The organism is Streptomyces sp. NPDC003248, assembly GCF_055563235.1.
The window spans coordinates 1-113,325 of record NZ_JBVHDT010000015.1 but is presented as its reverse complement, the minus strand read 5'-3'; the positions used below and the strand labels follow the sequence as shown (position 1 = coordinate 113,325).

Sequence of the window (113,325 nt, the reverse complement as noted above, 5' to 3'; positions counted from 1 at the left end):
GGGGTCGAGGGGGCCGCGGACGTACGGGCGGCGTTCCACCGCATCGTGGAGAACGCGCGGGCGTACGACGCGGACGCCCGGATCGACGGCGTCCAGGTGCAGGAGCTGCTGCCCCGGGGGCAGGAGGTCATCGTCGGCGCGGTGACGGACCCGACGTTCGGGAAGGTGGTGGCCTTCGGGCTCGGCGGGGTGCTGGTGGAGGTCCTCAAGGACGTCACGTTCCGGCTCGCGCCCGTGGACGCCGACGAGGCGCTGTCGATGCTGGACTCGATCCGGTCGGCGGAGATCCTGCGCGGGGTGCGCGGCGGGCCGGCCGTGGACCGGTGGGCGGTCGCCGAGCAGATCCGGCGGGTGTCCCAACTCGTCGCGGACTTCCCGGAGATCGCGGAGGTGGACCTCAACCCGGTGATCGCGACACCGGAGGGGGCGGTCGCCGCCGACATCCGGGTCATCCTCGCGCGGTCCGTGCCGAAGCCGCGGCGGACGTACACGCGCGAGGAGATCCTCGGCTCGATGCGCCGGCTGATGCAGCCGTCGTCGGTCGCCGTGATCGGCGCCTCCAACGAGCAGGGCAAGATCGGCAATTCGGTGATGCGCAATCTCGTCGACGGCGGTTTCGCCGGGGACATCCACCCGGTGAACCCGCGGGCCGATGACATCCTCGGCCGCAAGGCGTACAAGAGTGTCACCGACGTTCCCGGTGAGGTGGATGTGGCGGTCTTCGCGATCCCCGCCCGGTTCGTGGCCTCCGCCCTGGAGGAGGTGGGGCGCAAGGGGATCCCGAACGCCGTGCTGATCCCCTCCGGGTTCGCGGAGACCGGCGAGCACGAACTCCAGGCGGAGATCGTGGCGATCGCCGAACGGCACGGCGTGCGGCTGCTCGGGCCGAACATCTACGGCTACTACTCGACCTGGCAGGACCTGTGCGCCACGTTCTGCACGCCGTACGACGTCAAGGGCGGGGTGGCGCTGACCTCGCAGTCCGGCGGCATCGGGATGGCCGTCCTGGGGTTCGCGCGGACCACGAAGACGGGCGTGTCGGCGATCGTGGGCCTCGGCAACAAGGCGGACCTGGACGAGGACGACCTGCTGACCTGGTTCGGCGAGGACCCGCGCACCGAGTGCGTCGCCATGCACCTGGAGGACCTCAAGGACGGGCGCGCCTTCGTGGAGGCCGCGCGGGCGACCGTGCCGAGGAAGCCGGTCGTCGTCCTGAAGGCGGGGCGCACGGCGGCGGGGGCGAGGGCCGCCGGATCGCACACCGGGGCCCTCGCGGGCGACGACGCCGTGTACGACGACATCCTGCGGCAGGCCGGTGTCATCCGGGCGCCCGGCCTGAACGACATGCTGGAGTACGCGCGCGCGTTGCCGGTGCTGCCCACCCCCCGGGGGGACAACGTCGTGATCATCACGGGCGCGGGCGGCAGCGGGGTGCTGCTGTCCGACGCGGTGACCGACAACGGCCTCACCCTGATGGAGATCCCGCCGGACCTGGACGCGTCGTTCCGGGCGTTCATCCCCCCGTTCGGGGCGGCGGGCAACCCGGTCGACATCACCGGCGGGGAGCCGCCGTCGACGTACGAGGCGACGATCCGGCTGGGCCTTCAGGACCCGCGCGTCCACGCGCTGGTCCTCGGCTACTGGCACACCATCGTCACCCCGCCGATGGTCTTCGCGGAGCTCACCGCGCGCGTGGTGGCCGAGTTCCGCGAGCGCGGTGTCGTCAAGCCCGTGGTGGCGTCGCTCGCGGGTGACGTGGAGGTCGAGGAGGCCTGCCAGTACCTGTACGAGCGGGGCGTCGTCGCGTACCCGTACACGACCGAGAAGCCGGTGGCCGTGCTCGGCGCCAAGTACCGGTGGGCGCGCGCGGCGGGGTTGTTGGGGGGCGGTTCATGACGTGATCCCGGTGCGGGGCCGGCCGACGGTGCGCGTCGGCCGGCCCCGGGACCCAGTGCGCACACGAAAGGCATGGGACAGGGGGCGCTGGCCAGATCTTTCGACGCAAGGGGTGCGACACACACATGACAACCACCGACTTCTCGACGTCACTTCCCTACCGGGAGGTGGCGGACCGCAACGGCCGGGTGTACCGGATCGGCGAGACCGACCGGGACATCATGGGACGGCCGCGCTGGACCATGGTGCTCTTCCCGTGGATGGGCATGCTGGGCATCAGCTCCTCCGAGTACGCGTTCACCTCGGCCGAGGACACCCTGCACGAGGCCCACCTGTGGAACAGCGGGCACATCTTCTGGCTGATGGGCGTCTGGGTCTTCTTCCAGGCGGCCGTCGCCTTCCCCGCCGGGCAACTGCGGGAGAGCGGCAGGCTCCCCGCGCGGTACGCGATGATGCTGGGCGCGCTGGGCACGGTCTGCGGCTATCTGTCGCTGGCGTTCGCGCCGCACGTGATCGTCGCCTACCTGGGCTTCGGCATGTGCAGCGGCATCGGCGCCGGCCTCGTCTACGCGACCTGCGTGAACATGGTCGGCAAGTGGTACCCGGAACGCAAGGGCGGCAAGACCGGCATGGTCAACGGCGGCTTCGCCTACGGCTCGGTGCCCTTCGTGTTCCTGTTCACCTCGTACATGGACCTGGGCAACTACCAGGGCGTCCTGGTGACGGTCGGCCTGATCTGCTGCTCGGTCGTCGCCGTCGCCGGCTGGTTCTTCAAGGACCCGCCGAAGAACTGGTGGCCCGCGCACGTCGACCCGCTCCGGATGACCGACGACCCGAAGATCCGCCGGGCGCTGGAGAAGAACCCGCCTGCGGTCAAGCAGTACACCCCGAAGGAGGCTTCCCGTACCCCCGTCCTGTGGATGATGTGGTTCTGTCTGCTGTGCACGGCCGGCATCAACATCTTCGGCATCGCCTTCCAGGTGCCGTTCGGCAAGGACATGGGCTTCGCCGGCGGGATCGTGGCCACGGCGATGTCCCTGAAGGCGATTGTCAACGGCACCGGGCGCGGGGTGATCGGCTGGATCTCCGACCGGTTCGGCCGCCGCAACACGCTGATCATCGTCTGTCTGGTGCTCGGCACCGCCCAGTTCGGGGTGCTGGTCTCCGGGCAGATGGGCAGCATGCCGTTCTTCCTGTTCTGCTCCATGGTGTCCGGCTTCGGGGGCGGCGCGATCTTCCCGCTGTTCGCCGCCATGACGGCGGACTACTTCGGGGAGAACAACAACGCGTCCAACTACGGGATGGTCTACAGCTCGAAGCTCATCTCGGGTCTCGTGGGCTCCGGCATGGGCGCGGTCGTGGTCGGCGCGTGGGACTACGAGGGCGCGTTCGTGATCGCCGGCTCGATCGGGCTGGCCTCCGCGGTGCTGGCGCTCTTCCTGAAGGCCCCGGGCCGGCCGCAGGCCCGCAAGGTCGTCCCCAACCCGCAGCCGCTCGGGGAGGAGACCGCGTGACATGACGTACGGTCCCGTCGCGAACGGACCGCCGGCGGACCCCGTCGCCGCACACCGTCCCCACCACCGGTCCGGCTGAGGCCGGCACGGCCGTTGCCTCGAGGCGGCCCTCCCCCGGGCACGGGGAGGGCCGCCTCGAGGGCGTCGGCACGGGCGGGGGTCCGCCCTAGGCCTCCTGGCGGGCGTGGTACGAGCGGCGCGTGTGCTCCGTGTGCTCGCGCATGAGCCGGGTGGCGCGCTGTTCGTCGCCGTCCGCGATGGCGGCGATGAGGTCGCGGTGCTCCTCCCAGGACTGCTGTCCGCGCTGCCGGGCGACGGGCGTGTAGTACCAGCGGACCCGCCGGTCGACCTGCGCCGCCAGTTCGGCGAGGACCGCGTTGCCCGCGAGCTCCATCACCTTGGCGTGGAAACGGGCGTTGAGGGCGACGGCGGCGTCCACGTCGTCGGAGGCGACGGCCCCCATGCCCTGGGCGAGCAGTTCGTTCAGGGCGTCGACGCCGGCCGGGTCGGCGTGCGCGGCGGCGAGCCGGGCCGCCTCGGCCTCCAGCAGGGTGCGCACGGTGAGGAGCTGGTCGGCCTCCTCCTCGGTGGGCACGTGCACGAACGCGCCCTGGGCGGGCCGCAGGTCGACCCACCCCTCGGTGTTCAGCCGTTGCAGGGCCTCGCGCACGGGCTGGCGGGAGACGCCGAGGTGCCCGGCGAGTTCGCTCTCGACGAGGTGCTGGCCGGGTTGCAGCGCGCGGGTGGTGATGAGTTCGAGCAGGGCTTCGTAGACGCGCTCGCGCAGCGGGCCGGGGCGTTCGAGCCTGGGCACCGCACCCTGCGGCAGTCCTGTCGACAACATCGTCGGTCCCCCTCCTGGGCAGCGCCGGGGCCGGCGGCCGGAAAGCCAGTATCGATTGTCTTTCGTCTACAGTCTACGGCTCACTGTAGCCAGGGCCGGGAACAGTCGCCCTCGTCACACCGGGCCGTGCGCCCCCGGTCGCGGCCCCCCGGCGCTCACGGGCAGCGCACGACCTGCCCGGCGTACGACAGGTTCCCGCCGAAGCCGAACAGCAGCACGGGGTCGCCGGTGGAGATCGCGCCCTGCTCGACCAGCTTGGAGAAGGCGAGGGGGATGCTGGCGGCGGAGGTGTTGCCGGAGTCGGTGACGTCCCGCGCGACGACCGCGTTCACCGCGCCGATCTTCGCGGCGAGGGGTTCGATGATGCGCAGGTTCGCCTGGTGCAGGACCACGGCGGCGAGGTCCGCCGGGGTGAGTCCGGCGCGCTCGCACGCCTCGCGGGCGAGCGGGGGCAGCCGGGTGGTGGCCCAGCGGTAGACGCTCTGCCCCTCCTGGGCGAACCGGGCGGGCTGCCCCTCGATGCGCACCGCGTGTCCCATCTCGGGCACCGATCCCCACAGCACGGGGGCGATGCCGGGCTCGGCGCCGGCCGGACAGGCCTCGACCACGGCGGCGCCGGCCCCGTCGCCGACGAGGACGCAGGTGGTGCGGTCGGTCCAGTCGGTGACCTCGGACATCTTGTCGGCGCCGATGACCAGCGCCCGGCTCGCGGCGCCCGCCCGCACGGTGTGGTCGGCGGTGGCCAGCGCGTGGGTGAACCCGGCGCACACGACGTTGACGTCCATGGCGGCCGGGCTCGGGACGCCCAGCCGGGCGGCGACCCGGGCGGCCATGTTGGGTGAGCGGTCGACGGCGGTGGAGGTCGCGACCAGCACCAGGTCGATGTCGGCGGGCGCGAGCCCGGCGGAGGCGAGCGCCTTGGCGGCGGCGTGCGCGGCAAGCTCGTCCACGGGCTCGTCGGGGCCGGCGATGTGGCGCGTGCGGATGCCCACCCGGCTCCTGATCCACTCGTCACTGGTGTCGACCAGGCCCGCCAGGTCCTCGTTGGTGAGGATCCTCGCGGGCTGGTAGTGGCCGACGGCGGCGATGCGCGAGCCAGTCATTGGGTGATCCCCTCGGTGCCTCGGGTAGCGGGATCCACCAGTCTGATCAGTGACTCACGGGTACGAGGGCGCGTGAAGCGACAGGAAACGGGCGTCCGGGTTGTCGGCTTCCCTATAACCGTCGGACACCCGATCAGTCCATCCCCCGAACGGGCGACGGCTAGCCGCCACCCGCCGCCCGCTGCCCGCCGTCCGCCTACCCGGTGAACAGCTGCGTCGCCTTGCGTACGAGCTCGTAGAGACCGTAGGCGAGGGGCGCCCCCACCCACAGCCACACGAAGGCGACCAGCGGCAGGGACGTCCCCGCGTCCGGGCGGGGTGCGGAGCCGGGGAGGTCAGGCGGACTCGGGCTGCTGGGGCTGGGCTCGGGCGGCATCGGCGGCCTCTCTCGGGGCGGGGACGTGGTGGTGTCGGGCGTGGACGGGCCGGACGAGTTCGTTGGCGATGAAGCCGACGGCGAGCAGCCCGATCATGATGAACAGGGACAGGGTGTAGAGGGACGCGCCGTGCCGGCCGGCCTCCTCCTGCCGGTCGGCGATCCAGTTCACGATCAGCGGGCCGAGGACGCCCGCGGTGGACCAGGCGGTGAGCAGCCGCCCGTGGATCGCGCCGACCTGGTAGGTGCCGAACAGGTCCTTGAGGTAGGCGGGGACCGTGGCGAAGCCGCCGCCGTAGAAGGAGAGGATCACCAGCGCGCACAGGACGAACAGCGGCTTGGAGGAGTCCCCGAACAGGGCGATCAGGGCGTACATCAGGGCGCCGACGCCGAGGTACACGCGGTAGACGTTCTTGCGTCCGATCAGGTCGGAGCTGGACGACCAGCCGATGCGGCCCGCCATGTTGGCCGCCGACAGCAGGGCGACGAAGCCCGCCGCGGCCGTCGCGGAGACGGGGGTGGGGCTGTCGGCGAAGAAGTCCGTGATCATCGGGGCGGCCTTCTCCAGGATGCCGATGCCGGCGGTCACGTTCGTGCAGAGCACGACCCACAGGCACCAGAACTGGGGGGTGCGCACGGCGCTGCGGGCCGAGACCTGCACGCCTCGCGGGGCGCCCGTCCCGGCGCCGGCGGCCGGCTCGGCGGTCCGCGGGACGCGCACCAGCAGCACGCCCAGGGTCATGAAGACCGCGTACGACAGGCCGTGCACGAGGAAGGCGAGCGCGATCCCGGAAGGGTCGGCGCCGAACGACTCCAGCATCTGCGCCGACCAGGGCGAGGCGATGAGCGCGCCGCCGCCGAAGCCCATGATGGCGATGCCGGTGGCCATGCCGGGCCGGTCCGGGAACCACTTGATCAGGGTGGAGACGGGTGAGATGTAGCCGATGCCCAGGCCGATGCCGCCGACGAAGCCGTAGCCGAGGACGATCAGCCCGTACTGCTCGGTGGCGGCGCCGAGCGCGGAGATCAGGAAGCCGGACGAGAAGCAGACCAGGGCGACGGTCATCGCCCAGCGCGGGCCGTTGCGTTCGACGAGGGTGCCGCCGAACGCGGCGGACAGGCCGAGCATGACGATGGCGAGCTGGAAGGGCAGCGCGCTCTGGGTGCCGGTGAGGCCGAGCGCGGACTCCAGCGGTGGCTTGAAGACGGACCAGGCGTAGGCCTGCCCGATGGAGAGGTGGACCGAGAGCGCGGCCGGGGGGACGAGCCAGCGGCTCCAGCCGGGCGGTGCGACGGGGGGACTCATGAGTCCGGAACGGTAGGAAGGATTCCGGCAGTTGAGAAGGAGGCGCGTCGGGCGGGTGCGATGAGCGGTACCCCGGGTGCGCCGAACGGTCGGACCGGCCGGTTTCCAAGCTTTCCCCAGGTGCTGCGCCGACCCTTGCCGCCCCCACCACCATACTGTAGACAATATTCAGTCGACAGCGTTCGGCAGTTCCTCGGTACCCTCGACCGAACGGAGCTCCACCGTCATGAAAGTCGCAGTCCTCGGCGCCGGTGCGATCGGCGCCTACGTCGGTGCCGCGCTCCATCGCGCCGGCGCCGACGTGCACCTCGTCGCCCGTGGACCGCATCTCGCGGCCATGAGGCGGCACGGGGTGCGGGTGCTCAGCGAGCGGGGCGACTTCACCGCCCGCGCCCACGCCACCGACGACCCGGCCGAGATCGGCCCGGCCGACTTCGTCCTCCTGGGCCTCAAGGCCCACTCGTACGCGGCGTGCGGGCCGCTGATCGAGCCCCTGCTGCACGGCACCACCGCGGTGGTCGCCGCCCAGAACGGCATCCCCTGGTGGTACTTCCACCGGCACGGCGGACCCCACGACGGGCACCGCGTCGAGAGCGTGGACCCGGGCGGCGCGGTCAGTGCGGTGCTCGCGCCCGAACGGGCCGTCGGCTGCGTGGTCTACGCCGCCACCGAACTCGAAGCTCCCGGCGTCGTACGGCACCTGGAGGGCACCCGCTTCTCGGTCGGCGAGCCCGACCGCAGCGTCTCGGCGCGCTGTCTGGAGTTCAGCGGGGCCATGACGGCGGGCGGGCTGAAGTGCCCGGTGGAGCCCGACCTGCGCAACGACATCTGGCTCAAACTGCTCGGCAACATCTCCTTCAACCCGATCAGCGCGCTCGCCCGCGCGACCATGCGGCAGATGTGCCTGCACGGCGGCACCCGGCGGGTCATCGAGACGATGATGCGCGAGACGCTCGCCGTCGCCGAGGCCCTCGGCTGCGAGGTGGGCGTCTCCATCGAGCGCCGGCTCGCGGGCGCGGAGCGCGTCGGCGACCACCGCACCTCCACGCTCCAGGACCTGGAGCGCGGCAAACCGCTCGAACTGGACGTCCTCCTCGCGGCGGTCGTCGAGTTGGCGGAGATCACCGGCGTTGAGGTGCCCACCCTGCGCACCGTGCACGCCATCTCGGACCTGCTCGCGCTGAGGAGCGCCGCATGAGGAAACGCGACCGGACCCCCAAGACCTACGCCCGGCTCACCCACCCGCTCGTCCGCGACTCCCGCGACGAGCCCTTCCGGCAGGCGAGCTGGGAGGAGGCGCTGGACCGGGCGGCCCGCGGCCTGGCCGCCGCGCGCGGCGCGTTCGGCATGTTCTCCTGCGCCCGCGCCACCAACGAGATGAACTACGTGGCGCAGAAGTTCGCCCGCGTCGTCATGGGCACCAACAACGTCGACTCCTGCAACCGGACGTGTCACGCGCCGAGCGTCGCCGGCCTGTCGGCCGCGTTCGGCTCCGGCGGGGGGACGTCGTCGTACGAGGAGATCGAGCACACGGACGTCATCGTGATGTGGGGCTCGAACGCCCGGTTCGCGCATCCGATCTTCTTCCAGCACGTGCTGAGGGGCATCCGCAACGGCGCCCGGATGTACGCGGTCGACCCGCGGCGGACGTCCACCGCCGAGTGGGCGGAGAGCTGGCTCGGCCTCGACGTCGGCACCGACATCCCGATGGCGCACGCGATCGGCCGCGAGATCATCCACGCCGGTCTGGCGAACCGGACGTTCATCGAGCGGGCGACCAGCGGCTTCGAGGAGTACCGGGCGCTGGTCGAGCCGTGGACCCTGTCGCTCGCCTCGAAGGTGACGGGCGTCCCGGCCGCCGCGATCCGGGAGCTGGCGCACGCCTACGCCCGGGCCGAGCGGGCCCAGTTGTGCTGGACCCTCGGCATCACCGAGCACCACAACGGCACCGACAACGTCCGCGCGCTGATCAACCTCTCCCTGCTCACCGGGCACGTGGGGCGCCCCGGATCGGGACTCCAGCCGCTGCGCGGCCAGAACAACGTGCAGGGCGGCGGCGACATGGGCGCCATCCCCAACCGCCTGCCCGGCTTCCAGGACATCCTCGACCCCGACGCCCGGCTGAAGTTCGAGACGGCCTGGGACACCGTCATCGAGCCGCACCACGGGATGAACCTGACGGAGATGTTCGAGGCGATGGAGGAGGGCTCGCTGAAGGCCGTCTACTGCATCGGCGAGAACCCGGCGCAGTCGGAGGCCGACAGCGAGCAGGCCGTACGGCGGCTGAACGCCCTCGACTTCCTCGTCGTGCAGGACATCTTCCTCACCAGGACGGCCGAGCTGGCGGACGTCGTGCTGCCCGCCACCGCGGGCTGGGCGGAGACCGAGGGCACGACCACCAACAGCGAGCGGCGGGTGCAGCGCGTGCGCCGCGCCGTGACGCCCCCCGGCGAGGCGCGCGAGGACATCGACATCCTCTGCGACCTGGCGGCCCGGCTCGGCCACGACTGGAAGTACGCCGACGCCGAGACCGTCTGGAACGAGCTGCGGTCGCTGTCGCCGGACCACTACGGCATGACGTACGAGCGGCTGGAGGAGCACCAGGGCATCCAGTGGCCGTGCCCGAGCACCGAACGGCTCGAACCGACCTATCTGCACGGGCGGTTGTGGGAGACGGATCCCGGACGACGCGGCCCGCGGGCGCCGTTCGGGCTCGTGCGGCACGATCCGCCGGTCGACCTGACCGACGAGGAGTACCCGGTCCGGCTCACCACCGGCAGGCGGCTGGACTCCTACAACACCGGGGTGCAGAGCGGGGGTTACGCCTCCCCGCTGCGGCGCGGCGAGTCCGTCGAGCTGTGCCCGGAGGACGCGGAGCGCTTCGGTGTCGCGGTCGGCGAACGGGTGCGGGTGACGTCCCGGCGCGGGTCCGTGGTGGCACCGGTGTGGGTCGACACCGCGCTGCGGCCCGGGCTGGCCTTCATGACCATGCACTTCCCGGACGAGGTGGACACCAACCGGCTGACGATCGAGGCGAACTGTCCGATCGCGGGGACGGCGGAGTTCAAGGCGTCGGCGATCCGGATCGAGAAGCTCCCGGCCCCGAACGGTGTGAGGTGACGCGGTGGACCTGCACTTCGGCGACAGCAAGCCGACCGACGACGAACGGGCGGCCGTCGACGCCCTGCTGGGCCCTCCCGACTCGTCGTGGGAGGGCGCGGACCGGTCCGACGCGGACCTGCGGTGGGCGCGCGGCGGGCGGGCGGCCCGCGACCGCCGCGACCTGCTGCTGCCGGGGCTGCACGCGATCAACGACCGGGTCGGCTGGATCAGCGAGGGCGCCCTCGCCTACCTCTGCCGCCGCCTGACCGTGCCGCCCGCGGAGGCGTACGGCGTCGCCACCTTCTACGCCATGTTCTCCGTCCGGCCCCGCCCCGCGACGGTCCTGCACGTGTGCACGGACCTGGCCTGCACCGCCGCCGGCGCCCGCGAGCTGTGCGCCGGCGCCGGGTCCGCCCTCGGCCCGGGCGTCCACGTCGAGCCCAGCCCCTGCCTCGGCCTGTGTGAACGCGCCCCGGCCGCCCTCGCGATCAGGGCGGGCGACCCGGCGCGTACGGCGGTGTCGGCGCCTGCGACCGTGCGGGAGGCCGTGCTCGCCGCGACCGCGCCGGACTCCGCGCCCGAGGAGCCGCCCGCGCGGGCCGCGGTCCCGCAGGCCGGTGAGGAGGGGCTGGTGCTGCTGCGCCGCGTCGGCGTGGTGGACCCCGCCTCCCTCGACGACTACCGCGCCCACGGCGGGTACGCGGCGCTGCGCCGCGCCTTCGCGCTCGGTCCCGCCGGCGTCATCCGGGAGGTCACCGACTCGGGGCTGGTGGGGCGCGGGGGCGCCGCCTTCCCCACCGGCCGCAAGTGGCAGGCCACCGCGTCCCAGCCGGACCACCCGCACTACGTGGTGTGCAACGCCGACGAGTCCGAGCCGGGCACCTTCAAGGACCGGGTGCTGATGGAGGGCGACCCGTACGCGCTCGTCGAGGCGATGACGATCGCCGGGTACGCGGTCGGCGCGCACCGGGGCTACCTGTACGTGCGCGGCGAGTACCCGCGGGCGATCGCGCGCATGGGGCACGCCGTCGACCGGGCACGGGAGCGGGGACTGCTCGGCGACGACGTCCTCGGCCAGGGCTACGCCTTCGACATCGAGATCCGCCGCGGCGCGGGCGCCTACATCTGCGGTGAGGAGACGGCCCTGTTCAACTCCCTCGAGGGCCGGCGGGGCGAGCCGCGCTCCAAACCGCCGTTCCCGGTGGAGAAGGGCCTGTTCGGCAAGCCGACGGTGGCCAACAACGTGGAGACGCTGGTCAACGTCCTGCCGGTGCTGACCATGGGCGCGCCGGCGTACGCGGCGGTCGGCACGGGGAGGTCCACCGGCCCCAAACTGTTCTGCGTGTCGGGCAGCGTACGGCGGCCGGGCGTGTACGAGCTGCCGTTCGGCGCGACGCTGGGCGAGCTGCTGGCGCGGGCCGGTGTCCGCGACGGGCTGCGGGCGGTGCTGCTCGGCGGGGCGGCCGGCGGCTTCGTACGGCCCGACGAGACGGACGTCCCGCTCACGTTCGAGGGCACGCGGGAGGCGGGCACGACGCTGGGCTCGGGGGTGGTGATGGCCTTCGACGACACCGTCCCGCTCCCCCGGCTGCTGCTGCGCATCGCGGAGTTCTTCCGGGACGAGTCGTGCGGGCAGTGCGTGCCGTGCCGGGTGGGGACCGTCCGCCAGGAGGAGGCGCTGCACCGGATCGTGGAGCGCACGGGTGCGGCCGCCGCCGACGACATCGCCCTGCTGCGGGAGGTCGGCCGGGCGATGCGGGACGCCTCGATCTGCGGTCTGGGCCAGACCGCGTGGAACGCCGTGGAATCCGCCATCGACCGCTTGGGGGCGTACCAATGACCGTGACACCACTGGGGATCCCGCGCCGGCTGCTGGAGTTCACCCTCGACGGCGAGCCGGTGCGCGCGCCCGAGGGCGCGACGATCCTCGACGCGTGCCGGGCGGCCGGGAAGGACGTGCCGACCCTCTGCCACGGGGACACGCTCACGCCGAAGAACGCCTGCCGCCTCTGCGTCGTGGAGGTGGAGGGCGCGCGCACCCTGGTCCCGGCGTGCTCCCGCAGGGCGGAGCCCGGCATGGAGGTCCGCACCGGCACCGAACGCGTCCGCCACAGCCGCAGGATCGTCCTCGAACTCCTCGCCTCGTCGGTCGACCTGTCCACGACACCAATGGTTGCGGAATGGGTGAAGGAGTACGAGGCGAAGCCGGACCGGTTCGGCCCGGACGCGGCCCGGCTGAACGAGGAGCCCCGGATCGACAACGACCTCTACGTCCGTGACTACGACAAGTGCGTCCTCTGCTACAAGTGCGTCGACGCCTGCGGTGACCAGTGGCAGAACACCTTCGCGATCTCCGTCGCGGGGCGCGGTTTCGACGCCCGGATCGCCGTCGAGCACGACGCGCCGCTGACCGACTCGGCGTGCGTCTACTGCGGGAACTGCGTCGAGGTCTGCCCGACGGGGGCGCTGTCGTTCAAGTCGGAGTTCGACCGACGGGCGGCGGGCACTTGGGATGAATCCGCACAGACCAGGACGACCACCGTGTGCGCCTACTGCGGAGTGGGATGCAACCTCACGCTCCATGTGCAGGACAATGAGATCGTGAAGGTCACCTCACCGCACGACAACCCGGTGACCCACGGCAATCTCTGCATCAAGGGCCGCTTCGGCTACCAGCACGTACAGAACCGGGGCTGATCACGACATGGGACGAGTCACCGAACGACGCAAGGTGCTGCGGATACGCGACGGGGCGGTCTCCAGCCGGCCGGACACGCTCGTCGCCGAGGAGCCGCTGGAGATCCGGCTCAACGGCAAACCGCTCGCCATCACCATGCGCACCCCCGGTGACGACTTCGCCCTCGCCGCCGGGTTCCTGGTCAGCGAGGGCGTCCTGGCCTCCGCGGACGACCTGCTGAACATCGTCTACTGCGCCGGGGCGACGGCGGACGGGGTGAACACCTACAACGTCGTCGACGTACGGACCGCCCCCGGCGTCACGCTCCCCGACATCACCCTCGAACGGAACGTCTACACCACGTCCTCCTGCGGCCTGTGCGGCAAGGCGAGCCTGGACGCGGTCCGTACGACGGCCCGCTGGCCCATCGCCGACACTCCCCCGGTCCGGGTCACGCCGGAGCTGCTGGCGGAGCTCCCCGACCGGCTGCGCGCCGCCCAGCGGGTCTTCGACCGGACCGGGGGGCTGCACGCGGCGGCCCTGTTCTCCGAGGACGGCGAGGTGCTGGACGTCCGGGAGGACGTCGGCCGGCACAACGCGGTCGACAAGCTGGTCGGGCGTGCCCTGCGCGACGGCGGTCTGCCGCTGTCCCGGACGATCCTGCTGGTGTCGGGGCGGGCCTCCTTCGAGCTGGCGCAGAAGGCGGTGATGGCGGGCATCCCGGTGCTGGCGGCGGTCTCGGCGCCCTCCTCGCTGGCGGTGGACCTGGCCGCGGAGACCGGGCTGACGCTGGTGGGCTTCCTGCGGGGCAGCTCCATGAACGTGTACGCGGGTGAGGACCGCATCGCCCTGCGGACCGCGGCCGCCCGGGGCTGAGGCGGCTGCCCGCGGCACGGCGGCGGGGCCCCGACCGGCGGGGAGCGCCCCCTGCGCCGCAGGGGCCCCGTCTCGGCCCCGGCACCCCCGCCGGACCGGTCGGCGGCGCCCTCAGCGGGCCGTGAACCGCACCTCGCCGGCCCGTACGACCGTGCCCAGCCGGGGGAAGTCCAGCCGTACCGACGCCTCGTGCTCGGCACCGGTCAGCGCGGCCATCGCGTCCTCGACGAAGACCAGGCCGTAGCCGAGGTCGGCGGCGGCGCGGGCGGTGGACTCGACACCGAGGTTGGTGGCGATGCCGCCGAACACCAGGGTCGTGACGCCGTGCCGGCGCAGCCGGTCGTCCAGGCCCGTGCCCTGGAAGCCGCCGACGGTCCGTTTGACGACCTCCACGTCGCCGTCGCGCAGCAGCCCGTGCACCAGGTCGCTGCCGGGCGGCTGGTCGGCGACGCCGGGGCGCTCGACGCGGACGAGGACGACGAGGGCGCCGGCCGCCCGGAACGCGTCCGCCAGCTCCGCGGCGGCGTCCAGCACGTCGGTGCCCTTGCGGGGCTCCAGGGGCAGCGCGACGATCCGGTCCATCAGATCGACGAGGACGAGCGCGGTGCGCGTGGGGTCGAGCGCGAGGGGTGCGGTCATGACGGAACGTTATCCGTCGTCAGCCGTCCGTACGGGAAATCGCGCCCGACGGGTCCGTGAACGGGTCGGGCGCGCCGGGCGCCCACTGGCCTCCGCCGGGCCGCCGTTGTCGATCGCCAGGTGTGGGGGGGCTTGTGGTCGTGTCGCGGGTGCGGGTCGTGGGGGGCTGGTCGCGCAGTTCCCCGCGCCCCTGGGGCGGTGTCCTCCCGCCTGCCGCCACGGTCGCCGGAATCGGGTGACCGCACGGCCGGACCGGCTGCCACGGTCGCCGGGACGGGGTGACCGTACGGCCGGATCCGGCGGCCGCCGAGGACCCGGTCAGCCGCGGCGGGGGCCCGCGTCGGCCGCGGTGCGTGGCGCGGCGCCTGCGGGCGGGACGGAGCCGGACTCCGGAGCCGGAGCCGGCTCCGGGTCGTGCGAGCGGCGTTTGGCGATCACCGCGCAGACCATGAGCTGCATCTGGTGGAAGAGCATCAGCGGCAGCACCGCCAGGGAGGCGTGCGCGCCGAACAGGACGCTCGCCATGGGCAGCCCGGAGGCGAGGGACTTCTTGGAGCCGGCGAACTGGATCGCGATGCGGTCCTCCCGGCCGAAGCGCAGCGCCTTGGCCCCGTACCAGGTCAGCGCCAGCATGACGGCGAGCAGGACGGTCTCGACGACCAGGAGCCCGGCGAGCCGGACGGGGCGGACCTGGTGCCAGATGCCCTGGACCACGCCCTCGCTGAACGCGGTGTAGACGACGAGGAGGATCGAGCCGCGGTCGACGTAGCCGAGGGCCTTCTTGTGCCGGGCGACGAACCCGCCGATCCAGCGCCGCAGCAGCTGTCCGGAGACGAACGGGACGAGCAGTTGCAGCACGATCTCGGCGAGGGAGTCCGCGGCGAAGCCGCCCGCGGTGCTGCCGAGCAGCGCGGCCGCGAGCAGCGGGGTGACGACGATGCCGACGAGGGAGGAGAAGGAGCCCGCGCAGATCGCGGCGGGCACGTTGCCGCGGGCGATGGAGGTGAAGGCGATGGACGACTGGATGGTCGAGGGGACGAGGGTGAGGAAGAGCAGTCCCTGGTAGAGCGGCTCGGTGAGGAACACCGGGACGAGGCCGCGGGCGGCCAGCCCGAGCAGCGGGAAGACCACGAAGGTGCAGGCGAGGACGGTGACGTGGAGCCGCCAGTGCTTCAGCCCGTCCAGCGCCTCCCGGGTGGACAGGCGGGCGCCGTAGAGGAAGAAGAGGAAGGCGATGGCGGCCGTGGAGGCGCCGGAGGCCACGTCGGCGCCGGTGCCGCGGGCGGGCAGGAGCGCGGCGAGCCCCACCGTCCCGAGCAGCAGCAGGATGTACGGGTCGATCGGCATCCAGCTCGGCCATCTCAGGCGTTTCACGGTGCTCCACTTGCTCGTTCGCTGCCATCCGGGCGGCGGCCCGGAGGGCCCCCCTCCATCGTGCTCCTCGCCGGCGTGATCGGGAATCCGTCATACCGCTCTGACTGTTATCGCGTCACGCGATGAGCGAGTACGGTGGTGGGTGTGTACGACCCCACCCACCTGCGCACCTTCCTGGCGGTCGCGCAGACGCTGAGCTTCACGCAGGCCGCGCGGCGGCTCGGGCTGCGCCAGTCCACGGTCAGCCAGCACGTGCGGCGCCTGGAGGACGCGACGGGCCGGACGCTGTTCACGCGGGACACGCACTCGGTGGAGCTGACGGAGGACGGCGAGGCGATGCTCGGCTTCGCGCGCCGCATCCTGGAGGTGCACGAGCAGGCCACGGCGTTCTTCACCGGTACGCGGCTGCGCGGCCGGCTGCGGTTCGGCGCCTCCGAGGACTTCGTGCTGACGCGGCTGCCGGAGATCCTCGAGGGCTTCCGGCACGACCATCCCGAGGTCGACCTGGAGCTGACGGTGGAGCTGTCCGGCACGCTGCACGAGCGGCTGGCGGCCGGGAAGCTGGACCTGGTGCTGGCCAAGCGGCGGCCCGAGGACCCGCGCGGGGAGCTGGTCCGCACCGACGAGCTGGTGTGGATCGGCGCGGAGCGGCTGCGGCTGGACGCCGACCGCCCGGTGCCGCTCATCGTGTACCCGCCGCCGGGCATCACCCGGGCCCGCGCGCTGGAGGCGCTGGAGCGGCAGGGGCGGGCGTGGCGGATCGCGTGCACGAGCGGCAGCCTCAACGGTCTGGTCGCGGCGGCGCGGGCGGGCCTCGGGGTGATGGCGCACACGCGGGGGCTGATCCCGCCCGGTCTGGTCCGGGTTCCCGACCGGTCGGGGCTGCCGGAGCTCGGCCGGGTGGACTTCGTCCTGGTGCACGGCCGGCGCCGGACGTCCGCGCAGGGCGCGGCGGACGCCCTGGCGGCGGCGGTCCTGGCGGGCGGCGACCGGCTGCACCGGCGGGATACGGGCCCGCGCACCGCCCCGCCGGGCCGGTCCGGGCCGCCGTGAGGGAATCGGGCGTTCCCGCGCTGTCCGGCGCCGTCCGGGAAGAGAGGGCGCGCGCTCGGCGCGGGCCCTTCCGAGGGGCGTCGGACCCGGTGACCGGGTCGGGCAGATTCGGTGCAGATTACGGCCCCGAACCTTACTCAACGGTCAGTTTTCTGTCCGACCCTTCCCCATGTGAGCCCATTTTCCGGCACTGACCAGCGCCGACGAGAGCAGCGTCCGCCGTCCGCACCCCTCCCGCCCCGACCGGGCGTGGGGTAGCTTTCACGGCGCTGTGCGGCCATGGAAGCGGGGTGCGGGATTTGCGCGAGTTCACCACTCCTGCGACGGCGTCGGCACCGCCGGTGGGCGGACTGGCCGACGTGGTCTTCCGGCACGCCCGGGACGACCCCCGCCACATCGCGCTGGGCCGCAAGGACGAGCGGGGCGAGTGGCGGGACGTGACCGCGGCGGAGTTCCGCGACGAGGTCCTCGCCCTCGCCAAGGGCCTGCTCTCCCAGGGCATCCGGTTCGGCGACCGCGTCGCGATCATGTCCCGTACCCGCTACGAGTGGACCCTCTTCGACTTCGCGCTGTGGAGCATCGGCGCCCAGGTCGTCCCCGTCTACCCGACCTCCTCGGCCGAACAGTGCTTCTGGATGCTGTACGACGCGGAGGTCACGGCCGCGGTCGTCGAGCACGAGGACCACGCGATGACCATCGCCACCGTCATCGACCGGCTGCCCGGCCTGCGGCGCCTGTGGCAGCTGGACTCCGGCTGCGTGCAGGAGCTGTACGACGCGGGCGCCGCCATCGACGACGACGTCGTGCACCGGCACCGGGAGGCGGTCACCCCCGACTCGGTCGCCACCGTCATCTACACCTCCGGCACGACGGGCCGGCCCAAGGGGTGTGTCGTCTCGCACGGCAACTTCATGTTCGAGGCGGACACCGTCATCGAGCGCTGGGAGCCGGTGTTCCACTCCAGGAAGGGCGACGAGGCGGCGACCCTGCTGTTCCTGCCGCTCGCGCACGTCTTCGGGCGGATGGTGCAGATCGCCGCGATCCGCGGCAAGGTCCGCTTCGGCCACCAGCCCCAGCTGCACGCGGCCGCCCTGCTGCCCGACCTGGCCGCGTTCCGGCCGACGTTCTTCCTGGCCGTGCCGTACATCTTCGAGAAGGTGTTCAACGCGGCCCGCCGCAAGGCCGAGCGGGAGGGCAGGGCGGGCCCGTTCGAGAAGGCCGTGGACGTGGCGGTGGACTACGCGGAGGCCGTGGAGGCGAAGGCGTGGGGCACCGGGCCCGGACCGTCGGCGGCGCTGCGGATGCAACACCAGTTCTTCGACAAGGTCGTCTACTCCAAGGTGCGCGCGGCGATGGGCGGCCGGGTCCGGCACGCCATGTCGGGCGGCTCGGCCATGGACCGCCGGACGGGGCTGTTCTTCGCCGGCGCGGGCGTGCAGATCTACGAGGGCTACGGCCTGACCGAGTCCACGGCGGCCGCGACCGCGAACCCGCCCGGCCGCACCCGCTACGGCACCGTCGGCCGGGCCATCCCCGGCACGACCGTGCACATCGCGGACGACGGCGAGATCTGGCTGCGCGGCGACCACGTCTTCCAGGGCTACCTCAACAACCCCAAGGCCACCGACGAGGCCCTGCACGACGGCTGGCTGGCCACCGGCGACCTCGGCGTCCTCGACGAGGACGGCTACCTCACCATCACCGGCCGCAAGAAGGAGATCCTCGTCACCTCCGGCGGCAAGAGCGTCTCGCCGGGGCTGCTGGAGGAACGCGTCCGCGACCATCCGCTGGTGAACCAGTGCATCGTCGTCGGCAACGACCGGCCCTTCGTCGCCGCCCTGGTCACCCTCGACCAGGAGGCCGTCGAGCACTGGCTCCACATGCGCCGCAAACCGCGGATGAAACCGGCCGAGCTGGTGCGCGACCGCGACCTGGAGACGGAGGTGCGCCGCGCCGTGGTCGCCGCCAACACCCAGGTCTCCCAGGCGGAGTCGATCCGCACCTTCCGCATCCTCGCGCAGCCCTTCACCGAGGAGCACGGCCTGCTCACCCCGTCCCTGAAGCTGAAGCGCAGGGCCATCGAGCACACCTACGCCGCCGAGGTCGACGCCCTGTACCGCACATGAGGCCCCGCGGGCGCGGGTAGCGGGACGACACGCGCCACGGCGACGAATCCGGGGGTCAGGAATGCATCCCGCCTCGTGATCGTTGACGATGGGAGGAACATTTGACGGACAACCGAAGGATCGAGAGCTCGTGAGCAGCAAGGTCCCCCCGATCACCCTCAACAACGGCGTCGAGATGCCCCAGCTGGGGTTCGGCGTCTGGCAGGTGCCGGACGACGAGGCGGAGCGGGCGGTCAGCACCGCCCTGGAGGCCGGGTACCGCAGCATCGACACAGCGGCGATCTACGGCAACGAAGAGGGCACCGGCAAGGCGATCACCTCCTCCGGCGTGCCCCGCGAGGACATCTTCCTCACCACCAAGCTCTGGAACAGCGACCAGGGCTACGACGCGACGCTCCGCGCGTTCGACACCTCCCTGGAGAAGCTGGGCCTGGACTACGTCGACCTGTACCTGATCCACTGGCCGCTGCCGGCCCGGGGCACGTACGTCGACACCTACAAGGCGTTCGAGAAGCTCCTCGCGGACGGCCGCGTCCGGGCCATCGGCGTCTCCAACTTCCTCCCCGAGCACCTGGAGCGGCTGATCGGCGAGACGTCGGTCATCCCGGCCGTCAACCAGATCGAGCTCCACCCGCACCTCCAGCAGCACGCCGCGCGGGAGTTCCACGCGGAGCAGGGCATCGCCACCGAGGCCTGGTCGCCGCTCGGCCAGGGCAAGGGTCTGCTGGAGGTCCCGGCGATCGTCGCCATCGCGCAGAAGCACGACCGCACCCCGGCCCAGGTCGTGCTGCGCTGGCACCTCCAGACCGGCAACATCGTGATCCCCAAGTCCGTGACCCCGTCCCGGATCAAGGAGAACATCGAGGTCTTCGACTTCAGCCTGGACACCGAGGACCTGGCGGCGATCAGCGCGCTGAACGAGGACCGGCGCATCGGCCCGGACCCGGCCGCGTTCGACGTGGTCTGAGCGGACTCGCCACCACCGGTCCGGGGGACGTGTTCGGCGCGCCCCCGGACCGGTCGTCCGGGGACACGTCCGGTGCACCCCCCGGACCGGTCGCTCACCCCTGGACCGGCTTGACCGCCGTGTGCACGGTGTGGGCCGCCAGGACGAACACGTCCGGCCTGCGGTGCAGGCCCGCGGGGTCGGCCGGGTCGAGCAGCCGGTCCAGGACGGCGCGGTCGTCGGCGTCGAGCACCTCGCCGAAGCCGTCGCGCAGCCGGCCGAGGGAGGCGGCGACGTAGGCGCGGGCCCGGTCGGAGGCCGGGGCGGGCAGGTCGAGCAGGAAGGTGCGGGAGCGGGCCTGCTTCAGACCCGCGGCGCCCAGCAGCGCCGCCCAGTCCTCGGTCACCGCGACCGAGCCGGGCAGGCCGGCCCGCATCCGGGCGAACCACTCCGCCTCCAGCGCGTCGAGCCGCGCCTCCAGGCCGGGGCGGCCGATGCCCAGGTCGCGGGGGAGGAACCGGGACGGCAGCCCGCCCTCCATGATCGCCAGCGTGCCGCCGGGCGCGAGCCGCTCGGCGAACGCGGCCAGGGCGGCGCGCTGGTCGCCGAGGTGGTGCAGGCTGCGGCCGGCCCACAGCAGGTCGGCCGGGTAGTCCAGCTCGGCGAGGACGCCGGGGAGGTCACCGGCCAGGGTGTCGAACCGGTCCCCGTGGCCGAGCCGGCCGGCCCGCGCCCGGGCCCGCTCCAGGAGCGGCGCCGAACCGTCGACGGCCAGCACCCGCGCACCGGGGAACGTCTCGGCGAACAGACAGGAGACGACACCGGGGCCGCTGCCCACGTCGACGATCAGCCCCGGCTCGGTCACCTCCCTGCCCAGCCAGGACAGGGCCCGCTCGTACAGGGGCGTGAAGAGTTCGGCCTGCGTCTCCAGGTGCTCGGCCATCTCGGCCCAGTCGATGTCGGTGTCCTGGCCGTGCCCGTGGTGGTGCCCGTGCCCGCCGTGCGGCCGGTCCGGGTGGTCGTCCGGCCGGTCCGGGTGGTCCGGGCCGTGGGCGGCACCGCCCTGGTGGCCCTCGTGGCCCTGGTGGCAGTGGTGTCCGTGCTGCTGGTGCGCCATGGTGGTCAGCCTCTCCTCCGGTGTGCCGACAGCGTGCGCCGACGCACCGGGCGGAGGCCACCGCTGTTGCCGGTACGGCAAAAAACGGGGGCGGAGCCCCCACCGGCCCGTCGGCGACGGTTCCGGCAGGGGCTCCGCCCGGTGTCACCCGGTCAGGACAGCGGCGGGTAGGCGTTCTGCATCAGCTGCTGGAACTGCGCGGAGAACCAGTGGCCGGAGAGCGGGGCGCCCGCCAGGGAGCCCGACAGGTTGTTGCCGTTGCGGGCGTTGCCCGTGTACGTCGGGTCGCACATGCGGTCGAAGCCCTTGCCCTCGTCGTTCTCGATCGCCGTGCTGGAGCCGTCGGACTCGCCCGGCGGCTTCATCCAGACGTAGGCGTCGATCCCGGTCGCCGGGGCGGCCTGCGGACGCTCGCCGAGGCCGGCTCCGGCCTGGTTGCACCAGTTGCCGATGTGGATGCGGCGGTCGTAGCGGCCGCCGTCGACGTAGGTGTCGACGGAGGTCGTGGCGCCCGGACCGGTGGGCCGGGCGGTGCCGCCCCAGCCGTTGCGGGAGGTGTCGATCAGCATGCCGATGCCGGAGTCGAAGCCGGCCGTCACCAGCTGGTTGCGGAAGGCCTGCGCGTACGACAGCTCGTCGACGTAGCGGTTCCAGTCGACCCACTTCGACTGGCGCACCGACGTACCGTTGACGGTGTCGTTGATGGTGAAGTTGTTCTCCTTCAGGGCGCTGTAGTTCGCCGTGTTGGTGATGAAGCCGTGGACGTCGTCGACGGTGGCGCCCTCGGCGTTGGCGGCCTGGTAGAAGAGCTGGGCGGACGGCGCGAAGTTGTCGTCCCAGCCGAGCCAGCCGTGGTGACCGGCGTCGATGTAGTTGTAGACGTTGGGGATCGCGCCGAGCTGGCTCAGCGCGTAGCCGACGCCCTTCACGTAGTTGCCGTTGGCCAGCATGGTGTCGCAGGCCGCGGTCGCGGTCGCCCGGCTGCCGGTGTTGGTGACGAGGTTGGGCAGCGAGTCGATCTCGATGGTGGTGACGATCCGCAGCGAGGCGTACGCCGGGTCGGCGAGGATCTCCGCGATCGGGTCGATGAACTCGCTCTTGTAGCGGTCGATCTCCGTCGGGCCCAGCTCCCCGTTGGAGGCCAGGGCGGCGCAGTCACGGCCGGGCAGGTCGTAGATCACCAGCTGGACGACCTCCTCGTCGGAGCCCTGCTGCTCCAGGGCCGCGTCGAGGTGGTCCCGCAGGCCCATGCCGCCGTTCACGCCCTCGATGGCGGCGATCCGGTCGAGCCACACGCCCGTGGGCTGGTTGGAGATGCGGCTGCCGCCGGTCTCGGCGGCGGCCTTCGCGGACCATTCGGGGTTCACGTACACCTTGGCGCCGGTGTAGGGGTTGTCGACCCGGTCGGAGGGGTCGGTCGGGTCGGTCGGGTCCGTGGGGTCGGTGGGGTCGGTGCCGCCGTCGTCGACGTTGCAGGTGACGCCGTCGAGGGTGAACGTGGCCGGGACGGCGTTGGTGCCGCTGTAGGTGCCCTGGAAGCCGAAGCTGACCGACCCGCCGGTCGCCAGGGCGCCGTTGTAGCTCTCGTTGGCGGCGGTGACGGCCGTCCCGGACTGGGTGATCTTGGCGTTCCAGCCGTTGGTGATCTTCTGGTTGCCGGCGTACGACCAGTTCACCGACCAGCTGGACTTCGCGGTGGAGTTGTTGGTGACGGTGACGTTGGCGGTGAATCCACTGCCCCAGTCGTTCTGCACCTGGTAGGCGACGGAGCAGGGGACGGCGGCGATGCCGACGTCTGCGGGGACGGCCGCGAGTGCCGTCCCGGAGGCACCGGCGACCAGCGCCAGCGCGGCGAGTATCGCTGTTCTGCTGCGGCTCATGAGTGCGGGTTTCCCTCTCGTTGCGGATCTCGTGCGGTGCGGATATGCGTGTGTGCGGGCGGTGCGGAGGTGCGGGTGGTGCGGATGGCGTGCGGCGCGGATGGCGTGCGGTGCGGATCTCGTGCCGTACGGGTGTGTCATCCGTCCAGGGCGCGCAGATGGTCGCGCAGCCCGGTGCCGTACGCCGTGGGCGTCCCGTCGTAGTCGGAGATCAGGGACGGACCCGAGGAGCAGTCCCAGGTGTTCCAGGTCCAGCCGAGGTACGACAGGTCGCGGTCGTCGAACCACTGCATGACCTGGTCGACGAAACCGTGTGCGCAGGTGTTCTCCCCGATCTCCCCCGCCACCAGCGGAACCTGGGCGGCGACCGGGGCGAGCGTGGAGTTCCAGCAGCTCTCACTGGCACAGGAGTTGAAGTTGTACACGTGCCAGGCGGCGGCGAGGTTGCCCGCCGGATCGGTGGGCCGGTGGGCCGGCCACTGGCTGAGGTCGTTGGAGTAGGCGAGTCCCCCGGCGAGGATCAGGTTGGTGGCGCCGGTGGACCGTACGGCGTCGACGAGGTCCTGCATGCCGGCGACCTCGTACCCGATGCCGGAGCAGGTGCCGCCGTCCCGCCAGCACTGCCACGCCTCGGCGGTCGTGGCCGTCGCGCGGTCCGGGTAGGGCTCGTTGAACAGGTCGAACACCACCGCCGGGTCGTCCTTGAAGGTGTCGGCCACCGAGGTCCAGAACGCCGGTGTGTACTGCATGTTCGGCATCGGCTTCTGGCAGGAGGCGTGCACGTCGGAGCAGCCGGCCGAGTTGCCCGTGTACTGGCCCCAGGACCAGTGCAGTTCGAGCATCGGTGTCATGCCGTGCGCCTCGACGCGGGCCACCAGGTCCTCGACCGCGGCGACGTACCGCGCCCCGCCGTACTCGGTCGGGATGGTGGACAGGCCCAGCCAGCACTCCTCGTTCAGGGGGATGCGGACGGTGTTGGCGTTCCAGTCGGCGATCGCCTGGACGGCGGCGTCGTCGACGGGGCCGTCGAAGATGCCGCGGCCCTGCACGCACATGAACTCGCCGCCGGAACGGTTGACGCCGAGCAGACGACGGGCGGTGCCGTCGGCGTCCACGAGCTGGTTCCCGGAGACGCGCAGCACGGGCGGCTCGTCACCGGTGTCCGGCGGATCGGTCGGGGTGGGGGTCGGGGTGGGGGGCGGCGTGGACGTGGAGGTGGAGGTGGGTGTGGGGTCGGTGTCGACGTTGCAGGTGGTGCCGTTGAGGCGGAACGCGGTCGGTACGGCGTTGGTCCCCGACCAGGTGGCCAGGAACCCGGCGCTGACGCTCGCGCCGGTGCCGAGCGTGCCGTTGTAGCTCTCGTTCACCGCGGTGACGGTCGTGCCGGACTGGGACCACTTGGCGTTCCAGCCCTGCGTGAGCGTCTGGCCGTTCGCGAAGTCGAAGCCGAGGCTCCAACCGCTCACGGCGGCCGCGTTGTTCGTGACGGTCACGGCCCCCTGGAAGCCGGCGTCCCACTGACCGGTGACGGAGTACTCCACCGTGCACGCGGGCGTGGCTCCCTGCGCCGTCACGACCGGCAGGGTGGCGCCCAGGCTCAGGGCGACCGTGCCGGTGACGGCTAAAAGTACTGAACGCGGGGGGTGTCGCATGAGCGACTCCTTGCAGCTCGGGCACGTCGTGACGGACGCGCCGACTGATGGAATCGCTCCCACTGGTGTCAATGAAGCTAGCGCCAAGGGTCGGCAAAGAACAAGGGAGGCGCTGACTTTCCCTCAACTTCCTTCCGTCGAATCTTTTCGACTCTTCAAGCACCTTGACCGCACTCCACCCCCTCTCCACTATGGGAGCGCTCCCACTGGTTCAAGGCTTGTTGCTCCTCCCCCTTCTCCGAGCCGCAAGGAGGAACCAGCACCATGGATCCCTCACGCAGACGCCGCGCGGCGCGGCGCCTGTGGACCGCCGTCGTGGCGGCCCTCACGCTCCCCGTGGCCATGCTGAGCACCGGCGCGACCCCCGCCCAGGCGGCGGTCCAGTGCAGCGTGGACTACAAGACCAACGACTGGGGCTCCGGCTTCACCGCCGAACTGACCCTCACCAACCGGGGCACGGACCCGATCAGCGGCTGGACCCTGACGTACGCCTACACGGGCAACCAGAAGCTGACCAACGGCTGGAACGGCACCTGGTCGCAGTCCGGTCAGCAGATCACCGTGAACAACGCCTCGTACAACGGGACGGTCGCCGCCGGCGCGGCGGTCACCGCGGGCGCGCAGTTCACCTACAGCGGCACCAACGCCGCCCCCACGAGCTTCTCCGTCAACGGCACCGTGTGCACCGGCGCCCATCAGCCCCCCGTCACCGTGCTGACCAGCCCGGCGGCCGGCGCCGTCTACACCCAGGGCGACGCGGTGCCGCTCGCGGCCACCGCCGCGGCCGCCGACGGCGCGACCGTCACCAAGGTCGAGTTCTACGACGACACGGCCCTGCTCGGCACCGACACCAGCGCGCCGTTCTCGCTCTCCGCCTCTGGCTTGACCGTGGGCAGTCATTCCCTGCTGGCGAAGGCGTACGACAGCCTCGGCGCGTCCGCGTCCTCCGCGCCGGTCGGCATCACGGTCGCCTCGGGACCGGCCGTGGTCGCCTCGGCCACCCAGCTCGCCGTGCAGCAGGGCGCGACGGGGTCGTACGAGGTGAAGCTGTCGACGCAGCCGTCGGCGAACGTGACCGTGACGACCGCCCGGACGAGCGGGAACACGGGGCTGACGGTGACCGGCGGCGCGAGCCTCACCTTCACCCCGTCGAACTGGAGCACCGCCCAGAAGGTGACCATCACGGGCGACGCCTCCGGCACCGGCTCGGCGACCTTCGAGTCGACGGCCACCGGGCACGCGAAGGCCTCGGTCACCGTCACCCAGATCGCCGCGTCGCAGGAGTACGACGCCCGCTTCCTGGAGCTCTACGGCAAGATCACCGACCCGGCGAACGGTTACTTCTCCCCCGAGGGCATCCCGTACCACTCGGTGGAGACGCTGATCGTCGAGGCCCCCGACCACGGTCACGAGACCACCTCGGAGGCCTACAGCTACCTGCTGTGGCTCCAGGCCATGTACGGCAAGGTCACGGGCGACTGGACCCGGTTCAACGGCGCCTGGGAGATCATGGAGAAGTACATGATCCCCACCCACGCCGACCAGCCGACGAACTCCTTCTACAACGCGTCCAAGCCGGCGACCTACGCGCCGGAACTGGACACGCCGCAGGAGTACCCGGCGCAGCTGGACGGGACGGTGGCGGTGGGCACGGACCCGATCGCCGCCGAGCTGGAGACCGCGTACGGCACGGACGACGTCTACGGCATGCACTGGCTCCAGGACGTCGACAACGTCTACGGCTACGGCAACTCGCCCGGCAAGTGCGAGGCCGGCCCCTCCGACACCGGCCCCTCCTACATCAACACCTTCCAGCGCGGCGCGCAGGAGTCGGTGTGGGAGACGGTGCCCCAGCCGACCTGCGACAACTTCACCTATGGCGGGACGAACGGGTACCTGGACCTGTTCACCGGTGACGCCTCCTACGCCGAGCAGTGGAAGTTCACCAACGCGCCGGACGCCGACGCCCGGGCCGTGCAGGCCGCGTACTGGGCGGACGTCTGGGCCGAGCAGCAGGGCCAGGGCGGCCAGGTCTCGGCCACCGTCGCCAAGGCGGCCAAGATGGGCGACTACCTGCGCTACGCGATGTACGACAAGTACTTCAAGAAGGTCGGCAACTGCGTCGGCGCCTCCGCCTGCCCCGCGGGCACCGGCAAGGACGCCTCGCACTACCTGCTGTCCTGGTACTACGCCTGGGGCGGCGCCACCGACACCAGCGCCGGTTGGGCCTGGCGGATCGGCTCCAGCCACACCCACGGCGGCTACCAGAACCCGCTGGCCGCCTACGCGCTCAGCAGCTACGCCGACCTGAAGCCCAAGTCGGCGACGGGCCAGGCGGACTGGGCCCGGTCGCTGGACCGGCAGCTGGAGTTCTACCGCTGGCTCCAGTCGTCCGAGGGCGCCATCGCGGGCGGCGCGACCAACAGCTGGGCGGGCCGCTACGCGACCCCGCCGGCCGGCACGTCGACGTTCTACGGCATGTACTACGACCAGCAGCCCGTCTACCACGACCCGCCGTCCAACCAGTGGTTCGGCTTCCAGGCGTGGTCGATGGAGCGGGTCGCCGAGTACTACCAGCAGACGGGCGACGCGGACGCCAAGACCGTCCTCGACAAGTGGGTCGACTGGGCGCTGTCCGAGACCACCGTGAACCCGGACGGCACCTACCTGATCCCCTCCACGCTCCAGTGGTCGGGCCAGCCCGACACCTGGAACGCCGCCAGCCCGGGAGCCAACAGCGGGCTGCACGTCACCGTCGCCGACTACACCGACGACGTCGGTGTGGCCGCCGCGTACGCCAAGACCCTGACGTACTACGCCGACCGCTCCGGTGACACCGAGGCCGCGACGACGGCCAAGGCCCTCCTCGACGGCATGTGGGACAACCACCAGGACAGCCTGGGCATCGCCGTCCCGGAGACCCGCGCCGACTACAACCGCTTCGACGACGCCGTGTACGTCCCGAGCGGCTGGACCGGCACCATGCCGAACGGCGACGCGGTGAACTCCTCCTCGACCTTCGACTCGATCAGGTCCTTCTACGAGGACGAGCCGAACTGGTCGACGATCGAGAGCTATCTCGCGGGCGGAGCCGCGCCCGTGTTCACGTACCACCGGTTCTGGGCCCAGGCGGACATCGCCCTGGCCATGGGCTCGTACGCGGAGCTTCTCGAATAAGCCCCCGCTAAGGCTCCGCGTACCGCGCCGGGCGGTCCCCACCGCACAGGGGACCGCCCGGTCGTCGCTCCTCCCCCGCACCCGCTCGGCGCACCTGCTCCTCGCACCTGCTCCTCGTACCTCCTCCCCGCACCTCCTCCCCCATGGCTCCACATGGCCTCACGAGGAAGGACCCCACCGTGCGAAGAACCCGCATCCTGACCGCCGTCCTGGCGCTCGCCGCCGGCCTGCTCGCGGGCACCCCGCCCGCACTGGCGGCCGACACCGGCCCGGACGTCACCGTGGCGGCAGAGTCGTACACCTGGAAGAACGCCCGGATCGACGGCGGCGGCTTCGTCCCCGGGATCGTCTTCAACCGCACCGAGAAGGACCTCGCCTACGCGCGCACCGACATCGGCGGCGCCTACCGCTGGGCGGAGTCGACCCAGACGTGGACACCGCTGCTGGACTCGGTCGGCTGGGCGGACTGGGGGCACACGGGCGTGGTGAGCCTGGCCTCCGACTCCGTCGACCCGGACAACGTCTACGCCGCCGTCGGCACGTACACCAACAGCTGGGACCCGGGCAACGGGGCCGTGCTGCGCTCCGCCGACCGGGGCGCGAGCTGGCAGAAGACGGACCTGCCGTTCAAGCTGGGCGGCAACATGCCCGGCCGGGGCATGGGCGAGCGGCTCGCGGTGGACCCGAACCGCAACAGCGTGCTCTACCTGGGCGCCCCCAGCGGCAAGGGGCTGTGGCGGTCGACCGACTCGGGCGTCACCTGGTCGCAGGTGACGAACTTCCCCAACGTCGGCAACTACGTCCAGGACGCGACCGACACCTCCGGCTACGCGAGCGACAACCAGGGCATCGTCTGGGTCACCTTCGACGAGTCCACCGGCAGCTCCGGCACCGCCACGCAGACGATCTACGTCGGGGTGGCGGACCTCCAGAACGCGGTGTACCGGTCGACGGACGGGGGCGCGACCTGGAGCAGGCTGGCCGGTCAGCCCACCGGCTACCTGGCGCACAAGGGCGTGCTCGACGCGGAGAACGGCTACCTCTACCTCGCCTACAGCGACAAGGGCGGCCCCTACGACGGCGGCAAGGGCCGGCTGTTCCGGTACGCGACGGCGACCGGCACCTGGACGGACATCAGCCCGGTGGCGGAGGCCGACACCTACTACGGTTTCAGCGGGCTGACCGTCGACCGGCAGAACCCCGGCACCGTCATGGCCACCGCCTACAGCTCCTGGTGGCCGGACACCCAGATCTTCCGCTCCACGGACAGCGGCGGCACCTGGACGAAGGCGTGGGACTACACGTCGTACCCCAACCGCGCCAACCGCTACACGATGGACGTCTCCTCCTCGCCCTGGCTGACCTGGGGCGCGAACCCCTCGCCGCCCGAGCAGACGCCGAAGCTGGGGTGGATGACGGAGTCGCTGGAGATCGACCCGTTCGACTCGAACCGGATGATGTACGGGACGGGGGCGACCGTCTACGGCACGGAGAACCTCACGAACTGGGACAGCGGCTCCCAGTTCACCATCAAGCCGATGGTGCGGGGCCTGGAGGAGACCGCGGTCAACGACCTCGCCTCCCCGCCGTCCGGGGCGCCGCTGCTGAGCGCCCTCGGTGACGTCGGCGGGTTCCGGCACACGGACCTGACGACGGTCCCGTCGATGATGTTCACCTCGCCGAACTTCACCTCGACGACGAGCCTGGACTACGCCGAGTCCAACCCGAACACGGTGGTGCGGGTCGGCAACCTGGACTCGGGCCCGCACGTGGCGTTCTCGACGGACAACGGCGCCAACTGGTTCGCGGGGACGGACCCCTCGGGCGTGAGCGGCGGCGGGACCGTGGCCGCGGCCGCGGACGGCAGCCGCTTCGTGTGGAGCCCGGCGGGCACGGGCGTCCAGTACACCACCGGTTTCGGCTCGTCGTGGTCGGCGTCGAGCGGCATCCCGGCCGGCGCGACCGTGGAGTCGGACCGCGTCGACCCGTTGACCTTCTACGGCTTCAAGTCGGGGAAGTTCTACGTCAGCACGGACGGCGGCGCGACCTTCACCGCGTCCTCGGCGACGGGCCTGCCCAGTGGTGACAGCGTGCGGTTCAAGGCGCTGCCCGGGGTGGAGGGCGACGTGTGGCTGGCCGGCGGGGCGAGCGACGGGGCGTACGGGCTGTGGCACTCCACGGACGGCGGCGCGACGTTCACCGAGCTGTCGAACGTCGAGGAGGCCGACACGATCGGCTTCGGCAAGGCCGCGTCCGGGGCGTCCTACCAGACCCTCTACACCAGCGCGAAGATCGCCGGCGTGCGGGGCGTCTTCCGCTCCACGGACCAGGGCGCCACCTGGACCAGGATCAACGACGACGCCCACCAGTGGGGCTGGACCGGCGCGGCGATCACCGGCGACCCGAGGGTCTACGGCCGGGTCTACATCTCGACCAACGGCCGCGGCGTCGTCTACGGCGACACCTCCGACACCGGGGGCGGGGACGGCGGCGGGGACGGCGGCGGCGGTACGGATCCGACGCCGACGGGCGCCTGCGCCGTGACGTACAGCATCGTCAACCAGTGGTCAGGCGGTTTCCAGGCGGACGTGAAGCTCACCAACACGGGGTCGAGCGCGTGGTCCGGCTGGAGCCTCGGCTGGACGTTCCCGAACGGGCAGACCGTCTCGCAGATCTGGAACGCCGCGCACACCCAGTCGGGCGCGGCGGTGACGGCGACGAACGTCGGCTGGAACGCGAACGTGGCGGCGGGCTCGTCGGTGGGCTTCGGCTTCACCGGGAGCTGGTCGGGGACGAACGCGGAACCGGCGGCGTTCAAGCTGGGCGAGCAGAGCTGCACGGTGAGCTGACCGTGCAGGGTCTGGTCTGCTGACCCTGCACGGTCGGCCGACCCGAAGGGGGCGCGTGCCGGATGCGGCACGCGCCCCTGTGCGGTCAGGGGGTGTAGACCGCCGGCCGCGGGGCCGTGGCCATCCCGTTGCCGAGGAAGAAGCTCGGGTGCGGGGGCTGGTTGTACGCCGTGTTCTGCCAGGCGAGGCCCGTGCGGTACATCGTGTCGTGCAGCAGGGTCGTGATCTTGGTGCTGGTCTCGATCGGGGTCGAGTAGATGCGCAGGGCCGTGTTGTTCGTCGTCGGCCAGACGACCTCCTCGCGCCAGTCGCCGAGGATGTCGCCGGACAGGGACGGCGTCGCCTTGGTGCTGTTGTTGGAGTGGACGCCGGAGCCGGTCAGCAGGCGGGTGTCGGAGGAGGTGCCGTACTTGTCGATGTTCGTGCCGTCGAGGAGTTCGCGCACGGTGTCGCCGTCCCACCAGGACAGGAAGTTGACGGAGGACGGCTCGCGGCCCTTGGTGGCGCCGGCCTCGTCGCGGATGTACGTGTCGGAGGCCGACCAGACCTCGGCGCCGTCGTTGCCGGCGTAGATGTCGCCGGCCACGCCCCGGCCGTTGTCGCAGCACGCCGACAGCTGCCAGCGGATCGCGCCGGTCGCCGGATCGATGTACAGCTCGGCCGGCTGGGAGGTCGACTCCGAGACCTTGAAGTACTCCAGGCCCGACGTCGACGGGTCCAGGTCGCCCAGGTGCTGGGCGTCACCGTGGCCGGTCTTCGTGGTCCACAGGCCGTTGCCGTTGTCGTCGACGGCCATCGCGCCGTAGACGATCTCGTCCTTGCCGTCGCCGTCGACGTCCCCGACGGACAGGCTGTGCGAGCCCTGGCCGTCGTACCCCTTGCCCGTGTTGGTGGAGGAGTTGGTGTCGAAGGTCCAGCGGCGGGTGAAGGCGCCGTTCCGCCAGTCCCAGGCCGCGATCACCGTGCGGGTGTAGTAGCCGCGCGCCATGATCAGCGACGGGCGGACGCCGTCCAGGTACGCCGTGCCCGCGAGGAAGCGGTCGACGCGGTTGCCGTAGGAGTCGCCCCACGAGGAGACCGTGCCGCGGGCCGGGACGTAGTCGACCGTGCCCAGGGCCTTGCCGGTCTCCCCGTCGAACATGGTCAGGTACTCGGGGCCGGACAGGACGTAGCCGCTGGAGTTGCGGTAGTCGACGGACGAGCTGCCGATGACGGCGCCGGTGCCGTCGACCGTGCCGTCGGCGGTCTTCATGGCCACCTCGGCCCTGCCGTCGCCGTCGTAGTCGTACGCCTGGAACTGCGTGTAGTGGGCGCCGGAGCGGATGTTGCGGCCCAGGTCGATGCGCCACAGGCGGGTGCCGTCGAGCTTGATGCCGTCGATGACGGTACTGCCGGTGTAGCCGGACTGCGAGTTGTCCTTGGCGTTCGTCGGCTGCCACTTCAGCACGAAGTCCAGTGCCCCGTCGCCGTCGAGGTCGGCGACGGAGGCGTCGTTGGCCTCGTAGGTGTAGGCGACGCCGTCGGGCGTGGTGCCGCCGGTGGGGGCGGTGATGGGCACGTCCGTGTAGCCGGACCGGAGTTGGACCGCGTGCACGGAGTCGGCCTGTTCCACGCCGCCGACGATCGCGCGGACCGTGTAGTCGGCCTGGGCGGGCGCGCCGGAGTGGAAGTAGTTGGTGGAGCCGGTGATCGGGGTGGAGTTGACCTTGGTGCCGGCCCGGTAGACGTTGAAGGAGATGTCGTCCGGGTCGGTGCCCAGCCAGCGCCAGCTGACCAGGTTGCCGCTGTCGGTGTGCACGCTCACGACACCGCGGTCGAGGGCCTCGACCTGGCGGGCCGTGGCCGCCTCGGCGGTGTCCGTGGAGAGCGTGGTGAGACCGGCCGCGACCAGCGCGGTCACGGCGGCCGCGGCGGCGAGGACCGCGCCGCGGCGCCGTTTGCGGTGCGTGACCGGGTGCGGCGGCGGGTGCGGGTGCGGGTGCTGCACGGGGGGTACCTCCCGGCGGGGGGCGGACAGGTTGTCACCCGTCAGTTGCCGCCGGAGGGCGCGGGGTTGCCGGGGTACGGCGGGTTGTCGTCCGGGAGGTGACGGTGCCGTTGCGCCGGTCGGGGGCCGACGGCACGGCGAGGTGGGGGCGGAGCGTTCCGCGGGCCTGGCGGCGCGGCGACGGGAGGCCGGAGCACTCCACGAGGGCCGGCCGTGCGGCAACCGGCGGCCGGAGCACTCCACGAAGCGCCGGGCGCCGGGGTCAGGCCTCGTCCGGTGGCGCGGCCGGTTTGCGGAACGCGCGGAGGGTGAACACGGGGTCCGGGCGGGGGCGGTCCTGGTCGGGCAGCCGGGCCAGCCGCTCGGCGAAACGGTCCGCCAGCGGCTCCCCGGGCGGCAGCGTGACGAACCAGCCGCGCCGCAGGTCGGCGACCGTACGGCGCGGCGAGCGGCCCTGCCCCCGGCCGGGGAAGCGGGCCCGCCCGGCCGGGACCAGGCCGCACGCGACGGCGTGGGACTCGACGCGGGACGCCTCGTCGCGGGCGGCCCGGGGCGGCCGGGAGGCGAGGACGGCGTCGATGTCGCTGCCGACGTTGTGCGCGGCGGCCTTGTCGACCGTGGTGACCCAGACACCGCCGGGCCGCAGCACCCGGGCGCACTCGCCGACGATCCGGCGCACGTCCGCGTCGCCCTCCGGCAGGTGCAGCAGCCAGACACTGCTGACCGCGTCGAACACGTCGGCGCGGAAGGGCAGTCGGCGGCCGTCGGAGCGGACGACGGCGCCGGGCAGGCGGACGGCGGCCTGGCGGACCATCTCGGACGCCAGGTCGACGCCGGTCACCCGCAGGCCGTCGCGTCCGGCCGCCAGCCTGCGGGTGACGATGCCCGTGCCGCAGGCGACGTCGAGCAGGCTGCGGGCCGGGGCCGGGACCAGGCCGAGGACGGCCTCCGCGGCGGCGGCCGCCCGGGGCTCGCCGCCGCGGGAGGCGTCGTAGCGTCCGGCTTCCTCGTCGTAGTCCAGCACGCCCGCTCCCCGTCTCCGCTCCGTCCGGTCCGCCGCGCGGGTCAGTGGGCCCCGTGGCCCGGGGCGAGGTCCTCCACCCGGCGGGCGAGCTGGAAGTCGAGCTCGGTGACGGCGCCGCCCGCGCTGTGCGTGTGCACGGCGACGGACACCGTGCGGTAGCCGAGGGTGAGGTCGGAGTGGTGGTCGAGCTCCTCCTGGACCTGCGCCACGTGGACGACCAGGGCGGCGGCGGCGAAGTGGGAGGCGAGCCGGTAGGCGCGGGTGAGGCGGCCGGCGTCGTAGGACCAGCCGGGCAGCTCGGCCAGCCGGTCCTCGATCTCCTTCTGCGACAGCGGTTCCACGGCCATGCGCCGGCTCCCTTCATGGGTGTCGCGTACCTGCCCAGCCTGCCACAGGAGAGGCGTGGCGGCCCTGGTCAGGGCGTTCCCGGACGGCCGGCGGGCCACGCCTGCCCGTCGGCGCCGTGGCCGGGCCGGCCCGTACGCCTCGTGCGGGACGCCGCCCCTCGACTACGGTCGGACGGCATGACGACCGTCGCGACCGGCACCGGCTCCCCCGCCGCCTCCTCCGCCGACTCCCCCGCCGTCCCGTCCGCCCGGGGCGCGGGTCCGCTGCTGAGGGCCTGGCGGGAACGGCGGCGGCTCAGCCAGCTGGAGCTGGCCCTGCGCGCGGACTCCTCGGCCCGGCACATCAGCTTCGTCGAGACCGGCCGCTCCCGGCCCAGTGAGGAGATGGTGCTGCGGCTCGCCGAGCACCTCGACGTCCCCGTGCGCGAGCGCAACGCGCTGCTGCTGGCGGCGGGCTACGCCCCGCGCTACCGCGAGACCCCGTGGGACGACCCGGCGCTGCACGGGCTGCGCGCGGGCGTGGAGCGCCTGCTCCGGGGCTACGAGCCGTACCCGGCGCTGGTGGTGGACGCCCTGTACACCGTGCAGGCGGCCAACCGCGGGATCACCATGCTGCTGGAGGGCGTCGCCGAGTCCCTGCTCACGCCGCCGCTGAACGCGATGCGCCTGACCCTCCACCCGCGGGGCCTCGCGCCCCGCATCCGCAACCTGCCGCAGTGGCGGCGGCACCTGCTGGCCCAGATGGAGCGCCAGGTCGCCCTGCACCGCTCCGCCCCGTTGCGGGAGCTGTACGAGGAGGTCGCCGCCTACCCGGTGCCGGAGACCGCCGACCCGTGCGAACCGGACGGGCCGGTGCCGTACGTCGCGCTGCCGCTGCGGATCGAGCACGGGGGACGGACGCTGTCGTTCGTCTCCTCCATCTCCACGTTCAACACCCCCATGGACGTGACCGTCGCCGAACTGGCCATCGAGACGTTCCTCCCGGCCGACCCGGAGACGGTCGCGCACCTGCGCGCGCTGTCCGGCTGAGCCGCCGTCAGCCGCGCCGGGCCCCTGCTGTCCGGCCGTCGCCCCTGTGGAAGCGCCGCCGCGGCATGACACACTGTCCCGCGTGCCTCGACACGTAGGGGAGACGTGGCGTGAGTGAACGACGGCCCGCGCCCACAGTGGGCCAGGTGGTACTCGGCAGACGGCTCCAGGAGCTGCGCGAGGCGGCCGGGATCGGCCGTGACGAGGCGGCCCGCGCGCTGCGCGTGGCCCAGGCGACCGTGCGGCGCATGGAGACCGCCGAGGTCGCGCTGAAGATCCCGTACGTGCAGGTGCTGCTGGAGACGTACGGGGTGTCCGAGGAGGAGACCGCCGCGTTCGTCGCGCTCGCCGAGGAGGCGAACCGGCCCGGCTGGTGGCAGCGCTTCCACGACGTGCTCCCGGAGTGGTTCAGCCTGTACGTGAGCCTGGAGGGCGCGGCACGGATGATCCGCTCGTACGAACCGCACTTCGTGCCGGGCCTGTTGCAGACCGAGGCGTACGCGCGGGCCGTGCTGGAGGCCGGGACGGTCGGGCGGAGGAGCCCGGAGGCGATCGAGCGGCACGTGTCGCTGCGCATGGCCCGGCAGCGGCTGCTGGACGGCCCGAACCCGCCGCACCTGTGGGTGGTGATGGACGAGACCGTGCTGCGCCGCCCGGTGAGCGTCGACCCCTCGGTGATGTACGAGCAGTTCGACAAGCTGCTGGAGTTCGCCGACCGCGACCGGATCACGTTGCAGGTCGCCGAGCTGGCCGACGGCCCGCACCCGGGGACGTCCGCGCCGTTCTCGCTCTTCCGCTTCGCCGAGCCCGAGCTGCCGGACATGGTCGTCACCGAGTACCTGTCCGGCGCCCTGTACCTCGACTCGCGCAAGGAGGTCTCCCTGCACCTGGAGGTCCTCGACCACATGACGGCGCACGCCTCGTCGACACAGCGCACCGTCACGCTGCTGCGGGAGCTCCGCGGGAGCGTGTGAGCACGGCCGTCACCACCGACCCCACCACCAGGAGAAGACCCGCATGACCGGATCCGAGTCCGCAGCACCCGTCCGCGTCGACACCAGCAGGCCGCATCCGGCACGCGTGTACGACTGGTGGCTGGGCGGCAAGGACAACTACCCCGTGGACGAGCAGCTGGCCCGCCGGATCCTCGCCGTGGACGGCACGGTGGTGCGCGGGGCGCGCGCCAACCGCCGGTTCATGCACCGGGCCGTGCGGACCGTCGCCGAGGCCGGGGTGCGCCAGTTCCTGGACATCGGGACCGGCATCCCCACCGAGCCCAACCTGCACCAGGTGGCGCAGGGCGTGGCCCCGGAGTCGCGGGTGGTGTACGCGGACAACGACCCGATCGTGCTGCGGCACGCGGAGGCGCTGCTGCACGGTTCCCCCGAGGGGTCCACCCGGTACGTGCACGCCGACGTCCGCGACCTGGACACCCTGCTGGGCCGGGCGGCCGAGACCCTGGACCTCGGCCGGCCGGTCGCCCTGTCGCTGGTGGCGCTCACCCACTACCTGGACGACGACCCGGCCGGCGACGACGTGTACGGGCTGCTCCGGACGTACGTGGCGGCGCTCGCGCCGGGCAGTCACCTGATCCTGTCGCAGGTCACCCCCGATCTGAACCCGGAGGCCATCGCGAAGGCGGCGGACAGCTTCCGGCAGAGCGGCACCCCCTTCCACCCGCGCTCGCTGGCGGAGTTCTCCCGCTTCTTCGAGGGCCTGGAGCTGCTGGGCCCGGGCGTCATCCCGGTCTCCGGCTGGCGGCCGGAGCCGGAGGACGTGGCCGTCCAGGCCGAGGGCATCGTGCCGGTGTACGCGGGGGTCGCCCGCAAGCCCTGAGGCACCGGCACCGGGTGACCCCGCAGCCCTCGTAGCTCCGGCACCGGGTGACCCGTACGGGCGCCGTGAACGGGTGCGCTCCCGCGCCCGCCCCTAGGTTCGAGACACGGGGTGAGCAAGGGAGCGCACGTGACCGACACGCGGACACCGCCGACCGAGCCGGGCGCGGCCCTGCTGCGCCTCGGCCGGTTCTTCCGGCCCGGCACGACCGCCCCCGACCTGCACAGCATCGGGCTGGCCGGCGGCCGGGAGGCGGACGCGTTCTACCGGGACCGGTGGAGCCACGACAAGGTCGTGAACTCCACGCACGGCGTGAACTGCACCGGTTCCTGCCGCTGGAAGGTGTACGTCAAGGACGGCATCATCACCTGGGAGACCCAGGAGACGGACTATCCGTCGGTGGGCCCGGACCGGCCCGAGTACGAGCCCCGGGGCTGCCCGCGCGGCGCCGCGTTCTCCTGGTACACCTACTCGCCGACCCGGGTGCGCCACCCGTACGTGCGGGGCGTGCTGCTGGAGATGTACCGGGAGGCCAAGCGGCGGCTGCGGGACCCGGTGCTGGCCTGGGCGGACATCCAGAACGACCCCGGGCGCCGCCGCCGCTACCAGCGGGCGCGCGGCAAGGGCGGCATGGTGCGGGCGGACTGGGACGAGGCCGTGGAACTCGTCGCCGCCGCCCACGTCCACACCATCAAGGCGTACGGCCCCGACCGCATCGCCGGGTTCTCCCCCATCCCCGCGATGTCGATGGTCTCCCACGCGGCCGGCGCCCGCTTCCACGCGCTGATCGGCGCGCCGATGCTGTCGTTCTACGACTGGTACGCCGATCTGCCCGTCGCCTCCCCGCAGGTCTTCGGCGACCAGACGGACGTCCCGGAGTCGGGCGACTGGTGGGACGCGGCGTACCTGGTGATGTGGGGCTCGAACGTCCCGGTGACCCGCACCCCGGACGCGCACTGGATGGCGGAGGCCCGGTACCGCGGCCAGAAGGTCGTGGTCGTGGCGCCCGACTACGCCGACAACGCCAAGTTCGCCGACGAGTGGCTGCACCCGCACCCCGGCACGGACGGGGCGCTCGCGCTGGCGATGGGCCATGTGGTCCTCAAGGAGTTCTTCGTCGACCGCGAGACGCCGTTCTTCACGGAGTACGTGGAGCGGTTCACGGACCTGCCGTTCCTGGTGACGCTGACCGGGCGGGACGGCGCGTGGGTGCCGGCGAAGTTCCTGCGCGCCACCGGCCTCGGGGACGGCGAGGAGGGCGCCGAGTGGAAGACGGTCGTCCTGGACGGCGCGACCGGCCGGGCGGTGGTGCCGAACGGCTCCCTCGGCTTCCGCTGGACGGAGGCCGGCAAGGGCCGCTGGAACCTCGGCCTGGGGGACGTCCGGCCCCGGCTGAGCCTCTTCGGCCACGAGGGCGCCGAGGGCGTCGAGGTGCTGCTGCCCCGTTTCGACACCGAGGGCGGGGAGCACGGGCAGGGGCGCGGGGACGTCGTGCGGCGGGGGGTGCCGGCCGTGCGGCTCGGCGGTCCGGACGGTCCCCTGGTCACCACGGTCTTCGACCTGCTGCTCGCGCAGTACGGCGTGGGACGGCCCGGTCTGCCCGGCCGCTGGCCCGCGTCGTACGAGGACGCGGACGCCCCCGGCACCCCCGCCTGGCAGCAGGCGCACACCTCCGTCCCGGCGGCCGCCTGCGTGCGGATCGCCCGGGAGTTCGCGCGCACGGCGGAGCGGTCGAAGGGCCGCTGCATGATCCTGATGGGCGCCGGCACCAACCACTGGTTCCACTCCGAGACCATCTACCGCGCCTTCCTCGCCCTGCTCCAGTTGACGGGCTGCCAGGGCCGCAACGGGGGCGGCTGGGCGCACTACGTGGGCCAGGAGAAGTGCCGGCCGCTGACCGGCTGGGCGACGCTGGCCGCCGCCTCCGACTGGGCGCGCCCGCCCCGGCAGATGATCGGCACCGCGTACTGGTTCCTGCACACCGACCAGTGGCGCTACGACCGGTTCACGGCCGACGTGCTGGCCTCCCCGCTGGGCGAGGGGCGGCTGCGGGGCATGACGGCCGCGGACTGCGTCGCCCTGTCGGCGCGGGCGGGGTGGATGCCGTCGTACCCGACGTTCGACCGCAACCCGCTGGAGCTGGGCGAGGCGTCCGGCGACCCGGTGGCCGGGGCGGTGGCCGGGCTGCGCGCCGGGACGCTGCGGTTCGCCTGCGAGGACCCGGACGCGCCGGAGAACTGGCCGCGCGTGCTGACCCTGTGGCGGGCCAATCTGCTGGGCTCGTCGGCCAAGGGCGCCGAGTACTTCACCCGGCACCTGCTGGGCACGCACTCCTCGCTGCGCGCCGAGGAGGCGCCCGAGGCGGTGCGGCCCCGGGACGTGACCTGGCGGGAGGAGGCGCCCGAGGGCAAGCTCGACCTGCTGCTGTCGCTGGACTTCCGGCAGACCTCCTCCACGCTGCTGTCGGACGTGGTCCTGCCGGCGGCGACCTGGTACGAGAAGCACGACCTGTCGTCGACCGACCTGCACCCCTACGTGCACGCGTTCACCCCGGCCGTGGACCCGCCGTGGCAGGCGCGCACCGACTTCGAGACGTTCAAGGCGCTGGCGGAGCGGCTGAGCGAGCTGGCCGTGGACCATCTGGGCGTGCGCCGGGACCTGGTGGCGTCGCCGTTGCAGCACGACACCCCCGGGGAGACCGCCCAGCCCGGCGGGGTCGTCCGGGACTGGAGGCGCGGCGAGTGCGACCCGGTGCCGGGCAGGACGCTGCCGCACCTGACGGTCGTGGAGCGGGACTACACGGCGGTGGGCGCGAAGTTCGCGGCGCTGGGCCCGCTGGCGGAGGAGCTGGGCCTGGCCACCAAGGGCGTCACCCTGCGCCCGGACGAGGAGGTCGCGCGGCTGCGGGAGCTGAACGGCGCGGTGCGCGGCGGCCCGGCCGACGGACGCCCCCTGCTGGACACGGCGGTGAAGGCGGCGGACACGGTCCTCGCCCTGTCGGGCACGACCAACGGCCGCCTCGCCGTCCAGGGCTTCCGCACGCTGGCGGAGCGCACCGGACGGGACCTGGCCCACCTGGCCGCCGAGCACGAGGGCCGACGGGTCACGTACGCGGACACGCAGGCGGCGCCGGTGCCGGTGATCACGTCGCCGGAGTGGTCGGGCAGCGAGGCGGGCGGCCGCCGGTACACGGCGTTCACCCTCAACACCGAGCACGGCAAGCCGTGGCACACCCTCACCGGACGGCAGCACTTCTTCCTCGACCACGACTGGATCCACGAGCTGGGCGAGGCGCTCCCGGTGTACCGGCCGCCGCTGGACATGAACAGGCTGTTCGGCGAACCCCGCCTCGGTCCCGACGGCCACCGCGAGGTGACGGTCCGCTACCTCACGCCGCACAGCAAGTGGTCGATCCACTCCGAGTACCAGGACAACCTGTTCATGCTCTCCCTGTCCCGCGGCGGCCAGAACATCTGGATGTCCCCGCGGGACGCGGACGCCATCGGCGTGCGGGACGACGACTGGGTCGAGGCGGTCAACCGCAACGGGGTGGTCGTGGCCCGCGCGGTCGTCTCGCACCGCATGCCGGCCGGCACGGTGTACCTGCACCACGCGCCGGAGCGCACGGTGGGCGTCCCGCGCGCGGAGACGACCGGGATGCGCGGCGGGATCCACAACTCGCTCACCCGCCTCCTGCTCAAACCGACCCATCTCATCGGCGGCTACGCCCAGTTGTCCTGGGCGTTCAACTACCTGGGGCCGACCGGCAACCAGCGCGACGAGGTGACGGTGATCCGCCGCCGCGCCCAGGAGGTCGAGTACTGATGCGCCCGATGGCCCAGATCGCGATGGTGATGAACCTCGACAAGTGCATCGGCTGCCACACCTGCTCGGTCACCTGCAAGCAGACGTGGACCAACCGGCGCGGCATGGAGTACGTCTGGTTCAACAACGTCGAGACCCGCCCCGGCCAGGGGTACCCGCGCCGCTACGAGGACCAGGAGCGGTGGCGCGGCGGCTGGGAGCTGAACCGGCGCGGTGCGCTGCGGCCGAAGGCGGGCGGGCGGCTGCGCAAGCTCGCCGGGATCTTCGCCAACCCCAGGCTCCCGGAGATCAAGGACTACTACGAGCCCTGGACGTACGACTACCGCACCCTCACCGACGCCCCGCTCGGCGACGACTACCCCGTCGCGCGGCCCGTCTCCCAGCTGGACGGCAGGCCGATGGAGATCGAGTGGTCGTCGAACTGGGACGACGACCTCGGCGGCGCCCCCGCGTACGGCGAGCTGGACCCGATGGTCGAGCGCACCCGCCGGCAGGCCTCCGACAAGGTGCGGTTCGCCTACGAGCAGACGTTCATGTTCTACCTGCCGCGCATCTGCGAGCACTGCCTGAACCCGTCGTGCGTGGCGTCCTGTCCGTCCGGCGCGATGTACAAGCGCACCGAGGACGGCATCGTCCTGGTCGACCAGGACCGCTGCCGGGGCTGGCGGATGTGCGTGACCGGATGCCCGTACAAGAAGGTGTACTTCAACCACCGCACCGGCAAGGCGGAGAAGTGCACGCTGTGCTACCCGCGGCTGGAGGCGGGCCTGCCGACGGTCTGCTCGGAGACCTGCGTGGGGCGGCTGCGGTACCTGGGCGTGGTGCTGTACGACGCCGACAAGGTGACGGCCGCCGCGTCCGTCTCGGACGAACAGGACCTGTATCGCGCCCAGTTGGACGTGTTCCTGGACCCGGAGGACCCCGGCGTGCGGCGGGCCGCCGAGCGGGCGGGGATCCCGTACGACTGGCTGGAGGCGGCCCGCCGCTCCCCCGTGCACGCGCTGGTCTCCACGTACCGGGTGGCGCTGCCGCTGCACCCGGAGTACCGGACCCTGCCGATGGTCTGGTACATCCCGCCGCTGTCGCCGGTGGTGGACGCGCTGACGGAGACCGGCCACGACGGCGAGGACCTGGGCAACCTGTTCGGGGCGATCGACACGCTGCGCATCCCGCTGGAGTACCTGGCGGAGCTGTTCACCGCGGGCGACACCGCCCCGGTGCGGGCCTGTCTGGAGAAGCTCGCCGCGATGCGCTCCCACATGCGGGCGGTCAACCTCGGCGAGGAGCCCGACCCGGGCGTCGCGGCCGCCGTCGGCATGCGGCCCGAGGAGGTCGAGGACATGTACCGGCTGCTGGCGATCGCCAAGTACGACGAGCGGTACGTGATCCCCACCGCGGCCGTCGGCGACGCCCGGCGGCTGGAGGAGTCGGCGCTGCCCGACGCGTGCAGCCTCGACCACGACGGCGGCCCCGGCATGGGCGGCGACGGGCCGTTCGGGCAGGACTCCGGACGCAGGAGGCTGCCGCTGGTGCCGGTGGAGAACTTCCACATCCTGCGCAGACGGCAGACCGCGGACGACGAGAGGGAGGTCTGATGCCCGGTTTCGAGGTGCTCTACCAGGCGGCGGCGCTCTGCCTGACCTACCCGGACGACGACTTCCGGGCCCGGCTGCCGCTGCTGCGCGAGGCGGCCCCGCAGCTGCGGGGGTTCACCGACCACGCGGCCGTGACGCCGCAGCGGGACCTCCAGGCGCACTACGTGGAGGTCTTCGACTTCAAGAACCGGCACAGCCTGTACCTGAGCTGGTGGAGCGACGGCGACACCCGGCGGCGCGGGATGTCGCTGGTCCGGTTCAAGGACCTCTACCGCGCCCACGGCCTGGAGTTCACCGGGGAGGAACTGCCCGACTTCCTGCCCGCTGTCCTGGAGTTCACCTCGCGCACCGGCGACACCGGGCCGCTCGTCGAGCACCGCGACGCCCTGGAGCGGCTGCGCTCCCGGCTCACCGCCGCCGGCACGCCGTACGCGTGCGTGCTGGACGCGGTGTGCGCCACCCTGCCGCCCGCACCCGCCGGAGCCCGCCGATGACCTTCTTCCTCTGGGGCGTCCTGCCCTACGTCGCGTGCGCGCTCCTGGTCGCCGGGCTGGTGTGGCGGCACCGCTACGACCGGTTCGGCTGGACGACCCGGTCCTCCCAGGTGTACGAGTCGAAGCTGCTGAACATCGCCTCCCCGGTGTTCCACTACGGCATCCTGTTCGTCCTGGCCGGCCATCTGATCGGGCTGTTCGTGCCGGAGTCGTGGACGGACGCGCTCGGCGTGGACGAGCGGGCCTACCACCTGTTCTCGCTGTACGGCGGCACGGCGGCCGGGGCGCTCGCGGTCGCCGGGATCGCGGCCCTGGTCCACCGGCGCCGCACCAACGCGCCCGTGTTCCGCGCGACGACCGCCAACGACAAGCTCATGTACCTGGTGCTGCTCGCCGCGATCGTGCTGGGCATGGCCGCCAAGCTCGCCCACTCCTCCGGCACCGGCTACGACTACCGGACCAGCCTCGCGCCCTGGTCGCGCAGCCTGTTCACGCTCAGCCCGGACACCGGTGCGATGGCGGGCGTGCCGGTGCTGTACCGGGTGCACGCCGTGGCCGGCATGGTGCTGATCGCGCTGGTGCCGTACACCCGGCTGGTGCACATGTTCAGCGCGCCGGTGCAGTACCTGTTCCGCCCGTACGTCGTCTACCGCTCGCGCGACCCCGAGCGGCTGGGACCGCGCCCGGACCGGCGGGGCTGGGAGCGGACCGGGTCGTAGGAGCCGGGCTCCGGGCCTGCGGGCCGGCCGCTACGCGGCCGGGCCGCGGGCGTCCCGGCCGGTGTCCTTGTCGTCGTCGACGATCTCCGCGTCCACGACGGTGTCCTCGTCCCGGGGCGGGCCGCCGTCGTGCCCGGCGCCGTCGGCCGTCGGCTGCCGCTCGGCCTGCGCGTACATCGCCTGGCCCATGCGCTGGCTGACCGTGGCGAGCTTGTCGACGCCGTCGCGCAGGGCCGCCGTGTCGGCGTTCCGCTCCAGCAGGGCCTTCAGGTCGGCGGCGGCCGACTCGACCTCGGACCGGGTGTCGGCGGGGATGCGGTCGGTGTTGTCGCGGAGGAACTTCTCCGTCTGGTAGACGAGCTGCTCGGCCTGGTTGCGGGTCTCGGCCGCCTCCCGGCGCTTGCGGTCCTCCTCGGCGTACTGCTCGGCCTCCCGCATCATGCGGTCGATGTCGTCCTTCGGGAGCGCCGAGCCGCCGGTCACCGTCATCTTCTGCTCCCGGCCGGTGGCGAGGTCCTTCGCGGAGACGTGCATGATCCCGTTGGCGTCGATGTCGAAGGCCACCTCGATCTGCGGTACCCCGCGCGGGGCCGGCGGCAGGCCCGTCAGGTCGAAGACGCCGAGCTTCTTGTTGTACGCGGCGATCTCGCGTTCGCCCTGGTAGACCTGGATGCCGACCGAGGGCTGGTTGTCGGCGGCGGTGGTGAAGATCTCCGAACGGCGGGTGGGGATCGTGGTGTTGCGCTCGATCAGCTTCGTCATGATGCCGCCCTTGGTCTCGATGCCGAGGGACAGCGGGGTGACGTCGAGGAGCAGCACGTCCTTGACGTCGCCGCGCAGGACGCCCGCCTGGAGGGCGGCGCCGACCGCCACCACCTCGTCGGGGTTGACGCCCTTGTGCGGGTCCTTGCCGGTCAGCTCCCGCACCAGCTCCGTCACGGCGGGCATCCGGGTCGAGCCGCCGACGAGGATGACGTGGTCGATCGCGGACAGCTTCACGCCCGCGTCCTCGACGGCCTGGTGGAAGGGCCTGCGGCAGCGGTCCAGCAGGTCGGCCGTGAGCTCCTGGAACTGGGCGCGGGTCAGCTTCTCGTCGAGGTGGAGGGGGCCCTCGGCGGTGGCGGTGACGTAGGGGAGGTTGATCGTCGTCTCGGAGGAGCTGGACAGCTCGATCTTCGCCTTCTCGGCGCCCTCGCGCAGCCGTTGCAGCGCCATCCGGTCGGTGCCGAGGTCGATGCCGTACTGCCCCTTGAACCTCTTCACCAGGTGCTCGACGATCCGCTGGTCCCAGTCGTCCCCGCCGAGGTGGGTGTCGCCGTTGGTGGCCTTGACCTCGATGACGCCGTCGCCGATCTCCAGGAGGGAGACGTCGAAGGTGCCGCCGCCGAGATCGAAGACGAGGACGGTCTGCTCCTCGCCCCGGTCGAGGCCGTAGGCGAGGGCTGCGGCGGTGGGCTCGTTGATGATCCGCAGGACCTTCAGGCCGGCGATCTCCCCGGCCTCCTTCGTGGCCTGCCGCTGGGCGTCGTCGAAGTAGGCGGGCACCGTGATCACCGCGTCGGTGACGTCCTCGCCGAGGTAGGACTCGGCGTCCCGCTTCAGTTTCTGGAGGACGCGGGCGGACAGCTCCTGGGCGCGGTAACGGGTGCCGTCCACGTCGCCCCGGTCCGGGAAGCGCCAGTGCGCGTCGCCCATGTGGCGCTTGACCGAGCGGGCGGTGCGGTCGACGTTGGTCACGGCCTGCCGTTTGGCGACCTCGCCGACGAGCACCTCGCCGTTCTTGGCGAAGGCCACGACCGACGGGGTGGTCCTGGCGCCCTCCGCGTTGGCGATGACCGTGGGCTCGCCGCCCTCCAGGACGGCCACCACCGAGTTCGTGGTGCCGAGATCGACACCGACCGGACGTCCCATCGCCGTCCCCTTCCGCCAGGGAGCCCCGCGCTCCAGGACTTCCAGCACAAAACGTGCGGGGGCTCCTGTCAATGGGAGCGTGCGTGAACGGGACGGGGGTGCGGGACGCCCGTGACGGACGTCCCGCACCCCCGGGGGATGCCGTGCCGGACCGGCTCAGGCGAGCTTCGCCGACAGCGTGATCGGTACGGCCTTCAGGGCCTGGCTGACCGGGCAGTTGACCTTGGCGTCCTCGGCGGCGGCGACGAACGCCTCCTCGTCGAGGCCGGGCACGGTGCCCTCCACGGTCAGGTGGATGCCGGTGATGCCCTCACCCGGCTGGAAGGTGACGTCGGCCGAGGTGACGAGCTTGGTGGGCGGGTTGCCCGCGCCGGTGAGGGCGTGCGAGAAGGCCATCGAGAAGCAGCTGGAGTGGGCGGCCGCGATCAGCTCCTCGGGGCTGGTCTTCCCGTTGGCCTCCTGACTGCGGGCGGCCCAGGTCACGGGCTGCTCGCCGATGGCCCCGGAGGAGTCGAAGGCGATGACGCCGTTGCCCTCGGTCAGGCTGCCTTCCCAGACGGTGTGTGCGGAGCGCGTGGTGGCCACGGCGGGTTTCCTTTCCAAGACGGACGATGACGGCCGGGCGGTCCCGTCGCCGGGTGCCCGGCCCCATCCGATCACACCTCGGCCCGCCGCACGCCACGGACACCGGACGCGACGACGACGGATCACCGCCGACGACGATCACGGCCACCGACGGATCACAGCCGACGGAACTCCTGACGGGCACGGCGGCGAGGCCCTACAGTCGAACTCTTCCAAGTCCTCGGGGGATCGCGGGATTTGGTGGGGTCGCACTCGGTGTGCTGTACCTGCTCTACCGGGACTTCGTGCGCGACATCATCCGCAACCGGATGTTCCGCGCGCTCACCGCGACCCAGGCGACCGCGCTCTTCGGCGCCGTCATCGTGCTCACCTTCGCCGTCGCGCTCCTCGGAATCTTCGCCACGCTGGCCGAGAGCAAGGGCGTCCGGCAGTTCGTCGTGCTGGTCGGGATGCTTTCCAGTATCCAGAACGCCTCCGACTCCCGGTCCAGGTGCGAGGCCTCCAGCGCGCGTTCCGCCGCGTCCGGCTCACCGCGCTCCACATGCCTGCGGACGGTGGTCAGCGACCGTACCGCGCCGTCGGCGGGGGCGGGCCGTGCGCCGCCCCGGGTCCATCCGGGCCGCGAGGAAGAGCACGGCCAGCAGGAACAGCAGGAGCACGACAAGGTGACCCTGCGCAAGTTCATGTCGCTGGCCGACTCGCTGGGCACCATGGTCGCGTTCAGCGACTCCGCCGTGGGCGGCACCGCGCCCGCGGTCCAGGTCATGAACGCCTTCGGGCGGGTCCGCTCCGGCCACCGGGCCCGCCACTGAGTCTCCTCAGGCGGCGCGCTCCTCCCGGACCGTGCGCAGGGGGACCTGGGGGCCGTCGGACTCGCGCAGCCAGCGGCGCAGGACGCGGTGGACGTGCTCGGCGCCGATCAGGTCCTCGCCGTCGATGACCGGGGCGGACAGGGACAGCGGGGACAGCAGGAACGGCTTGGCCTGGGCGCCGCCCAGACCGCCGTGGGAGCCGATCTGCTCCTCGAAGGCGAGGACCTCGCCGTCCGCGGGATCGTGGAAGGAGTTGACCATGATGTCGGCGGCGTGCGGGAAGGAGTGCGTGCGCCGGACCGCCTCGGCGGCCCCGGGGCCGAACACGGCGAGCGGACCGGGTTCCTCGTCGAGCCGGTCCACGGGGATCTGCGCCCCGTGCGCGCCGAGCACCACACCGCCGTGCTCCTCGCTGCGGACGAGGAGGAAGCCTATGCCGGGGTGGTTGGCGAGCGTGGAGAGCAGGGCGGGGTGCCGGGCGTCGATCTCCTCCTTGCTCATCCGGTGCGGCACGTCGGGGAAGGAGACCAGGCCTAGGTTGCCGGAGGCCAGCACGACCGGCTCCGAGCGGCGGGACGGGCGGTGCTGCTCGGCGCCCTCCTCCACCGGCCGGCGCAGGGCCGCCCGGACCGCGGCGCGCGCCTCGGCGCCGCTGCGGGTGCGCTCCGCCCGGCGCGGCACGGGCAGCCCGCAGCCGGCCCGCACCAGATCGGCGAGGGTGAGGCCGTAGCGGGAGCGGAAGGTCTCGCCGGGGCTCTGGCCGTGGTCGGACAGGACGACGATCCGGTACGGCCGCGGCGCGTGCTCGGCGACCTTCTCGACGAGCGCCAGCGCCCGGTCGAGGCGGGTGAGGACCTGCTCGGCGTCGCGGCCGAGCGGGCCGGAGTGGTGGGCGACCTCGTCGTAGGCGACGAGGTCGGCGTAGACGGCGCTGCGGCCGGCGAGCATGTCGCCCGTCACGGCGGCGACCACGACGTCCCGTTCGACGACGGTGGCGAAGGCGCGGACGAAGGGGTAGAGCCCGCCGCGGGCGACGCGCGGGCGCTCCTTGCGCAGCCGGGCCCGGGTGGACTGGCCGATCTCGCGGACGACGTCCGCGACGAACGACAGGGCGGTGCGGACGGCGTTGGCGGGGTCGGAGAAGTACGCGAAGTAGCCGGCGCGGGAGCGGGTCGCGCGGGAGCGCCGGCGGGCCGCGATGGACAGCACCAGGGCCTGTTCGCCCGCGCCGCCGCCGAAGAGGTTGCCGCGGCTCGCGCCGTCGGCGGAGAGCAGTCCGCCGTCGCCGGTGCGCTCGACCGCGCGGCGCTGGAGTTCGGCGGCGCTGGTGGGACGGTTGCAGACCATCACCTCGCGGGTGTCCTTCTCGTACCAGCGGAAGGCGGGCACGTCGTGGTTGCTGCCGTGCAGGATGCCGAGCTGGCTCGCGCCGGTCTGGCTGGACCAGTCGGTGCGCCAGGGGGTGAGGCGGTGGGTGGGCCGGGCGGGCGGGCCCTGCCGCGGGCTGTGGCCGAGCCAGCGGGCGGCCGTCGGCATGAGCCCCTTGCCGACGGCGGTGAGGAGGACGTCGTGGCCGACGCCGTCGAGCTGGAGGAAGACGGTGCCGGGGGTGGCGGGGCAGGCCGGGCCGCCCCGGCGGCGGCGGTCGGCGAGGCGGTACAGGCGGTGCCGGTAGGCGTCGTCGTCGCGGACGGCCAGGGCGCCCCCGGTCGCGGAGGCCACGGCGGACATCACGGCGGCGACGATGACGGCGGTCTCGGGGGCCGCCTCGCTCTGCCCGGAGGGGTTCAGCCGCAGGGCGAGCAGGAGCAGCGAGCCGTTGAGGAAGAACACCAGCAGGCCCAGGACGAGGGCCGGCACGAGCAGCAGCAGGCGGACCAGGAGGGGCCACACCAGGGCCGACAGCAGGCCGAACACGCCCGCGCCGGCGGCCGCGGTGACGGCGATGGTGGTGGCGCTGTCGCCGTCGGGCGACTGGAGTCTGAAGTCCGGGAGGATCCCCGCGAGGACGAGCATCGTGACCGTGGACACCCCCCACACCGCGACGCTCCGCCCGGCCTGACCGACCGCCCGCCGCCAACGCCCCGCACCCACGCCCCGAACACCTCGCCATCCGGCCCCGTCACGCGCGGGGGCCGCCTCCACCCTGCCACACCGCCCCGGCCGTCCCGGGCGGGGTCAGCCTCCGTCGTACCCGGCGGTCGGCATGGACAGCCTGCGGTGCACCCGGGCCTTCATCTGCGCGTCGTAGGCGGGTTCCGCGCAGCCCACCGTCTCGACCCGCACCCCGCGCCGCGCGCACTCCTCGAGGAACTCCTCCACCGAGGACAGGGCGCTCTCCAGCACCCGCCGGCTGGGCGCGACGAACAGGTCGACGCCGGGCCGGACGCCGTCCCACAGCACGTCGTGGTCGGCCCGCAGGCCCCGCACGAGCAGTTCGCGGCTGACGGCGTAGCCGCGCTCCGCGGCCCACCGCGCGCACATCGCGTGCTGGCTGCGGGAGTCCACCAGGAAGGGATCGGCGTCCAGCTCCTCCAGCGGCGTCAGACTCGCGATCGCCGTGACCCGCACAGGTCCCATGGCGTCCCCCTCACCTCCGGGTTTCGCCGCCGACCCTACCCCTGCCCGTAGGCTTCGGGGGAGTCGCGCGAAGGAGGCAAAGAGGTGCCGGTGGAGGTCACCTGGTGGGGTCACGCCACCTGCACGGTCGAGGATTCGGACGTCCGTGTGCTCACCGATCCCCTGTTCGCCCGCAGGCTGGCGCATCTGCGCCGCCGCCGGGGTGCGCTGCCGCCGCCCGACGCCCGGCGCGCGGACGTGGCGCTCGTGTCGCACCTGCACTCCGACCATCTGCACGTGCCCTCGCTGGCGCGCCTCGCGCCGGGCACGCGCCTGCTGGTGCCCCGGGGCGCGCCGCGCGCCGTGCCCGGTCTGCGGCGCCTGACGCACCTGCGGCTGAGCGAGATGGCGCCGGGCGAGGAGACGTCCGTCGGTGACGTGCGGATACGGGCCGTGCCGGCGCTGCACGACGGACGGCGGCTGCCGGTGGGACCGCACCGCTGCCCCGCCCTCGGGTACGTCGTCGAGGGCGCGGCACGCACGTACTTCGCGGGCGACACGGGCCTGTTCGAGGACATGGCCGAGGAGGTCGGCCCGGTCGACGTGGCGCTGCTGCCGGTCGGCGGGTGGGGGCCGTACCTCGGGGAGGGGCACCTGGACGCCGGGCGCGCGGCCGAGGCGCTGGCCCGGCTGGCGCCGCGGAGCGCGGTACCGGTGCACTACGGCACGTACTGGCCCATCGGGCTGGACGCCGTGCGCCCCCATGAATTCCATGCGCCGGGTGACGAGTTCGTGCGCCGGGCGGCGCAGCGGGCGCCGGAGGTGGCCGTGCACCGGCTCGGGCACGGGGAGAGCGTGCGTCTGGAGGCCGCTTCGTGACGCCGTCGCCGTCGCTGTCGCTGTCGATATCGGCGTCGGTCGTCACCGTCATCCCCACGGAGTCCACGCAGCAGGCGCTGGGCTATCCGTCGCTGTTCCTGCTGGTGCTGATCGGCGCGCTGGTGCCGGTGGTGCCGACCGGGGCGCTGGTGAGTACGGCGGCCGTGGTCGCCTTCCACCAGACGGCGCCGTTCTCGCTGGCGCTGCTGTTCGTGACGGCGTCGCTGGCGGCCTTCCTGGGGGACGTGGCGCTGTACTGGCTCGGGCGGCGCGGGCTGACGTCGAAGAACGGCTCGCGCTGGCTGGAGGCGATCCGGTCGCGGGCGCCGGAGGAGCGCCTGGAACAGGCGCAGGCCAAACTCGCCGGCCACGGCACGGCGGTGCTGGTGCTGTCCCGGCTCGTGCCGGCGGGCCGGATACCGGTGATGCTGGCCTGCCTGCTGGCCGAGTGGCCGCTGCGCCGGTTCGCGCGGGGCAACCTGCCGGCCTGTCTGGCCTGGACGGTGACGTACCAGCTGATCGGCATCCTGGGCGGTTCGCTGTTCCCCGAGCCGTGGGAGGGCGTGGTCGCCGCGGTCGCGCTGACCGTGCTGGTCAGCGCGGCCCCGAGCGTCTGGCGCCGGGTCCGGAGGACGAAGGCGGCCTGAGGCGGGAGGGGGGATCAGCGGGTCCGGACGGGGATCGCCTAGTCCAGGATCCGGGAGCCTCCCACCGGCAGGTCCCACAGGTCCTCGCGGGGCCGTCCCGCCGCCTCCCAGGCGGCCCGCACCCGGGTGAGGGGTTCGAGGACCGGCTCGGCGGAGAGCACGAACGTCCCCCAGTGCATGGGGGCCATCCGGCGCGCCCCCAGGTCCCGCGCCGCCCGCACCGCCTCCTCCGGGTCGCAGTGGACGTCGCTGAGCCACCAGCGGGGGTCGTAGGCGCCGATCGGCAGCAGGGCGAGGTCGATGCCGGGATGACGCCGGCCGATGCGGGAGAACCAGTGGCCGTACCCGGTGTCGCCCGCGAAGTAGACGCGCCGGCCGTCGGGGGCGGTCAGCACCCAACCGCCCCACAGCGAGCGGCAGGTGTCGGTGAGGGTGCGCTTGGACCAGTGGTGGGCGGGGACGAAGTCGAAGCGGACGCCGGACAGTTCGGCCGCCTCCCACCAGTCGAGCTCGGTGACGCGGGTGAAGCGGCGCCGCCGGCACCAGCGGCCGAGCCCGGCCGGCACGAACAGGGGCGTGTCGCGCGGGAGCCGGCGCAGGGTGGGCGCGTCCAGATGGTCGTAGTGGTTGTGGCTGATGACGACCGCGTCGATGGGCGGCAGCGCCTCCCAGGGGACGCCGACGGGCGTGATGCGGGCCGGGGTGCCGAGGATCCGGCGGGACCAGACCGGGTCGGTCAGGACGGTCAGACCGCCGACGCGGACCACCCAACTGGCGTGTCCGGCCCAGGTGACGGCGACGGTGCGGGCGTCCACGCGGGGCAGCGGACCGGGCGCGACCGGCACCCGGGAGATGTCGGCGAGCCCCTCCTTCCCGGGGCGTACGGAGCCCTCGCGGGCGAACCGGGCGAGGGACTTGAGGCCGGGCAGCGGTGCGGTCAACCGGTCGTGGAAGGTGCGCGGCCACCTCCGCGGCTCCCCCAGTGGGCGCGGCTCGGCGAGCGGCGGGATGGGGGACGCCGGCGGGACGGTCCCCGGCGGGCCGGGCCTCACCGGGGCCGGGGGGCCGGCTTCCCGTACGGGAGCGGTCACCACGGTGCTGCTCGCGGTGGCGGTCGGACCCGTGGCCGTGGCACCCGGGGTGGTCGTGGTCGACTCGGACTGCTGCGTCATCGAGGAGGCTCCCATCGCTGAGCTTCGTCACGGAGATCGTCGAAGACCGACCTCAGGAGGGTCAACGCGCGTTGCACGTGGGGCAGTTCCCACGGGGTGGGCGACGTGAGGCAGCGCGCGCGCTCCGCGTCCGTGCCGCCCAGCAGGTCGCCGGTGGACAGCCGGACGCGCAGCGCCCCGAGGTCGTCCCCGAAGCGGTGTCCGCCCGGCGCGGGCATGCCGAGCCGGGCGGTGAGGAGGTCCTCCAGGTCCTGCGCGTCACCGACGCCCCGCGCGGACAGCGCAGGGCGCAGGGGCGCGAGGTCGACGTACAGGTGCCGGCCGGCCCGCGGCGGCAGGGCGAGGGCGCCCGCCGCCTCCACGGCTGCGTGCGCGGCGGCGGCCACGCGCGCGTGCAGGCGTACGGCGTCCCGCACGCGCGCGGTGAGGGGCTCCGGCTCGGTCAGGGCGTGGGCTGCGGCCGCGGCGACCGGCGCGGCGACGCGGGCGTCGAGGGCGGTGAGGACGTCGAGCACGCGCGCGTGGAGGGCGTCCCCGTCGGCCGTGCCGGGGAAGCGGGCGACGGCGGCCGGCCAGCCCGAGGGCAGCAGGGCGCCGGCGAGGTCGCTGACGACGGTGACCCGCTCGGGCAGCATCTCCGCGGGGCTGACCAGCACGGTGTCGTGCGGGGTGTGCAGGGTGTCGCGCCAGGTCTCGTCGCTGACGAGGTGCAGGCCCTCCTCGGCGGCGGCCTCCACGGCCTCGTGCAGCACCTCGGGCGGGGCGACGGTGGCGGTGGGGTCGTCGGCCACGGACAGCACCAGCAGCCGCGGGTCCCCGCCCTCCTCCCGGACCCGGCGCACGGTCTCCAGCAGGGCGAACGGGTCCGGAACGCCGCCGCACTCCGCGGGCGTCGCCACATGGAAGACGGGTCTGCCCAGCAGACGGGCGTCCGGCACCCACCAGGCCGCGCAGGGCCTCGGCACGAGGACGTCACCGCCGACGGCGGCGGTCAGCGCGAGCAGCAGCGCGGGGGCACCGGGGCCGACCACGACCCGCCGGGGGACGGTGGGCGTGCCGCGCCGCTCCCAGTAGCCGCAGGCGGCCTCCCGCAGGGCGGTCCCGCCGCCGACGGGTTCGCCTTCGGCGCGGGTGGCGGAGGCGGCGAGCACCTCGGCGAGGCCGGGCGGTACGGGCAGTCCGTCCGAGGGGAGCTGCGGGCCGTAGCGGACGGGCCCGTGCCCTCCCGGTTCCGTCCGCCGCATGAGGTCCTCCGCGCAGTCCGTCCCTGGTGCCCTGTGCTGTCGCCGGCCGGTGGGCGTCCCGCCCCTCGGCGCGGGGACCGTCCGCCGGTCCGCGTGCCGGGTGGTGCGTGAGGTCCCGTACGGGGCCGGCTGTGCTCTCGGGCTCTGAGTACCCCGCGGGGCGTCCCCCCATGACCGTCGGCCTGGGTCGCGCCGGTCACAGCGCGGCGCGGGGCGGCCCGCGCGCGGTGTCAGGCGTCCTCCCGCGGGCCGCGGCGGCACAGCCGGTGCCCGGCGGCGCCGAGCGCGCCGGCGATCAGCAGCCCTCCGGCGGCCAGCGCGGGCACGGAGACGCCGAACGCGCCGCCGGCCCCGGCCCGGACGCCGTGCTGGACGGAAGGGGGCCCGCAGGAGGGGTCGTCGTGGCCGCGCGGGCAGGAGGGGTCGTCGCCGGCACAGCCCTCGTCGTGGCCCTTCGCACAGGTTCCGTCAGATGCACACGAGGTGCCGTGCTCCGACGCCGCGCACGCCGCGCCGCCGTCGCACTCCGCGCCGCGGGCGGGGGCACACCCAGGCTCGTCACCGCTGTCACAGTCGGCGCCCTGGGCGGGGGCACACGGCGGCTCGCCGCTACTGTCGCAATCGGCGCCCTGCGACGGCGCGCACTCCGGTTTGCCGCCACTGTCGCATTCCGCGCCCTGGGCGGGGGCACACGCCGGCTGGCCGCCATTGTCGCAGTCGGCGCCCTGGGACGGCGCGCACCCCGCTTTGGCGCCGCTGTCGCAGTCGGCGCCCTGGGACGGGGCGCAGGCCGGCCCGGTGCCGCAGTCGCTGTCGCTGACGCTCTCCCGGTCCCCGGACGAGACGCAGGCCGGCCCGGTGCCGCAGTCGCTGTCGCTGTCCCTGTCCCGGTCCCCGGACGGACCGCAGGCCGGTTCGTCGCCGCAGTCGCTGTCGCTGTCGCCGTCCCTGTCCCCGGACGGGGTGCAGGCCGGTTCGTCGCCGCTCTCGGCACGGGTGACGTCGAGGGTGGCGCTCCACGGCGCGGGCTGCCCGCCGGGGGGTGCCGGGCAGGTGCCGTCGACGGTCCGGGCGGAGCCGGCGGAGGCCGTCTCCTCCGGCGCGTCGGGTGGGCCGGCGGGGGCGATCCGGGCGGTGCCGCGGTAGACGGGGCCGGTCGGCTCGTCGCCGCCGGGTATGAGGCTCAGCCGGACGGTGCCTTCGGTGAAGGCGTCCGAGGTGGCCTCCAGGGTGGCGGGGGCGGGAGCGCCGAGGGGGTCGCAGGTGACGGAGACGGAGACGGTGACGCTGCCGTCCGGGGCGGCCGTGGCCGGTCCCGTCCCGGCCGTCGGATCCGCGGAGACGGCCGGGGCGGCACCGGCCAGCACGGCACCGGCGAGGGCGGCGACGGACAGGACACGGGCGGTGCGGCGCATGGGGCGGCTCCTTCGGCCTGCGGCTGCGGGACACGACGTCCGTGCCCCACGGCCATGACAGCCCGCACCGCCCGCGGCCGCGCGCGGCCGCCCGCCATTGGCGGGAGAAGGGCCCGCCGACCGGGTGAGGTTCCGTGCGGAACCGTGGCGGACCCGTGTCCGTGTCCACGCCGCGTCGTCCACGCCGCGTCGTCTACGCCGCGTCCTTCAGGACCTGCTCCCGCAACCGGGCGCAGCAGCGGTTGATCAGCCGGGACACGTGCATCTGCGAGATGCCGAGCTGCTCGGCGATCCGGCTCTGCGTCATGTCCCCGAAGAACCGCAGGTAGAGGATGGTCCGCTCGCGCTCCGACAGCGCGGCGAGGCGCGGTTTCACGGCCTCCCGGTCGACCACCGTGTCGAGGGCGGGGTCGGCCTCCCCCAGCGCGTCGCCCAGGGAGCGGCCGGTGTCGCCGCCGGGCACCTCGGCGTCCAGGGACAGCGCGGTGAAGCTCTCCAGCGCCTCCAGCCCTTCCCGCACCTCCTCCTCGCTCAGCTGCGCGCACTCGGCGATCTCGGCGTCGGTGGGGCGGCGTCCGGGGACGGTCTGGGACAGGTCCTGGCAGGCGATCCGGACGCGGTTGCGCAGGTCCTGGACGCGGCGCGGGACGTGCAGCGTCCACAGGTGGTCCCGGAAGTGGCGCTTGATCTCCCCGCTGACGGTGGGGACGGCGTAGCTCTCGAAGGCGTGGCCGCGGTCGGGGTCGTAGCGGTCGACGGCCTTGACCAGGCCGAGTGCGGCGACCTGCCGCAGGTCCTCGTAGCTCTCGCCGCGGCTGCGGAAGCGTCCGGCGAGGCGGTCCGCCATCGGCAGCCAGGCCTCGACGATCTCGGCGCGCAGTGTCTCCCGCCGGGGGCCGGGCGGCAGGGCCGCGAGCCGGTGGAAGGCCCGGTCGGTGTCGGGGGCGTCGTCGTGCGGGTGGTGCCTCGCGCTCGCTCGGTTCGGCATGATGCGTAGCAACTCCCTGGGATGTGCTCTGTGGTGGCCGGTCGGCGCGGGAGCGCGCGACAGCGGCCGGACGGGCCTGCCGGGGGGCCGCGGCCTCGCGGTGGCCCCCGGACGTGCCTCCGGTCCGAAGCACTGGGTGTGCGCCTGCCCTGCGCCCCCACCCGCAAACACCGTCGGAGCCCCGTCCGCGCACACCGCCGAGGCCCCGCCCGCACACACCGCCGAGGCCCCGCCGCACACCGCCGAGGTTTTCCAGGGCCCGGCGGGGTGATCCGACAGGGGTCACGCCGTACGCCCCCCTGCCCTCGTTCCCGATGCCCGGGAGGTCCCGTCCATGAGCACCACGGTCTCCGACCACGTCCTGCGACGGCTGCGCGCTTGGGGCGTGGAGCAGGTCTTCGGCTACCCCGGCGACGGCATCAACGGCCTGCTCGCCGCCTGGGGCCGGGCCGACGACCAGCCGCGGTTCGTGCAGTCCCGGCACGAGGAGATGTCGGCGCTCCAGGCGGTCGGCTACGCCAAGTTCAGCGGCCGTCTCGGGGTGTGCGCGGCGACGTCCGGACCGGGCGCCGTCCACCTCCTGAACGGGCTGTACGACGCCAAGCTGGACCATGTGCCGGTGCTGGCGATCGTCGGCCAGACGCACCGCACCGCGATGGGCGGCTCCTACCAGCAGGAGGTCGACCTGCACACGCTGTTCCAGGACGTCACCGCGGGGTTCGTGGAGACGGTCACGGTCCCCGAGCAGCTGCCGAACGTGCTGGACCGGGCGATCCGCACCGCGTACGCGCGCCGCTGCCCGACCGCCGTCGTCATCCCCGGCGACGTCCAGGAACTGGACTACTCGGCCCCCACGCACGCGTTCCGGATGGTGCCCTCCAGCCTCGACCGGAGCGCGTGGACGACCGTCCCGTCGGAGGAGTCGCTGCGGCGGGCGGCGGAGATCCTCGACGCCGGGGACAAGGTGGCGATCCTGGTCGGCCAGGGCGCGGCCGGGGCGCGCGCGGAGGTGGAGCGGATCGCCGGACTGCTCGGCGCGGGCGTGGCCAAGGCGCTCCTCGGCAAGGACGTCGTCGGCGACGAACTCCCTTACGTCACCGGCTCGATCGGGCTGCTCGGCACCCGCCCGTCGTACGAGCTGATGCGGGACTGCGACACCCTGCTGACGATCGGCTCGTCGTTCCCGTACACGCAGTTCCTGCCGGAGTTCGGCAGGGCGCGCGGTGTCCAGATCGACCTCGATCCGCGCATGGTCGGGATGCGCTACCCGTACGAGGTGAACCTGGTCGGCGACGCCCGGGAGACGCTGCGCCGGCTGATCCCGATGCTGACGTCGGGCGAGGAGCGCGGCCGCGAGTGGTACGAGACGGTGTGCGACAACGTACGGCACTGGCGCGACGTGATGGAGCGGCGGGCGGAGCTGTCGGCCGACCCGGTCAACCCGGAGTACGTCGCCCGGGCACTGGACCGACTGCTGCCGGCCGACGCGATCGTCACCTGCGACTCGGGCTCGGTGGCGAACTGGTACGCGCGGCACCTGACGCTGCGGGCCGGGATGCGCGGCTCGCTGTCCGGGACGCTCGCGACGATGGGCTGCGCGGTGCCGTACGCGATCGGCGCGAAGTTCGCGCACCCGGACCGGCCGGTGATCGCGCTGGTCGGGGACGGGGCGATGCAGATGAACGGGCTCGCGGAGCTGATCACGGCGGCGAAGTACAAGGACCGCTGGCTGGACCGGCGGCTGGTCGTCGCCGTGTGGAACAACCGCGACCTCAACCAGGTCACCTGGGAGATGCGCGCCATGGGGGGCGCCCCGTCCTTCCTGCCCTCGCAGCGGCTCCCGGACGTGCGGTACGCGGAGTTCGCCCGCTCCCTGGGCCTGACCGGCGTACGCGTGGAGACGCCGGAGGACGTCGAGGCGGGCTGGCGGACGGCGCTGGAGGCGGACGGGCCGGCGGTCGTGGAGTTCCTCACCGACCCGGCCGTGCCGCCCGTCCCACCGCACGCGACCTGGGAGCAGATGGAGGCGACGGCCGCGTCGCTCCTCAGGGGCGACGCGGACCGGGGCTCGGTGATCAGGCAGGGCCTCAAGGCGAAGGCGCAGGAGTTCCTGCCGGGCGCGGGCCGGGAGAAGCGGTAGCCGTCCGTCGCCCCCCGTCCGGGGACGGGGGGCGACGGACGGGGACGGAAGCGGCGGACGGGGGCGGGGAACATCGGCGGGCCGCATCCGGTGTCGGCCGCCGCCCCCCGGGTACGCGGGGGGCCGACCCCTAAGGTCTGGAGGGAGACATGCAGCGAGGCAGTGACCGGCTGAGCGTCCACCGGGACGACGAGATGAAGCACGAACTGCAGGGTCTGCTCAGGTCCGGGCACCCCACGCGGTCCGAGGAGTGGCACGACCCGGAGCCGTCCGCCGAGGACGACCCGGAGGTCTGGGGCGGTCCGGTGGTGCCGGGCACCCCCCGGGCGTCGTTGGAGACCGTACGGCTGGAGCTGGCCCGCATCCTGGGCCGCAGTTCCTTCCCCGCGGGCGCGGAGGACCTCGCCCGCACCCTGCGCCGCAAGAACGCGCCGGACGCCCTCGTGGCGGCGGTACGGCGGCTGCCGCGCGAGCCGCGCTTCGCAAACGTGCAGGAACTGTCCGAGACGCTGGTCCGGGGCGACTGACGGGGCCGTGACCGGGCCACAGGAAGCACCGTGCCGGGGGTGTCACCGCCCCCGGCACGCCAGGAAAGGACGTTGAACGATCATGCGCATCGCGTTTCTGACCGCGCCCGAGGGCGTAGAGCAGGTCGAGCTGACCGATCCGTGGCAGGCCGCGGTGGACGCCGGCCACGAGCCCGTCCTGGTGTCGACGGCCTCCGGTGAGGTGCAGGCCTTCCACCACCTCGACAAGGCGGACACCTTCACGGTGGACGAGGTCGTCGGCGAGGCCTCCGCGGACTCCTTCAGCGGGCTGGTCCTGCCGGGCGGTGTCGCCAACCCGGACTTCCTGCGCACCGACGAGCGGGCCGTGGCGTTCGTCCGGGACTTCTTCGCGCAGGGCCGCCCGGTCGCGGCGATCTGCCACGCGCCGTGGACGCTCGTCGAGGCGGACGTGGTCCGCGGCCGCGTGCTGACCTCGTGGCCGAGCCTGCGCACCGATCTCGGCAACGCGGGCGCCACCTGGGTGGACGAGCAGGTCAAGGTGTGCGACCACGGGCCGAACAAGCTGGTGACCAGCCGCAAGCCGGACGACCTGAAGGCGTTCTGCGAGACGTACCTGGAGGTGTTCGCGCAGGAGGCCGGCTGAGGGCGTACGCCCACCGGTCACCGGCCCCTCTCCCCCGGCCGACCGGCCGTCCGGCCGACCGGGGGACACTGATCGATCGGTTGCCGGAACGGCCCCGGCGGGCTCAGGCCCCGCCGGGGCCGTCCGTTCTGCCCGGCCCCCACTTGCCGACCGGGGTCCGGCCACCGCCCGCGTCGGCCGGGGCGTCGGCGGCGTCGCGTTCCCGGGCGCCCTCGCGGGTGCGGCTCGCGGCGACGGAGCGGCGCGGATTCCGGCGCAGGTACTCGCCCTCCAGCTGGGCCATACGGTCGTTGTGGGCGCGCAGCGCGTCGTTCGAGCCGTACAGCAGGGTGTCGTGGCGCGTGCGGTGGATCGTCTCCAGCTCCTTCATGAGCTGCTGGTCGTCCAGCCGGTCCGGGTCGACTCCGGTCATGGTCGTGCCCCACTCGTCGTGTTCGTCCATGGGGTTCGGGTACCCGCGTGCGGAACACCGACCCTCGAGCGGCCTCCGGGAGGGAGCCATGGATCTCCGATTCCTGCATCCACTGTACGAACATTCCGGTCCCTGGGCCTCTGTGTACGTCGACACCTCCCGGCACACGGAGAGCACGCCCCACGAACGGCATCTCACGGCCTCGGCGCTGGCGCGGCGGCTCGCGGAGCAGGGCGCGGACGACGCCACCTGCCGGGCGGTGGAGAACGCGGTCGACGACCTGCGCCACTCCTCCGAACCGAACGGGCGGGCGCTGTTCGCCCGTGCCGGGCGCGTCGTCCTCGACCCGCCGCTGGCCCGGCCCCCGCGGGGCGACACGGCCGAGTGGGCGCCCCTGCCGCGGGTGGCCCCGCTGCTGGAGCTGGCCGGGCAGGACCCGGTGTGCGTGGTGGCGTACGTCGACCGCCGGGGCGCCGACTTCGAGCTGCGCAGCGGGCTGGGCCGGGAGGACGCGGGATCGGTGGCCGGCCGGCAGCACCCCCTGCACCGCACGTCGACCGCCGACTGGTCCGAGCGGCACTTCCAGCTGAAGGTGGAGAACACCTGGGAGCACAACGCGGGGGAGGTCGCCGGCGCGCTCGCCGACTGCCAGGAGGAGACCGGGGCCGACCTGCTGGTCCTGGTCGGTGACGACCGGGAGGTGCGGGCCGTGCGCGAGCGGCTGCCGCAGCGGCTCCGGGACCGCGTGGTCGAGGCCCGGCACGGCGCGGGCAGCCGGCTGCTGGACGAGGACGTCGAGCGGGCCCGGACCGAGCACACCCGGCACCGGGCGGAGGCCGAGCTGGACCGGTTCCTGGCCGCCCGCGCACCGGACGACGAAGGGCGTGCCGGTGCCGTGGAGGGCGTGCCCGCGCTGGTCGAGGCGGCCCGGGAGCACCGGATCGACGAGTTGCTGATCCGCGTCGACGGCCCGGACAACCACCGCGAGGTGTGGATCGGTGAGGACCCGGACCAGGTGGCCGTGCGCCGCGCGGAGCTCAGGACGCTCGGCGAGCAGAACGCGTGGGCGGCGCGGGCGGACGACGCGCTGATCCGCTCGGCGGTCGCCACGGACGCGCCCGTGCTCGTGGTTCCCGCGGCGGACGAGGAGGCCCCGGTGGGCGGCCTGGGCGCGCTGCTGCGCTGGAAGTGACGTTTCCGCCCGGGACGTTTCCATCCGGGAGCGGAAGTGATGTTCCGCCCGGGGAGCCCCTGGGGAGCCGGTGGCACCGCCGCCCGTGGGATCAGCGGGCCCGCTCCACGCGCCGCTCGTCCCACACCGGCTCCGGGGTCTCCCGGACCCGGCCGTCGCTGCCGAAGACCAGGTAGCGGTCGAAGGAGCGGGCGAACCAGCGGTCGTGGGTGACGGCGAGGACCGTGCCGTCGAAGGCCTCCAGGCCCTCCTGGAGGGCTTCGGCGGACTCCAGGTCGAGGTTGTCGGTCGGCTCGTCGAGCAGCAGGGCGGTGGCGCCCCGCAACTCCAGCAGGAGGATCTGGAAGCGTGCCTGCTGGCCGCCGGAGAGCCGGTCGAAGGACTGCTCGGCCTGCTGGGTCAGCTCGTAGCGGCGCAGCCGGGACATGGCCGCGCCCCGGTCCTGGGAGTGCTCCTGCCACAGGATGTCGAGGAGGGTGCGGCCCTGGAGTCCGGGGTGGGCGTGGGTCTGGGCGAAGTGCCCGGGGACGACCCGCGCGCCGAGCTTCCACTCCCCGGTGTGCGCCACCTCCTCCCCGGCCAGCAGGCGCAGGAAGTGCGACTTCCCGGAGCCGTTGGAGCCGAGGACGGCGACGCGTTCGCCGTAGAACACCTCCAGGTCGAAGGGGTGCATCAGCCCGGTCAGTTCGAGGCCCTCGCAGGTGACGGCCCGGACGCCGGTGCGGCCGCCCTTGAGGCGCATGGTGATGTCCTGCTCGCGCGGCGGCTCGGGCGGCGGGCCCGCCTCCTCGAACTTGCGCAGCCGGGTCTGGGCGGCCTGGTAGCGGGAGGCCATCTCGTGGCTGACGGCGGCGGCCTGACGGAGGTTCAGGACGAGCTTCTTCAGCTGGGCGTGCTTCTCGTCCCAGCGCCGGCGCAGTTCCTCGAAACGGGCGAAGCGTTCGCGGCGCGCCTCGTGGTACGTGGCGAAGCCGCCGCCGTGCACCCAGGCGTCGGCGCCGGCGGGCCCCGGCTCGACGGAGACGATCTTCTCGGCGGCGCGGGAGAGGAGTTCGCGGTCGTGGGAGACGAAGAGGACCGTCTTGCGGGTCTCCTTCAGCCGCTCCTCCAGCCAGCGCTTGCCCGGCACGTCGAGGTAGTTGTCGGGCTCGTCGAGCAGCAGCACCTCGTCGGTGCCGCGCAGCAGCGCCTCCAGCACCAGCCGCTTCTGCTCACCGCCGGACAGGGTGCGCACCTGCCGCCACTGCGCCTTCTCGTACGGCACGCCGAGCGCGGCGGTGGTGCACACGTCCCACAGCGTCTCCGCCTCGTACCCGCGGGCCTCGGCCCAGTCGGCGAGGGCCTGCGCGTACGCGAGCTGCGCGGCCTCGTCGTCGACGGTCATGAGGGCGAGCTCGGCCCGGTCGACGGCGCGTGCGGCCTCCCGGATGCGGGGCGGCGCGACCGACACCAGCAGGTCCCGTACGGTCGTCTCGTCCCGTACGGAGCCCACGAACTGGCGCATCACGCCGAGCCCGCCGCTGACGGTGACGGTGCCGCCGTGCGGCTTCAGCTCGCCGGAGACCAGCCGCAGCAGGGTGGTCTTGCCGGCGCCGTTGGGCCCGACGAGGGCCACGACGGCGCCCTCGCCCACCCGGAAGGACACATCGCCGAGCAGCGTCCTCCCGTCGGGGAGGTGGTACTCGAGGTGCGCGGCTTCCAGATGTCCCATGAAGAGGCATTCTGCGGGCCGCCCGCGGGCGACGGCAAACGCGTATGACCGCGGGCCGCGCCCGTACCGGCCCCGGCACGGGGGGCCGTCGGCCCGCGGGACGGGAGGCGGAGGCTTACCCGCCCGTCCAGCCCACCGGCTCGCCCGCCGGTCCGCCGTCGCCCACCGGCTCGCCCGTCGGTCCGGGCTCGCCCTCGGGGGCGACGGTCGCGCCCGCCCAGGTCAGGGCCTTCCAGCCGTCGGCCGGGGAGCCCTCCAGGACGACCACGCCGGTGTTGGCCAGACGGCGGGCGGCGGCGAAGGGGACGTCGACGTTGTGGGCGCGGGCGGCCGTCCAGGTGCGGATGGCGGCGCCGTGGCTGACCAGGACGACGCAGGCGGCGCCGCTGTCGGCGGCCTCGGCGACGACGGCGTCGTAGCGGGCGAGGAACTCGGCTCCGTTCTCCCCGCCCGGCATGCGCAGTCCGGTGTTCCCGGCCGCCCAGGCCAGGGCGGTGCGCAGGTAGAGCTCGCCGTGTCCGAGGTCGCCCGGCAGCATCTCCAGGTCGCCCGCGGAGATCTCCCGCAGGCCGTCGCGCACGCGTACGTCGAGGCCGCGGGCCGCGGCCAGCGGGGCGGCCGTGAGCTGGGTGCGCACGAGGGTGGAGGCGTAGAGGGCGTCGACGTCCTCTCCGGCGAGGACCTCGGGCAGCGCGGCGGCCTGCCGCTCGCCGAGCGCGGTCAGTCCCGGCCCGGGGACGGCGGTGTCCAGCAGGTGGTCCACGTTGGAGGGCGTCTCGCCGTGGCGGACGAGCATCAGGCGCATGCGGTCGGCCTCCGGGTCTTCGGCGCGCCGCCCCGCGTCGCCGGGCGGGAAACGGCCACCCCAGGGTACCCGCGCGCCCTGACACCCGACGCCGGCCCGACCGCCCTCGTCCCCGGCCGGTACGCGCCGCACGACGGGCTGCTCGCCGAACCGCCCGGGGCCCTGACACCGTGCCGGCATCCGCGGAAACCGCATTGACGGACCGTCAGTTTTCACTGACACTCCATCAGTCCACATCGCAGGACGACTTGTCTCATCATTCGGTTGGGAGCGTACGGTGACGGTGTCGCCCCCGGACTCCCCGGAGCCCGGGGACCGGTCCGTCGAGAAGGGGCACAGCCATGCCGGAAGCACGGGAGACCGCCGTCTACACCCACGGGCACCACGAGTCGGTGCTCCGCTCGCACACCTGGCGGACCGCCGCCAACTCCGCGGCCTACCTGCTCGGCTCACTGAAGCCCCACATGAAGATCCTGGACGTCGGCTGCGGTCCGGGCACCATCACCGCCGACCTGGCGGCCCTGGTCCCCGACGGACACGTCACCGGCGTCGACCACGCCCCGGACATCCTGGACCCGGCGCGGGCCACCGCCGCGGAGCGCGGCCTGACCAACACCGACTTCGCGGTCGCCGACGTCCACGCCCTGGATCACCCCGACGACACGTTCTGCGTGGTCCACGCCCACCAGGTCCTCCAGCACGTCGGCGACCCGGTGCAGGCGCTGCGCGAGATGCGGCGCGTCACCCGGCCCGGCGGGTTCGTCGCCGTACGGGACTCCGACTACGCGGCCATGACCTGGTACCCCGCCTCGCCCGGCCTGGACGACTGGCAGGAGCTGTACCAGCGGGTGGCCCGCGCCAACGGCGGTGAGCCGGACGCCGGCCGGCGCCTGAAGTCCTGGGCGCTGGCGGCCGGCTTCACCGACGTCACGGCCACCTCGGGCACCTGGACGTTCAGCACCCCCGAGGAGCGGGCCTGGTGGAGCGGGCTGTGGGCCGACCGGACCGTCGCCTCCGCCTACGCCGAGCGCGCCGTCAGCGGCGGCCACGCCACCGAGGAGCAGTTGCGGGCGGTGGCGGAGGCCTGGCGGGCCTGGGGAGAGCGGGAGGACGGCTGGTTCGCCGTCCTGCACGGAGAGGTGCTGTGCCGGAAAGACGTCTGATCCGCGGATGAGACCAAAGCCCGTCACTCCCGGGGAGGCCGTGTCAGTCCCGGGGAGGCCGTGTCACTCCCGGGGGAGCAGCGGTCCGAGCGGCCCGAGGTCCAGGTTGAGGTCCTCGGGACGCAGGCCGTAGCGGTCACGCAGCTCGGCCATGCGGTCGTCCAGCAGCATCAGGGTGAGCCCGATGCGTTCCTCCTGCTCCTCGGTCAGATCGCCCTCGTCGAAGCGGCGCAGCGCCTGCCGTTCCATCAGCTGGCGCAGCAGTTCGACCACGGTGAGGACGAGTTTGACCAGGTCGCGCTCGACGGTGTCGGGCTCCAGGTCGAGCCGGTTGCGCCGCGGGCGCGCCGGAGCGGCCCCGTCGGGCGCGCCCCTGCCGGGCCCGTCGGTCGTGCCCGGGGACTTCGGTGCGTCGGGCGTGTCGGGAGCGGTCACGCCGACTCCTCCCAGGGCGACGCGACGTTCCTGTTCACGGAACTGATGAGGGCGTTCAGGTCGATCCGGACCAGGTCCACGTCCGCGATGCGCAGGGTGATGTCCCCCGTGATGACGACCCCGCCGGCCAGCAGCCGGTCGAGCAGGTCGACGAGCGCGATCTCACGCCGTTCCACGACGGTCATGACCGCTCCTCCTCGGTGTCCCGGACGGTGGCCGTCCCGCTCTCCCCACCGCTCCCGCCGCCTTCCCCGACATCGGGGTCCACGAAGGAATAGGCCGCCCACGGTCCGGTGAGCTCCACGCGCATGCCGGATTCCTCGCCCTTCGTACGGTCCACGATCTCCACGAACTCCTCCGACTGCCCGCGCGGGACCAGATAGGCGGCGTTCAGCACGTTCTTGCCGGAAGCCCGGGACAGGGCCGGGTTCTGCGGCGGATGGAGGCGGGCGGCGTCGGCCCGCTCGGAGAGCAGGGAGTGCAGCCGGCCGGCGAACCGCTCGGCCCGCTGCCAGGCGTCGTCGTCCGCCCTGGCGCGCCGGCGGCGCTGCATCAGGTAGTCCCGGCCGGAGGCGGGCTTCGCCGGAGCCGCGGCCGCCGCCTCCTCCCGGGCGTCGCCCCCGGCCTCGACGTACACCTTCACCCCCCACTCCACCCGGCCCCCCAGCCGGTCCAGGGTGCGCCGGAAGTCCTCCTCGCGCTCCTCGATCATCACGCGGACGCCGCTGTCGTCCCGGAAGACGGTCGCCAGCCGGAGCGGCAGGGGCGTGGTGACCGCCGTGAGCGCGTCGATCACCTGCTGGTGGCCCCGGGCGGTCGCGGAGAGCCAGTCCAGGTCCTCCAGGTGCGCCCGCAGCGGCTCCTCGGCGAAGTCACGCTCCGGCACGGCGCTGACGACCGCGACGAGACCGTGGTGGTGCACCAGCTTGGCGGGCGCGCCGCCGACTCCCGTCAGCTCGGCCTGGAGCGGCGCGCCGAAGGGGCGGCAGACGGCGTACACGTACCGCAGTGCGGTCATGGGGACTCCTCCCGCGCACGGGTCCGACCGGGTTCCAGCTCCTCCAGCCGCGCCAGCCGCTCACGCAACTCGGCGTTCTCACGCGCGAGTTCGTCGCGGCGGGCGCGGCTGGACAGCGCCGGGTCGGTCTCCCACCAGTCGATGCCCATCTCCTTGGCCTTGTCGACCGAGGCGACGATGAGACGGAGCTTGATCGTGAGCAGTTCGATGTCGAGCAGGTTGATCCGGATGTCGCCGGCGATGACGATGCCCTTGTCCAGGACACGTTCCAGGATGTCGGCGAGGTTGGCCCCGCTGCCCTGGCCGTACGGCTCCGGCATCCGGCTCGGCATGCTCATCGACGGCTCCCGCCCTTCTCACGCGCCGCCTCTTCGTCCTCGTACTCGTCCTCGTCCTCGTACTGCTCGTCGCCCTCGGGCTCCCGCTCCTCGTACTCCTCCTCGGGCTCCTCCTCGTCGTACTCGGACTCGGGCTCCTCCTCGTAGCCCTCGCCCTCGTCCTCCTCGCCTTCCTCGCCTTCCTCGCCTTCCTCGGCCTCCTCGGCCTCCTCGGCCTCGCCGGCCTCCTCCTCGGCGTAAGGAGCTTCCTCCTCCTCGCCGCGTTCCCCGCCGCCGCGTTCCTCCTCCTCGCGCTCCTCGCCTTCCTCCGCGAGGGCGTCCTCGTGGGAGCGGACGACCTCGCCGTCGCGGATCTCACCGCGCCAGCTGTCCTCCGCCTCCCCCTTCAGGGTGATGAAGCGGGCGAAGTTCTTCAGGTCGAGGCGGGCGCGGCGGCCCTGGGCGCGCCAGATGTTGCCGGTCTTCTCGAAGAACCCCGTGGGGTAGTACTCGATGACCAGCAGGACGCGGGTGAGGTTGTCGGCCAGCCGGTGGAAGGAGACGACGCCCTTCGTGGTGCCCTTGGCGCCCTCGGAGGCCCAGGAGATCCGGTCGTCCGGGACCTGCTCGGTGGTCTTCGCCTTCCAGCTGCGGTTGGACCACCAGACCTTCACCTGCCAGTCGCTGGTGGTGTCGTCGGCGCGGCTCGCGCTCTTGACGCCCTTGGCGAAGGTGCTGAAGTCCTGGTACTGGGTCCACTGGTCGTAGGCCGTGCGCAGCGGCACGCCGACGTCGATCTGTTCCAGGATGACGGTGGGCTTCTTGCCCGCGCTGCGCTTGCGCTTGCTCTTGCCGCCGGCGCCGAGGTTCTTCAGCGCGCCGGTCACGCTGTCCTTGGCGCGGGAGGCGCCGAGTTCCAGCGCGGTGCGCAGCGGGCCCTTGCCCTCGGCCAGCTTGCGGCCGCCGTCCAGGGCCAGCTTGGCGAAGCCGGGGCTCTTGCCCTCGGCGATGTCGTTCAGCTTGCCGGTGGTCTCGCCGAGCTTGCGGCCGACGCCGACCAGCATGCGCTGGGCCTGGGCGGCGAGGTACTCCTGCACCTCCGCCTTCAGCCGCTCGGCGGCCTCGCTCTGCGCGACGCCGGCGAGCGGATTGCCGCCGGTCGCCTTGCCCGCGGCGGACTTCGCGGAACCCAGGGTCTCGGTCATCGCTCACCGCCTCCCTTCGCTCCTCGGGCGCGGGACACCGTCCTGGCCGCCGCCTTCTTGGCCGCGGCGGTCTTCTTCGCGGCCAGCGCCGGCGCCTTCTTGACGGGGGCCTTCTTGGCCGGGGCCTTCTTGGCGGCCCTCTTCTCCGGAGCCCGCTTCTCGGGGGCCTTCTTCGCCGCCGCCTTCTTCCGCGGCGGCTCACCGCCCTCGTCCTCCGGCTCCTCGTCCTCCGGCCCCTCGTCCCGGGGCTCCGCGTGCTCGGGCTCCTCCTCCGGCGGCTCCTCGTCCTCGTCCTCGTCGTACGCGTCGTCCTCGTCGTACGCGTCGTACTCGTCCTCGTCGTCCCGCCGCCCGCGCGTGCCGGGGACGTCCGGGACGACGCCCGAGAGCTGGTCGCGGACCTGGGCGGTACGGCCGTGCAGCCGGTCGGCGATGGCGTTGACCTGCCGCTCGACCATGGCGCCGGAGGCGGCCTTGCCGACGCCCCGCAGATCCTGGCGGAGCTGGTCGCCGATCTCCTTGAACTGGGGGTTGTCCCGCAGTTGCTGCGACAGCAGGTCGGCCACCGCCCGCGGGGTCAGGTTCAGCCGCTTCCCCGCCACCATGGAGCCGACGGCGAGCGCCAGCTTCATCTTCTTCGTACGCCCGAGGGCGTATCCGGCCCCTATCGCGAGGCCCAGTCCCACTCGGTTCATCGTGCCGTCCCGTCCGTTCCCGCGCTACGTCGCGTGGCGATCTCCAGCCGGTCGAGGAGTTCGTCCTCCCTCTGGTCGAACTCCTCCTCCGTGATCTCACCGGCCTCCAACTGCTCCTCCAGGCGGGAGAGTTCGGCCCGGACCGTGGCAGGGTCGTAATAGATCCGCTCCGCCTCGCGGAGCACCTGCCCGATCACCCATCCGCTGCCGCGCACCGGTGCGAACGGCAACAGCAGCACCTCCGAGATCAGCCCCATCTCCCGCACCTCCGCTCGTTCCGTGCGTGTTCCGTGTCAGTCCACGGCCGTCGTCCCCGCGGGCTGGGCCGGGCCGGGCTCGACGAAGCTGTACGGCGGCAGCGGGCCGTTGAGGCGCACGTCGAGGTGCGGCCGCTCCTTGCGCAGGTCCTCCACCGCGTTCGCGAACTCCGCGGCCCGGTCCCGTGCCACCAGGAACGACACGTTGGCCAGCCAGCCCGAGGACTCCGGGCCGATGCTGACGGCGGCGGCCAGCGGCTCCAGGGCCTGCTGCACCTCGGCCGCGTCCTGGGCCTCACGGGCCTTCACCGCCGCGGCCACCATCTCGCCGAGCTGGAGCCGCTGCTCGTACGTGCCGCCGCCGGCCTGCCGGTTGGCCTCGGCGAGGGCCCGCAGCTCGGGGCTCTCCGCCATGACCTGGTGCAGCACGGCCTCCTCGATGTGGGTGGCCTTCACGTTGTACTCGACCTTGCCGTCGAGGGCCCGCAGGCGCTCCTCGTAGTGTTCGGCGCGCTCGGCGAGCACCCCGGTGACGGCCGCGTCGTCGGGGGCGACGCTGCCGAACCGCATCGGCAGCACACAGCCCTCCGCGCCGGCCTCGGCGAGGACGTTCTGGTGGGCGAGCAGTTCCCTGCGCTTGGGCCGCAGGTCCTCCGGCGCGTCGCTGACGATCGCCGCCAGCCCGCCCTCGGTCAGCACGCGCACGGGCGTGGGCGGCTCGCCCACGCCGGCCAGCCCCTCGGGGAGCGTCGTCTGCGAGCTCGCGGTGATGCCGTAGACGTACGTGCTCACTCCTCGTCCTCCTTCCTGCGGGAGGAGGTGGCCCGGCGGGCACGCGGCCGCTCGGCCTGGCTCTCCTCACGGGCCTGCTTGAAAGCGCCGGAGATGGTCTCGGCGGCACCGGAGAGCGCGCCCTTGGACTTGCCGCGCGCGCCGGACTCGGTGATCTGGCCGACGACGTCGGGCAGCCCCGGGCTCTTGCGCGGGCCGGCCTCCAGGTCGAGGCGGTTGCACGCCTCGGCGAAGCGGAGGTAGGTGTCGACGCTGGCCACGACGACCCGGACGTCGATCTTCAGGATCTCGATGCCCACCAGGGAGACCCGCACGAACGCATCGATGACGAGCCCCCTGTCCAGGACGAGCTCCAGCACGTCGTAGAGGCCGCTGCTGCCGCCCCCGCCGCCGGACTGTGTTGCCGGAACAACGGTCATACCGACCGCGCCTCCTTGTCTTGTGGATGGTGTTCTGGTGTGGCTGCGGGCCTGCGGCCTAACGGCCGCCGGGCCGATGTGCGTCGGCCCGCCCGCGTTCGTAACGGCGGACCCGCCGGTAGCCGGTGAGCTGGCCCTGCGGGTCGAGTTCGACCTGGTAGCTCGCCATCAGGCTCATCGTGTCCGGAACCCTGAGGAGCTCCAGCACCTCGACCTCCAGCGACCAGCCGTCCTCCGTCTGCTCGAAGGACGAGACGCTCTCGGCGGTCATGCCGGTCAGCTCCGCGAGCTGGCTGCGCGCCTCGCGCAGGATCTCCATGGGCGTGGGCCGGTCGTCCGCCACTTCCTCGTCCTTGTCGTTCGAGTCGTTGGAATCGTCGGAATCGTTGGAGTCGTTGGAATCGTTCGGGTCGCTCGGGTCGCTCGGGTCGCTCGGGTCGCTCGGGTCGCTCGGGTCGCTCGGGTCGTTCGGTTTTCGTGCAGTGTGCGAATGCCCTGTGTGTCTTGTGTTCGCCATGGCCACCTCTTCCTCCGGGTGGCCGGTAGGTCCTTGGCCAAACCTTCACGAACGCATGCGTCTGCGCCGCCGGACGGACGGGCTGCGTACCGGCGGTCGGTGTATCAACCACGCAGGGCGTCGAGGCGGCGCCGGGCCGGCCCCAGGGCACGGCCGCGGCGGCCGGTCACGCCCGACCACGGGTTCGTACGGGCCTGCTCGACGGCGTCCGCGACGGTCCAGCGGCGCGGGCCGAGGGCGGGGTCGTCGAGCTGCTCCCAGGTGATCGGTGTGGCGACGGGCGCGCCGGGAAGGGCGCGCACCGAGTAGGGGGCGACGGCGGTCTGCGCGTACGCGTTGCGCTGCACGTCGAGGTAGAGGCGGCCGCCGCGGTCCTTCTTGCGGGCCTCGGTGGTCAGCCGGTCGGGGTGCTCGGCGGCGAGCAGGACGGCGGCGTCCCGGGCGAAGGCGCGGACCTCGTCGAAGTCGTGCCGGCCGTCGAGGGGGACGACGACGTGCAGGCCGCGTGAGCCGGTCGTCATCGGCGCCGACGGCAGCCGGAGCTCGTCGAGCAGGCCGCCCGTCCACCGGGCGGCCTCGCGGACGGCGCCGAAGTCCTCGCCGCCGGGATCGAGGTCGAAGACCATCACGTCCGGGCGGTGCGGGTGGCCGGCCCGCGAGAGCCAGCGGTGCAGGGTGACACAGGCCTGGTCGGCGAGGAGGACGAGGCCGGCGGAGTCGTCGCAGACGGTGTGGAGGACGGTGCCGTCCTCCTTGGGCACCTCCACCCTGGTGATCCACTCCGGGTAGTGCTCGGGGGTGTTCTTCTGCATGAAGCGCGGCCCGTCGACGCCGTCGGGGTGCCGCTCCAGCATCAGGGGCCGGCCGCGCAGGTGCGGCAGCATGAACGCGGCCACCGACCGGTAGTAGGCGACGAGGTCGCCCTTGGTGTACTCCCTCGCGTTCCCCTCGCCGGGGAAGAGCACCTTGTCCGGCCGGTGCACCTCGACGGTGCGGCGGCCCGCGCGCACCCTGCGGATGCCGGGGCCGTCGCCCGCCGTCACGGCACGACCGCCGTCTCCACCAGCAGCCGGGCGGAGGCGGCGATCGACTCGGCGTCGATCCCGGCCGCGTGGAGCTGTTCGTCCGGGCTCGCCGAGCCCGGCATCGTCCGCACGGCCAGGCGCGCCAGGCGGGGCACCGGCCGGCCGTCGGTGAAGGCGTCCAGGACGGCGTCGCCGAGGCCGCCCTCCGCGTGGTGGTCCTCCACGGTCACCAGGCAGCCGGTCTCCTCCGCGGCCCGCCGCAGGGTGACCCGGTCGACGGGCTTGACCGAGTACAGGTCGATCACGCGCACCGGGACGTCCTCCCCGGCCAGGGCGTCGGCGGCCTTCAGCGCCTCGTGCACGGTGACGCCGGCGGCGACCAGCGTCAGCCGGTCCCGTTCGGAGGAGCGCAGCACCTTGCTGCCGCCCACCGGGAACTCCTCGTCGGGCCCGTAGAGCACGGGGGCGGCGCCGCGCGAGGTGCGCAGGTAGCGGATGCCGTCCAGGCCGGCCATGGCGGCGACCAGACGGGCGGTCTGGTGGGCGTCGCACGGGTACAGCACCGTCGAGCCGTGCACGGCCCGGAACATCGCCAGGTCCTCCAGCCCCATCTGCGAGGGCCCGTCCTGCCCGATGGAGACCCCGGCGTGCGAGCCGACCAGGTTGATCCCGGCCCCGCTGATCGACGCCATGCGCACGAAGTCGTACGCGCGGCTGAGGAAGGCCGCGAACGTGGACGCGTACGGCACCCAGCCGCGCGTCGAGAGGCCGACCGCGGCGGCCACGAGCTGCTGCTCGGCGATGTAGCACTCGAAGAACCGCTCGGGGTGTTCCTTGGCGAAGAACTCGGCGCGGGTGGAGTCGCTCACCTCGCCGTCGAGGGCGACGACGTCGGAGCGGGCGGTGCCTAGGGCGGCCAGGGCCCGGCCGTAGGCGTCGCGGGTGGCGACCTCCTCGCCCCGCTCCCAGCGGGGCAGGTCGAGCGGGCCCGTGGAGACGGAGTGCAGCATGCGGGCCGCGGACGGCTCGTGCACCCGGACGCGCAGGTCACGGGGGCCGCCGAGTTCGGCGATCGCCTCCTCGGGCTCCTTCAGCGGCTTGCCGTGCAGGCCCTCTCGGTCCTCGACGGCCTCGACGCCCTTGCCCTTGAGGGTGCGGGCGAGGATCGCGGTGGGCTGGCCCTTCGTGGACCGGGCCTCGCCGTACGCGCGGTCGACGGCGTCGACGTCGTGGCCGTCGAGCTCGACGGTGTGCCAGCCGAAGGCCTGGAAGCGGCGGGCGTAGGCGTCGAGGTCGTGGCCGTGCCGGGTCGGGCCGCGCTGGCCGAGCCGGTTGACGTCGACGATCGCGGTGAGGTTGTCCAGGTGCTCGTGGCCCGCGTGCTCGGCGGCCTCCCACACCGAGCCCTCGGCCAGCTCGCTGTCCCCGCACAGCACCCACACGCGCGCCTCGGAGCGCTCCAGCCGCTGCACCGCCAGGGCGATGCCGACGCCCACCGGCAGCCCCTGGCCGAGCGAGCCGGTGGCGGTCTCCACCCAGGGCAGCCGCTGCGGCGTGGGGTGCCCTTCGAGCCGGCTGCCGAGCGCGCGGAAGGTGAGCAGCTCGTCGTCGCCGACGGCGCCGGCCGCCTTGTAGGCCGCGTACAGCAGCGGGGAGGCGTGGCCCTTGGACAGGACGAAGCGGTCGTTGCCCGGGTGGGCGGGGCGGTCGAAGTCGTAGTGGAGGTGGTTCGCCAGCAGTACGGCCATCAGGTCGGCGGCGGACATGGAGGACGTCGGGTGCCCGGAGCCCGCAGCGGCGGAGGCGCGGACGCTGTCCACGCGCAACTGCTGTCCGAGGGCAGTGAGTTCGGCGGTGTCCATCGGGTTACTGGTCTCCTTTCGAGGAGGCTCGCGGTCAGGCGTCGGGGTCGGGGGCGGGGTCGGCGCGGCGCTCGGGACCGGGGTCGGGCTCGTGCCCGCCGGGAGGCGCCCCGGACCGGCGGCCGTCGGAGGGCCGCGGCCCCGGGGGCTCCTCGTGCGGGGAACGCCTGGCGGTCTCCGGGGTGGGCGCGACGACCGCCCCGGTGTCGTCGTCGCCCCCCGCGCCGGTGTCGCCGCCCGCCCCGTGCTGAGGATGCCTGGCGGTCTCCGGGGTCGGCGCGACGACCGCCCCGGTGTCGTCGTCGCCTCCCGCGCCCGTGTCGCCGCCCGCCTCCGGGGCGAGGGCGGCCCCCGGTCCGGAGGACGCCGAGGCACGGTGTCCGGGTCGGTCGGGGACGCGGGTCAGTTCCGGCGACGCCGTGTCCAGCGGCACCGCCCACGAGCGGACGAGGCCCAACTGGACGGCCTGGCGCGGCAGGACGGCGTCCAGCAGCCAGTCGGCGGCGACGCGGACGCGGTTGCCGGGCATGGCGGCGAGGTGGTAGCCGCGGGTGACCGCGCCGGCCGGCAGCCCGGAGAGCGGGACGCCGAGCGGGTTGGCGGCGGCCTTGACCCCGCCGAGGTCGACGACGAACCCCTTGTCCTTGTGCCGGTAGGGCCGCAGCGTGCCCCCGGTCAGGGAGGCCGCGACGTTGTGTCCGGCGGCCCTGCCCTGCCGCCAGGCGTGCTGGGCGGTCATCGGCGTGTACTGCCCCGGCTTCTCCAGGTCGGGCACGGCGGCCGCGTCACCGCAGGCGAACACCTCGGGCCGGCCCGGCACCCGGAGCGTGGGCTCGACGAGGAGCCGGCCGCGTTCCATCGGCAGTCCCAGGGACTCGGCGAGCGGATCGGGCCGTACGCCCACGCACCACACCAGGGTGCGGGTGTCGACGAACGCGCCGTCGGTGAGCAGGACCCCGTCGCGGGTGGCCTCCTTCACGGAGGTGCCCGTGCGCACGTCGACGCCCCGCTCGCGCAGCACCCGGTCGGCGGTGCGCGAGAGCCGTTCGTCCAGCTCGGGCAGGACCCGCTCGGCGACGTCGAGGAGCAGCCAGCGCGGCCGCATCCCCGTGGCCGGCGGGTGCGCGCGGGCCAGCGCGTCGGTGAACAGCTGCCCCTGCGCGGCGACCTCGGTGCCGGTGTAGCCGGCCCCGACCACCACGAACGTGCAGCGCGCCGCGCACTCCGCGGCGCTGTCGGCGACGGCGGCGAGCTCCGTCTGACGGGTGACGTGGTCGCGCAGGTACAGCGCCTCGGGCAGACCGCGGAAGCCGTGCGCGTGCTCGGCGACGCCGGGGATGGGCAGCAGCTTGTTGACGCTGCCCGCGGCGAGCACCAGCCGGTCGTAGGCGAGCGCGCCCGGTTCGCCCTCCGGGCCGGTGTACCCGACGGTGCGTCCGTCGAGGTCGATGCGGTCGGCCTCGCCGAGCACCAGCCGCACCCCCGGCAGGGTGCCGGTGAGGGAGACGGTGACCCGGCGGGGTTCGAGGATGCCGGCGGCCACCTGGGGCAGCAGAGGCAGGTACAGGAAGTAGTCGGTGGGGTTCAGCAGGGTGATGTCGGCCCGGCCGCGGGCCACCCGCGTCAGGGTGCGGGCCGTCCGGTACCCGGCGAAACCGGCTCCGACGATCACGATGCGGGGTCGACTCACGGGTTCGCCTCCGGCTGGGGTTCCCCACGCCCTCGCGGCGCGGGGAGCGTGTCGTACGAGGCTTTCCGCGTCCCCCTGGCCAGGACCGCCAAACGTCCGGGACCCCGGCGCGGGGGCGCACGCCCACCGCTTCTCCGGGCCGCGCCGCCGGGCACCGGGGCGCGGTCGGGCCCCGGTACCGCCCGGCACGTCGGCGGAGCTGTTCGGGCCACGACGGGTCGGGGGCGGGTGCCGCGTACCGGGCACCGCGAGGGGGCGGGCGCGGCGTACCGGGCGCCGCGAGGGGGGCGGGCGCGGCGTACCGGGCGCCGCGAGGGGGGCGTACCGCGCGCCACGGGGTCAGGCAGCACGTGCCGGGCACCGCGGGAGACGGGCACCTCGTGGCAGGCGCCACGGGGTGGGACGCCGCGCGCCGAGCGGCGCGCGAGTCGGGCGCGGCATACCGAGTTCCACGGGGTCGGCACCCCGTACCCGGCACCACGGGAGCCGGGCGCCGCGTACCCGGCACCACGGGAGCCGAGCGCCGCGTACCCGGCACTACGGGAGCCGGGCACCCGGTACTCGGCGCCACCGAGCCGGCCGCCCCGCGCCAAGCGCCGCAGGTCAGCCCCTGTCGCGTCGCCGTAGGCTCGCGGTGAGTGCCGTGCCCACGCCTGCGGCCAGCAGACCGGCGGCCATTCGGTTCCGGTTGCGTGAGAGCCACTCCTGCGGGGCCCGGGTGGCGGACTCCTCGTCGAAACGGCCGTGGGCGCCGAAGTCGTGGCCGTGGGGGCCGTCGGCCGGGCTCCACAGGTTGCCGGGCCCGCCGGCCGCGGAGCCCGTCTCCCGGCCGTGCCGGTCCCGCGGTTCCTGCTGCGCGTCGAAGCCCGTCCGGGCCAGGTAGCGGTCGAGGAACCCGGGGGCGACGGCGTTGGCGAGCAGGGTCGCCGCCGTGGAGGCGCCCACCCAGTACTCCCGCCGCCGCGCGTGGCCCGCGGCGTGCACGACGGCCCGCGCGGCGACCTCCGGCTGGTACACGGGCGCCACGGGCCGGGGCCGTCCCGGCATGCGGTTCACCACCCAGTCGAACTGGGGGGTGTTGACGGCGGGCAGCTGCACCATCGTCGTGCGCACCCGGCTGCCGCCGTGCAGCAGTTCGCACCGCAGCGACTCGTTGAACCCCTGGATGGCGTGCTTGGCGCCGCAGTACGCCGACTGCAACGGCACCCCGCGGTAGGCGAGCGCGGAGCCGACCTGCACGATCGTGCCGCGGTCGCGCGGCAGCATGTGGCGCAGGGCGGCACGCGTGCCGAACACGTAGCCCAGGTAGGTCACTTCGGTCACCCGGCGGAACTCGTCGGGGGTGATCTCCGTGAAGGGGGCGAACACGCCGGAGAAGGCGTTGTTGACCCACACGTCGATGCGGCCGAACGCGTCCGCGACCTTCTGCGCCGCGTCCTCGACCGCCTTGGCGTCGGCCATGTCGACGCTCACGACGAGCGCCTCACCGCCGGCGCGCTGCACGTCGTCCGCCGCGGCGGCGAGGCCCTCACGGCCCCGCGCCAGGAGGGCGACCCGGTCGCCGCGCGCGGCGAAGGCACGGGCCGTGGCCCGGCCGACGCCGCCACTGGCCCCGGTCACCACCACGGCCCGTCCCCGGCCGGCCGCCGTCGTCCCGCGCGTCCGCACCCGGCATCACGCCCGGTGGTGCGGCGACTCGGGGTCGGTGTCACCGGGGCGCGGTGCCGCGCCGGGCGGGGTGGGCGGCATGGGCGGGTACGGCATGCCGAGGCCGCCGGCCGGCCCGGTGGGGGTCACCCCGGCGGCCGTGGGGCCGTGCGGGGCCGACGCCGTGCTCTCGTGGTGGGCCGGGTGCCGGTGCGGCCGGGCGGCGCCGCGCAGCACGTACGCCAGGACGCCGAGGATCGCCGCGGTGATCAGCGCGGCGGCCCAGTCCGGCAGTCCCGTGGCGAGCCCCAGCCCCACGGCCAGCGCGACGGCGGCACCCGCGTACAGGGCGAGGGCGCCGGACGCGGCGTACAGCATGGCCGTGCGGCGCTGCTTGCGGGTCTGCTCGCGCAGCTCCTCGCGGATGGTCTCGCGTGCCACCTGCGCCAGTTCGTCGACGAGATGCTTGTCCAGATGCTCCAGGTGATCGATGCGCTCCATGGAATGCGGGTACCCGGGGCGTCGGGCGCGTAACGCCGACGGGCCGCGGGGGCGCCCGGCGGCCCGGTGCGTCGTGCGTCGTGCGCCCCGGCAGGCGCGGTTCACCGTCTCGGGGGAGCGCGCGGTTCACCGTCTCAGGAGAGAGCTCAGGTCGATGTCCGAGCGAAGCGACGTGGTGGAGCTGCTGGTGGAGCAGCACGCGCGCATCCGGGAGCTGTTCGCGGAGGTGGCGCGGGCCGGGGGCGAGGAGCGCAGGCGCGCCTTCCAGGACCTGGTCCGGCTGCTCGCGGTGCACGAGACCGTCGAGGAGGAGGTCGTCCACCCCTTCGTGCGCAGACACCTGCGCGGTGGTGCGCGCCTCGCCGGGAGGCGGATCGCCGAGGAGGCGCGGGCCGGGCGGGCGCTGGCCCGCCTGGACGCCGTGGAGCCGGACTCGCCCGCCTTCCCCGGTCTGCTCGCGGCCCTGCGCCGGGAGGTGCTGGCGCACGCCGCCGCCGAGGAGCGGTACGAGTTCCCGCGCCTCGACCAGGTCGCGGACGGGGGCGGGCTGGCGACGCTGGCCCACGCCGTCCGCGCGGCCGACGCGCTCGTGCCCACCCGGCCGCATCCGGCCACGGTCACCGGCGCCGTGCGAGGCGTCGGTCCGGAGCCGGACGCCGGCCCCGCGCCGGGCGGCCGGAGCGCGGTCACCGGGGGCGGGCGGGGCGATCCGGGCACGGACACCGGCAGCGGGCGGCGCGATCCGGACACCGGCAGCGGGCGCGCGGCGGCGGCCGCGGGGCCGCGGGCGGCCGGCCGGCGTGCGCGGGACGGCCGGACGGCGAGGGGATGGCGTGAAGGATTCTCCCCCACGGGCCGCCCCCGTTAGGCTCCTCGCCATGGACATCCTGGGAGCCACGCTGCGTGTCTGCGTCGACGATCTCGAGGCCGCCGTCCCCTTCTACGAGCGTCTGGCCGGCGCCCCGGCACTACGGTTCGGGCGCGGTGGTGTGGAGGTGGCGGCGGTCGGCTGCTTCCTGCTGATGAGCGGGCCGGAGAGCGAGCTGGAGGTGCTGCGCAAGGTCACGGCGACGATCGCGGTCACGGACGTCGACGAGGCGTACAAGCGGCTCACCGAACTGGGGGCGGAGGTGCTGGCGGGGCCGTTGGCGACGCCGGTGGGCCGCAATCTGATCGCCCTGCACCCCGACGGTTCGGTCTACGAGTACGCCGAGACCGCCGACCGACGGCCGTGACGGGGGCGCCGCTCGGGACCGGCCCAGCGCGCGGACACCGACGCCGGTCGGGCGCCCGCCGTCCCGTCCGGGGCGGGACGGGACAGGCGGTCAACCGGAAGGCCGGGAGGTCCACATCTCGACGGTGAGCGCCCACCGCTCGTGGTCCCGCCACCCCCCGTCGATGTAGATCATCTTCGGGGAGAAGCCCTCCCGGCGGAAGCCGCAGGCCCGGGCGAGGGCGATGGAGGCGGCGTTGCCGGGCTGCACGTTGATCTCCAGCCGGTGCAGCCGCAGCGGCCCGAACGCGTGTCCCACCACGAGGTCGAGCCCTTCGCGCATCAGTCCGCGTCCGGCGGCGTGCGCGAAGGCACCGTAGCCCAGCGCACCGCACTGGAAGCCGCCCTCGACGATGTTGTTGATGTTGATGAAGCCGGCGATGGCGCCGTCGTCCAGCGTGCACACGAGGAAGCCGGCCTTCGTGGGGTCCTTGATGAGCCGGCCGGCGTACGCGGTGTACGCGTGGGTGGTGGCCGGCGGGAACAGCCACGGGTGGTGCAGGTCCTTGCTCTCGCGGACCCGCGCGGTGAACTCGGCACCGTCCGCGTAGGTGAAGTGGCGTATGCCCACGCGGGGGCCCTCGGCGAGGTAGCGGGAAGCGGTGTGCGGCACCGGCCCAGCCTACGACGGGGGCGGCCGTGGCGCTCCGCCGCCGGGCCTGGGTCCTGTCGCCGGGCCTGGGTCCTGTCATCAGGCCCGGCTCCTGTCATCAGGCCCGGGTGCTGTCCTCGGGCTCCCGTCCGCCCTGCCGGAGCGGCGACGCGGCCCTCGTTCACCGCAAGGCGGGCTCGTCGAGGGTGAGTGTGCCCGTGTCGGCGTCCAGTTCGGCGTGCACCCCGAAGGGCACGGTCAGCGCTCCCTCGCAGTGGCCGAAACCGAGCTCCTCCACGACGGGCACCCCGAGCCCGCCGAGCCGGTCGGCGAGGACCGGCCGCAGGTGCTCGTAGGGCCCGCAGCGGTCCCAGGAGCCGAGCGCGACGCCCGCGACGCCGTCCAGCCAGCCGGTGCGCAGCAGGTGGGTGAGCGTCCGGTCCACGCGGTAGGGCTGCTCCCCCACGTCCTCCAGCAGGAGCAGCCCGCCGCGGGCGCCGGGACGGGTGTGCGGGGTGCCCTGGCCGGTGGCGATGAGGGTGAGGCAGCCGCCGAGGGTGACGCCCCGGGCGCGGCCGGGTGCCAGGCCGGTGCCGGAGGAGGTGAGCGTGCGGACGGTCTCGGGGGCGAACAGGGTGGCCTTCAGGTGGTCCTGGGCGCGGGCGTCCTTGGCGAGGTCGCCGCCGGCGACGGGCCCGTACAGGGTGACCAGGCCGAGGCGGACGGCGAACGCCTCGTGGAGCGTGGTCGCGTCGCTGAAGCCGACGAACACCTTGGGGCCGGCCGCCCGCATCGCGTCCCAGTCGAGCAGGTCGACCATGCGCTGGGCGCCGTAGCCGCCGCGCGCGCAGACGACCGCGTCGACGGCCGGGTCGCACCAGGCCCGCTGGAGGTCGGCGGCCCGGTCCGCGTCGGTGCCCGCGAGGTGGCCGAGCGTGCCGTGGCGGTCCAGCACGTGCGGGGCGGGCCGCGGGTCGAGGTCCCAGCCGCGCAGCACGTCGAGGCCGGCCTGGAGCCGTTCCTCGGCGACGGGTCCGCTGGGTGCGACGACGGCGACCCGGGCGCCGGGGGCGAGCCGGGCGGGCCGCACGAGGTCCTTCACTGCGTGAACTCCAGGGTCGGGATACCGGGCGGACGCAGCCCGAACACCTGAGCGTACAGGGCGAGCTCGGCCTCCAGGGCGCGCACCATCGTCGTCGCCCGCCGGAAGCCGTGCCCCTCCCCCTCGAAGGTGAGGTGGGCGTGCGGCACCCGGCGTCCCGCGAGGCGGGCCAGCAGGCGTTCGGCCTGGGCGGGCGGGCAGATCGGGTCGTCCAGGCCCTGGAGCAGCAGGAACGGCACGCCGATCCGGTCGGCGTGCTCGGCGGGCGAGCGTTCGGCGTAGCGGGCGGGCACCTCGGCGAGCGGTCCGACGAGGGTGTCGAGGTAGCGGGACTCGAAGTCGTGGGTGCCGCCCGTCGCCCAGGCCACCGGGTCGAGGACCGGGTAGGCGAGAGTGCCGCAGGCGTAGACGTCGGTGCCGGCCAGGGAGGCGGCGGCGGTCCAGCCGCCGGCGCTGCCGCCGCGGATCGCCAGCCGCCGCCGGTCGGCGGTGCCCTCCTCGGCGAGGGCGAGGGCGACGGCCGCGCAGTCCTCGACGTCGACCACGCCCCACCGCTCCCGCAGCCGGTCCCGGTACTCCCGCCCGTAGCCGGTCGACCCGCCGTAGTTCACCTCGGCGACGCCGATGCCGCGGGAGGTGAAGTAGGCGATCTCCAGGTCCAGCACGAGCGGGGAGCGGTCGGTGGGTCCGCCGTGCGCCCGCACCACGTACGGGGGCAGCTCGGCGTCCGGGGCGGCGCAGCCGGGGTGGTGGGGCGGGTAGACGTGGGCGTGGACCTCCCGGCCGTCGGGGCCGGCGAAGGTGCGGATCCGGGGTTCCGGGTAGTAGGCGGGGTCGACGGTGTCGTGGTGGGCGGCGCCGACGACGCGGGCGTGGCCCGTGCGGACGTCCAGTTCGACCACCTCGTGGGCGCTGCGCGGGCTCGCCCCGACGGCGACGACCCGTTCGCCGTGCGCGGCGAGCGTGGGCGCGAACTCGGTCCACGGCCCGGCCGCGTCGACGACCTCGCCGGTCTCCGGGTCGAGGACGCCGAGCCGGGCGGCCCCGCGGCCGTGGACGACGGCGACGAGCCCGCCGTCCAGCGGGGCGAACCAGGACAGGCCCGGCTTCCACAGGGGCCCGGCGAACTCCTCCGCGCGGGGGCAGACCGGCTCGTGGTCGCGGTACAGGTTCCACCAGCCCGTGCGGTCGCTGGTGTGGAGCAGACGGCCGTCCGCCGACCAGTCGACCTGGGCCACCGACTCCCGCGGTCCGCCCGCCACGACCTGTGCCGGGCCGAACGTCCCGTCGGCGCCGACCTCGGCGACGACGGCCTCGGTGCCGTCCCACGGCATCCACGGATGGTCCCAGGCCAGCCAGGCGGCCCGCCGGCCGTCCGGGGAGAGCCGCGCCCCGGTGACGAACCGCCGCCGCCCGTCGGTGAGTTCGCGCACCGCCCGGCGGTCGTCCGCGGCCGATCCGTCCAGCGGTACGGCGGCCAGGACGCGGCGGACGTCGGTGGGCCCGTCGCCGGTGAACTCCTCCAGCACGCACCACACCTCGCCCCGCTCCGGCAGCACCCGGGGCTCCGCCCAGCGCAGTCCGCCGCCCACCGCCGAGACCGGGGTCAGCGGCCGGGGCGTGCCGCCGGGCTCGAAGGCGTACAGCCGCTGGTCGTCGAAGTGGGTGAACACCACGAGGGGCCCTTGCCCGTGCGGTACGCCGGTCCAGGGCCGGCCGCCGTACTCCTGGACCCGGCTGCGCACGTTCCAGGGTGCGGGCAGGACCGGTTCCTCGCCGCCGTCGGCGCGTCGCCGCACGAGGGTGCGCCGGCCGCCCTCGGCGGGCCGGGGCGCCGTCCACCACACCTCGTCGCCGACGAAGCCGACGTACTCGGGGCGCCCGTCGTGCGCGGCGGCGAGGCCCGCGTCGAGGGGCGAGGGCCAGGAGCCGTACGGCAGGATCTGCACGCTGTCCCCCGCTCGCCTAGGCCGTCCGCAGGAAGCGGTCGAGGACGCGGACGCCGAAGTGGAGGGCGTCGACGGGGACGCGTTCGTCGACGCCGTGGAAGAGGGCCTGGTAGTCGAAGCCCTCGGGCAGGCGCAGCGGCGCGAAGCCGTAGCCGGTGATCCCGAGCCGCGAGAACTGCTTGGCGTCCGTGCCGCCGGACATGCAGTACGGCACCACGTGCCCCTCGGGCGCGAACTCCTCGACGGCGGCGCGCATCCCGGCGAACGTGGGCGAGTCCAGGGGTGCCTGGAGGGCGACCGTGCGGTGCACGTACTCCCAGTCGACGTCGGGGCCGGTGAGGTCGTCGAGGGTCGCGCGGAACTCGTCCTCGCCGCCCGGCAGGAAGCGTCCGTCGACGTGGGCGACGGCCTCCCCGGGGATCACGTTGACCTTGTAACCGGCGTCCAGCATGGTCGGGTTGGCGCTGTTGCGGACGGTCGCCGCGACCAGTTCGGCGGCCGGCCCGAGCTTGTCCAGCAGGGCGTCGACGTCGTCGAGGCAGGGGTCGACGCCGTAGAGGACGGCGAGTTCGGTGAGCGCGGCCCGCACGGTCGGGGTGAGGCGCGGCGGCCACTCGTACGCGCCGATGCGGGTGATCGCGGCGGTGAGGCGGGTCACCGCGTTCTCCCGGTTGACCTTGGAGCCGTGCCCGGCCCGGCCGCGCGCGGTCAGCCGGAGCCAGCCGGTGCCCCGCTCGCCCGCCGCGATGGGGTAGATCTCGCGTCCGGCGCCGTCGTGGAAGGTGAACGCGCCCGACTCGCCGATGGCCTCGGTACAGCCCTCGAAGAGGTGGGGGTGCTCGTCGGCGAGGAAGCCGGCGCCGTCCTCGGCGCTGGCCTCCTCGTCGGCGGTGAAGGCGACGACGAGGTCGCGCCGGGGGCGGACGCCGGCACGGGCCCAGGAGCGGACGACGGCGAGGATCATCGCGTCCATGTTCTTCATGTCGACCGCGCCCCGGCCCCACACCACCCCGTCGCGCACCTCGCCGGAGAAGGGGTGCACGGTCCAGTCGGCGGCCTCGGCGGGCACGACGTCGAGGTGACCGTGGACGAGCAGCGCGTCCGCGGCCGGGTCGGTGCCCTCGATCCGCGCGACGACGTTGGTGCGGCCCGGGGTGCGTTCGAGGAGCACCGGTTCGACGCCCGCCTCCGCGAGCAGCGCGGCCGCGTACTCGGCGGCGGGCCGCTCCCGGCAGTCCCCGCCGCCCCGGTTGGCGGTGTCGATCCGGATGAGGTCGGAGGTGAACCGCACGACCTCGTCGTACGACCGGGCGTCAGCCATACTGCTCCTCCATCGCGGCCGAGACGATCGTCGTGACGGCCTTGAACGTGCGGATCCCCTCGTACATGGTGCCGCTGGTGTACGCCACCTTGCGCTCGCCGGTCCGGGCGACGCCCGGCACGACGGTGGCGGCCATCGCGAGGTGTTCGGCGTCGAACTCGACGGCGACCGTGAACGGCCCTGCCTGCACCGGCTCGTGGCGGACGGCGAGCCGCGCGGCGTCCTTCGCGGCCGCGCGGATCTCGGCCGCGGTGCGGGCCGGCGTCCGGCACACGGCCGCGTACCGCGACACATGGTCCTTGACCGCCACCTTCAGCGCCTCCGGCGCGTACCCGAGCGCGTCCTCGCAGGCCACGTCGTCCCCGGTGACCAGCACCACCGGCACCCCGTACCCGGCGACGACCCGCGCGTTGAGCAGCCCCTCGCTGGCCCGTACGCCGTCCAGCCACACCCCGGTGATGGAGTTGGCGAGGTAGGTGTGGGCGAGGACACCCTCCATGCCGGCGCCCGCGTGGTAGCCGACGAACGCGACGGCGTCGACGTCGCCGTGCTGGACGCCCTCCACCATGGACAGCGCCTTGTGCCGCCCGGTGAGCATCTGCGCCCGCTCGTCGAGCCGTTCGAGGAGCAGGTTGCGCATGGTCCAGTGCGCCTCGTTGACCAGGACCTCGTCGGCGCCGCCGTCGTAGAAGCCGCGGACGGCGGCGTCGACGTCCGAGGTGAACAGGGCACGGCACCGCTCCCACTGCGGCGTCCCCGGCAGCACGTCGGCCGGCCAGGTGACGCCGGTGGCGCCCTCCATGTCGGCGCTGATGAGGATCTTCATGCCGTGTCACGTTACGTGATGTGCGGGCCCGTGCCGCGTCCGCCGGGACATGCCCCCCGTATCGGCATATGCCAAGAGAAGACGCGAAGGGACCGTTTCCGGCCGTCGGCGCTACTCTCGCCCTCCGAGCCGTGACCGGCCTCACACGGGGGGACACCGATGACGCATCCGGCCGAACCCGCCGTCATGGCGCTGCGCACCCGGACCCGCGCGAAGCGCTCCGGCCGGACGGAGCGACCGAACCGGCCGGGGCACCCGCATCGGGCCGGGCACCCGCGCCGGGCCGGGCACGCGCACCGGGCCGGGCACGCGCACCGGGCCGGGCACGCGCACCGGTGCGGGTGCCCGCGGTGCTCACTTGTCCCGCTCGCCCTGCTCGTCCTGCGTGGTCAGCCACAGCGTCACGGCGGCGGCGAGCGCGTCGAAGGCGGCGCGGATCTCCTCCCAGCTCCAGCCCTGCCGGTGCAGGACGAGGGCCGTCGTCGTCATCAGGAACAGCGAGACCGCGGCCGGTTCGCCGTCGGGGCGGTGGGCTTCCATGGGGTCCTTCCCTCCACTCGGGCCGGCGTCGCGGCCGGCAGGAGGCAACGTCTCGCACCCGGCGGCGCCCTTCACGCCGCGGGAGATCGTCCGGCCCGTTCCACGGACCAGGGAGGCCCTGTTCCGAAAAACACGCCCCTCTTTCGCGCTTCGGCCCATCCGCACCGGCCGGGCGCCCACACTGTGCCCCGGTGGCCGGACGGCCGCCGGGGACGCGCGGACGGCAGGCCCGCGCCGGCAGAGGGAGAGTCGTGACGACGACCGCACTGGTGTACCGCACCGACCGTGACCCGCTCGGCCCGGTCCACGACCTGCTGGCCTCGCCCGCGCTGCGCGAACTGGTCGAGATGTTCGACGGCGACTGGCCCGCCCGGGGCGGACCGCGCGAACGGCTGGCGAGCCTGGAGGCGTTCTCGGAGGTCTGGAACCTCCGCAAGGGAAACAGCCGGCTGGCGATCGCCGCCGACGACGGGACGCTGCCCACGGACCGGATCCTGGCCCTCGCCGGACAGTTGGGACTCGTGGAGCCGGCCCCCGTCACCGGCGGCCACTTCGACTGGGTCCTCATCCTGGGCGGACTGGCGAGCAGTTGCCGCAGCCGGGCCGAGTACACGGCGTCGCTGCTGGCTCACGGAGCCCTCTCGGCCGACGAGGTCTGCCTCCTGGGTTCCTATCGGCCCCTGCTGGACGGCGAACGCGCCGACGCCCGGGAGTTCGCGCCGGGCGCCGGCACCGAGGTGGGCCTGCTGGAGGCCCTCGCGGACGCCGAGTTCCCCTCGGCGGCACCGTGGAGCGTCACGGTGGACGGCGACCCCCTGACGGCCCCGCGCGAGGCCCAGCTGGACGGGGAGCGGGCGGGCAAGCCGGGGGTGCGCCTGTACGGCTCCCCCAGCAGCGACCTGTCCCGCGAGGCCAACACAGCCGACACCTGCCGCCACTTCGCCCGGGACCGCCGCCCGAACGCCCAGCGGCTGCTGGTGGTCAGCACCCACCTCTACGCGCTCTACCAGCACCTGGACGCCGTCCGGGTCCTCGGCCTGCCGTTCCACTGCGAGATCGAGACCATCGGTACCCCGCCGCACCTGTCGCGTCAGGTCTTCGGTGCTCCCCGATACCTCCAGGAACTGCGCTCCACGATCCTCTCCGCCCACGCCCTGGTCGTCGCGTGCGAGGCGGAGGAGTAGCGCATGGCAGCGGGACACGGCGGCCGGTTACCGGCCGCCGGGCGGGTGACGCCCGATCACGTCGTACGGCTGATGCGGGTCTTCGAGGACCTGATGGCCGGCAAGGGCCTCGCCGCGACGGAGCTCGCGGGGCTCGGACCGTGCGCGATCGGGCTGGTCGACGCGCGGGGCTGGCGCGCGGACGGCCTGCACCGGGTGCGGGGGTGCCTGGAGCGGGCGGTGGCCGGGTTCGTGCGCCGGGGCGACGCGGCGGGCCTGCGCAAGGGGCACACGGCGCCGGCGGTCGCCGCGTCCGTACGGGCGGCCGTCGGCCTGTCCCACTACCCCGTGCCGGACCGCCTGGCGGAGGGCGGTGAACGGCGCACCGACAGCGGGAACGTCGCCGCCTGGCGGGCCAAGGTCGCGTCGGTCGCCCTGGCGGAGGTGCAGCGCTGGTGCGACCGGGAGTGGGCCGGGACGGGCCGCGACCGCGTGGCGCCGCCCGCGGAGGACTACCCGTACTGGTGCGACGCGCCCGCCGACTGGCCGCCGCCGTGGGACCTGCGCGCCCTGGCGGACGCGGCGGAACGCGTCATGGACCGGCTCTCCCCGCGGGGCCGGGAGACCGTCACCCCGCGGACGCTGACCCTCGTCGGCCGCGCGTGGGCGCTGCGGGAGGCGGACCGCTACCTGGATCTCACCCGGTTCGTCCGGCGGGCCGGCGCGACGGCCGTCGTACCGGGGCTGAAGAACGGCGTCCGGGCGCGCAGCTTCCTCCAGCACGACGTCGTCGCCGCCTGGCGGCCGCCCGCGCTGTTCCTCGGCGCCACCGACGCTCCCGCCGTCCTGGCCCGCCCGTCCGCCTTCAAGGGCGCCGACCTGTTCCGGGAGGCGGGGGCCGCCGCCCTGGCGCTGGCCTTCCACCGGCTGACCTGCTCCCCCGGCCTCCTGGTGGGCGAGATCGCCTCGTACGTCGCCACCACGGTCCTGGGAGGCACCGCCCGCGCGGGGGCCCGCACGGACCTGGCGCTCACCCTGTCGGCGGCGGAGACGAAGGCCCTGCACGACCTGGTCGCCCCGCCCCGGCCGACGCTCGACCGGCCCGGGAACGTCTCCGCCGACTGGCGGGCGCTGGACGGGCCGGTCTCCGTCCGCGCCCTGTGCGAGCTGGCCGCCCTCTCCCGCAGCCAGCCCCTGTTCCGGTCCGGGACCATCAACCAGTACATCGAGCTCCGCCGGCAGCTCGGCCCGCTCGACGACCCCGACTCCCCGGTCTCCCCGCACGAGCGGCGGGCGCTGGCCCGCGCCGACCAGAGCGTCGAGTGGGACGCCGTCCACTACTCCGGCAGAACCGGCGGACAGGAGGGCCTGCTCGAACGGCTCCAGCAGGTGATCACCCGCTTCCCCAGCGGTTCCCACCGCGGCTACGCCACCCACCGCCACCGGGGGAAGGCCGTCGCCGCCAACAAGAACGGCCACCGGCACACGGCCCTCCACTGGGCCATGCTGGGCCACTTCGACCTGGAGAACCTCCGCCGGGCCGGCCTCGTCACCGACGAGCTGGAGCTGCTGGAGGCGGGCCACCAGCACGCGCTGTGCATCACCGGGATCTGGGTGAAGTGGCTGGAGGAGGCGCTCACCCACGGCGACCGGCTGGCCACGCCCGCCTGGGTGCACGCCCGCTACGCCCACCACTGGGCGGCCCGGACCCGGCACCGGCTGGAGCGGCTCGGCGCGGCCCGCCCGCTGCCCCGGACGAAGGTCTGGTGGACGGAGGACGAGAGCGACCGGCCGGGCATCAGCACCCGGCGCTGGCTGGTGCAGACGACCCGGCTGTACCTGCGCGCCCAGCTCGGCGCCCGCACCGCCCTCCTGGCCGGGCTGGCCACGGTCGACGACCTCACCGGGGTGCGCGCGGACCGGGCGGGACCGCCGGTCCCCGAGGCGAGCCTCGCTCCGGAAGCCGTCCTCGGCACCTACCGGGAACTGCTGCGGCTCACGGAGATCACCGCTCAGGCCGACGGCCCCGAGACCACCCAGCTCGCCCTGTGGATCGGCTTCCTCAGCGACGGCGGCATCCCGGCCGTCGAGGTGAGCGACGACAACGCGGCCGCGGAGCTGTCCGCCCTCGGCCACCTCGTGCCCAGCCCCGACGTCTACGCGGCGCTCCCGGTCCGCGACGGCTTCCGCCGCATCGAACTGGACACCGTCGCGGCCACCCGGTACCTGCGCTCCCGCAACTGGGACGCCGGCCTCCTCGGCCGGGTGTCCGTGCCGCCGCCGCGCGGCGGCACCCGCGGTCAGGGCAGGGTCTTCCACGCCCTCGACCGGACGGGTGCGTTCCGCAGTTGGCGCGCCGTCTGGGACTGCACGGAGTCCGAGGCCGGCACCTGAGGCCGCCGCCCGAGGCCGCCACCTGAGGCCGTCGCATGGGGCCGCCGCCCGAGGCCGCCACCTGAGGCCGCCACCTGAGGCCGTCGCCCGAGGCCGTCGCATGGGGCCGCCGCCCGAGGCCGCCGCCCGAGGCCGTCGCCCGAGGCCGTCGACGGGCGAGGGCCACCCCGCGGGGAGGTGCCCCCTCAGGCCGTCCGGCCGGCCACGATCCACTTCGACGGCAGCGCTATCCGGGTGCCGTCGGGCAGGAACTCCGTGGTGGTGAGGGGGAGGTCCCCGGCGGCGAGGACGGAGAGTCCCGCGGCGCCCAGGTAGACGGGCACCGCGTCGTCGGCGACCTCGCCGGGGGCGATGCCGTGCCGGAGGACCGGGTCCAGCTTCGGGGGCGGTCCGTCGGGGCCCTCGGCCAGGCTCGCCAGGACCGGGCGGGCCGCCTCCGCCAGCTCGACGAGGAAGGCCCGGCCGCGGCCGCCGAGGAGCGTGGCGATCCCGTCCACCAGCGGCTGCCGGTCGTCGGGCTCGCACTGGTGCAGGACGCCTCTCATGTAGACGTTGGCGTCGCCGAGTTCGGCGTGCAGCGCCTCGGCCGCGCCCTGTTCGGCGGCGTCCAGCAGCCGGTACGCCGCCTGCCCGGCGGGGTCGGCGCGACGGGCGTGGTCCAGGGCCGTGGCGGCCAGGTCGGCGCCGACGACCTGGGGGAAGCGGTCGGCGAGGAAGCGGGTCTGGGTGCCGTTGCCGCAGCCCAGGTCGATCAGCGGCAGGTTGGGGTCGACGAGCCGGGGCTCGAAGTAGGCGAGGTGGTGGGCGGCGGTCACCGCCGGGTCGGCGTCCCAGAACACGCCGCCCGCCTCCCCGGGGGCCTCGCGCCAGAAGCCCTCCCAGGCCTCCCGGTACCGACGCGTCACGCTCATGCCCAACTCCCCTGGGTGCGAGGCCGATCCGCCGTAGTGACGGGCCAGTACGGTGTATCGCTCCCCGGGGGCGCGGACAAGCGCACCAGGTGATCCGGCACGCCCCGCCCGTACGCCGGGAGCGCGCCGGGGCGTGCAGGGGGGCAGGCCCGGAGCGCGCCCGCCGTGTGTTCGGCGCGCTCCGGCCGGCGTCAGCGGCGGGGCAGTGTCAGCTCGAAGCGGACCGACTTGCCGTCGGCCGTGCGGCTGGTGCCCCACTCGCGGGCCAGCGTGCTCACCACGCGCAGCCCCCGCCCCGCCTCGTCGCCGGGCCCGGCGCTCAGCAGGGTCGGCAGCTCGTGGTCGTCGTCGTCCACCTCGCACAGCAGGGTGTCACCGCGGACGAGCCGCAGGGCGACGGGCCGGCGGTGGGAGTGCCGCAGGGCGTTGGTGACCAGTTCGCCGACCATCAGCTCGGCGGGGTGCACGAGGTCGGACAGCCCCCAGTCGTGGAGCTGCTCGCGGACCACCGCGCGGGCCCGGGCCGCCTCGCGCGGGTCGAGGGGGAAGGTCCACTCGGCGACGTCGCCGGGGGCGATGCCGTTGAGGCGTGCCATGAGCAGGGCCACGTCGTCCTTGCGGCCGCCCCGCGGGTTGAGGGCGCGGACGATGGTGTCGCAGGCGTCGTCCATGGAGGCGGCCGGATGCGCGGCGGACGCGCACAGGGCCGCCAGGCGCACGCCGATGTCCTCGCCGCGCACCTCGACCAGGCCGTCGGTGCACATCACGAGCCGGTCGCCGGGCTCCACCCGGACGCGGACCGCCTCGAAGGGCACGCCGCCGACGCCGATCGGCGCGCCCGTGGGCAGGTCGAGCAGTTCGCTGCGGCCGTCGCCGGCCCGGACCAGCACCGGGGGGATGTGGCCCGCGTTGGCGAGGTGGAGTTCGCCCGCGACCGGGTCGTAGACGGCGTACAGACAGGTCGCGAGGTAGGTGTCGCCGAGGCGCTGGGCGAGGTCGTCGAGGTTGCGCAGGAGCTGGGCGGGCGGCAGGTCGAGGGCGGCCATGGTCTGCACCGCCGTACGCAACTGGCCCATCATGGCGGCGGAGTCGAGGCCGTGCCCCATGACGTCGCCGACGACGAGGGCGGTGCGGGCGCCGGGCAGTTTGACCGAGTCGAACCAGTCGCCGCCGACCCGTCCGAGCAGGGTGCCCGGCAGATAGCGGGTGGCGATGTCGCAGCCCGCCCGGCGCGGCGGGATGCGCGGCAGCATGCTGTCCTGGAGGGCCTCGGCGACGCTCTCCTGGTAGGTGTACATCCGGGCGTTGTCGAGCACGAGGCCCGCGCGGGCGGCGAGTTCGGCGCCGGTGACCCGGTCCATGTCGTCGAACTCGGCGCGCTCGGGGTGCCGCAGCAGGATCATGAAGCCGAGGACGACGTCGCGGGCCTTGAGCGGGACGACGAGCAGGGAGCGGCCGGCGATCAGGGGCCGGATGTCGCGCTTCTCGAACTGCGAGGCGATGGCGTGGGCCATCCGCTCGTCGACGCGCGGCACGAGGACCGGCTCGCCCGTGGTCATGCACCGGAAGAACGGGGTGTGCGCCGGGAAGGGCATGGCCTCGCCGACGGGGACCACGTCGTCCCAGCGGCCGGGTTCGTCGGTGTGCTCCACGGCGACCCGGTGCCACAGGGTGGTGGTGTCCGGCACCCCCTCGGGGAAGCCCTCGCCGGCGACGACCTGTTCCCGCAGGTAGGTGCCGGCGACATCGGTGAAGCGGGGGACGACGGCCCTGCTGACCTCGGCGATCGTGCGGGAGAGGTCGAGGGAGGTGCCGATGCGGCCGCTGACCTCGTTGAGGAACTCCAGGCGTTCGCGGACGGCCGCGTGTTCGAGGTCCTCGCCCTCGTCGTCGGGGTTCTCCGGCGCGGGCAGGCCCTCGGCGGCGGCACGGGCGGCGCGCTCGCGGCGGGCCCTGCGCTCGGCGCGCCGGGCCACCCCCCAGTCGGGGGTGACGGGCACCCGGTCGTTCTGGCTGAACTCCAGGACGGGATAGCCGAGTTCGAGGACCTGGCCGACGATGCGGGCGCTCTCGCCGACGCTCATGCTGGGCAGGATCTCGGGGAGCCGGCGGGCGAGGTCGGCGGCGCCGGGGAAGTCGGTGTGCAGGGCGAAGCCGGGTGCGATGCGCTCGACGAGCGGGCCGTCCGCCTGTTCGCGGTGGTACAGGGCCCGGGCGTCGGCGGCCAGCACGAGCAGCCGCTCCCGGCCCGGTCCGACGAGCGGGTACGCCCACCACAGCACGTCGACGCGGTCCCTCCCGCACCCCGCGGGCGGCGGGTCCCCCGTCCCGCTTCTCCGCCCGGGCACCGTCAGCCGGGCCCGTCCCGCGGCCGGGTAGCCGAATCCGCCGTCGAGGGAGTCGCCCAGCCCCGGGCCGAGTCCGTCGGCGGCCGCGTCCTGCCCGTACGGGAGGCCGTCGTCGTACGGGAGGTCGTCGTCGTCCTCGGGGAGGGCGCCGGAGACGGGCAGGAGGTCGATCGCGTCCTGGCCGATCGCCTCGTCCTTGGGGACGCCGAAGAGGCGGCGGGCGCCGCTGCTCCAGTGGGAGACGAGGCCGTCGCGGTCGACCACGACCACGGCGAGCGGGACGCGTCCGGCGTCGGCGGGACCGGCCGCCGTACCGCTGTCGGCTCCGCGGCTGGGAGGCGTGCCCCTGTCGGTGCCACGGTCCATGGCCCAGACCTCTCTCCCCAGAGCTGTGCAAGATCCGTCCCCGCAGCCACCACCGTACGGCGCACGTCGCCGGGCATGTGCGGCAATCCTGGAATTGGTTTCACGGCGGCGATGACGGGTACGGAGGGGGGTCCTGTCCGGTCCGGTTCGGTTCGGTCAGGGTGCTGTCCGGTCAGGTCATGTCTGGTCAGATCAGGTCCGGTTCGGTGCGGTCTGGTGCGGTCCGGTCCGGTGCGGTCCGGTGCGGTCCGGTGCGGTCCGGTGCGGTCCGGAGGGAGAACGGCCCGAACCGGCGAAAGGGCCCGACCGCCGTGGCGTGCCGGGCCCTCGACCGCGTGGGACTCCGCGTGGGACTACTTCTCGACCTCGGTGGCGAGGTTGGCGAGGAGCACGTCGTAGATCCGGCCGAGGCCCTTGGGGGCGAAGGTCCTCTCGAAGAAGCCGCCGATGCCGCCGGCGCCGGTCCAGGTGGTGGTGACGACGACGCGGGACTTGCCCTCGCCGGCCGGGGTGACGCGCCAGACGGTGACCATCGAGGAGTTGCGGTCCTTCTCGACGAGCTCCCCGTCGGTGGGCTCGGTGACCTCCAGGAGGCAGTCGCGGACGCGCTTGCTGGTGGCCTGGAGCTTCCAGTGGACGAGGGTGCCCTCACCGTCGCCGCCCTCGCGCACCTCGTACTCGCTGAAGTGCTCGGGCAGCAGGTTCGCACGCGTACCGCTGTAGTCCGCGAGCGTGTCGAACACCGTCTCCGGGTCCGCCGCGACGACCCGCTCGGTGGTGGCTTCGACCTGCGCCATTGCTGTTCCTCCAGGTCCGTGGTGCTCAAGGTTCCTCGGGTGTGGGGGCAAGCCAACCACCCCGGGTCCCGGGCGCCCAAATCGGGGTTGCGCGAGCGGTCGCGGGACGGTCGGAAAGGGCCGTCGCACGATCATAGGAACACTTGTTCTATTGTGGGCGCAGCGCTACCGAGGAGGCGTCATGCGCTGGGAGAACCTCACCGTGGGGTCCCGCCACGACCGGGCGGCGGACGCCGCGCTGTTCGGTGCGGACGCGGTCACCACCCGCACCTTCGACACCCCCGAGTTCCGCGGGATCACCTTCCACGAGGTGCGGGCCCGCTCGGTCCTCAACCGGGTGCCGGGCGCCTCGCGCATGCCGTTCGAATGGACGGTCAACCCCTACCGCGGCTGCACGCACGCGTGCGTGTACTGCTTCGCCCGCAAGACCCACGGCTATCTGGACCTGGACACCGGCGTCGGCTTCGACACCCAGATCGTCGTCAAGGTGAACGCGCCGGAGTTGCTGCGCCGCCAGCTTGCCTCGCCCCGCTGGCACGGCGAGCACGTCGCGATGGGCACCAACGTCGACTGCTACCAGCGCGCCGAGGGCCGCTACCGGCTGATGCCCGGCATCCTGGCGGCCCTGCGCGACCGCGCGAACCCCTTCTCGATCCTGACGAAGGGCACCCTGATCCTGCGCGACCTCGACCTGCTGAAGCAGGCCGCCGAGGTGACCGACGTGGGGATCTCCGTGTCGGTCGGCTTCACCGACACCGAGCTGTGGCGCACCGTGGAGCCGGGCACACCGGCCCCCGAGCGCCGCCTGGACGTCGTGCGCACCCTCGCCGGGCACGGCATCGGCTGCGGGGTGCTGATGGCGCCGGTGATCCCCTTCCTCGGCGACGGGCCGGCGCAACTGCGCGACACCGTCCGGGCGATCGCCGCGGCCGGGGCGACCTCCGTCACCCCGCTGGTGCTGCATCTGCGGCCCGGCGCCCGCGAGTGGTTCATGGCGTGGCTCGGGCGGCACCACCCGCACCTGGTGCGCCGCTACGAGCGGCTGTACGCGGACGGCGCCTACGCCCCGACGTGGTACCAGCGCCGGATCACCCGTCAGGTCCACGAACTGGCCGGGGAGTACGGGATCGGTCCCACGCGCGCGGGCATGCCCCGCAGGATCCGGCCGCCCGAACCGGTGGAGCGGCCCGCCGGGTCGGGGCCGACCCAACTCAGCCTGATCTGAGCGCGTCCGAGGGCATCCCGCGACGCAAACGGGTCAACAATCGGCAGAACGGGTTCTTACGGACGCTCTTTCCGGGACGATGCGCCGAGGGCCGTGACCACCGCGGCCCGTCGACCTCCGTCCTGGGAGGACTTCATGAGAGAACGCGCAGCCGTGCTGTGCGCTGCCGCCGCCGTCGTGGCCGGGACGATCACCGCCGCACCCGCCGCCGCCGACCCGTCGCACCCCGCGGACACCGCCCGAACGGCGGCGCTCACCTGGAAGAAGTGCGCCACCACCGACTACCCGACGCTTCAGTGCGCGTCCCTCGAGGTGCCGCTCGACCACGCGAAGCCGGGCGGGAAGAAGATCACGCTGGCGCTGTCCCGCGTACCGCACACCGCGACGACGTACCAGGGGCCGCTGCTGGTGAACCCCGGCGGGCCCGGCGGCAGCGGGCTGACGCTCGCCGGCTACGTCGCGTCGGCGCTGCCGAAGGAGGTGGCGGCCCAGTACGACGTCATCGGCTTCGACCCGCGCGGAGTGGGCAGGAGCACGCCGGCGCTGAACTGCGCGCCGGGCCACTTCACCCCGGTCCGCCCCGACTCGCTGCCGGCGACCGGGGCGGTCGAGCGGGCCAACCTCAAGCGCGCCAGGTCGTTCGCCGAGTCCTGCGGCAAGAAGTACGCGAGCGTGCTGCCGTACATCGACACCCTCGACGCCGTACGGGACATGGACGCCATCCGCCGGGCCGTCGGAACACGGCAGCTGAACTACTTCGGCTACTCCTACGGCACCTACCTGGGCGCCGTCTACGCCAAGCTGTACCCGGAGCGGGTGCGGCGGCTCGTCCTCGACTCCGTCGTCGACCCCACCGGTGTGTGGTACGAGGACAACCTCGCCCAGGACGTCGCCTTCGACGGCCGCCACCGGGCCCTGATGGCGTGGATCGCCCGGCACGACGCCACGTACGGCCTCGGCACCGACCCCGAGGCGGTCGAGGCGAAGTGGTACGCGATGCGGGCGGCGCTGGCGAAGCGGCCGGCGGGCGGCAAGGTGGGCGCCGCCGAACTGGAGGACACCTTCCTGCCGGGCGGCTACTACAACGGCTACTGGCCCTACCTCGCCGAGGCGTTCGCCGCGTACGCCACCACCGCCGACGCCGACCCGCTGGTCGAGGCGTACGAGAACTTCGCCGCGGTCGACGCCTCCGGGGAGAACGGCTACAGCGTCTACACCTCGGTGCAGTGCCGTGACGCCTCCTGGCCGCGGGACTGGGACGAGTGGCGCTCGGACAACTGGGCGGTGCACCGGAAGGCGCCGTTCATGACGTGGAACAACGCCTGGTACAACGCGCCGTGCGCGTTCTGGCCGACGCGCTCGCTGGGCCCGGTGAACATCAGGAACGGCAAGCTGCCCCCGGTCCTGCTGTTCCAGGCGACGGACGACGCGGCCACCCCGTACGAGGGCGCCACGACGGTCCGCTCCCTGCTGCGCGGCTCCCGCCTCGTCGTCGAGGAGGGCGGCGGGAACCACGGCATCACGCTGAGCGGGAACACCTGCCTGGACAAGCACCTGGCGGCCTACCTGACGGACGGCACGGTGCCGCGCGGCACCGGCCCGGTCGACGCGGTGTGCACCGCGCTGCCGGCCCCCGAGCCGCTGAGCGCGAAGGCCGCCAAAGGCTCGACCCGCGGCGCGACACTGCACGGCCTGCTCGGCTTCCGCAGCTGACCACCACCACCCAACGCCCTGCCGGGGGCGGCGCCGAAGCCCTGCACCGCCCCCAACCCCCTGACGGCCGCTCACCCCCACCCCCAGGGGCGCGGGGAACTGCGCGACCAACCCCCACGACCCGCAGCGACCCACCCACCGCAGCACCCCCCAACCCCCACCCCCCACCAACACCCCGCACGAACCCCCTTCACCCCAGGCGCGCGATCCGCGCCAACGCCCGTACCGCCGCCTCCGCCAGGACCGGATGCGCGAGGGCGTCGTTGAGGACGGGCCGGGCCCGGTCGTCGCCGAGGGTGCCGAGGCCGTCCACGCAGGCGAGCGCCACCCGCCGGTAGGGGTCGTGCGGACTCAGCCGGCGCCGCAGCGTCGTGATCAGTGCGGGCACCGACTCGGGCGCGCGCAGCTCCACCAGCAGCCGCACCGGGTGCAGGGCGTACGCGACGCGCAGTTCGTTGGTGGCGATGGCGGCGGCGGCGCGGGCGGTGCGGGGGTCGCCGAGGCGGGCCAGGGCGTGGGCGGCGGAGGCGCAGCGCGGCGGGTCGCGGTGGTTGAGGAGGAGGACGAGCGCCTCGAAGGCCCGCCGGTCCCCCGCGACGCCCAGCCGGAACGCGGCCATCTCCCGGGCCCACAGGGGCTGCCCGGCGGCGGTGAGCACCTCGGCGAGCGCGTCGCGGTCGTCGGTCGCCGCGAGCCGCCCGAACTCCGGTGAGTCCCCCGACTCCCGCCGTAAGCGCTCCGTGAGCGATCGCAACTCCTCGTCCATGCGCCCGAGCCTAGGCCCGCCCCCGCGACGGCGGGACGTACATCACAAACTCCGAGGGCTGGCGCGCTCGTTACCCGCCGGTTAGGCTCAGACGAGCGAGTTACCCACTCGCGGAACCCCCTCGTGGCGGCCTGGTGACGCAGCCGCCGACGGGAGCAGTCGGTTCGGTACGCCTCGTACCTCCTGTACGAGGTACCTCCTGTACGACCCGGTCCCGGGACAGGGCCGGTCGGTCATCACCGTTCTCGGACGCGTGCGCGTCCGCAGCGACGGCCCCGGGCGTGTGCGCCTGTAGCCCGGCACCACCCGCACTCCTTCCGCACCCGCTGCGCCCAGGCCTCTTCGGAGCTACTGGAACTCTCGGAGTCCTCGGCGCACGGGCGCGTTCCCCGTCGTCACCCTCATTTTCTGGAGTCCCGCGATGGCCACTCCCCTGTCCCCCGCCCCGTCCCCGCTGCGGACGATCGCCGTGGTCGGCCTCGGCACCATGGGCACCGGCATCACCGAGGTCCTGGCCAGGGCCGGCCGCGAGGTGACCGGCATCGACATCAGCGAGGCCCAGGCGGCGCGGTGCGGCGCCGCCCTGGAGGCCTCCACCGCCCGTGCCGTGGCGCGCGGCCGGCTGACCGAGCGGGAGCGCGCGGACGCCCTCGCCCGGGTGCGCACCTCCACCGACCTGGGCGCGGCGGCCGGCGCCGACCTGGTCATCGAGGTGGTGCCGGAGTCGTACGAGATCAAGCAGCAGGTCTTCCGGGAGCTGGACGGGATCGTGCGGCCCGGAGCGATCCTGGCGACCGGGACCAACGCGCTGTCCGTCACCCGGCTCGCCGCGGAGTCGGCGCGTCCCGAGCGCGTGCTGGGGCTGCACTTCTTCAACCCGGCGCCGGCGATGAAGCTGGTCGAGGTCGTCTCCTCGGTGCTGACCGCGCCGGCCGCCGTCACCGCCGTCACCGATCTCGCGCTGGACCTCGGCAAGGAGCCCGTCGCGGTCGGCGACCGGCCGGGGTTCGTCGCCGACGGGCTGCTGTTCGGCTACCTCAACCAGGCCGCCGCGATGTACGAGGCGAAGTACGCCTCCCGCGAGGACATCGACGCCGCGATGCGGCTGGGCTGCGGCCTGCCGATGGGCCCGCTCGCCCTGCTCGACCTGATCGGCGTCGACACCGCGCGGACGGTCCTGGAGGCCATGTACGCCGCCTCCCACGACCGGCTGCACGCCCCCGCGCCGATCCTGCGGCAGCTCAGCGAGGCCGGCCTGACCGGCCGCAAGTCGGGCCGCGGCTTCTACACGTACGAGGCGCCGGGCAGCCCGACGGTCGTGCCGGATGCCTTCACGCCCGCCCCGGACGGGAGCGGTGTCCCCGGGCGCGCGGTGCGCGCCGTGGGTGTGGCCGGCTCCGGCACGATGGCCTCGGGCATCGCCGAGGTCTTCGCCAAGGCGGGCTTCGACGTCGTCCTGGCCGCCCGCAGCGAGGAGAAGGCCCAGGCCGCGAAGGCCCGCGTCGGGAAGTCGCTGTCCCGTTCCGTCGACAAGGGCCGGCTCACCGCCGAGGCCGCCGCGCAGGCCCTGGAGCGGATCACCACGGCCGGCAGCCACGACGCCTTCGCCGACGTCGACCTGGCCGTCGAGGCGGTCGCCGAGGACCTGGACGTCAAGCGGCAGCTGTTCGCGGCGCTGGACAAGGTGTGCAGGCCCGGCGCGGTGCTCGCCACGACGACCTCCTCGCTCCCGGTCGTCGCCCTGGCCCGCGCCACCTCACGCCCGCAGGACGTGATCGGCATGCACTTCTTCAACCCGGCGCCCGCCATGAAACTGGTCGAGGTGGTCCGCACGGTCCTGACCGGCGAGGACGTCCACGCGACGGTCCACGAGGTGTGCGGCAGGATCGGGAAGCACGCCGTCGACTGCGGGGACCGGGCCGGCTTCATCGTGAACGCGCTGCTGTTCCCGTACCTCAACAACGCGATCAAGATGGTGCAGGAGCACTACGCGTCCCTCGACGACATCGACGCGGCGATGAAGCTGGGCGGCGGCTACCCCATGGGCCCCTTCGAGCTGCTCGACGTGGTCGGGCTGGACGTCTCGCTTGCCATCGAGAAGGTCCTGCACCGCGAGTTCCGGGACCCGGGACTGGCCCCGGCACCGCTGCTGGAGCACCTGGTGGCCGCGGGCTGCCTCGGCCGCAAGACGGGCCGCGGCTTCCGCGAGTATGCCCGCCGCTGACGGCGTCGGCGACTGGTTCCGGGCCGGTGCGGACTGGGGCGGCCTGCTGGAACCGGCGGCCCCCGCCCCGCCCGCCCGGGGCGGGGGAAACCGCGCACAGGCGCGCCGAGCTGCGCACATGCAGTACGTTCAGGGCATGTCCCAGCCCGCCAAGTCCTCACGTACCCCCGCCACGCCCGACGCGCCGGAAAGTGCCGCAGGCTCCCGCGCGGCGGCCCAACGGCTCAAGATGCGCCGGGAACTGGCGGCCGCGGCCATGGAGCTGTTCGCGACCAAGGGGTACGAGGCGACCACCGTCGACGAGATCGCGGCCGCGGCCGGGGTCGCCCGCCGCACCTTCTTCCGCCACTTCCGCTCCAAGGAAGAGGCGATCTTCCCCGACCACGACGACACGCTGATCCGCGCCGAGGCGGTGCTGAACGCGGCTCCCGCGCACGAGCACCCGCTCGACACGGTGTGCCGCGGGATCAAGGAAGTGATGACGATGTACGCGGCCCGGCCGGAGATCTCGGTCGCCCGCTACAAGCTCACGCGCGAGGTGCCCACCCTGCGCGAGGCCGAGATCGCGTCGGTGGCCCGCTACGAGCGCCTCTTCACCCGCTACCTCCTCGGCCACTTCGACGAGCACGCCCACGACGACGACGCCAACGACGACCCGCTGCTGGCCGAGGTCGCCGCCTCCGCCGTGGTCACCGCCCACAACCACGTGCTGCGGCGCTGGCTCAGGGCCGGTGGCCAGGGCGACGTGGAGGCCCAGCTCGACCATGCCTTCGCGATCGTCCGCAAGACGTTCGGGACGGGCATCGGAGCCGGGCGGGGCGGCTCCGCCGCCCCCAGGACGGCCCCCGCCGCGGTCTCCGCGCAGGGCGAGGTGCTGGTGACGGTCGCCCGCACCGACGCCCCGCTGGACGAGGTGATGCGGACCATCGAGCAGGCGCTGAAGGAGCGCTGAGGGAGCGCTGAGGACGCTCCGGAACGCTCCGGCACCGCCGGTCACTGTGACGACGGCCACCCGCCCGGGTGGCCGTTTTGGCATGTCGGGGCAGGTTTTCGCGCGGATTTCCGAGCCCGTTCGATCGATCATCGCTCATTTGTTACGTAAAGATTTCATCTGAGAGCAATTTCTGGCACTCAGTGCCTTGCGGGGTGACACGCGGTGTCATACGTTGAAGGTGTCCGGGCGGCCGGCGTGCAGAGACCAGACGTACGCCGGCTGTCCCCGCAAGCCCACGGCTCGCGCGCCCGGACGCCTGCGTCACAGGCACCCTCCCGCGCCACCCAGCGCTGCCGGACCGCACCACCCGCCGAACCGACGGCCCGCCCTCACCCCTCAGCAGCACCGACGCAACCCCCAGCGCCCTTCCCTCGGGGCGCTCATCGCCGGAGGCAACACCGTGACCGTGAAGGACATCCTGGACGCGATCCAGTCACCGGACTCCACGTCCGCCGACTTCGCCGCCCTGCCGCTCCCCGAGTCGTACCGGGCGATCACCGTGCACAAGGACGAGACGGAGATGTTCGCGGGCCTCGCGACCCGCGACAAGGACCCCCGCAAGTCGATCCACCTGGACGACGTGCCGGTGCCGGAACTCGGCCCCGGCGAGGCCCTGGTGGCCGTCATGGCCTCCTCGGTCAACTACAACTCCGTGTGGACCTCGATCTTCGAGCCGCTGTCGACCTTCGGCTTCCTGGAGCGCTACGGCAGGCTCAGCGAGCTCACGAAGCGCCACGACCTGCCGTACCACATCATCGGCTCCGACCTCGCGGGCGTCGTGCTGCGCACCGGCCCCGGCGTCAACGCCTGGAAGCCCGGTGACGAGGTCGTCGCGCACTGCCTGTCCGTCGAGCTGGAGTCGAGCGACGGCCACAACGACACCATGCTCGACCCCGAGCAGCGGATCTGGGGCTTCGAGACCAACTTCGGCGGCCTCGCGGAGATCGCGCTGGTCAAGTCCAACCAGCTGATGCCCAAGCCGGACCACCTGTCGTGGGAGGAGGCGGCGGCCCCCGGGCTCGTCAACTCCACCGCCTACCGGCAGCTGGTCTCCCGCAACGGCGCCGGCATGAAGCAGGGCGACAACGTCCTCATCTGGGGCGCGAGCGGCGGACTCGGCAGCTACGCCACGCAGTTCGCGCTCGCCGGCGGCGCCACCCCGATCTGTGTCGTCAGCAGTGAGCAGAAGGCGGCGATCTGCCGGTCCATGGGCGCCGAGGCGGTCATCGACCGCAACGCCGAGGGCTACCGGTTCTGGAAGGACGAGCGGACCCAGGACCCCAAGGAGTGGAAGCGCTTCGGCAAGCGCATCCGCGAGCTGACCGGCGGCGAGGACATCGACATCGTCTTCGAGCACCCCGGCCGCGAGACCTTCGGCGCGTCCGTCTACGTCACCCGCAAGGGCGGCACCATCACCACCTGCGCCTCCACCTCGGGCTACCTGCACGAGTACGACAACCGGTACCTGTGGATGTCCCTGAAGCGGATCATCGGCTCCCACTTCGCCAACTACCGCGAGGCCTGGGAGGCCAACCGCCTCGTCGCCAAGGGGAAGATCCACCCGACGCTGTCGAAGGTGTACTCCCTGGAGGACACCGGCCAGGCCGCCCACGACGTGCACCGCAACGTCCACCAGGGCAAGGTCGGCGTGCTCTGCCTGGCCCCCGAGGAGGGCCTGGGCGTGCGGGACGCGGAGAAGCGCGCGCAGCACGTCGACGCCATCAACCGCTTCCGGAACATCTGAGACATCCGAGGTCATAGATGACTGAGCGTCAGCCTGCCGACGGGCAGCGGGAGAAGGACCGGCCGTGGCTCATGCGCACGTACGCCGGTCACTCCACGGCCGAGGCGTCCAACGAGCTGTACCGGCGCAACCTCGCCAAGGGCCAGACCGGTCTGTCGGTCGCGTTCGACCTGCCGACCCAGACCGGCTACGACCCCGACCACGTCCTCGCCCGCGGCGAGGTCGGCCGGGTGGGCGTGCCGGTCGCGCACCTCGGTGACATGCGCCGGCTGTTCCAGGACATCCCCCTGGAGCGGATGAACACCTCGATGACCATCAACGCCACCGCCATGTGGCTGCTGGCGCTCTACCAGGTCGTCGCGGAGGAGCAGGGCGCGGACCTCACGCGGCTCCAGGGCACGACCCAGAACGACATCGTCAAGGAGTACCTCTCCCGCGGCACCCATGTGTTCCCGCCGGGGCCGAGCCTGCGCCTGACGACGGACATGATCGCGTACACGGTCGCCCACCTGCCGAGGTGGAACCCGATCAACATCTGCAGCTACCACCTCCAGGAGGCCGGGGCCACACCGGTCCAGGAGATCGCGTACGCGATGTCCACCGCCGTCGCCGTCCTCGACGCCGTGCGCGACGGCGGCCAGGTGCCCCAGGACCGCATGGGCGACGTCGTCGGCCGGATCTCCTTCTTCGTCAACGCGGGCGTCCGCTTCGTCGAGGAGATGTGCAAGATGCGCGCCTTCGGCCGCATCTGGGACCGGATCACCCGCGAGCGGTACGGCATCGAGAACCCCAAGCACCGCCGCTTCCGCTACGGCGTCCAGGTCAACTCCCTCGGGCTGACCGAGGCGCAGCCGGAGAACAACGTCCAGCGGATCGTGCTGGAGATGCTGGCGGTGACCCTCTCCAAGGACGCCCGCGCGCGTGCCGTGCAGCTGCCCGCCTGGAACGAGGCGCTGGGCCTGCCCCGCCCCTGGGACCAGCAGTGGTCGCTGCGCATCCAGCAGGTCCTCGCCCACGAGAGCGACCTGCTGGAGTACGACGACATCTTCGAGGGCTCGAAGGTGATCGAGGCGAAGGTGGACCGGCTGGTCGAGGAGTCCCTCGCGGAGATCGAGCGGATCCAGGAGATGGGCGGGGCGATGGCCGCCGTCGAGTCCGGCTACCTGAAGTCGCGGCTGGTCGCCTCGCACGCCGAGCGCCGGGCCCGGATCGAGTCCGGCCAGGAGAAGATCGTGGGCGTCAACGTCTTCGAGACGACCGAGCCGAACCCGCTGACGGCCGACCTCGACACCGCGGTCCAGACGGTCGACCCGGCCGTCGAGGCCCGTGTCGTCGCCTCGCTCCGGAACTGGCGCGACACCCGCTACCAGCCGCCGTTCAACCACCCCCGCCCCTGCAAGGCGCTGGAGCGGCTGAAGGAGGCGGCCAAGGGCACCGACAACCTCATGGAGGCCACCCTGGAGTGCGCCCGCGCCGGCGTCACCACCGGTGAGTGGGCGGGCGCGCTGCGGGAGGTGTTCGGCGAGTTCCGGGCCCCGACGGGCGTGTCGTCGGCGCCGGTCGCCGTGGCCGCGCGGGACGGCTCGGCCCTGTCCGGGGTGCGCCGCGCGGTGGAGCGGACGGCGGCCGACCTCGGCGTGGGCAAGCTGCGCTTCCTGGTCGGCAAGCCCGGCCTGGACGGGCACTCCAACGGCGCCGAGCAGATCGCCGTCCGGGCCCGGGACGCCGGGTTCGAGGTGGTCTACCAGGGCATCCGGCTCACCCCCGAGCAGATCGTGGACGCCGCCCTCGCCGAGGACGTGCACGCCGTCGGCCTCTCCGTCCTCTCCGGGTCGCACGCCCGGCTCGTCCCGGACGTGCTGGACCGGCTGCGTGTGGCCGGTGCCACAGATATCCCGGTGATCGCCGGTGGCATCATCCCGAGGGGTGACGCCGAGCGGCTGAGGGCCGCCGGAGTCGCCGCCGTCTTCACCCCGAAGGACTTCGACATCACCGGGATCATCGGCCGCATCGTCGACGAGATCCGGAAAGCGAACAAGCTCGACCCCCTGGAGGTCCCCGCATGACGACCGTCAACCGCCTTCGCCCCCGGCGCTCCTGTCTGGCCGTGCCGGGCTCGAACCCCCGCTTCCTGGAGAAGGCGCAGGGCCTCCCGGCGGACCAGGTCTTCCTCGACCTGGAGGACGCGTGCGCCCCGCTCGCCAAGCCCGAGGCGCGGCACACCATCGTCAAGTTCCTCAACGAGGGCGACTGGACCGGCAAGACGCGCGTGGTCCGCGTCAACGACTGGACGACGGAGTGGACGTACCGCGACGTCGTGACCGTCGTCGAGGGCGCCGGGCAGAACCTCGACTGCATCATGCTGCCGAAGGTGCAGAACGCCCAGCAGGTCGTCGCCCTGGACCTCCTCCTCACCCAGATCGAGAAGACGATGGGCTTCGAGGTCGGCCGGATCGGCATCGAGGCGCAGATCGAGAACGCGCAGGGCCTGAACAACGTCAACGAGATCGCGCAGGCCTCCCCGCGCACCGAGACGATCATCTTCGGCCCGGCCGACTTCATGGCGTCGATCAACATGAAGTCGCTGGTCGTGGGCGAGCAGCCGCCCGGCTACCCGGCGGACGCCTACCACTACATCCTGATGAAGATCCTGATGGCCGCCCGCGCCAACGACCTCCAGGCCATCGACGGCCCCTACCTCCAGATCCGCAACGTCGACGGCTTCCGCGAGGTGGCCGGCCGTGCCGCGGCGCTCGGCTTCGACGGCAAGTGGGTGCTGCACCCCGGCCAGGTGGACGCCGCCAACGAGGTCTTCTCCCCCTCCCAGGAGGACTACGACCACGCCGAGCTGATCCTGGACGCGTACGAGTACTGCACGTCCGAGGCCGGCGGCAAGAAGGGCTCCGCGATGCTCGGCGACGAGATGATCGACGAGGCCAGCCGCAAGATGGCCCTGGTCATCGCGGGCAAAGGACGCGCCGCCGGCATGCGGCGCACCAGCACGTTCGAGATCCCCGCCGACTAGAGAGGGCCGTGAGCGCGATGCAGTTCGGGCGCACCTACGAGGAGTTCGAGGTCGGTGCCGTGTACAAGCACTGGCCGGGCAAGACGGTCACGGAGTACGACGACCACCTCTTCTGCCTCCTCACCATGAACCACCACCCGCTCCACCTGGACGCGCACTACGCGGAGCGGACGACGGACTTCGGCAAGAACGTCGTCGTCGGCAACTACGTCTACTCGCTGCTGCTCGGCATGTCCGTCCCGGACGTCTCCGGCAAGGCGATCGCCAACCTGGAGATCGAGTCGCTGAAGCACGTGGCGCCGACCTTCCACGGCGACACGATCTACGGCGAGACGACCGTGCTGGACAAGTGGCCGTCGAGGTCGAAGGACGACCGCGGGATCGTCCACGTCGAGACCCGGGGCCACAAGCAGGACGGCACGCTGGTGTGCGTGTTCCGCCGCAAGGTGATGGTGCCGACCGAGACGTACATCAAGGAGCGCGGCGGAGAGCAGCCCGGCCGCCCCGAGCCGAAGACCCAGGAGAAGCGGAAATGAGCCGTCTCGCCCGGACCGCGGGTCTCACGGACGTCCAGGAGGAGATCCTCTCCACCGTCCGCGACTTCGTGGACAAGGAGATCATCCCGGTCGCCACCGAGCTGGAGCACCGCGACGAGTACCCCCAGCAGATCGTCGACGGACTGAAGGAGCTGGGCCTGTTCGGCCTGATGATCCCCGAGGAGTACGGGGGTCTGGGCGAGTCGCTCCTGACGTACGCGCTGTGCGTGGAGGAGATCGCCCGCGGCTGGATGTCCGTCTCCGGCATCATCAACACGCACTTCATCGTGGCGTACATGCTCAAGCAGCACGGCACGCAGGAGCAGAAGGACCACTTCCTGCCGAGGATGGCCGCCGGGGACGTCCGCGGCGCGTTCTCGATGTCGGAGCCCGCTCTGGGCTCCGACGTGTCGGCGATCACGTCGAAGGCGGTGAAGGACGGCGACGCGTACGTCCTGAACGGCCAGAAGATGTGGCTGACCAACGGCGGCACGTCCTCGCTCGTCGCCGTCCTCGTCCGCAGTGACGAAGGACACCCCGAGGGCACCGCCCCGCACAAGTCGATGACGACGTTCCTCGTGGAGAAGGAGCCCGGCTTCGGCGAGGTCCGCCCCGGCCTCACCATCCCGGGCAAGATCGACAAGATGGGGTACAAGGGCGTCGACACCACCGAGCTGATCATGGACGGCCTGCGGGTTCCGGAGAACCGCGTGCTCGGAGGGGTGACGGGGCGAGGTTTTTACCAAATGATGGACGGCGTGGAGGTGGGCCGGGTCAACGTCGCGGCGCGCGGCTGCGGCGTCGCGCAGCGCGCGTTCGAGCTGGGGGTGCGGTACGCCCAGCAGCGGCACACGTTCGGCCGGCCGATCGCGCAGCACCAGGCCATCCAGTTCAAGCTGGCCGAGATGGCTACCAAGGTCGAGGCCGCCCATGCCATGATGGTCAACGCGGCTCGCAAAAAGGACTCCGGTGAACGAAACGACCTAGAGGCAGGGATGGCGAAGTACCTCGCCTCCGAGTACTGCAAGGAGGTCGTGGAGGACTCCTTCCGGATCCACGGCGGCTACGGCTTCTCCAAGGAGTACGAGATCGAGCGCCTCTACCGTGAGGCCCCGATGCTGCTGATCGGTGAAGGTACCGCCGAGATCCAGAAAATGATCATCGGGCGCAGGCTGCTCGAGGAGTATAAGTTCCAAGGCTAGATGTCCGGGTTGGGGGTGTTTTCTTCGAGAAGAAGATCACACCCCGTCAACTCGCTCCCGCCGCCGACTCGGCTTCCTGGCTTGCCCAGTTGCCGCACAGAACCGCTACGATCGCGGGAAAGCCGCCGTCCCCCTGTCGAAGCGCGGCATCATCCGCTACGAAGGTCATCCATGCCCCACAGCCAAACCTCTGCACCTCGCGACAGCCTGGCCGGCGTACGCCTTGCGCGCGGAGCATCGCCGTGGCTCCTTCCGACCGTCGCCACCGCAGCCGTCAGCCTGGTCCGCGCCCGCCGCTCGGGTGTCGCCAAGGCCGTCGCCGTACCCGCCACCGCTCTCGCCGCGGGCATGCTGTGGTTCTTCCGCGACCCCGAGCGTGAGATCGCGCAGGGCCGGGTCATCTCCCCCGCCGACGGAGTGGTGCAGAGCATCATGCCGTGGAAGGACGGACGGACCCGCGTCGCGATCTTCATGAGCCCGCTCAACGTCCACGTCAACCGCGCGCCGCTGGCCGGCACGGTGACGTCGGTCGAGCACATCCCGGGCGGGTTCGTGCCGGCGTTCAACAAGGAGAGCGAGAACAACGAGCGCGTCGTCTGGCACTTCGACACCGAGCTCGGTGACATCGAGATGATCCAGATCGCCGGCGCCGTCGCCCGCCGTATCGTCCCCTACGTCCCGGAGGGCACGAAGGTCGAGCAGGGCGAGAGGATCGGTCTCATCCGCTTCGGCTCGCGCGTCGACATCTACCTGCCCGAGGGCGTGGAGATCGCGGTCGAGGTCGGGCAGAAGACCGTGGCTGGGGTGACTCGCATTGACCGTGATTGACCCCGAGACACAGGCGGGCTGGGTGCCCGAGGCCGACGAGGTGGACGAAGAGGAGGAGATGCCCCTCTCTCTCCGGCTGTCGATAGCGGACACCCTCACCCTCGGCAACGCCACGTGCGGCTTCATGGCGGTGTACTTCACCACCACCGGCATCCTGATCCCGCACCTCACCGGCAGCCAGGAGTCCGGCATGGCCCGCCACAGCGCGGCCACGGCGGTCATCCTGATGCTCTGCGCGGCGGTCTTCGACCTCTTCGACGGTCTGGTGGCGCGCAAGCTGCGCTCCTCGCCCATGGGCGCGGAGCTGGACAACCTCTCCGACCTGATCAGCTTCGGCCTCGCCCCGGCCTACTTCGTCCTGGTCTACGGCATGGTCGCCGACGACGCCCACCAGCGGGTGGCGGCGGTCGGCGCGATCGTGGTGCTGCTGGCGGTGGTGCTGCGGCTCGCCCGCTTCTCGTGCGTGACGATGAAGGACGGCATGTTCCAGGGCATGCCCTCCCCGTTCGGCGCGCTGACGGTCGTCTCGATCGTGCTGCTGGAGCTGCCCTTCGTGGCGACGCTCCTGGCCATCCTGGGGACCGCCTGGCTGATGGTGAGCCGGGTGGAATACCCGAAGCCGCGGGGCCGCCTCGCCGGCGCGATGCTCTCGTGGATCGTCCTGTCGATGGGTCTGCTGGCGGGGTGGGCCTTCGACGCCCCGAGCGGCCAGCTCCTCCTCCAGACGGGCTGCGCCCTCCAGCTGGTCATGGGCGCGGTCATCCCGCTGTTCGCCACGGCCCGCCGGGTGAACAACTTCCGCGACAACCGGCGCGAGGCACGGGCGGCACAGCTGCCCTAGCGCCCGTGGCGGTCCGACGACGTCGAAGGCCCCGGACCTCCCCGGTCCGGGGCCTTCGGCGTCCCCGGACGCCGGTCACCGGTCACCGGCCGGACACGGGATCCCGGTCACCGGTCGCACGCCGGATCCCGATCGAAGTCCGGGCCCGGCGTGCCGGTCGCGGCGAGGCTGCCGAGGAGGTCGAGGAGCTCGGCGTGGCGGCTGCCCGGTTCGGCGTGGAAGACGACCAGGGTGAGACCGCCGGTCCCGTCGATCGTCATCTTGTTCGAGTGAAGGTCGAGGTCACCGACCTGCGGGTGGTGCATCCGGCTCACCCGTCCCCGCCTCGGCTGGACGTCGTGACGCGCCCACAGGGTACGGAAGCGGTCACTGCGCACGGACAGCTCGCCGACCAGCTCCCTCAGCCGCGGATCGTCGACATCCGGTCCCGCCTGCCCCCGCAGGATGCCCACCGCCTCCTCGGTGAGTTCCTCCCAGTCGCGGCGCAGGGCGCGCTCGGCGGGGTCGAGCAGGACCGCGCGCAGGAGGTTGACGCCGGGGGCGTAGTTCGGGGAGAGGGCCGCGGCCAGGGCGTTCGCCGCGAGGCAGTCGGTGAACCGGTTCTGGACGTAGGCCGGGGTGCGCGGCCAGCCGTCGATGAGCTGGAGGACACTGGGCGGGACGTGCTCACGGGCGGGCCCGCGTGCGGTGGTGGGCCGGTCCTGGACCAGCGCCGCGAGGTGGGCGGCGGCGTCCGCATCCAGCCGCAGCACCCGGGCGACGGCCCGGAGCACCTGCGCCGAGGGACGGCGGTCCCGGCCCTGCTCCAGCCTCAGGTAGTAGTCCGCGCTGATCCCGGCGAGCAGCGCCACCTCCTCGCGCCGGAGCCCCGGCACCCGCCGCAGGCCGCCGCCGGGCAGCCCGACGTCCTCCGGCCGCACCAGGGCCCGCCGGGCCCGCAGGAAGTCACCGAGGGCGTTCGTCCCGTTCATGCGTCCACCGTACGGCCGGGCCCCGCGCGGGTGCCTGGCCCCGTCACCACCAGGAACCCCAGGGCTCTGCCACCGGGCCGGGCGCGGGACGCAGGGTGGAGCCGTCACCCCGATCCACCCGGAAGGCACGACGACATGACCTACGACAACCCGCGCCACGGCGGCACGAGCGCGACCCCGGCCGGCGGAACGGCCGCGTCCCCCCTCGGCGGCACGCTCACCCCCGCCGACGGACTGACCCTGACCCGGATGGGCTACGGCGCGATGCAGCTGGCCGGGCCGAACGTCTTCGGCCCGCCGAAGGACCGCGCCGAGGCGGTCGCGGTGCTGCGCGCGGCCGTGGACGCGGGCGTCACGCACATCGACACCGCCGACTTCTACGGCCCCGCCGTGGTCAACGAACTCATCCGCGAGGCCCTCGGCGATCCCTACCCCGCGGGCCTGCACATCGTCACCAAGGTCGGCGCCCGCCGGGGCGCGGACGGCGCCTGGCTGCCCTCGCTGGCCCCCGCCGACCTGCGGGCCCAGGTCCACGACAACCTGCGGCACCTGGGCGTGGACGCGCTGGACGTGGTCAACCTCAGGATCGGCGGACAGCACACCCCGGACGAGGAGCCGCTCGCCGAGCGGTTCGGCGCCCTGGCGGAGCTGCGCCAGGAGGGGCTGATCCGTCACCTGGGTCTGAGCAACGCCTCCGGCCGGCAGCTGACCGAGGCGCAGCGGATCGCGCCCGTCGTCACCGTCCAGAACCTCTACAACCTGGCCCACCGGCACGACGACGCCCTCCTCGACCGCTGCGCGGCGGAGGGCATCGCCTTCGCGCCCTTCTTCCCGCTGGGCGGCTTCACCCCCCTGCAATCCCGGACGCTGAGCCGGGTCGCCGCCCGCCTCGGGGCCACGCCCCAGCAGGTGGCGCTGGCCTGGCTGCTGCGGCGCTCCCCGGCCGTCGTGCTCATCCCGGGCACGTCGTCCCTGGCCCACCTCCACGAGAACCTCGCGGCGGCCGGGCTGGCGCTGCCGGGGGACGCGGAGGCGGAGCTGGACGCGATCGGCGGGGAGGAGCCCGCTCAGACCAGGTAGTCCCGGGCGATCCGCTCGGCGACCCGCTCCAGGATCGGCCCGGCCTCCGCGATGCAGCGGGCGACGTCCGGCTCGGCCTCCGTCAGCGGGTAGGCCCGCCGGATCCCGGCCCGGCCCAGCGCCTCCGGCGGCAGGGCGAGACGGCCGCAGACGGCCACGACCTCCTTGCCGGCCGCGCGGGCGGCGGCGGCGACACCCGCGGGCGCCTTGCCGTGCAGGGTCTGCGCGTCCAGGGAGCCCTCGCCGGTGATCACCAGGTCCGCCCGCTCCAGCGCCGGCGCGAACCCCAGCACGTCGAGCATGACCTCGATCCCGGCGCGGAAGCGGGCACCGAGCAGCAGGGCTCCGTAGCCGATGCCGCCCGCGGCACCCGCGCCGGGCGCGGCGGCGTACTCCGCGGCCTTGGGGCCGACCGCGGCCTCCAGCACCTTCGCGTACCGCGCGAGCGCCGCGTCCAGCGTCTCGACGTCGTCCGGGGAAGCGCCCTTCTGCGGCCCGTACACCGCCGGGGCACCCTTCGGGCCGGTCAGCGGGTTGTCGACGTCGCTGGCGAGGACCAGGTCGACGGAGGACAGCCGGGGGTCGAGGCCCGACAGGTCGACGCGGGCCAGGTCGGTGAGGCCGCCGCCGCCCGGCGCGACCGGCTCGCCCTCCTCGTCCAGGAGGCGGGCGCCCAGCGCGGACAGCATGCCCGCGCCGCCGTCGGTGGTGGCGCTGCCGCCGACCCCGAACACGATCGTGCGGGCGCCGGCGTCCAGCGCGGCCCGCAGCAGCTCCCCGGAGCCGTACGTGGAGGCCGTGAGCGGGGCGAACACCCCGGCCGGGAGGCGCTGGAGGCCGCTCGCCTCGGCCATCTCCACGACCGCGGTGTCACCGCGCAGCGCGAACGCGGCGGTGACCTCGTGGCCGAGGGGCCCGGCGACCCGTACCTCCCGGCGTTCGAATCCGGCCGCGACCGCCGCGTCGACCGTGCCGTCGCCGCCGTCGGCGACCGGCAGGGCCTCGACCTCGGCCTCCGGCACGACCCGGCGCAGCCCGGCCGTCACCCGCTCGGCGACCTCCACGGCCGTCAACGAGCCCTTGAACTTGTCCGCGGCCACGAGCACCCTGTGCGTGCCCTGCGCTGCAGCGTCCGCCACCTTGCATCCCCTTGCTCTCCGGGCCCCTCGCACGTCGGGGCCAGTCGCGCCGCAGTGACCTTAACCTCAGGAGACCCCCGCCGTCATGCCCCGCCCGGCCCTCGAACAGCGACGGAGCCGCACGGCGGCCCCGGAAACGGGTACTCCGCAGCCATGACCCCTGTGGGCACCGATCACGAGCTCGCCGACCGCGTCCTCGGCGGCTGGCTCGGCCGGATCGCCGGCAACATGCTCGGCAAACCGGTCGAGCAGGGCGACGTGTGGACGCGCGAGCGCATCGACCGCTATCTGCGGCGGGCCGCCGCCCTGCCGCTCACCGACTACCTGCCGGCGCCGGCCCCCGGGGACGACGACGCGCCGCTGCGCCCCGAGTGGCGGCAGTGCGTGCGCGGCCGCATCCACGGCAGCTGCCGCGACGACGACATCGACTACGCCATCCTCGGCCTGGACCTGCTGGAGACGCACGGCTTCGGCTTCAGCACCGAGCGGGTCGGCGAGCAGTGGCTGCTGCGGCTGCCGTACCTCCAGACGTTCACGGCGGAGCGGGCCGCGTACCGCAACCTCGCCAACGGGCTGAAACCTCCGCTGACGGCGACGTACGACAACCCCTACCAGGAATGGATCGGCGCTCTGATCCGTGCCGACGTCTACGGCTGGACCTGCCCCGGCGTGCCGTACCGGGCCGCCGCGCTGGCCCGCCGCGACGCCGTGCTGTCCCACACCGGCAACGGTGTGTACGGCGCGATGTGGGCGGCGGCGCTGGTCTCGGCGGCGTTCACGGCGCCGACGGTCCGGCACGCCGTCGAGGAGGCGCTGGCCGTGATCCCGGCGAGCTGCCGGCTCGCCCGCACCGTGCGCCGTGTCGTCTCCCTGCACGACACCCGCCTGTCCTGGGAGGACACGCTGACCACGGTGGCGGAGGAGACGGCGGGCCTCGGCTGGATCCACACGGTCCCCAACGCGGCCGTCCTCACCGCCGGGCTCCTCTACGGCGACGGAGACTTCACGCGGACGCTCGCGCTGACCGTCCGCGGCGGCCTGGACACCGACTCCAACGGGGCGACGGCCGGTTCGGTCGCCGGGGTCCTGACCGGCGCGCGGGCCATCCCCGGCCAGTGGACGGAACCCCTGGAGGACACCGTGCGCAGCGCGGTGTTCGGTTTCGACGGGGTGCGGATCAGTGAGCTGGCGGAACGGACACTGCGGCTGGTGGGGGCGGACGCGCCGTGACCGGGGCGGTCCCCGCTCCCGTGCGCCGCGCAGTGAGCCGGGTGGGAGGCGCGGTGCCTGGTTACCCTTCCAGGATGACCACTGCTGAGACTTCCTTCGCCGCCTACATCGCCTCCCTCCCCCGCGTCCTGGCCGGCGCCGCGGTGCTGTTCCGGGACGGCGAGGGGCGGGTGCTCCTGGTCGAGCCGAACTACCGCGAGGGGTGGACGCTGCCGGGCGGCACGATCGAGTCCGACGACGGCGAGACCCCGCGGCAGGCGGCCCGCCGCGAGACGCTGGAGGAGATCGGCCTGGACCGCGAACCCGGCCGGCTGCTCACGGTGGACTGGGCGCACGGCACGAACCGGCCGCCCCTGGTGGCATACGTCTACGACGGCGGGGTCCTCACCGACGACGACCTCAAGGCGATCCGGTTGCAGGAGGAGGAGCTGCTGTCCTGGCGGCTGGTGCCGCGCGCGGAGATCACCGACCATCTGCGGGGTTCGCTGGGCCTGCGCGTGCTGGCCGCGCTGGACGTCCTGGCGGACGGCTCGGGCACGGCCGAACTGGAGAACGGCCACCGGGTGGCGTAGCCATGGCCGTACCGCTGGAGGATCAGCCCTCCACGTCGCGCGGTTTCGCGTCCACCGCCCGCAGCGCCTCGTCCCGCGTGGCCGTCCGCGCCTCGGTGCGGTGCCCGCGGGCGATGTAGTCGCGCACGACGACTTCGACGGCGTCCTGGGGGTTGCCCACGCCGGTGAGCACCATGGCCTCGACGACCAGTTCGGCATCGAGGGAGACAGCGACCTTGGCCATGCCGGGACGGTAGCACCGCTCGCCGCCCGCCCGATATCCGTTCGCCGACGCCGGATCTGCCGCCCTACCCTCGGCGGCATGGCCAAACCCCTCGTCGCCCTCCTCAGCGGCGCCGGCATCTCCACGGACTCCGGCATCCCCGACTACCGCGGGCCCGACGGGCTGTGGCGGCGGGATCCGGAGGCGGAGAAGCTCGTCACGTACGAGCACTACATGCGGGACCCGGAGATCCGGCGGCGGTCCTGGCAGATGCGCCGTGAGAGCCGCGCCCTGCGGGCCGAGCCGAACGCGGCGCACCGGGCGGTGGCCGGACTGGAACGGTCCGGGGTGCCGGTGCGGGTGATCACGCAGAACGTGGACGGGCTGCACCAGCTCGCCGGGATGCCCGCCCGCAAGGTGCTCGAACTGCACGGCTCCGCGCACGGCGTGGTGTGCACCCGGTGCCACGCGCGCGGACCGATGCGGGACGCGCTCGCGCGCGTGGAGGCCGGCGAGGACGATCCTCCGTGCCTGGGATGCGGCGGCATCCTGAAGTCGGCGACCGTGATGTTCGGCGAACGCCTCGACCCGGTGGTCCTCGGTGACGCCGTCGCGATCAGCAAGGCGTGCCAGGTGTTCCTCGCCGTCGGCACCAGCCTCCAGGTCCATCCGGCGGCGGGCCTCACGGGCGTCGCCGCCGACCACGGCGCCCGCCTGATCATCGTCAACGCCGAGCCGACACCGTACGACGGGATCGCCGACGAGGTCGTACGGGAGCCGATCGGGACCGCGCTGCCCCGGCTGCTGCGGGAACTGGGCGACGGGACCTAGGTGTTCTGTCTCGGGAGGTTGTGGACGGGTGAGCCAGGTCTCGGCTGAGGGGTCTTGAACAGGTGAGGGCCTTCCGGTTCGGTGTGGATT

Annotated in this window: 97 protein-coding genes (1 of these 97 only partly in view); 46 read left to right on the top strand and 51 right to left on the bottom strand. The window is 73.5% G+C overall.

All coding sequences use genetic code 11. The features are described 5' to 3' along the window. Positions 1–1,896 carry the 3' portion of an acetate--CoA ligase family protein gene (locus tag ACZ3KJ_RS28860; protein ID WP_467531234.1) on the top strand. The gene continues 249 nt to the left of window position 1, outside the view, so only the last 1,896 of its 2,145 coding nucleotides appear in the window; the start codon falls outside the window, past its left edge; the stop codon is at positions 1,894–1,896. Between the two features lie 125 nt (positions 1,897–2,021). Beyond that, positions 2,022–3,410 carry an OFA family MFS transporter gene (locus ACZ3KJ_RS28855; RefSeq protein WP_467531233.1) on the top strand — a complete coding sequence of 463 codons (1,389 nt, stop codon included), beginning with the start codon at positions 2,022–2,024 and terminating at the stop codon, positions 3,408–3,410. Positions 3,411–3,576: 166 nt separating this feature from the next. Here the strand turns inward: ACZ3KJ_RS28855 and ACZ3KJ_RS28850 are convergent, their stop codons facing one another. The 4 genes from ACZ3KJ_RS28850 to ACZ3KJ_RS28835 form a co-directional block, all read right to left on the bottom strand. Continuing rightward, complete coding sequence (locus tag ACZ3KJ_RS28850) at positions 3,577–4,254, bottom strand: GntR family transcriptional regulator (protein ID WP_389514565.1); 678 nt, start codon at positions 4,252–4,254, stop codon at positions 3,577–3,579. A 155-nt stretch (positions 4,255–4,409) separates the two neighbouring features. After that, positions 4,410–5,357: a beta-ketoacyl-ACP synthase III gene (locus tag ACZ3KJ_RS28845; protein ID WP_467531231.1), complete on the bottom strand. Its 948-nt coding sequence runs from the start codon at positions 5,355–5,357 to the stop codon at positions 4,410–4,412. 196 nt (positions 5,358–5,553) lie between these two features. Beyond that, positions 5,554–5,733, bottom strand: a complete 180-nt coding sequence (locus ACZ3KJ_RS28840) for an MFS transporter small subunit (RefSeq protein ID WP_467531229.1) — start codon at positions 5,731–5,733, stop codon at positions 5,554–5,556. Then, positions 5,693–7,039: an OFA family MFS transporter gene (locus ACZ3KJ_RS28835; protein ID WP_467531227.1), complete on the bottom strand. Its 1,347-nt coding sequence runs from the start codon at positions 7,037–7,039 to the stop codon at positions 5,693–5,695. The genes ACZ3KJ_RS28840 and ACZ3KJ_RS28835 overlap by 41 nt, the downstream gene beginning before the upstream one ends. 226 nt (positions 7,040–7,265) lie before the next feature. Between ACZ3KJ_RS28835 and ACZ3KJ_RS28830 the strand changes: the two genes are divergently transcribed. The 5 genes from ACZ3KJ_RS28830 to fdhD are packed head-to-tail and all read left to right on the top strand — an operon-like array spanning position 7,266 to position 13,694. Beyond that, a complete protein-coding gene (locus ACZ3KJ_RS28830; RefSeq protein ID WP_389514572.1) occupies positions 7,266–8,237 on the top strand; it encodes a 2-dehydropantoate 2-reductase in 972 nt (323 codons plus the stop codon). Next, a complete protein-coding gene (locus tag ACZ3KJ_RS28825; RefSeq protein WP_467531225.1) occupies positions 8,234–10,159 on the top strand; it encodes a molybdopterin oxidoreductase family protein in 1,926 nt (641 codons plus the stop codon). Before ACZ3KJ_RS28830 ends, ACZ3KJ_RS28825 begins: the two co-directional genes overlap by 4 nt. A gap of 4 nt (positions 10,160–10,163) precedes the next feature. Further along, entirely contained in the window at positions 10,164–11,981 is a 1,818-nt protein-coding gene (locus ACZ3KJ_RS28820; RefSeq protein WP_467531224.1) for an NADH-ubiquinone oxidoreductase-F iron-sulfur binding region domain-containing protein, read from the top strand. After that, positions 11,978–12,838, top strand: a complete 861-nt coding sequence (locus ACZ3KJ_RS28815; RefSeq protein WP_467531222.1) for a 2Fe-2S iron-sulfur cluster-binding protein — start codon at positions 11,978–11,980, stop codon at positions 12,836–12,838. Before ACZ3KJ_RS28820 ends, ACZ3KJ_RS28815 begins: the two co-directional genes overlap by 4 nt. A 7-nt stretch (positions 12,839–12,845) precedes the next feature. Further along, positions 12,846–13,694 carry a formate dehydrogenase accessory sulfurtransferase FdhD gene (fdhD, locus tag ACZ3KJ_RS28810; protein WP_389514577.1) on the top strand — a complete coding sequence of 283 codons (849 nt, stop codon included), beginning with the start codon at positions 12,846–12,848 and terminating at the stop codon, positions 13,692–13,694. 111 nt (positions 13,695–13,805) lie between these two features. On the opposite strand, the gene ACZ3KJ_RS28805 is transcribed toward fdhD, so the two are convergent. Both ACZ3KJ_RS28805 and ACZ3KJ_RS28800 read right to left on the bottom strand, forming a co-directional pair. Further along, positions 13,806–14,333, bottom strand: coding sequence for an isochorismatase family protein (locus ACZ3KJ_RS28805; protein WP_467531220.1), 528 nt, complete (start codon positions 14,331–14,333; stop codon positions 13,806–13,808). 318 nt (positions 14,334–14,651) lie between these two features. Continuing rightward, positions 14,652–15,707: a bile acid:sodium symporter family protein gene (locus tag ACZ3KJ_RS28800; RefSeq protein WP_467531218.1), complete on the bottom strand. Its 1,056-nt coding sequence runs from the start codon at positions 15,705–15,707 to the stop codon at positions 14,652–14,654. Positions 15,708–15,851: 144 nt separating this feature from the next. Between ACZ3KJ_RS28800 and ACZ3KJ_RS28795 the strand changes: the two genes are divergently transcribed. From ACZ3KJ_RS28795 to ACZ3KJ_RS28785, 3 genes are all read left to right on the top strand, one after another. After that, the gene (locus ACZ3KJ_RS28795; RefSeq protein WP_467531216.1) at positions 15,852–16,760 is read left to right on the top strand and encodes a LysR substrate-binding domain-containing protein; all 909 of its coding nucleotides are present in this window, start codon (positions 15,852–15,854) and stop codon (positions 16,758–16,760) included. Positions 16,761–17,059: 299 nt separating this feature from the next. Next, on the top strand, positions 17,060–18,886 hold the full coding sequence (locus ACZ3KJ_RS28790) for an AMP-dependent synthetase/ligase (protein WP_467531320.1): 1,827 nt from the start codon (positions 17,060–17,062) through the stop codon (positions 18,884–18,886). A gap of 130 nt (positions 18,887–19,016) precedes the next feature. Next, a complete protein-coding gene (locus tag ACZ3KJ_RS28785) occupies positions 19,017–19,853 on the top strand; it encodes an aldo/keto reductase (protein WP_467531214.1) in 837 nt (278 codons plus the stop codon). Positions 19,854–19,947: 94 nt separating this feature from the next. Here ACZ3KJ_RS28785 and ACZ3KJ_RS28780 read toward each other — a convergent pair whose 3' ends face one another. The 3 genes from ACZ3KJ_RS28780 to ACZ3KJ_RS28770 form a co-directional block, all read right to left on the bottom strand. After that, positions 19,948–20,949 (bottom strand): class I SAM-dependent methyltransferase, encoded by a 1,002-nt coding sequence (locus ACZ3KJ_RS28780; RefSeq protein WP_467531213.1) that lies wholly within the window; start codon positions 20,947–20,949, stop codon positions 19,948–19,950. A gap of 152 nt (positions 20,950–21,101) precedes the next feature. Continuing rightward, a complete protein-coding gene (locus ACZ3KJ_RS28775; RefSeq protein WP_467531211.1) occupies positions 21,102–22,829 on the bottom strand; it encodes a glycoside hydrolase family 6 protein in 1,728 nt (575 codons plus the stop codon). A 137-nt stretch (positions 22,830–22,966) separates the two neighbouring features. Continuing rightward, positions 22,967–24,481, bottom strand: coding sequence for a cellulase family glycosylhydrolase (locus ACZ3KJ_RS28770; protein ID WP_467531209.1), 1,515 nt, complete (start codon positions 24,479–24,481; stop codon positions 22,967–22,969). Positions 24,482–24,745: 264 nt separating this feature from the next. Between ACZ3KJ_RS28770 and ACZ3KJ_RS28765 the strand changes: the two genes are divergently transcribed. Both ACZ3KJ_RS28765 and ACZ3KJ_RS28760 read left to right on the top strand, forming a co-directional pair. Next, positions 24,746–27,658: a glycoside hydrolase family 48 protein gene (locus tag ACZ3KJ_RS28765; protein ID WP_467531207.1), complete on the top strand. Its 2,913-nt coding sequence runs from the start codon at positions 24,746–24,748 to the stop codon at positions 27,656–27,658. A 179-nt stretch (positions 27,659–27,837) separates the two neighbouring features. Then, a complete protein-coding gene (locus ACZ3KJ_RS28760; protein ID WP_467531206.1) occupies positions 27,838–30,507 on the top strand; it encodes a cellulose binding domain-containing protein in 2,670 nt (889 codons plus the stop codon). Positions 30,508–30,592: 85 nt separating this feature from the next. On the opposite strand, the gene ACZ3KJ_RS28755 is transcribed toward ACZ3KJ_RS28760, so the two are convergent. The 3 genes from ACZ3KJ_RS28755 to ACZ3KJ_RS28745 form a co-directional block, all read right to left on the bottom strand. Beyond that, positions 30,593–32,494 carry a rhamnogalacturonan lyase gene (locus ACZ3KJ_RS28755; RefSeq protein WP_467531203.1) on the bottom strand — a complete coding sequence of 634 codons (1,902 nt, stop codon included), beginning with the start codon at positions 32,492–32,494 and terminating at the stop codon, positions 30,593–30,595. A 262-nt stretch (positions 32,495–32,756) separates the two neighbouring features. Further along, positions 32,757–33,518, bottom strand: coding sequence for a class I SAM-dependent methyltransferase (locus ACZ3KJ_RS28750; RefSeq protein WP_467531202.1), 762 nt, complete (start codon positions 33,516–33,518; stop codon positions 32,757–32,759). Between the two features lie 41 nt (positions 33,519–33,559). Then, on the bottom strand, positions 33,560–33,865 hold the full coding sequence (locus ACZ3KJ_RS28745; protein WP_467531200.1) for a 4a-hydroxytetrahydrobiopterin dehydratase: 306 nt from the start codon (positions 33,863–33,865) through the stop codon (positions 33,560–33,562). 177 nt (positions 33,866–34,042) lie between these two features. Between ACZ3KJ_RS28745 and ACZ3KJ_RS28740 the strand changes: the two genes are divergently transcribed. From ACZ3KJ_RS28740 to narI, 7 genes are all read left to right on the top strand, one after another. Then, positions 34,043–34,894, top strand: a complete 852-nt coding sequence (locus ACZ3KJ_RS28740) for a helix-turn-helix domain-containing protein (protein WP_467531199.1) — start codon at positions 34,043–34,045, stop codon at positions 34,892–34,894. A gap of 110 nt (positions 34,895–35,004) precedes the next feature. After that, on the top strand, positions 35,005–35,868 hold the full coding sequence (locus tag ACZ3KJ_RS28735) for a helix-turn-helix domain-containing protein (protein WP_467531197.1): 864 nt from the start codon (positions 35,005–35,007) through the stop codon (positions 35,866–35,868). A 43-nt stretch (positions 35,869–35,911) separates the two neighbouring features. Then, the gene (locus ACZ3KJ_RS28730; protein WP_467531195.1) at positions 35,912–36,730 is read left to right on the top strand and encodes an SAM-dependent methyltransferase; all 819 of its coding nucleotides are present in this window, start codon (positions 35,912–35,914) and stop codon (positions 36,728–36,730) included. A gap of 129 nt (positions 36,731–36,859) precedes the next feature. Next, entirely contained in the window at positions 36,860–40,555 is a 3,696-nt protein-coding gene (locus ACZ3KJ_RS28725) for a nitrate reductase subunit alpha (RefSeq protein WP_467531193.1), read from the top strand. After that, complete coding sequence (gene narH, locus ACZ3KJ_RS28720) at positions 40,555–42,150, top strand: nitrate reductase subunit beta (RefSeq protein WP_467531192.1); 1,596 nt, start codon at positions 40,555–40,557, stop codon at positions 42,148–42,150. Before ACZ3KJ_RS28725 ends, narH begins: the two co-directional genes overlap by 1 nt. Further along, positions 42,150–42,644: a nitrate reductase molybdenum cofactor assembly chaperone gene (gene narJ, locus ACZ3KJ_RS28715; protein WP_467531190.1), complete on the top strand. Its 495-nt coding sequence runs from the start codon at positions 42,150–42,152 to the stop codon at positions 42,642–42,644. Before narH ends, narJ begins: the two co-directional genes overlap by 1 nt. Next, entirely contained in the window at positions 42,641–43,363 is a 723-nt protein-coding gene (narI, locus tag ACZ3KJ_RS28710; RefSeq protein ID WP_467531189.1) for a respiratory nitrate reductase subunit gamma, read from the top strand. Before narJ ends, narI begins: the two co-directional genes overlap by 4 nt. 30 nt (positions 43,364–43,393) lie before the next feature. Here narI and dnaK read toward each other — a convergent pair whose 3' ends face one another. Together dnaK and ACZ3KJ_RS28700 are read right to left on the bottom strand one after the other, a co-directional pair. Continuing rightward, positions 43,394–45,274: a molecular chaperone DnaK gene (gene dnaK, locus ACZ3KJ_RS28705; RefSeq protein ID WP_467531188.1), complete on the bottom strand. Its 1,881-nt coding sequence runs from the start codon at positions 45,272–45,274 to the stop codon at positions 43,394–43,396. A 156-nt stretch (positions 45,275–45,430) separates the two neighbouring features. Continuing rightward, positions 45,431–45,859: an OsmC family protein gene (locus tag ACZ3KJ_RS28700; protein WP_389514620.1), complete on the bottom strand. Its 429-nt coding sequence runs from the start codon at positions 45,857–45,859 to the stop codon at positions 45,431–45,433. Between the two features lie 257 nt (positions 45,860–46,116). On the opposite strand from ACZ3KJ_RS28700, the gene ACZ3KJ_RS28695 reads away from it, so the two are divergent. Then, the gene (locus tag ACZ3KJ_RS28695; RefSeq protein ID WP_467531186.1) at positions 46,117–46,671 is read left to right on the top strand and encodes a hypothetical protein; all 555 of its coding nucleotides are present in this window, start codon (positions 46,117–46,119) and stop codon (positions 46,669–46,671) included. A 6-nt stretch (positions 46,672–46,677) separates the two neighbouring features. On the opposite strand, the gene ACZ3KJ_RS28690 is transcribed toward ACZ3KJ_RS28695, so the two are convergent. Together ACZ3KJ_RS28690 and ACZ3KJ_RS28685 are read right to left on the bottom strand one after the other, a co-directional pair. Continuing rightward, on the bottom strand, positions 46,678–48,765 hold the full coding sequence (locus ACZ3KJ_RS28690) for a phage holin family protein (protein ID WP_467531184.1): 2,088 nt from the start codon (positions 48,763–48,765) through the stop codon (positions 46,678–46,680). 84 nt (positions 48,766–48,849) lie between these two features. Continuing rightward, positions 48,850–49,251, bottom strand: a complete 402-nt coding sequence (locus ACZ3KJ_RS28685) for a hypothetical protein (RefSeq protein ID WP_467531182.1) — start codon at positions 49,249–49,251, stop codon at positions 48,850–48,852. A gap of 84 nt (positions 49,252–49,335) precedes the next feature. Between ACZ3KJ_RS28685 and ACZ3KJ_RS28680 the strand changes: the two genes are divergently transcribed. Both ACZ3KJ_RS28680 and ACZ3KJ_RS28675 read left to right on the top strand, forming a co-directional pair. Beyond that, complete coding sequence (locus ACZ3KJ_RS28680) at positions 49,336–50,109, top strand: MBL fold metallo-hydrolase (RefSeq protein ID WP_467531180.1); 774 nt, start codon at positions 49,336–49,338, stop codon at positions 50,107–50,109. 20 nt (positions 50,110–50,129) lie between these two features. Then, positions 50,130–50,756 carry a DedA family protein gene (locus ACZ3KJ_RS28675; RefSeq protein ID WP_467531319.1) on the top strand — a complete coding sequence of 209 codons (627 nt, stop codon included), beginning with the start codon at positions 50,130–50,132 and terminating at the stop codon, positions 50,754–50,756. A 38-nt stretch (positions 50,757–50,794) separates the two neighbouring features. On the opposite strand, the gene ACZ3KJ_RS28670 is transcribed toward ACZ3KJ_RS28675, so the two are convergent. The 4 genes from ACZ3KJ_RS28670 to ACZ3KJ_RS28655 form a co-directional block, all read right to left on the bottom strand. Beyond that, positions 50,795–51,928 (bottom strand): MBL fold metallo-hydrolase, encoded by a 1,134-nt coding sequence (locus tag ACZ3KJ_RS28670; protein WP_467531178.1) that lies wholly within the window; start codon positions 51,926–51,928, stop codon positions 50,795–50,797. Next, the gene (locus ACZ3KJ_RS28665) at positions 51,925–53,172 is read right to left on the bottom strand and encodes an aminotransferase class I/II-fold pyridoxal phosphate-dependent enzyme (protein WP_467531177.1); all 1,248 of its coding nucleotides are present in this window, start codon (positions 53,170–53,172) and stop codon (positions 51,925–51,927) included. The genes ACZ3KJ_RS28670 and ACZ3KJ_RS28665 overlap by 4 nt, the downstream gene beginning before the upstream one ends. Positions 53,173–53,402: 230 nt before the next feature. After that, positions 53,403–54,587 (bottom strand): hypothetical protein, encoded by a 1,185-nt coding sequence (locus ACZ3KJ_RS28660; protein WP_467531175.1) that lies wholly within the window; start codon positions 54,585–54,587, stop codon positions 53,403–53,405. Between the two features lie 193 nt (positions 54,588–54,780). Then, positions 54,781–55,575 carry an RNA polymerase sigma factor SigF gene (locus ACZ3KJ_RS28655; protein ID WP_467531173.1) on the bottom strand — a complete coding sequence of 265 codons (795 nt, stop codon included), beginning with the start codon at positions 55,573–55,575 and terminating at the stop codon, positions 54,781–54,783. A gap of 334 nt (positions 55,576–55,909) precedes the next feature. Between ACZ3KJ_RS28655 and ACZ3KJ_RS28650 the strand changes: the two genes are divergently transcribed. The 3 genes from ACZ3KJ_RS28650 (at position 55,910) to ACZ3KJ_RS28640 (ending at position 58,867) form a co-directional block, all read left to right on the top strand. Beyond that, on the top strand, positions 55,910–57,715 hold the full coding sequence (locus ACZ3KJ_RS28650) for a thiamine pyrophosphate-requiring protein (RefSeq protein ID WP_467531171.1): 1,806 nt from the start codon (positions 55,910–55,912) through the stop codon (positions 57,713–57,715). A 149-nt stretch (positions 57,716–57,864) separates the two neighbouring features. Continuing rightward, positions 57,865–58,242 carry a DUF2795 domain-containing protein gene (locus ACZ3KJ_RS28645; RefSeq protein ID WP_467531169.1) on the top strand — a complete coding sequence of 126 codons (378 nt, stop codon included), beginning with the start codon at positions 57,865–57,867 and terminating at the stop codon, positions 58,240–58,242. Between the two features lie 82 nt (positions 58,243–58,324). Beyond that, complete coding sequence (locus ACZ3KJ_RS28640; protein ID WP_467531168.1) at positions 58,325–58,867, top strand: type 1 glutamine amidotransferase domain-containing protein; 543 nt, start codon at positions 58,325–58,327, stop codon at positions 58,865–58,867. Between the two features lie 103 nt (positions 58,868–58,970). On the opposite strand, the gene ACZ3KJ_RS28635 is transcribed toward ACZ3KJ_RS28640, so the two are convergent. Continuing rightward, positions 58,971–59,309, bottom strand: coding sequence for a DUF6158 family protein (locus ACZ3KJ_RS28635; RefSeq protein WP_389514640.1), 339 nt, complete (start codon positions 59,307–59,309; stop codon positions 58,971–58,973). 58 nt (positions 59,310–59,367) lie between these two features. Between ACZ3KJ_RS28635 and ACZ3KJ_RS28630 the strand changes: the two genes are divergently transcribed. Continuing rightward, on the top strand, positions 59,368–60,471 hold the full coding sequence (locus tag ACZ3KJ_RS28630) for a baeRF2 domain-containing protein (RefSeq protein ID WP_467531166.1): 1,104 nt from the start codon (positions 59,368–59,370) through the stop codon (positions 60,469–60,471). 91 nt (positions 60,472–60,562) lie between these two features. Here ACZ3KJ_RS28630 and ACZ3KJ_RS28625 read toward each other — a convergent pair whose 3' ends face one another. Together ACZ3KJ_RS28625 and ACZ3KJ_RS28620 are read right to left on the bottom strand one after the other, a co-directional pair. After that, the gene (locus ACZ3KJ_RS28625; RefSeq protein WP_467531164.1) at positions 60,563–62,182 is read right to left on the bottom strand and encodes an ABC-F family ATP-binding cassette domain-containing protein; all 1,620 of its coding nucleotides are present in this window, start codon (positions 62,180–62,182) and stop codon (positions 60,563–60,565) included. 115 nt (positions 62,183–62,297) lie between these two features. Further along, entirely contained in the window at positions 62,298–62,987 is a 690-nt protein-coding gene (locus ACZ3KJ_RS28620) for a histidine phosphatase family protein (protein WP_467531163.1), read from the bottom strand. A 341-nt stretch (positions 62,988–63,328) separates the two neighbouring features. On the opposite strand from ACZ3KJ_RS28620, the gene ACZ3KJ_RS28615 reads away from it, so the two are divergent. Next, a complete protein-coding gene (locus ACZ3KJ_RS28615) occupies positions 63,329–64,150 on the top strand; it encodes a class I SAM-dependent methyltransferase (RefSeq protein ID WP_467531161.1) in 822 nt (273 codons plus the stop codon). 63 nt (positions 64,151–64,213) lie between these two features. Here ACZ3KJ_RS28615 and ACZ3KJ_RS28610 read toward each other — a convergent pair whose 3' ends face one another. The 15 genes from ACZ3KJ_RS28610 to ACZ3KJ_RS28540 form a co-directional block, all read right to left on the bottom strand. Continuing rightward, positions 64,214–64,471, bottom strand: a complete 258-nt coding sequence (locus tag ACZ3KJ_RS28610) for a gas vesicle protein K (protein WP_467531317.1) — start codon at positions 64,469–64,471, stop codon at positions 64,214–64,216. Positions 64,472–64,581: 110 nt separating this feature from the next. Next, positions 64,582–64,770 (bottom strand): gas vesicle protein, encoded by a 189-nt coding sequence (locus tag ACZ3KJ_RS28605; protein ID WP_389514651.1) that lies wholly within the window; start codon positions 64,768–64,770, stop codon positions 64,582–64,584. Continuing rightward, entirely contained in the window at positions 64,767–65,603 is an 837-nt protein-coding gene (locus ACZ3KJ_RS28600; RefSeq protein ID WP_467531159.1) for a GvpL/GvpF family gas vesicle protein, read from the bottom strand. Before ACZ3KJ_RS28600 ends, ACZ3KJ_RS28605 begins: the two co-directional genes overlap by 4 nt. Continuing rightward, a complete protein-coding gene (locus ACZ3KJ_RS28595) occupies positions 65,600–65,941 on the bottom strand; it encodes a gas vesicle protein (RefSeq protein ID WP_389514655.1) in 342 nt (113 codons plus the stop codon). The genes ACZ3KJ_RS28600 and ACZ3KJ_RS28595 overlap by 4 nt, the downstream gene beginning before the upstream one ends. Further along, positions 65,938–67,125 carry an SRPBCC family protein gene (locus ACZ3KJ_RS28590; protein WP_467531158.1) on the bottom strand — a complete coding sequence of 396 codons (1,188 nt, stop codon included), beginning with the start codon at positions 67,123–67,125 and terminating at the stop codon, positions 65,938–65,940. The genes ACZ3KJ_RS28595 and ACZ3KJ_RS28590 overlap by 4 nt, the downstream gene beginning before the upstream one ends. Next, complete coding sequence (locus ACZ3KJ_RS28585) at positions 67,122–67,820, bottom strand: DNA primase (protein ID WP_467531156.1); 699 nt, start codon at positions 67,818–67,820, stop codon at positions 67,122–67,124. The genes ACZ3KJ_RS28590 and ACZ3KJ_RS28585 overlap by 4 nt, the downstream gene beginning before the upstream one ends. Next, positions 67,817–68,077, bottom strand: coding sequence for a gas vesicle protein GvpG (locus ACZ3KJ_RS28580; RefSeq protein ID WP_389514659.1), 261 nt, complete (start codon positions 68,075–68,077; stop codon positions 67,817–67,819). Before ACZ3KJ_RS28580 ends, ACZ3KJ_RS28585 begins: the two co-directional genes overlap by 4 nt. A 36-nt stretch (positions 68,078–68,113) precedes the next feature. Further along, positions 68,114–68,869: a GvpL/GvpF family gas vesicle protein gene (locus ACZ3KJ_RS28575; RefSeq protein WP_467531154.1), complete on the bottom strand. Its 756-nt coding sequence runs from the start codon at positions 68,867–68,869 to the stop codon at positions 68,114–68,116. Next, on the bottom strand, positions 68,866–69,288 hold the full coding sequence (locus ACZ3KJ_RS28570) for a gas vesicle structural protein GvpA (protein WP_467531152.1): 423 nt from the start codon (positions 69,286–69,288) through the stop codon (positions 68,866–68,868). Before ACZ3KJ_RS28570 ends, ACZ3KJ_RS28575 begins: the two co-directional genes overlap by 4 nt. A 58-nt stretch (positions 69,289–69,346) precedes the next feature. Then, positions 69,347–69,805, bottom strand: a complete 459-nt coding sequence (locus ACZ3KJ_RS28565; RefSeq protein ID WP_467531150.1) for a gas vesicle protein GvpO — start codon at positions 69,803–69,805, stop codon at positions 69,347–69,349. Positions 69,806–69,909: 104 nt separating this feature from the next. Continuing rightward, the gene (gene ligD, locus ACZ3KJ_RS28560; protein WP_467531148.1) at positions 69,910–70,848 is read right to left on the bottom strand and encodes a non-homologous end-joining DNA ligase; all 939 of its coding nucleotides are present in this window, start codon (positions 70,846–70,848) and stop codon (positions 69,910–69,912) included. Then, positions 70,845–72,692, bottom strand: coding sequence for a transketolase (locus tag ACZ3KJ_RS28555; RefSeq protein WP_467531146.1), 1,848 nt, complete (start codon positions 72,690–72,692; stop codon positions 70,845–70,847). Before ACZ3KJ_RS28555 ends, ligD begins: the two co-directional genes overlap by 4 nt. Positions 72,693–72,726: 34 nt before the next feature. Then, positions 72,727–74,382, bottom strand: coding sequence for an FAD-dependent oxidoreductase (locus ACZ3KJ_RS28550; RefSeq protein ID WP_467531144.1), 1,656 nt, complete (start codon positions 74,380–74,382; stop codon positions 72,727–72,729). A 603-nt stretch (positions 74,383–74,985) separates the two neighbouring features. Beyond that, a complete protein-coding gene (locus ACZ3KJ_RS28545; RefSeq protein ID WP_467531142.1) occupies positions 74,986–76,008 on the bottom strand; it encodes an SDR family oxidoreductase in 1,023 nt (340 codons plus the stop codon). A 48-nt stretch (positions 76,009–76,056) separates the two neighbouring features. Beyond that, on the bottom strand, positions 76,057–76,530 hold the full coding sequence (locus ACZ3KJ_RS28540; protein WP_467531141.1) for a phage holin family protein: 474 nt from the start codon (positions 76,528–76,530) through the stop codon (positions 76,057–76,059). 154 nt (positions 76,531–76,684) lie between these two features. Between ACZ3KJ_RS28540 and ACZ3KJ_RS28535 the strand changes: the two genes are divergently transcribed. Both ACZ3KJ_RS28535 and ACZ3KJ_RS28530 read left to right on the top strand, forming a co-directional pair. Continuing rightward, on the top strand, positions 76,685–77,398 hold the full coding sequence (locus ACZ3KJ_RS28535; protein ID WP_467531139.1) for a hemerythrin domain-containing protein: 714 nt from the start codon (positions 76,685–76,687) through the stop codon (positions 77,396–77,398). Positions 77,399–77,408: 10 nt separating this feature from the next. Then, on the top strand, positions 77,409–77,765 hold the full coding sequence (locus tag ACZ3KJ_RS28530) for a VOC family protein (RefSeq protein ID WP_467531137.1): 357 nt from the start codon (positions 77,409–77,411) through the stop codon (positions 77,763–77,765). Between the two features lie 90 nt (positions 77,766–77,855). Here ACZ3KJ_RS28530 and ACZ3KJ_RS28525 read toward each other — a convergent pair whose 3' ends face one another. From ACZ3KJ_RS28525 to ACZ3KJ_RS28500, 6 genes are all read right to left on the bottom strand, one after another. Further along, the gene (locus ACZ3KJ_RS28525) at positions 77,856–78,416 is read right to left on the bottom strand and encodes a GNAT family N-acetyltransferase (protein WP_467531136.1); all 561 of its coding nucleotides are present in this window, start codon (positions 78,414–78,416) and stop codon (positions 77,856–77,858) included. Positions 78,417–78,576: 160 nt separating this feature from the next. Next, positions 78,577–79,497 (bottom strand): S66 peptidase family protein, encoded by a 921-nt coding sequence (locus tag ACZ3KJ_RS28520; RefSeq protein WP_467531134.1) that lies wholly within the window; start codon positions 79,495–79,497, stop codon positions 78,577–78,579. Next, positions 79,494–81,446 carry a prolyl oligopeptidase family serine peptidase gene (locus tag ACZ3KJ_RS28515; RefSeq protein WP_467531133.1) on the bottom strand — a complete coding sequence of 651 codons (1,953 nt, stop codon included), beginning with the start codon at positions 81,444–81,446 and terminating at the stop codon, positions 79,494–79,496. The genes ACZ3KJ_RS28520 and ACZ3KJ_RS28515 overlap by 4 nt, the downstream gene beginning before the upstream one ends. Positions 81,447–81,462: 16 nt before the next feature. Continuing rightward, complete coding sequence (locus tag ACZ3KJ_RS28510; protein WP_467531131.1) at positions 81,463–82,767, bottom strand: M20/M25/M40 family metallo-hydrolase; 1,305 nt, start codon at positions 82,765–82,767, stop codon at positions 81,463–81,465. Further along, a complete protein-coding gene (locus ACZ3KJ_RS28505) occupies positions 82,760–83,593 on the bottom strand; it encodes a M55 family metallopeptidase (RefSeq protein ID WP_467531130.1) in 834 nt (277 codons plus the stop codon). Before ACZ3KJ_RS28505 ends, ACZ3KJ_RS28510 begins: the two co-directional genes overlap by 8 nt. A 354-nt stretch (positions 83,594–83,947) precedes the next feature. Then, a complete protein-coding gene (locus tag ACZ3KJ_RS28500; RefSeq protein WP_467531128.1) occupies positions 83,948–84,133 on the bottom strand; it encodes a hypothetical protein in 186 nt (61 codons plus the stop codon). Positions 84,134–84,384: 251 nt separating this feature from the next. Here ACZ3KJ_RS28500 and ACZ3KJ_RS28495 point away from each other — a divergent pair, with 251 nt between their 5' ends. Continuing rightward, the gene (locus ACZ3KJ_RS28495; RefSeq protein ID WP_467531127.1) at positions 84,385–85,317 is read left to right on the top strand and encodes a hypothetical protein; all 933 of its coding nucleotides are present in this window, start codon (positions 84,385–84,387) and stop codon (positions 85,315–85,317) included. 3 nt (positions 85,318–85,320) lie between these two features. After that, on the top strand, positions 85,321–87,690 hold the full coding sequence (locus ACZ3KJ_RS28490) for a hypothetical protein (RefSeq protein ID WP_467531125.1): 2,370 nt from the start codon (positions 85,321–85,323) through the stop codon (positions 87,688–87,690). Between the two features lie 185 nt (positions 87,691–87,875). On the opposite strand, the gene ACZ3KJ_RS28485 is transcribed toward ACZ3KJ_RS28490, so the two are convergent. The 3 genes from ACZ3KJ_RS28485 to ACZ3KJ_RS28475 form a co-directional block, all read right to left on the bottom strand. Continuing rightward, complete coding sequence (locus ACZ3KJ_RS28485) at positions 87,876–88,601, bottom strand: class I SAM-dependent methyltransferase (protein WP_467531123.1); 726 nt, start codon at positions 88,599–88,601, stop codon at positions 87,876–87,878. 191 nt (positions 88,602–88,792) lie between these two features. Then, positions 88,793–91,315, bottom strand: coding sequence for a SpoIIE family protein phosphatase (locus ACZ3KJ_RS28480; RefSeq protein ID WP_467531121.1), 2,523 nt, complete (start codon positions 91,313–91,315; stop codon positions 88,793–88,795). A gap of 353 nt (positions 91,316–91,668) precedes the next feature. Next, positions 91,669–92,112 carry an SRPBCC family protein gene (locus ACZ3KJ_RS28475; RefSeq protein ID WP_389514696.1) on the bottom strand — a complete coding sequence of 148 codons (444 nt, stop codon included), beginning with the start codon at positions 92,110–92,112 and terminating at the stop codon, positions 91,669–91,671. A 181-nt stretch (positions 92,113–92,293) separates the two neighbouring features. On the opposite strand from ACZ3KJ_RS28475, the gene ACZ3KJ_RS28470 reads away from it, so the two are divergent. Both ACZ3KJ_RS28470 and ACZ3KJ_RS28465 read left to right on the top strand, forming a co-directional pair. Further along, positions 92,294–93,337 (top strand): Rv2578c family radical SAM protein, encoded by a 1,044-nt coding sequence (locus tag ACZ3KJ_RS28470; RefSeq protein ID WP_467531119.1) that lies wholly within the window; start codon positions 92,294–92,296, stop codon positions 93,335–93,337. A 135-nt stretch (positions 93,338–93,472) separates the two neighbouring features. Next, positions 93,473–95,050: an alpha/beta hydrolase gene (locus ACZ3KJ_RS28465; protein ID WP_467531117.1), complete on the top strand. Its 1,578-nt coding sequence runs from the start codon at positions 93,473–93,475 to the stop codon at positions 95,048–95,050. 190 nt (positions 95,051–95,240) lie between these two features. Here ACZ3KJ_RS28465 and ACZ3KJ_RS28460 read toward each other — a convergent pair whose 3' ends face one another. After that, positions 95,241–95,816: an adenylosuccinate lyase gene (locus tag ACZ3KJ_RS28460; protein WP_467531116.1), complete on the bottom strand. Its 576-nt coding sequence runs from the start codon at positions 95,814–95,816 to the stop codon at positions 95,241–95,243. Positions 95,817–96,237: 421 nt separating this feature from the next. Here ACZ3KJ_RS28460 and ACZ3KJ_RS28455 point away from each other — a divergent pair, with 421 nt between their 5' ends. From ACZ3KJ_RS28455 to pssA, 9 genes are all read left to right on the top strand, one after another. After that, positions 96,238–98,040, top strand: coding sequence for a 3-hydroxyacyl-CoA dehydrogenase family protein (locus ACZ3KJ_RS28455; RefSeq protein WP_467531114.1), 1,803 nt, complete (start codon positions 96,238–96,240; stop codon positions 98,038–98,040). A gap of 136 nt (positions 98,041–98,176) precedes the next feature. Next, a complete protein-coding gene (locus ACZ3KJ_RS28450) occupies positions 98,177–98,992 on the top strand; it encodes a TetR family transcriptional regulator (protein ID WP_389514707.1) in 816 nt (271 codons plus the stop codon). 448 nt (positions 98,993–99,440) lie between these two features. Then, on the top strand, positions 99,441–100,778 hold the full coding sequence (ccrA, locus tag ACZ3KJ_RS28445) for a crotonyl-CoA carboxylase/reductase (RefSeq protein ID WP_467531316.1): 1,338 nt from the start codon (positions 99,441–99,443) through the stop codon (positions 100,776–100,778). 17 nt (positions 100,779–100,795) lie between these two features. After that, positions 100,796–102,844 carry a protein meaA gene (locus tag ACZ3KJ_RS28440; protein WP_467531113.1) on the top strand — a complete coding sequence of 683 codons (2,049 nt, stop codon included), beginning with the start codon at positions 100,796–100,798 and terminating at the stop codon, positions 102,842–102,844. Continuing rightward, a complete protein-coding gene (locus ACZ3KJ_RS28435) occupies positions 102,841–103,803 on the top strand; it encodes an HpcH/HpaI aldolase/citrate lyase family protein (protein ID WP_389514711.1) in 963 nt (320 codons plus the stop codon). The genes ACZ3KJ_RS28440 and ACZ3KJ_RS28435 overlap by 4 nt, the downstream gene beginning before the upstream one ends. Before the next feature lie 17 nt (positions 103,804–103,820). Beyond that, on the top strand, positions 103,821–104,339 hold the full coding sequence (locus ACZ3KJ_RS28430) for a MaoC family dehydratase (RefSeq protein WP_389515918.1): 519 nt from the start codon (positions 103,821–103,823) through the stop codon (positions 104,337–104,339). After that, a complete protein-coding gene (locus ACZ3KJ_RS28425; protein ID WP_467531111.1) occupies positions 104,336–105,541 on the top strand; it encodes an acyl-CoA dehydrogenase family protein in 1,206 nt (401 codons plus the stop codon). Before ACZ3KJ_RS28430 ends, ACZ3KJ_RS28425 begins: the two co-directional genes overlap by 4 nt. Before the next feature lie 171 nt (positions 105,542–105,712). Then, entirely contained in the window at positions 105,713–106,369 is a 657-nt protein-coding gene (locus ACZ3KJ_RS28420; RefSeq protein WP_467531110.1) for a phosphatidylserine decarboxylase, read from the top strand. A 22-nt stretch (positions 106,370–106,391) separates the two neighbouring features. Next, on the top strand, positions 106,392–107,210 hold the full coding sequence (gene pssA / locus ACZ3KJ_RS28415) for a CDP-diacylglycerol--serine O-phosphatidyltransferase (protein ID WP_389515920.1): 819 nt from the start codon (positions 106,392–106,394) through the stop codon (positions 107,208–107,210). 107 nt (positions 107,211–107,317) lie between these two features. Here the strand turns inward: pssA and ACZ3KJ_RS28410 are convergent, their stop codons facing one another. Next, positions 107,318–108,181: a helix-turn-helix domain-containing protein gene (locus tag ACZ3KJ_RS28410; protein WP_467531109.1), complete on the bottom strand. Its 864-nt coding sequence runs from the start codon at positions 108,179–108,181 to the stop codon at positions 107,318–107,320. A gap of 135 nt (positions 108,182–108,316) precedes the next feature. Between ACZ3KJ_RS28410 and ACZ3KJ_RS28405 the strand changes: the two genes are divergently transcribed. Next, positions 108,317–109,261, top strand: coding sequence for an oxidoreductase (locus ACZ3KJ_RS28405; protein ID WP_467531108.1), 945 nt, complete (start codon positions 108,317–108,319; stop codon positions 109,259–109,261). Here the strand turns inward: ACZ3KJ_RS28405 and ACZ3KJ_RS28400 are convergent. Further along, complete coding sequence (locus ACZ3KJ_RS28400) at positions 109,249–110,367, bottom strand: glycerate kinase (protein WP_467531314.1); 1,119 nt, start codon at positions 110,365–110,367, stop codon at positions 109,249–109,251. The two genes, ACZ3KJ_RS28405 and ACZ3KJ_RS28400, sit on opposite strands and share 13 nt — an antisense overlap. A 186-nt stretch (positions 110,368–110,553) precedes the next feature. Here ACZ3KJ_RS28400 and ACZ3KJ_RS28395 point away from each other — a divergent pair, with 186 nt between their 5' ends. Then, positions 110,554–111,630 carry an ADP-ribosylglycohydrolase family protein gene (locus ACZ3KJ_RS28395; protein WP_467531107.1) on the top strand — a complete coding sequence of 359 codons (1,077 nt, stop codon included), beginning with the start codon at positions 110,554–110,556 and terminating at the stop codon, positions 111,628–111,630. Positions 111,631–111,704: 74 nt separating this feature from the next. Beyond that, the gene (locus tag ACZ3KJ_RS28390) at positions 111,705–112,202 is read left to right on the top strand and encodes an NUDIX domain-containing protein (RefSeq protein ID WP_389514718.1); all 498 of its coding nucleotides are present in this window, start codon (positions 111,705–111,707) and stop codon (positions 112,200–112,202) included. A gap of 22 nt (positions 112,203–112,224) precedes the next feature. On the opposite strand, the gene ACZ3KJ_RS28385 is transcribed toward ACZ3KJ_RS28390, so the two are convergent. Continuing rightward, the gene (locus tag ACZ3KJ_RS28385) at positions 112,225–112,425 is read right to left on the bottom strand and encodes a DUF2191 domain-containing protein (protein WP_467531105.1); all 201 of its coding nucleotides are present in this window, start codon (positions 112,423–112,425) and stop codon (positions 112,225–112,227) included. Positions 112,426–112,503: 78 nt separating this feature from the next. Here ACZ3KJ_RS28385 and ACZ3KJ_RS28380 point away from each other — a divergent pair, with 78 nt between their 5' ends. After that, a complete protein-coding gene (locus ACZ3KJ_RS28380; protein WP_467531104.1) occupies positions 112,504–113,235 on the top strand; it encodes an SIR2 family NAD-dependent protein deacylase in 732 nt (243 codons plus the stop codon). Positions 113,236–113,325: the final 90 nt, after the last annotated feature.

What these genes read in the sequence shown, in the direction of transcription:
- ACZ3KJ_RS28855 (WP_467531233.1), top strand. Translation starts at nt 2,022, where the DNA reads ATGACAACCACCGACTTCTCGACGTCACTTCCCTACCGGGAGGTGGCG.
- ACZ3KJ_RS28850 (WP_389514565.1), bottom strand. Translation starts at nt 4,254, where the DNA reads ATGTTGTCGACAGGACTGCCGCAGGGTGCGGTGCCCAGGCTCGAACGC.
- ACZ3KJ_RS28845 (WP_467531231.1), bottom strand. Translation starts at nt 5,357, where the DNA reads ATGACTGGCTCGCGCATCGCCGCCGTCGGCCACTACCAGCCCGCGAGG.
- ACZ3KJ_RS28840 (WP_467531229.1), bottom strand. Translation starts at nt 5,733, where the DNA reads ATGCCGCCCGAGCCCAGCCCCAGCAGCCCGAGTCCGCCTGACCTCCCC.
- ACZ3KJ_RS28835 (WP_467531227.1), bottom strand. Translation starts at nt 7,039, where the DNA reads ATGAGTCCCCCCGTCGCACCGCCCGGCTGGAGCCGCTGGCTCGTCCCC.
- ACZ3KJ_RS28830 (WP_389514572.1), top strand. Translation starts at nt 7,266, where the DNA reads ATGAAAGTCGCAGTCCTCGGCGCCGGTGCGATCGGCGCCTACGTCGGT.
- ACZ3KJ_RS28825 (WP_467531225.1), top strand. Translation starts at nt 8,234, where the DNA reads ATGAGGAAACGCGACCGGACCCCCAAGACCTACGCCCGGCTCACCCAC.
- ACZ3KJ_RS28815 (WP_467531222.1), top strand. Translation starts at nt 11,978, where the DNA reads ATGACCGTGACACCACTGGGGATCCCGCGCCGGCTGCTGGAGTTCACC.
- fdhD (WP_389514577.1), top strand. Translation starts at nt 12,846, where the DNA reads ATGGGACGAGTCACCGAACGACGCAAGGTGCTGCGGATACGCGACGGG.
- ACZ3KJ_RS28805 (WP_467531220.1), bottom strand. Translation starts at nt 14,333, where the DNA reads ATGACCGCACCCCTCGCGCTCGACCCCACGCGCACCGCGCTCGTCCTC.
- ACZ3KJ_RS28780 (WP_467531213.1), bottom strand. Translation starts at nt 20,949, where the DNA reads ATGGCGCACCAGCAGCACGGACACCACTGCCACCAGGGCCACGAGGGC.
- ACZ3KJ_RS28775 (WP_467531211.1), bottom strand. Translation starts at nt 22,829, where the DNA reads ATGAGCCGCAGCAGAACAGCGATACTCGCCGCGCTGGCGCTGGTCGCC.
- ACZ3KJ_RS28770 (WP_467531209.1), bottom strand. Translation starts at nt 24,481, where the DNA reads ATGCGACACCCCCCGCGTTCAGTACTTTTAGCCGTCACCGGCACGGTC.
- ACZ3KJ_RS28765 (WP_467531207.1), top strand. Translation starts at nt 24,746, where the DNA reads ATGGATCCCTCACGCAGACGCCGCGCGGCGCGGCGCCTGTGGACCGCC.
- ACZ3KJ_RS28745 (WP_467531200.1), bottom strand. Translation starts at nt 33,865, where the DNA reads ATGGCCGTGGAACCGCTGTCGCAGAAGGAGATCGAGGACCGGCTGGCC.
- ACZ3KJ_RS28740 (WP_467531199.1), top strand. Translation starts at nt 34,043, where the DNA reads ATGACGACCGTCGCGACCGGCACCGGCTCCCCCGCCGCCTCCTCCGCC.
- ACZ3KJ_RS28730 (WP_467531195.1), top strand. Translation starts at nt 35,912, where the DNA reads ATGACCGGATCCGAGTCCGCAGCACCCGTCCGCGTCGACACCAGCAGG.
- narH (WP_467531192.1), top strand. Translation starts at nt 40,555, where the DNA reads ATGCGCCCGATGGCCCAGATCGCGATGGTGATGAACCTCGACAAGTGC.
- narJ (WP_467531190.1), top strand. Translation starts at nt 42,150, where the DNA reads ATGCCCGGTTTCGAGGTGCTCTACCAGGCGGCGGCGCTCTGCCTGACC.
- narI (WP_467531189.1), top strand. Translation starts at nt 42,641, where the DNA reads ATGACCTTCTTCCTCTGGGGCGTCCTGCCCTACGTCGCGTGCGCGCTC.
- dnaK (WP_467531188.1), bottom strand. Translation starts at nt 45,274, where the DNA reads ATGGGACGTCCGGTCGGTGTCGATCTCGGCACCACGAACTCGGTGGTG.
- ACZ3KJ_RS28685 (WP_467531182.1), bottom strand. Translation starts at nt 49,251, where the DNA reads ATGGGACCTGTGCGGGTCACGGCGATCGCGAGTCTGACGCCGCTGGAG.
- ACZ3KJ_RS28670 (WP_467531178.1), bottom strand. Translation starts at nt 51,928, where the DNA reads ATGACGCAGCAGTCCGAGTCGACCACGACCACCCCGGGTGCCACGGCC.
- ACZ3KJ_RS28665 (WP_467531177.1), bottom strand. Translation starts at nt 53,172, where the DNA reads ATGCGGCGGACGGAACCGGGAGGGCACGGGCCCGTCCGCTACGGCCCG.
- ACZ3KJ_RS28660 (WP_467531175.1), bottom strand. Translation starts at nt 54,587, where the DNA reads ATGCGCCGCACCGCCCGTGTCCTGTCCGTCGCCGCCCTCGCCGGTGCC.
- ACZ3KJ_RS28655 (WP_467531173.1), bottom strand. Translation starts at nt 55,575, where the DNA reads ATGCCGAACCGAGCGAGCGCGAGGCACCACCCGCACGACGACGCCCCC.
- ACZ3KJ_RS28650 (WP_467531171.1), top strand. Translation starts at nt 55,910, where the DNA reads ATGAGCACCACGGTCTCCGACCACGTCCTGCGACGGCTGCGCGCTTGG.
- ACZ3KJ_RS28645 (WP_467531169.1), top strand. Translation starts at nt 57,865, where the DNA reads ATGCAGCGAGGCAGTGACCGGCTGAGCGTCCACCGGGACGACGAGATG.
- ACZ3KJ_RS28640 (WP_467531168.1), top strand. Translation starts at nt 58,325, where the DNA reads ATGCGCATCGCGTTTCTGACCGCGCCCGAGGGCGTAGAGCAGGTCGAG.
- ACZ3KJ_RS28635 (WP_389514640.1), bottom strand. Translation starts at nt 59,309, where the DNA reads ATGGACGAACACGACGAGTGGGGCACGACCATGACCGGAGTCGACCCG.
- ACZ3KJ_RS28630 (WP_467531166.1), top strand. Translation starts at nt 59,368, where the DNA reads ATGGATCTCCGATTCCTGCATCCACTGTACGAACATTCCGGTCCCTGG.
- ACZ3KJ_RS28625 (WP_467531164.1), bottom strand. Translation starts at nt 62,182, where the DNA reads ATGGGACATCTGGAAGCCGCGCACCTCGAGTACCACCTCCCCGACGGG.
- ACZ3KJ_RS28620 (WP_467531163.1), bottom strand. Translation starts at nt 62,987, where the DNA reads ATGCGCCTGATGCTCGTCCGCCACGGCGAGACGCCCTCCAACGTGGAC.
- ACZ3KJ_RS28615 (WP_467531161.1), top strand. Translation starts at nt 63,329, where the DNA reads ATGCCGGAAGCACGGGAGACCGCCGTCTACACCCACGGGCACCACGAG.
- ACZ3KJ_RS28605 (WP_389514651.1), bottom strand. Translation starts at nt 64,770, where the DNA reads ATGACCGTCGTGGAACGGCGTGAGATCGCGCTCGTCGACCTGCTCGAC.
- ACZ3KJ_RS28600 (WP_467531159.1), bottom strand. Translation starts at nt 65,603, where the DNA reads ATGACCGCACTGCGGTACGTGTACGCCGTCTGCCGCCCCTTCGGCGCG.
- ACZ3KJ_RS28595 (WP_389514655.1), bottom strand. Translation starts at nt 65,941, where the DNA reads ATGAGCATGCCGAGCCGGATGCCGGAGCCGTACGGCCAGGGCAGCGGG.
- ACZ3KJ_RS28590 (WP_467531158.1), bottom strand. Translation starts at nt 67,125, where the DNA reads ATGACCGAGACCCTGGGTTCCGCGAAGTCCGCCGCGGGCAAGGCGACC.
- ACZ3KJ_RS28585 (WP_467531156.1), bottom strand. Translation starts at nt 67,820, where the DNA reads ATGAACCGAGTGGGACTGGGCCTCGCGATAGGGGCCGGATACGCCCTC.
- ACZ3KJ_RS28580 (WP_389514659.1), bottom strand. Translation starts at nt 68,077, where the DNA reads ATGGGGCTGATCTCGGAGGTGCTGCTGTTGCCGTTCGCACCGGTGCGC.
- ACZ3KJ_RS28570 (WP_467531152.1), bottom strand. Translation starts at nt 69,288, where the DNA reads ATGACCGTTGTTCCGGCAACACAGTCCGGCGGCGGGGGCGGCAGCAGC.
- ACZ3KJ_RS28565 (WP_467531150.1), bottom strand. Translation starts at nt 69,805, where the DNA reads ATGGCGAACACAAGACACACAGGGCATTCGCACACTGCACGAAAACCG.
- ACZ3KJ_RS28555 (WP_467531146.1), bottom strand. Translation starts at nt 72,692, where the DNA reads ATGGACACCGCCGAACTCACTGCCCTCGGACAGCAGTTGCGCGTGGAC.
- ACZ3KJ_RS28540 (WP_467531141.1), bottom strand. Translation starts at nt 76,530, where the DNA reads ATGGAGCGCATCGATCACCTGGAGCATCTGGACAAGCATCTCGTCGAC.
- ACZ3KJ_RS28535 (WP_467531139.1), top strand. Translation starts at nt 76,685, where the DNA reads ATGTCCGAGCGAAGCGACGTGGTGGAGCTGCTGGTGGAGCAGCACGCG.
- ACZ3KJ_RS28530 (WP_467531137.1), top strand. Translation starts at nt 77,409, where the DNA reads ATGGACATCCTGGGAGCCACGCTGCGTGTCTGCGTCGACGATCTCGAG.
- ACZ3KJ_RS28510 (WP_467531131.1), bottom strand. Translation starts at nt 82,767, where the DNA reads ATGGCTGACGCCCGGTCGTACGACGAGGTCGTGCGGTTCACCTCCGAC.
- ACZ3KJ_RS28505 (WP_467531130.1), bottom strand. Translation starts at nt 83,593, where the DNA reads ATGAAGATCCTCATCAGCGCCGACATGGAGGGCGCCACCGGCGTCACC.
- ACZ3KJ_RS28500 (WP_467531128.1), bottom strand. Translation starts at nt 84,133, where the DNA reads ATGGAAGCCCACCGCCCCGACGGCGAACCGGCCGCGGTCTCGCTGTTC.
- ACZ3KJ_RS28490 (WP_467531125.1), top strand. Translation starts at nt 85,321, where the DNA reads ATGGCAGCGGGACACGGCGGCCGGTTACCGGCCGCCGGGCGGGTGACG.
- ACZ3KJ_RS28485 (WP_467531123.1), bottom strand. Translation starts at nt 88,601, where the DNA reads ATGAGCGTGACGCGTCGGTACCGGGAGGCCTGGGAGGGCTTCTGGCGC.
- ACZ3KJ_RS28480 (WP_467531121.1), bottom strand. Translation starts at nt 91,315, where the DNA reads ATGGACCGTGGCACCGACAGGGGCACGCCTCCCAGCCGCGGAGCCGAC.
- ACZ3KJ_RS28475 (WP_389514696.1), bottom strand. Translation starts at nt 92,112, where the DNA reads ATGGCGCAGGTCGAAGCCACCACCGAGCGGGTCGTCGCGGCGGACCCG.
- ACZ3KJ_RS28470 (WP_467531119.1), top strand. Translation starts at nt 92,294, where the DNA reads ATGCGCTGGGAGAACCTCACCGTGGGGTCCCGCCACGACCGGGCGGCG.
- ACZ3KJ_RS28465 (WP_467531117.1), top strand. Translation starts at nt 93,473, where the DNA reads ATGAGAGAACGCGCAGCCGTGCTGTGCGCTGCCGCCGCCGTCGTGGCC.
- ACZ3KJ_RS28460 (WP_467531116.1), bottom strand. Translation starts at nt 95,816, where the DNA reads ATGGACGAGGAGTTGCGATCGCTCACGGAGCGCTTACGGCGGGAGTCG.
- ACZ3KJ_RS28455 (WP_467531114.1), top strand. Translation starts at nt 96,238, where the DNA reads ATGGCCACTCCCCTGTCCCCCGCCCCGTCCCCGCTGCGGACGATCGCC.
- ACZ3KJ_RS28450 (WP_389514707.1), top strand. Translation starts at nt 98,177, where the DNA reads ATGTCCCAGCCCGCCAAGTCCTCACGTACCCCCGCCACGCCCGACGCG.
- ACZ3KJ_RS28440 (WP_467531113.1), top strand. Translation starts at nt 100,796, where the DNA reads ATGACTGAGCGTCAGCCTGCCGACGGGCAGCGGGAGAAGGACCGGCCG.
- ACZ3KJ_RS28435 (WP_389514711.1), top strand. Translation starts at nt 102,841, where the DNA reads ATGACGACCGTCAACCGCCTTCGCCCCCGGCGCTCCTGTCTGGCCGTG.
- ACZ3KJ_RS28430 (WP_389515918.1), top strand. Translation starts at nt 103,821, where the DNA reads ATGCAGTTCGGGCGCACCTACGAGGAGTTCGAGGTCGGTGCCGTGTAC.
- ACZ3KJ_RS28425 (WP_467531111.1), top strand. Translation starts at nt 104,336, where the DNA reads ATGAGCCGTCTCGCCCGGACCGCGGGTCTCACGGACGTCCAGGAGGAG.
- ACZ3KJ_RS28420 (WP_467531110.1), top strand. Translation starts at nt 105,713, where the DNA reads ATGCCCCACAGCCAAACCTCTGCACCTCGCGACAGCCTGGCCGGCGTA.
- ACZ3KJ_RS28410 (WP_467531109.1), bottom strand. Translation starts at nt 108,181, where the DNA reads ATGAACGGGACGAACGCCCTCGGTGACTTCCTGCGGGCCCGGCGGGCC.
- ACZ3KJ_RS28405 (WP_467531108.1), top strand. Translation starts at nt 108,317, where the DNA reads ATGACCTACGACAACCCGCGCCACGGCGGCACGAGCGCGACCCCGGCC.
- ACZ3KJ_RS28395 (WP_467531107.1), top strand. Translation starts at nt 110,554, where the DNA reads ATGACCCCTGTGGGCACCGATCACGAGCTCGCCGACCGCGTCCTCGGC.
- ACZ3KJ_RS28390 (WP_389514718.1), top strand. Translation starts at nt 111,705, where the DNA reads ATGACCACTGCTGAGACTTCCTTCGCCGCCTACATCGCCTCCCTCCCC.
- ACZ3KJ_RS28385 (WP_467531105.1), bottom strand. Translation starts at nt 112,425, where the DNA reads ATGGCCAAGGTCGCTGTCTCCCTCGATGCCGAACTGGTCGTCGAGGCC.
- ACZ3KJ_RS28380 (WP_467531104.1), top strand. Translation starts at nt 112,504, where the DNA reads ATGGCCAAACCCCTCGTCGCCCTCCTCAGCGGCGCCGGCATCTCCACG.